Origin of the sequence: Kitasatospora sp. NPDC088783 (assembly GCF_044750705.1) — a bacterium.
GTDB lineage: Bacteria > Actinomycetota > Actinomycetes > Streptomycetales > Streptomycetaceae > Kitasatospora > Kitasatospora fiedleri.
In genome coordinates this window covers 1-96,730 of record NZ_JBIVKJ010000023.1, presented here as the reverse complement: position 1 = coordinate 96,730, position 96,730 = coordinate 1, and the positions used below count along the sequence as shown (strand labels likewise).

General features: G+C 73.6%; 87 protein-coding genes, 5 tRNA genes and 2 pseudogenes. 18 read left to right on the top strand and 76 right to left on the bottom strand.

Features of this window, described 5'->3' with window-relative positions:
- Positions 1–229 precede the first annotated feature (229 nt).
- From ACIP60_RS35445 to ACIP60_RS35430, 4 genes are all read right to left on the bottom strand, one after another.
- Positions 230–1,756, bottom strand: coding sequence for a CoA-acylating methylmalonate-semialdehyde dehydrogenase (locus ACIP60_RS35445; protein WP_100836178.1), 1,527 nt, complete (start codon positions 1,754–1,756; stop codon positions 230–232).
- Between the two features lie 106 nt (positions 1,757–1,862).
- Entirely contained in the window at positions 1,863–2,720 is an 858-nt protein-coding gene (locus ACIP60_RS35440; RefSeq protein ID WP_400692827.1) for a hypothetical protein, read from the bottom strand.
- Between the two features lie 4 nt (positions 2,721–2,724).
- Entirely contained in the window at positions 2,725–3,255 is a 531-nt protein-coding gene (locus ACIP60_RS35435; RefSeq protein WP_400692824.1) for a hypothetical protein, read from the bottom strand.
- Positions 3,256–3,379: 124 nt separating this feature from the next.
- Positions 3,380–4,894, bottom strand: a complete 1,515-nt coding sequence (locus ACIP60_RS35430) for a gamma-aminobutyraldehyde dehydrogenase (RefSeq protein WP_400692822.1) — start codon at positions 4,892–4,894, stop codon at positions 3,380–3,382.
- Positions 4,895–5,096: 202 nt separating this feature from the next.
- Between ACIP60_RS35430 and ACIP60_RS35425 the strand changes: the two genes are divergently transcribed.
- Positions 5,097–6,743 carry a PucR family transcriptional regulator gene (locus ACIP60_RS35425; RefSeq protein ID WP_111556214.1) on the top strand — a complete coding sequence of 549 codons (1,647 nt, stop codon included), beginning with the start codon at positions 5,097–5,099 and terminating at the stop codon, positions 6,741–6,743.
- Between the two features lie 24 nt (positions 6,744–6,767).
- Here the strand turns inward: ACIP60_RS35425 and ACIP60_RS35420 are convergent, their stop codons facing one another.
- The 5 genes from ACIP60_RS35420 to ACIP60_RS35400 all read right to left on the bottom strand — a co-directional run bounded on the left by ACIP60_RS35420 (position 6,768) and on the right by ACIP60_RS35400 (position 11,927).
- The gene (locus ACIP60_RS35420) at positions 6,768–7,466 is read right to left on the bottom strand and encodes a hypothetical protein (RefSeq protein WP_400692819.1); all 699 of its coding nucleotides are present in this window, start codon (positions 7,464–7,466) and stop codon (positions 6,768–6,770) included.
- Positions 7,463–8,482: a WXG100 family type VII secretion target gene (locus tag ACIP60_RS35415; RefSeq protein WP_400692816.1), complete on the bottom strand. Its 1,020-nt coding sequence runs from the start codon at positions 8,480–8,482 to the stop codon at positions 7,463–7,465. The genes ACIP60_RS35420 and ACIP60_RS35415 overlap by 4 nt, the downstream gene beginning before the upstream one ends.
- Positions 8,479–8,793, bottom strand: a complete 315-nt coding sequence (locus tag ACIP60_RS35410; RefSeq protein WP_400692814.1) for a hypothetical protein — start codon at positions 8,791–8,793, stop codon at positions 8,479–8,481. The genes ACIP60_RS35415 and ACIP60_RS35410 overlap by 4 nt, the downstream gene beginning before the upstream one ends.
- Before the next feature lie 115 nt (positions 8,794–8,908).
- Complete coding sequence (locus ACIP60_RS35405; RefSeq protein WP_400692811.1) at positions 8,909–10,267, bottom strand: aspartate aminotransferase family protein; 1,359 nt, start codon at positions 10,265–10,267, stop codon at positions 8,909–8,911.
- A 214-nt stretch (positions 10,268–10,481) separates the two neighbouring features.
- Complete coding sequence (locus ACIP60_RS35400; protein WP_400692809.1) at positions 10,482–11,927, bottom strand: gamma-aminobutyraldehyde dehydrogenase; 1,446 nt, start codon at positions 11,925–11,927, stop codon at positions 10,482–10,484.
- Between the two features lie 266 nt (positions 11,928–12,193).
- Here ACIP60_RS35400 and ACIP60_RS35395 point away from each other — a divergent pair, with 266 nt between their 5' ends.
- The 4 genes from ACIP60_RS35395 to ACIP60_RS35380 all read left to right on the top strand — a co-directional run bounded on the left by ACIP60_RS35395 (position 12,194) and on the right by ACIP60_RS35380 (position 16,201).
- Entirely contained in the window at positions 12,194–12,667 is a 474-nt protein-coding gene (locus ACIP60_RS35395) for an Lrp/AsnC family transcriptional regulator (protein ID WP_030458782.1), read from the top strand.
- The gene (locus ACIP60_RS35390) at positions 12,664–14,058 is read left to right on the top strand and encodes an aspartate aminotransferase family protein (RefSeq protein WP_014138338.1); all 1,395 of its coding nucleotides are present in this window, start codon (positions 12,664–12,666) and stop codon (positions 14,056–14,058) included. The genes ACIP60_RS35395 and ACIP60_RS35390 overlap by 4 nt, the downstream gene beginning before the upstream one ends.
- Positions 14,059–14,334: 276 nt before the next feature.
- Positions 14,335–15,051, top strand: a complete 717-nt coding sequence (locus ACIP60_RS35385) for an ABC transporter ATP-binding protein (protein ID WP_111556221.1) — start codon at positions 14,335–14,337, stop codon at positions 15,049–15,051.
- A 10-nt stretch (positions 15,052–15,061) separates the two neighbouring features.
- Positions 15,062–16,201, top strand: a complete 1,140-nt coding sequence (locus ACIP60_RS35380) for a hypothetical protein (protein WP_400692804.1) — start codon at positions 15,062–15,064, stop codon at positions 16,199–16,201.
- 64 nt (positions 16,202–16,265) lie between these two features.
- Here the strand turns inward: ACIP60_RS35380 and rlmN are convergent, their stop codons facing one another.
- From rlmN to rpsB, 7 genes are all read right to left on the bottom strand, one after another.
- Positions 16,266–17,366, bottom strand: a complete 1,101-nt coding sequence (rlmN, locus tag ACIP60_RS35375) for a 23S rRNA (adenine(2503)-C(2))-methyltransferase RlmN (RefSeq protein WP_100836190.1) — start codon at positions 17,364–17,366, stop codon at positions 16,266–16,268.
- Between the two features lie 72 nt (positions 17,367–17,438).
- The gene (locus ACIP60_RS35370) at positions 17,439–17,627 is read right to left on the bottom strand and encodes a hypothetical protein (protein ID WP_400692800.1); all 189 of its coding nucleotides are present in this window, start codon (positions 17,625–17,627) and stop codon (positions 17,439–17,441) included.
- Between the two features lie 145 nt (positions 17,628–17,772).
- The gene (locus ACIP60_RS35365) at positions 17,773–18,639 is read right to left on the bottom strand and encodes a phosphatidate cytidylyltransferase (protein WP_400692797.1); all 867 of its coding nucleotides are present in this window, start codon (positions 18,637–18,639) and stop codon (positions 17,773–17,775) included.
- Positions 18,640–18,823: 184 nt separating this feature from the next.
- A complete protein-coding gene (gene frr, locus ACIP60_RS35360; RefSeq protein ID WP_033215169.1) occupies positions 18,824–19,381 on the bottom strand; it encodes a ribosome recycling factor in 558 nt (185 codons plus the stop codon).
- An 80-nt stretch (positions 19,382–19,461) separates the two neighbouring features.
- Positions 19,462–20,217 (bottom strand): UMP kinase, encoded by a 756-nt coding sequence (pyrH, locus tag ACIP60_RS35355; RefSeq protein WP_400692793.1) that lies wholly within the window; start codon positions 20,215–20,217, stop codon positions 19,462–19,464.
- Positions 20,218–20,508: 291 nt separating this feature from the next.
- Positions 20,509–21,348 carry a translation elongation factor Ts gene (tsf, locus tag ACIP60_RS35350; RefSeq protein ID WP_100836194.1) on the bottom strand — a complete coding sequence of 280 codons (840 nt, stop codon included), beginning with the start codon at positions 21,346–21,348 and terminating at the stop codon, positions 20,509–20,511.
- Between the two features lie 132 nt (positions 21,349–21,480).
- Complete coding sequence (rpsB, locus tag ACIP60_RS35345) at positions 21,481–22,395, bottom strand: 30S ribosomal protein S2 (protein ID WP_400692789.1); 915 nt, start codon at positions 22,393–22,395, stop codon at positions 21,481–21,483.
- Positions 22,396–23,041: 646 nt separating this feature from the next.
- Between rpsB and ACIP60_RS35340 the strand changes: the two genes are divergently transcribed.
- The gene (locus ACIP60_RS35340) at positions 23,042–23,587 is read left to right on the top strand and encodes a murein hydrolase activator EnvC family protein (RefSeq protein WP_400692838.1); all 546 of its coding nucleotides are present in this window, start codon (positions 23,042–23,044) and stop codon (positions 23,585–23,587) included.
- A 190-nt stretch (positions 23,588–23,777) separates the two neighbouring features.
- Here ACIP60_RS35340 and ACIP60_RS35335 read toward each other — a convergent pair.
- From ACIP60_RS35335 to proS, 18 genes and pseudogenes are all read right to left on the bottom strand, one after another.
- Positions 23,778–24,350, bottom strand: a pseudogene (locus ACIP60_RS35335) (TetR/AcrR family transcriptional regulator); the annotation flags it as partial.
- A 173-nt stretch (positions 24,351–24,523) separates the two neighbouring features.
- Positions 24,524–25,390, bottom strand: a complete 867-nt coding sequence (gene whiG / locus ACIP60_RS35330; RefSeq protein WP_400692786.1) for an RNA polymerase sigma factor WhiG — start codon at positions 25,388–25,390, stop codon at positions 24,524–24,526.
- Between the two features lie 1,374 nt (positions 25,391–26,764).
- Positions 26,765–28,066 (bottom strand): DNA-processing protein DprA, encoded by a 1,302-nt coding sequence (gene dprA, locus ACIP60_RS35325; protein ID WP_400692784.1) that lies wholly within the window; start codon positions 28,064–28,066, stop codon positions 26,765–26,767.
- A gap of 506 nt (positions 28,067–28,572) precedes the next feature.
- Complete coding sequence (locus tag ACIP60_RS35320; RefSeq protein WP_400692782.1) at positions 28,573–30,246, bottom strand: YifB family Mg chelatase-like AAA ATPase; 1,674 nt, start codon at positions 30,244–30,246, stop codon at positions 28,573–28,575.
- Entirely contained in the window at positions 30,247–30,717 is a 471-nt protein-coding gene (locus tag ACIP60_RS35315) for a YraN family protein (RefSeq protein ID WP_400692780.1), read from the bottom strand.
- A gap of 276 nt (positions 30,718–30,993) precedes the next feature.
- Entirely contained in the window at positions 30,994–31,320 is a 327-nt protein-coding gene (locus tag ACIP60_RS35310) for a DUF2469 domain-containing protein (RefSeq protein ID WP_030458804.1), read from the bottom strand.
- A 56-nt stretch (positions 31,321–31,376) separates the two neighbouring features.
- On the bottom strand, positions 31,377–31,850 hold the full coding sequence (locus tag ACIP60_RS35305; protein ID WP_111556233.1) for an NUDIX hydrolase: 474 nt from the start codon (positions 31,848–31,850) through the stop codon (positions 31,377–31,379).
- An 82-nt stretch (positions 31,851–31,932) separates the two neighbouring features.
- The gene (gene lepB, locus ACIP60_RS35300) at positions 31,933–32,679 is read right to left on the bottom strand and encodes a signal peptidase I (RefSeq protein ID WP_400692777.1); all 747 of its coding nucleotides are present in this window, start codon (positions 32,677–32,679) and stop codon (positions 31,933–31,935) included.
- A 182-nt stretch (positions 32,680–32,861) separates the two neighbouring features.
- Positions 32,862–33,779 (bottom strand): signal peptidase I, encoded by a 918-nt coding sequence (gene lepB / locus ACIP60_RS35295; protein WP_400692774.1) that lies wholly within the window; start codon positions 33,777–33,779, stop codon positions 32,862–32,864.
- A gap of 203 nt (positions 33,780–33,982) precedes the next feature.
- Positions 33,983–35,092, bottom strand: a complete 1,110-nt coding sequence (gene lepB / locus ACIP60_RS35290) for a signal peptidase I (protein WP_400692836.1) — start codon at positions 35,090–35,092, stop codon at positions 33,983–33,985.
- Complete coding sequence (gene lepB, locus ACIP60_RS35285) at positions 35,076–35,954, bottom strand: signal peptidase I (RefSeq protein ID WP_400692770.1); 879 nt, start codon at positions 35,952–35,954, stop codon at positions 35,076–35,078. Before lepB (ACIP60_RS35285) ends, lepB (ACIP60_RS35290) begins: the two co-directional genes overlap by 17 nt.
- Before the next feature lie 65 nt (positions 35,955–36,019).
- Positions 36,020–36,370, bottom strand: coding sequence for a 50S ribosomal protein L19 (rplS, locus tag ACIP60_RS35280; RefSeq protein WP_099902885.1), 351 nt, complete (start codon positions 36,368–36,370; stop codon positions 36,020–36,022).
- 156 nt (positions 36,371–36,526) lie between these two features.
- Complete coding sequence (trmD, locus tag ACIP60_RS35275) at positions 36,527–37,345, bottom strand: tRNA (guanosine(37)-N1)-methyltransferase TrmD (protein WP_400692833.1); 819 nt, start codon at positions 37,343–37,345, stop codon at positions 36,527–36,529.
- 5 nt (positions 37,346–37,350) lie between these two features.
- Positions 37,351–37,998 (bottom strand): ribosome maturation factor RimM, encoded by a 648-nt coding sequence (rimM, locus tag ACIP60_RS35270; protein WP_400692767.1) that lies wholly within the window; start codon positions 37,996–37,998, stop codon positions 37,351–37,353.
- A gap of 201 nt (positions 37,999–38,199) precedes the next feature.
- Positions 38,200–38,439 carry an RNA-binding protein gene (locus ACIP60_RS35265; RefSeq protein WP_014138265.1) on the bottom strand — a complete coding sequence of 80 codons (240 nt, stop codon included), beginning with the start codon at positions 38,437–38,439 and terminating at the stop codon, positions 38,200–38,202.
- 2 nt (positions 38,440–38,441) lie between these two features.
- Positions 38,442–38,870, bottom strand: a complete 429-nt coding sequence (gene rpsP / locus ACIP60_RS35260; protein WP_014138264.1) for a 30S ribosomal protein S16 — start codon at positions 38,868–38,870, stop codon at positions 38,442–38,444.
- Positions 38,871–39,193: 323 nt separating this feature from the next.
- A complete protein-coding gene (locus ACIP60_RS35255) occupies positions 39,194–39,772 on the bottom strand; it encodes a hypothetical protein (protein ID WP_030458815.1) in 579 nt (192 codons plus the stop codon).
- Between the two features lie 421 nt (positions 39,773–40,193).
- A complete protein-coding gene (gene proS / locus ACIP60_RS35250) occupies positions 40,194–41,606 on the bottom strand; it encodes a proline--tRNA ligase (RefSeq protein ID WP_400692762.1) in 1,413 nt (470 codons plus the stop codon).
- A gap of 289 nt (positions 41,607–41,895) precedes the next feature.
- On the opposite strand from proS, the gene ACIP60_RS35245 reads away from it, so the two are divergent.
- Positions 41,896–42,711 (top strand): SAM-dependent methyltransferase, encoded by an 816-nt coding sequence (locus ACIP60_RS35245; protein ID WP_400692760.1) that lies wholly within the window; start codon positions 41,896–41,898, stop codon positions 42,709–42,711.
- 27 nt (positions 42,712–42,738) lie between these two features.
- Here the strand turns inward: ACIP60_RS35245 and ftsH are convergent, their stop codons facing one another.
- The 7 genes from ftsH to ACIP60_RS35210 all read right to left on the bottom strand — a co-directional run bounded on the left by ftsH (position 42,739) and on the right by ACIP60_RS35210 (position 52,960).
- Positions 42,739–44,643, bottom strand: a complete 1,905-nt coding sequence (gene ftsH, locus ACIP60_RS35240; RefSeq protein ID WP_400692757.1) for an ATP-dependent zinc metalloprotease FtsH — start codon at positions 44,641–44,643, stop codon at positions 42,739–42,741.
- Between the two features lie 99 nt (positions 44,644–44,742).
- Positions 44,743–45,267, bottom strand: a complete 525-nt coding sequence (locus ACIP60_RS35235) for a GNAT family N-acetyltransferase (RefSeq protein ID WP_400692754.1) — start codon at positions 45,265–45,267, stop codon at positions 44,743–44,745.
- A 99-nt stretch (positions 45,268–45,366) separates the two neighbouring features.
- Positions 45,367–46,926: a signal recognition particle protein gene (gene ffh / locus ACIP60_RS35230; protein WP_400692752.1), complete on the bottom strand. Its 1,560-nt coding sequence runs from the start codon at positions 46,924–46,926 to the stop codon at positions 45,367–45,369.
- 102 nt (positions 46,927–47,028) lie between these two features.
- The gene (locus ACIP60_RS35225) at positions 47,029–49,461 is read right to left on the bottom strand and encodes a [protein-PII] uridylyltransferase (RefSeq protein WP_400692749.1); all 2,433 of its coding nucleotides are present in this window, start codon (positions 49,459–49,461) and stop codon (positions 47,029–47,031) included.
- A 119-nt stretch (positions 49,462–49,580) separates the two neighbouring features.
- Positions 49,581–49,919: a P-II family nitrogen regulator gene (locus ACIP60_RS35220; protein ID WP_100836209.1), complete on the bottom strand. Its 339-nt coding sequence runs from the start codon at positions 49,917–49,919 to the stop codon at positions 49,581–49,583.
- Complete coding sequence (locus tag ACIP60_RS35215; protein ID WP_400692746.1) at positions 49,916–51,241, bottom strand: ammonium transporter; 1,326 nt, start codon at positions 51,239–51,241, stop codon at positions 49,916–49,918. The genes ACIP60_RS35220 and ACIP60_RS35215 overlap by 4 nt, the downstream gene beginning before the upstream one ends.
- A 261-nt stretch (positions 51,242–51,502) precedes the next feature.
- Positions 51,503–52,960 carry a hypothetical protein gene (locus tag ACIP60_RS35210; RefSeq protein WP_100836211.1) on the bottom strand — a complete coding sequence of 486 codons (1,458 nt, stop codon included), beginning with the start codon at positions 52,958–52,960 and terminating at the stop codon, positions 51,503–51,505.
- A gap of 440 nt (positions 52,961–53,400) precedes the next feature.
- Here ACIP60_RS35210 and ACIP60_RS35205 point away from each other — a divergent pair, with 440 nt between their 5' ends.
- Entirely contained in the window at positions 53,401–54,075 is a 675-nt protein-coding gene (locus tag ACIP60_RS35205; RefSeq protein ID WP_400692742.1) for a bifunctional DNA primase/polymerase, read from the top strand.
- 114 nt (positions 54,076–54,189) lie between these two features.
- On the opposite strand, the gene ftsY is transcribed toward ACIP60_RS35205, so the two are convergent.
- The 5 genes from ftsY to ACIP60_RS35180 all read right to left on the bottom strand — a co-directional run bounded on the left by ftsY (position 54,190) and on the right by ACIP60_RS35180 (position 61,949).
- Positions 54,190–55,461 (bottom strand): signal recognition particle-docking protein FtsY, encoded by a 1,272-nt coding sequence (gene ftsY / locus ACIP60_RS35200; RefSeq protein WP_400692739.1) that lies wholly within the window; start codon positions 55,459–55,461, stop codon positions 54,190–54,192.
- 24 nt (positions 55,462–55,485) lie between these two features.
- Positions 55,486–59,229 (bottom strand): chromosome segregation protein SMC, encoded by a 3,744-nt coding sequence (gene smc / locus ACIP60_RS35195; protein ID WP_400692736.1) that lies wholly within the window; start codon positions 59,227–59,229, stop codon positions 55,486–55,488.
- Between the two features lie 246 nt (positions 59,230–59,475).
- Positions 59,476–59,679 (bottom strand): hypothetical protein, encoded by a 204-nt coding sequence (locus tag ACIP60_RS35190; protein ID WP_030458828.1) that lies wholly within the window; start codon positions 59,677–59,679, stop codon positions 59,476–59,478.
- A gap of 381 nt (positions 59,680–60,060) precedes the next feature.
- The gene (locus tag ACIP60_RS35185) at positions 60,061–60,354 is read right to left on the bottom strand and encodes an acylphosphatase (protein WP_282202624.1); all 294 of its coding nucleotides are present in this window, start codon (positions 60,352–60,354) and stop codon (positions 60,061–60,063) included.
- Between the two features lie 200 nt (positions 60,355–60,554).
- Positions 60,555–61,949 carry a hypothetical protein gene (locus ACIP60_RS35180; RefSeq protein WP_400692732.1) on the bottom strand — a complete coding sequence of 465 codons (1,395 nt, stop codon included), beginning with the start codon at positions 61,947–61,949 and terminating at the stop codon, positions 60,555–60,557.
- Positions 61,950–62,155: 206 nt separating this feature from the next.
- On the opposite strand from ACIP60_RS35180, the gene ACIP60_RS35175 reads away from it, so the two are divergent.
- The gene (locus tag ACIP60_RS35175) at positions 62,156–63,073 is read left to right on the top strand and encodes a hypothetical protein (protein ID WP_400692729.1); all 918 of its coding nucleotides are present in this window, start codon (positions 62,156–62,158) and stop codon (positions 63,071–63,073) included.
- A 20-nt stretch (positions 63,074–63,093) separates the two neighbouring features.
- Here the strand turns inward: ACIP60_RS35175 and mutM are convergent, their stop codons facing one another.
- From mutM to ACIP60_RS35125, 10 genes are all read right to left on the bottom strand, one after another.
- Entirely contained in the window at positions 63,094–63,951 is an 858-nt protein-coding gene (gene mutM / locus ACIP60_RS35170) for a bifunctional DNA-formamidopyrimidine glycosylase/DNA-(apurinic or apyrimidinic site) lyase (protein WP_100836217.1), read from the bottom strand.
- A 13-nt stretch (positions 63,952–63,964) separates the two neighbouring features.
- A complete protein-coding gene (gene rnc / locus ACIP60_RS35165) occupies positions 63,965–64,759 on the bottom strand; it encodes a ribonuclease III (protein ID WP_100836218.1) in 795 nt (264 codons plus the stop codon).
- Positions 64,760–64,779: 20 nt separating this feature from the next.
- Positions 64,780–64,953, bottom strand: coding sequence for a 50S ribosomal protein L32 (gene rpmF / locus ACIP60_RS35160; protein ID WP_035866499.1), 174 nt, complete (start codon positions 64,951–64,953; stop codon positions 64,780–64,782).
- A 49-nt stretch (positions 64,954–65,002) separates the two neighbouring features.
- Positions 65,003–65,596 (bottom strand): DUF177 domain-containing protein, encoded by a 594-nt coding sequence (locus tag ACIP60_RS35155; RefSeq protein WP_100590044.1) that lies wholly within the window; start codon positions 65,594–65,596, stop codon positions 65,003–65,005.
- A 157-nt stretch (positions 65,597–65,753) separates the two neighbouring features.
- Positions 65,754–66,929 carry an ATP synthase F0 subunit B gene (locus ACIP60_RS35150; RefSeq protein ID WP_400692723.1) on the bottom strand — a complete coding sequence of 392 codons (1,176 nt, stop codon included), beginning with the start codon at positions 66,927–66,929 and terminating at the stop codon, positions 65,754–65,756.
- Positions 66,930–67,060: 131 nt separating this feature from the next.
- Positions 67,061–67,546 carry a pantetheine-phosphate adenylyltransferase gene (gene coaD / locus ACIP60_RS35145; protein ID WP_100836220.1) on the bottom strand — a complete coding sequence of 162 codons (486 nt, stop codon included), beginning with the start codon at positions 67,544–67,546 and terminating at the stop codon, positions 67,061–67,063.
- A gap of 32 nt (positions 67,547–67,578) precedes the next feature.
- Positions 67,579–68,163 carry a 16S rRNA (guanine(966)-N(2))-methyltransferase RsmD gene (gene rsmD, locus ACIP60_RS35140; RefSeq protein WP_100836221.1) on the bottom strand — a complete coding sequence of 195 codons (585 nt, stop codon included), beginning with the start codon at positions 68,161–68,163 and terminating at the stop codon, positions 67,579–67,581.
- Positions 68,164–68,262: 99 nt separating this feature from the next.
- Positions 68,263–68,772, bottom strand: a complete 510-nt coding sequence (locus tag ACIP60_RS35135) for a hypothetical protein (RefSeq protein WP_400692718.1) — start codon at positions 68,770–68,772, stop codon at positions 68,263–68,265.
- Between the two features lie 128 nt (positions 68,773–68,900).
- Entirely contained in the window at positions 68,901–71,117 is a 2,217-nt protein-coding gene (gene recG, locus ACIP60_RS35130; protein WP_400692715.1) for an ATP-dependent DNA helicase RecG, read from the bottom strand.
- A 37-nt stretch (positions 71,118–71,154) separates the two neighbouring features.
- Positions 71,155–72,783 carry a DAK2 domain-containing protein gene (locus ACIP60_RS35125; RefSeq protein WP_400692712.1) on the bottom strand — a complete coding sequence of 543 codons (1,629 nt, stop codon included), beginning with the start codon at positions 72,781–72,783 and terminating at the stop codon, positions 71,155–71,157.
- A 242-nt stretch (positions 72,784–73,025) separates the two neighbouring features.
- Between ACIP60_RS35125 and rpmB the strand changes: the two genes are divergently transcribed.
- Positions 73,026–73,211, top strand: a complete 186-nt coding sequence (gene rpmB, locus ACIP60_RS35120; protein WP_014138233.1) for a 50S ribosomal protein L28 — start codon at positions 73,026–73,028, stop codon at positions 73,209–73,211.
- A gap of 124 nt (positions 73,212–73,335) precedes the next feature.
- Here rpmB and thiD read toward each other — a convergent pair whose 3' ends face one another.
- The 3 genes from thiD to ACIP60_RS35105 all read right to left on the bottom strand — a co-directional run bounded on the left by thiD (position 73,336) and on the right by ACIP60_RS35105 (position 76,376).
- On the bottom strand, positions 73,336–74,142 hold the full coding sequence (gene thiD, locus ACIP60_RS35115; protein ID WP_400692710.1) for a bifunctional hydroxymethylpyrimidine kinase/phosphomethylpyrimidine kinase: 807 nt from the start codon (positions 74,140–74,142) through the stop codon (positions 73,336–73,338).
- 31 nt (positions 74,143–74,173) lie between these two features.
- Complete coding sequence (locus ACIP60_RS35110) at positions 74,174–75,199, bottom strand: 6-phosphofructokinase (protein WP_400692707.1); 1,026 nt, start codon at positions 75,197–75,199, stop codon at positions 74,174–74,176.
- Between the two features lie 208 nt (positions 75,200–75,407).
- Positions 75,408–76,376, bottom strand: coding sequence for a thiamine-phosphate kinase (locus tag ACIP60_RS35105; RefSeq protein ID WP_100836226.1), 969 nt, complete (start codon positions 76,374–76,376; stop codon positions 75,408–75,410).
- A gap of 222 nt (positions 76,377–76,598) precedes the next feature.
- Between ACIP60_RS35105 and ACIP60_RS35100 the strand changes: the two genes are divergently transcribed.
- Together ACIP60_RS35100 and ACIP60_RS35095 are read left to right on the top strand one after the other, a co-directional pair.
- Positions 76,599–76,832, top strand: coding sequence for an Lrp/AsnC ligand binding domain-containing protein (locus ACIP60_RS35100; protein ID WP_100836227.1), 234 nt, complete (start codon positions 76,599–76,601; stop codon positions 76,830–76,832).
- 19 nt (positions 76,833–76,851) lie between these two features.
- Complete coding sequence (locus ACIP60_RS35095) at positions 76,852–77,391, top strand: DUF3515 domain-containing protein (RefSeq protein ID WP_400692703.1); 540 nt, start codon at positions 76,852–76,854, stop codon at positions 77,389–77,391.
- A gap of 175 nt (positions 77,392–77,566) precedes the next feature.
- Here ACIP60_RS35095 and ACIP60_RS35090 read toward each other — a convergent pair whose 3' ends face one another.
- From ACIP60_RS35090 to ACIP60_RS35080, 3 genes are read right to left on the bottom strand one after another with little or no spacing between them, the layout of a single operon-like run.
- Complete coding sequence (locus tag ACIP60_RS35090; protein ID WP_400692700.1) at positions 77,567–78,709, bottom strand: D-alanine--D-alanine ligase family protein; 1,143 nt, start codon at positions 78,707–78,709, stop codon at positions 77,567–77,569.
- A gap of 30 nt (positions 78,710–78,739) precedes the next feature.
- Positions 78,740–79,723, bottom strand: coding sequence for an NAD(P)H-dependent glycerol-3-phosphate dehydrogenase (locus ACIP60_RS35085; RefSeq protein ID WP_400692831.1), 984 nt, complete (start codon positions 79,721–79,723; stop codon positions 78,740–78,742).
- 14 nt (positions 79,724–79,737) lie between these two features.
- Entirely contained in the window at positions 79,738–80,538 is an 801-nt protein-coding gene (locus ACIP60_RS35080) for a lysophospholipid acyltransferase family protein (protein ID WP_400692697.1), read from the bottom strand.
- Between the two features lie 218 nt (positions 80,539–80,756).
- On the opposite strand from ACIP60_RS35080, the pseudogene cofC reads away from it, so the two are divergent.
- Positions 80,757–81,461, top strand: a pseudogene (gene cofC / locus ACIP60_RS35075) (2-phospho-L-lactate guanylyltransferase); the annotation flags it as partial.
- A 258-nt stretch (positions 81,462–81,719) separates the two neighbouring features.
- On the opposite strand, the gene ACIP60_RS35070 reads toward cofC, so the two are convergent.
- Both ACIP60_RS35070 and ACIP60_RS35065 read right to left on the bottom strand, forming a co-directional pair.
- Positions 81,720–82,112: a hypothetical protein gene (locus tag ACIP60_RS35070; RefSeq protein ID WP_100836233.1), complete on the bottom strand. Its 393-nt coding sequence runs from the start codon at positions 82,110–82,112 to the stop codon at positions 81,720–81,722.
- Complete coding sequence (locus tag ACIP60_RS35065; RefSeq protein ID WP_400692694.1) at positions 82,109–82,366, bottom strand: hypothetical protein; 258 nt, start codon at positions 82,364–82,366, stop codon at positions 82,109–82,111. Before ACIP60_RS35065 ends, ACIP60_RS35070 begins: the two co-directional genes overlap by 4 nt.
- 140 nt (positions 82,367–82,506) lie before the next feature.
- Between ACIP60_RS35065 and ACIP60_RS35060 the strand changes: the two genes are divergently transcribed.
- Positions 82,507–83,247, top strand: coding sequence for a GntR family transcriptional regulator (locus tag ACIP60_RS35060; RefSeq protein ID WP_400692691.1), 741 nt, complete (start codon positions 82,507–82,509; stop codon positions 83,245–83,247).
- Between the two features lie 238 nt (positions 83,248–83,485).
- On the opposite strand, the gene ACIP60_RS35055 is transcribed toward ACIP60_RS35060, so the two are convergent.
- From ACIP60_RS35055 to leuC, 4 genes are all read right to left on the bottom strand, one after another.
- Positions 83,486–84,166: an HU family DNA-binding protein gene (locus tag ACIP60_RS35055; protein ID WP_100836236.1), complete on the bottom strand. Its 681-nt coding sequence runs from the start codon at positions 84,164–84,166 to the stop codon at positions 83,486–83,488.
- Positions 84,167–84,299: 133 nt separating this feature from the next.
- Positions 84,300–84,590 (bottom strand): hypothetical protein, encoded by a 291-nt coding sequence (locus ACIP60_RS35050; RefSeq protein WP_400692688.1) that lies wholly within the window; start codon positions 84,588–84,590, stop codon positions 84,300–84,302.
- 134 nt (positions 84,591–84,724) lie between these two features.
- Positions 84,725–85,321 (bottom strand): 3-isopropylmalate dehydratase small subunit, encoded by a 597-nt coding sequence (leuD, locus tag ACIP60_RS35045; protein ID WP_400692685.1) that lies wholly within the window; start codon positions 85,319–85,321, stop codon positions 84,725–84,727.
- A 3-nt stretch (positions 85,322–85,324) separates the two neighbouring features.
- Entirely contained in the window at positions 85,325–86,746 is a 1,422-nt protein-coding gene (leuC, locus tag ACIP60_RS35040) for a 3-isopropylmalate dehydratase large subunit (RefSeq protein ID WP_400692682.1), read from the bottom strand.
- Positions 86,747–86,979: 233 nt separating this feature from the next.
- On the opposite strand from leuC, the gene ndgR reads away from it, so the two are divergent.
- A complete protein-coding gene (ndgR, locus tag ACIP60_RS35035) occupies positions 86,980–87,693 on the top strand; it encodes an IclR family transcriptional regulator NdgR (protein WP_285739826.1) in 714 nt (237 codons plus the stop codon).
- A gap of 184 nt (positions 87,694–87,877) precedes the next feature.
- Here the strand turns inward: ndgR and ACIP60_RS35030 are convergent.
- From ACIP60_RS35030 to ACIP60_RS34995, 8 genes are all read right to left on the bottom strand, one after another.
- Positions 87,878–87,952, bottom strand: a tRNA-Gln gene (locus tag ACIP60_RS35030).
- A 4-nt stretch (positions 87,953–87,956) separates the two neighbouring features.
- Positions 87,957–88,029 (bottom strand) — tRNA-Glu (locus tag ACIP60_RS35025).
- 13 nt (positions 88,030–88,042) lie between these two features.
- A tRNA-Glu gene (locus ACIP60_RS35020) sits at positions 88,043–88,115 on the bottom strand.
- A 34-nt stretch (positions 88,116–88,149) separates the two neighbouring features.
- A tRNA-Glu gene (locus ACIP60_RS35015) sits at positions 88,150–88,222 on the bottom strand.
- A 20-nt stretch (positions 88,223–88,242) separates the two neighbouring features.
- Positions 88,243–88,314, bottom strand: a tRNA-Gln gene (locus ACIP60_RS35010).
- 222 nt (positions 88,315–88,536) lie between these two features.
- Positions 88,537–90,081: a glutamate--tRNA ligase gene (gltX, locus tag ACIP60_RS35005; protein WP_400692678.1), complete on the bottom strand. Its 1,545-nt coding sequence runs from the start codon at positions 90,079–90,081 to the stop codon at positions 88,537–88,539.
- On the bottom strand, positions 90,078–90,875 hold the full coding sequence (locus tag ACIP60_RS35000) for a fumarylacetoacetate hydrolase family protein (RefSeq protein ID WP_400692676.1): 798 nt from the start codon (positions 90,873–90,875) through the stop codon (positions 90,078–90,080). The genes gltX and ACIP60_RS35000 overlap by 4 nt, the downstream gene beginning before the upstream one ends.
- Positions 90,876–91,013: 138 nt before the next feature.
- Entirely contained in the window at positions 91,014–91,205 is a 192-nt protein-coding gene (locus ACIP60_RS34995) for a hypothetical protein (protein WP_400692673.1), read from the bottom strand.
- Between the two features lie 533 nt (positions 91,206–91,738).
- Here ACIP60_RS34995 and ACIP60_RS34990 point away from each other — a divergent pair.
- From ACIP60_RS34990 to ACIP60_RS34980, 3 genes are all read left to right on the top strand, one after another.
- A complete protein-coding gene (locus ACIP60_RS34990) occupies positions 91,739–95,641 on the top strand; it encodes a nitrate- and nitrite sensing domain-containing protein (RefSeq protein ID WP_400692670.1) in 3,903 nt (1,300 codons plus the stop codon).
- A gap of 10 nt (positions 95,642–95,651) precedes the next feature.
- Positions 95,652–96,065, top strand: coding sequence for a roadblock/LC7 domain-containing protein (locus tag ACIP60_RS34985; RefSeq protein WP_100838482.1), 414 nt, complete (start codon positions 95,652–95,654; stop codon positions 96,063–96,065).
- 171 nt (positions 96,066–96,236) lie between these two features.
- Positions 96,237–96,683 (top strand): DUF742 domain-containing protein, encoded by a 447-nt coding sequence (locus ACIP60_RS34980; protein ID WP_100836244.1) that lies wholly within the window; start codon positions 96,237–96,239, stop codon positions 96,681–96,683.
- The last annotated feature ends 47 nt before the right edge of the window (positions 96,684–96,730 follow it).

Below are 96,730 nucleotides of genomic sequence, written 5' to 3'. Positions count from 1 at the left end.
GACCCGTCACGGATCAGCCGAACCGGTTTCTCAAGGGATTGGCCGCCCCGGGACCGTCCACGCAGACACGTGTCCGGTGCTCCCTGCCGAGCGACCAGTGAACACTACGCCGGATCCGGGCCCGGTGCAAACAACCGCCCGCAGTGAGCGGTGACGGCCAGGAAGACAGCCGGAAGGCCGGCCCCGGGTGGGGGCCGGCCTTCGGTTGTGCCGGGGTGCGGTGGGCTGCTCAGTTGTTGGTGGGGAAGCCCAGGTTGATGCCGCCGTGCGAGGGGTCGAGCCAGCGCTGGGTGACGGCCTTGCCGCGGGTGAAGAACTGGACGCCGTCGGCGCCGTAGGCGTGGGAGTCGCCGAACAGCGAGGCCTTCCAGCCGCCGAAGGAGTAGTAGGCGACGGGGACCGGGATCGGCACGTTGATGCCTACCATGCCGACCTCGACCTCGTTCTGGAAGCGCCGGGCCGCGCCGCCGTCGTTGGTGAAGATGGCGGTGCCGTTGCCGTACGGGTTGGCGTTGATGAGCTCCAGGCCCTCGTCGTAGGAGGGGACCCGGACGACCGACAGGATCGGGCCGAAGATCTCGTCGTTGTAGACGGACATGCCCGGCTTGACGTGGTCGAACAGGGTGGGGCCGAGCCAGAAGCCGTCGGCGGTGGGGGCTCCGGTGGCGTCCTCGGCGGCGATGGCGTGCTTGCGGCCGTCGACGGCCAGCTCGGCGCCGTCGGCGACGCCGGACTCGACGTAGGAGGTGACCTTGTCGCGGTGCTGGCCGGTGACCAGGGGGCCCATCTCGGAGTCGCCGTTGCAGCCGGGGCCGACCTTGAGGGTGGCCATCCGCTCCTTGATCTTGGCGACCAGCTCGTCGCCGATCGGGTCGACGGCGACCAGGACGGAGACGGCCATGCAGCGCTCGCCGGCCGCGCCGAAGCCGGCGTTGATGGCGGCGTCGGCGGCCAGGTCGAGGTCGGCGTCGGGGAGCACCAGCATGTGGTTCTTGGCGCCGCCGAGGGCCTGCACGCGCTTGCCGTAGCGGGTGCCGTTCTCGTACACGTAGCGGGCGATGGGGGTGGAGCCGACGAAGGAGACCGACTTGACGTCGGGGTGCTCCAGCAGGCGGTCGACGGAGACCTTGTCGCCGTGGACGACGTTGAAGACGCCGTCGGGGAGGCCAGCCTCCTTCCACAGTTCGGCGATGAAGTTGGCGGCGGACGGGTCCTTCTCGGACGGCTTGAGGATGACCGTGTTGCCGGCCGCGATCGCGATCGGGAAGAACCACATCGGCACCATGGCCGGGAAGTTGAACGGCGAGATGATGGCGACCGGGCCGAGCGGCTGGCGGATCGAGTAGACGTCGACGCCGGTGGAGGCCTGCTCGGTGAAGCCGCCCTTGATCAGCTGCGGGATGCCGCAGGCGTACTCGACGACCTCCTGGCCGCGGGCCAGCTCGCCGAGGGCGTCGGAGTGCACCTTGCCGTGTTCGGAGACGATGATCGCGGCGAGTTCGTCCTTGCGGGCGTTGAACAGCTCGCGGAAGTTGAACAGCACCTGGGTGCGCTTGGCGATGGAGGCCTGGCGCCAGGTGGTGAACGCCTGGGCGGCAGCGGCGACCGCCTGGTCGACCTCGGCGATCTCGGCGAAGTCCACCTGGCCGGTGACCTGGCCGGTGGCCGGGTCGTGGATGTCGCCGCGGCGGGGCGCGGTTCCGGCGGTGGCGACGTACTGGCCGCCGATCCAGTGGGTGATGTGCTTGCTGCTCAAGGGTCTCTGCCTCCGATGTCCACGGATGTCCCGCGCTCGTCCTCCAGTCTGCGCGGGACGGCGGGCCCGCTCAACGAGCACCCTGACGGGGAAGCGCGATTCACCCTTACAGGTCGTCGGAGTGGTCCGCCGGGTCCGGGGAGTCCAGGCGGTCGAGGTGGTCCAGGTGGTCCAGGTAGGGGTCGTGCAGGCCGTCGGCGAGGGCGGTGGTCTCCAGCAGGTCGAGGCGCAGGTCCTGGGCCCAGGTCTCGGCCCACTGCCGGGTGCCGGTGGCCTCGGGCGGGAGCAGGGCGGCGGCGGTCTCCAGCCGGTCGGCGAGCGCGCGGGCGGTGAAGTCCTCGTCGAACGCGCCTGCCAGGGAGAGGAGTTCGCCCTCCCGCCGGTGGTCGGTGAGGGCGTGCAGGGCCTGGAGGTCGGCGGGCAGGGCGCGTTCGCAGAGGGTGAGGACGGCGAGCGCGGCGGTGTCGTCCAGCGCGGCGACCGGGACGGGGGCGCCGTCGGGGAGGGTCGGCGGGTGGCGCAGCGGTTCGCGGCGCAGTTCGACGCCGAGCGGCGGCAGCTCGGCCCGCGGGGTCTCTCCGGGGACGCCGTTCAGGGGCGGCTCCCCCGTGCTGACGGCGAGTTGGCGGCGGCGGGCGGTGCCGGGCGGCGCCTGGACGCGGTGGCCGGCGGCGCGCAGGGTCTCGGCGAGTCCGGTGGCGAGGTCGGCCAGCGGCGGGCCTTCGGCGGTGACCAGCAGCAGCTCGGTGCCGCGGACGGGGGCGGCCAGGCCGTGCAGGCGCAGCGCGTCCGGTCCGGCCAGCGTGAGGCCGTGCCGCAGGCAGTACGGCTGGACGGCGGCGAGCAGCGCGGCACGGTCGCGGTCGCGGTCCCGATCGCGGTCGCGGTCCCGATCACGCTCGCGGTCGCGGTCGCCGGGCGGCCCGGGTTCGTCGACGAGGTCGGCGGGGCTGGTGTCCTCCATGGGGTCAGTCTGTCCCGTCCGGCCCGATCCAGTGCAGTCCGTCCCGCCCCGTCCGCTCCCGTCCGTCCCGCACCCCACCCGTCCCGTCCCGGTACGGCCCGCGCAGGTGCGCGGCGGCGTCGTGCAGGGCGAGTTCGAGGGCGCGGGGGTCGACGAGCCGGCCGTCGGGGTGCGGGGGGATCAGCCAGTGCGGACCGCGGGTGGGGCGGGTGGGGTGCGGGACGGCGATCCAGGTGCCGTCGCCGGAGGCGCGGATGCCGGTGCCGGTCCAGCGTTCGGCGGTGCCGACGGGGACGAGGAAGCCGACGGTGTCGCCGTCGGGGTCCTCCAGGACGGGGCCGCCGCCGAGCCGGTCGAGCAGCGCGGCGGCGGGGCGGCCGAGCGGGCCGGGGGCGTGCAGGACGTCCCAGCGGCGGCCGGCGGGGAGCAGGGCGAGGCCGAACCGGGTGCGTTCCCAGGTGCGCCGGCAGTGGTCGGGGTCGGGGGCGGCCTCGGCCAGCCAGTGCAGGGCGCTGGGGTGGCGGACGGTGCTCACGTGCGGTTCCTCGTCTCTCCCGGGTGGCGGGCGGCGGGCGGGGTGCCTGCTGCCGTCACCCGGGAGAGCGGGGTACCGGGGATCTCTTACACGGATCGGCGGGCCGCCCGCGGGCGGCCCGCGGTCAGCGGTCGCCGAAGATCGTCCGGTGCCAGTCCTTGCGGGCGACCGCGGTGGTGTCGAACATGACGTGCTTGACCTGGGTGTACTCGTCGAGCGAGTACTGCGACATGTCCTTGCCGTAGCCGGACGCCTTGTACCCGCCGTGCGGCATCTCGCTGATGATCGGGATGTGGTCGTTCACCCAGACGCAGCCGGCCGCGATCTCGCGGGTGGCGCGCAGCGAGCGGTGGACGTCGCGGGTCCAGGCGGAGGCGGCCAGGCCGTAGGGGGTGTCGTTGGCCAGGCGCAGGCCCTCCTCGTCGCTGTCGAAGGGCAGCACGACGAGGACCGGGCCGAAGATCTCGCCCTGGACGACCTCGCTGTCCTGGGCGGCGCCGGTGATCAGGGTGGGGCGGTGGTAGGCGCCGAGCGCGAGGTCGGTGCCGTCGTGGCCCTTGCCGGTGGCGGGGCCGCCGGTGACGACGGTGGCGTAGGAGCGGGCGCGCTCGACGAAGCCGGCGACCCGGTCGCGGTGGGCGTAGGAGACCAGCGGGCCGAGGTCGGTCCGCGGGTCGAGCGGGTCGCCGAGCCGGATGCCGTCGTAGAGCTCGGCGACGCCGGCCACGAAGGCGTCGTAGAGCGGGCGCTGGACGTAGGCGCGGGTGGCGGCGGTGCAGTCCTGGCCGCTGTTGATCAGGGAGGCGGCGACGGCGCCGTGCACGGCGGCGTCGAGGTCGGCGTCGTCGAAGACCACGAAGGGGGCCTTGCCGCCGAGTTCGAGGTGGGTGCGCTTGACGGTGGCGGTGGCGATCTCGGCGACCCGCTTGCCGACGGCGGTGGAGCCGGTGAAGGAGACCATCGCGACGTCGGGGTGGCCGATCAGGTGCTCGCCGGCGGTGCGTCCGGCGCCGGTGACGACGTTGACGACGCCGTCGGGGATGCCGGCGGCGGTGCAGGCGCGGGCGAACATCAGCGAGGTCAGCGGGGTGATCTCGGCGGGCTTGAGGACGATGGTGTTGCCGGCCGCGATGGCCGGGAGGATCTTCCAGGCGGCCATCTGGAGCGGGTAGTTCCAGGGCGCGATGCTGCCGACCACGCCGATCGCCTCGCGGCGTACGTACGAGGTGTGGTCGCCGCTGTACTCGCCGGCGGCCTTGCCCTCCAGGTTGCGGGCGGCGCCGGCGAAGAACGCGGTGTTGTCGATCGTGCCGGGGACGTCGAACTCGGTGGACAGCTTGATCGGCTTGCCGGTCTGCGCGGTCTCGACCCGGGCGAAGTCCTCGGCGTGCTCGGCCAGGATGCCGGCGAGGCGGTTGAGCGCCTCGGAGCGGGTGCCGGGGGTGGCGCCGGACCATTCGGGGAGGGCGGCGCGGGCGGCGGCGACGGCGGTGTCGACGTCGGCGGCGGTGGCGAGCTCGACCTGCTGGACGGTGGCGCCGTTCGCGGGGTTGACCACGGCGAAGGGCTCACCGCCGGAGCCCCGGGCCGGGCGGCCCGCGATGTGCTGCGCGCCCTCGTTGAAGCTGGTCAGGTCCATGAGCTGCCTCCATTGCCTACTCGACCCGGCCGACGATGCCTCGGTTCGGCCCCAGGGGCAAGCGTCACTCAGCAACGGCCCGGTCGAAGGGCCTTACACGCTGCAAGGCCGCGTCCGGGCGACAGGGCGTCGCCGTCGCGGATGATTGTCCTGACACCCTGAGAACCCCCGTCCCCCTGAGAACCCCCCGGAGGTATCCGCGATGCTCCCCACCGTCGCCCGCGTGCTCGACCTCGACGTGATGCGGCGCGGGGTGCCCCAGGTGGTGGCCGGCGCGGCGGCGCTGGAGCGGCCGGTGCGCTGGGTGCACGTGAGCGAGCTGCCGGACGTGGCGGGGGTGCTGCGCGGCGGCGAGCTGGTGCTGTCGACGGGCATCGCGCTGCCGGAGGACCGGGAGGGGCTGGCCCGGTACGTGCGGGAGCTGGCCGAGGTCGGGGTGGCGGGGCTGGTGATCGAGTTCGGCCGGCGGTACTTCGACTCGCTGCCGCGGGCGCTGGTGGCGGCGGCGGAGCGGCACGGCCTGCCGCTGGTGGTGCTGCGCCGGGAGCTGAAGTTCGTCGCGGTGACCGAGGCGGTGCACGCGCTGGTGGTGAACGCGCAGCTGGAGCAGTTGCGGGTGTCCGAGGCGGTGCACCAGGTGTTCAACGAGTTGGCCACCGAGGGCGCGGAGCCCGCCGAGGTGGTGCGGCAGGTGGCCCGGATGGCGGGCGCGCCGGTGGTGCTGGAGAACCTGGCGCACCAGGTGCTGGCGCACGACCCGGCGGGGCGCGGCGAGGAGGAGCTGCTGGAGAACTGGGAGCACCGCTCGCGCGGCGTCCACCCGGCGGGCCGCACCGGCTACGACCCGCGCTCGGGCTGGCTGGTGACCACGGTCGGGGCGCGCGGCCAGGACTGGGGGCGGCTGGTGCTGGTGGACGAGCCGGTGCCGCTGCCGCCGGACGTGCCGCACCCGCACGCGATGCTGCTGGAGCGCGGTGCGGCGACGCTGGCGCTGAACCGGCTGGTGGTGCGCGACCGGGAGTCGCTGGAGCGGCAGACCCACCGCACCCTGCTGTCGGGCATCCTGACCCACGCGCTGACGGTCTCCGAGGTGGCGCTGCGCGCACAGGCGCTGGGCGTGCCGCTGGAGGGCCGCCGGCTGGTGGGCGTGGTGCTGCGGCAGCGGCAGGGTCCGCTGCCGGCGGCGCTGGAGGCGCAGGCCCGGCTGCGGGACTTCACCGAGCTGGCGGCGACCGCGATCCGCACCTCCCGGCTGTCGGCGCTGGTCGGCGCGCTGGACGACGAGGGGGTGGGCCTGCTGGTGGCGCTGGGCTCCCAGCAGGAGGAGCACGCCTCGCTGGAGGCGTTCGCGGCGGCGCTGCGCCGGCTGTCCGCGGAGGCGGGCCGGGACGGGGCGGCGGCCGAGCCGGTGATAGCGGTCGGCTCCTCGGTGGGTTCGGTCCGGGACGCCCGGCGCACCCTGCTGGAGGCCACCCAGGTCGCGGACGCGGCGCTGCACGACGCGCCGGGCGGCCGGGCGGCGTACTACCGGCTGCCGGACGTCCGGCTGCGCGGCCTGCTGCACCTGCTGCGCGACGACGAGCGCCTGCAGACGTACGTGGAGCGGGAGTTGGGCCCGCTGCTGGCGTACGACGCGGAGCACGGCGGCCAGTTGGTGCAGATGCTGCGGATCTACCTGGAGCAGGGCCGCAACAAGTCGGCGGCGGCCGACGCCGCGCACCTGTCCCGGCCGTCGTTCTACGACCGGCTGCACAAGGTGGAGCGGATCCTGGGCGTCGACCTGGACCAGGTGGAGTCCTGCCTGTCGCTGCACGTGGCGCTGCTGGCGCTGGACGCGGTGCGCCGCTGACGGCGGGTCAGCGGCGCGCCGCGGTCAGTCCCGCGGCCCGGGCGGCGGGACCTGGCCGCGGACCAGCAGTTCCAGGGCCTGCGCGTCGTGCCGGTCGCGGGCGTCGAGGGCGACCCGGGAGCCGTCCGCGAAGTACGCCTCGACCCGGTCGGACCAGGAGCCCATCCGCGGTTCGACCCGGGCGAGCTGCTGCCGGGGGATCTCGCCGTACGGGTGGTAGCCGTCGGAGAGGGCGCTGCCGAGCAGGATCCGGCGGTCGGTGAAGACCAGTACGACGCCGCGGTTCTCGTACCTCCGGTCGCCCGGGCCGCCGGTCAGCACCTGGACGGCGAACCGGCCGGCCTGGCTCTCCCAGCCGCCGGACAGGCCGCGGCCGCGGAAGATCCGCCGGAGGTTGCGGAAGAAGCCGCCGATGGCCTCCTCGATCGCGTCGACGACCGCGCCGACCAGGTCGAGCAGGACGCCGAGCGCCTGGAACAGGCCGTCCCGTTCCTTCCGGTGGCGGCGCGGGACGCGGCGGAGCAGGTCGCTGAGCCGGATGTCGAGCACGGCGTGCACCTGCTCGCCGGGCGCCAGGTGCGGCGCCACCAGCGGCAGGTACGAGCCGCCGCCGAGCCGCCGCGGCTCGTACACCGGCGGCGCGGCCGGGTACGGGTGCGGGTGCGGGCCCTGGCCGTACGGGCCGGCGCCGTACGGGCTCGCGCCCGGGGGGCCGCCGGTCATCCGAACGCCTCCGTCACGCGGTTGCCCGGCACCCGGTACGGCTCGCCGTCGGGCGGGCCGTCCAGCGCGCCGGCCACGGTGTCCAGGCCCTGGTCGCTGAGCAGGTTGTCGGTGAGGACGCCGGGGAAGTCGCCGGCGCCGGTGATCGCGCCCAGGCCGCCCTTGACGCCGCCCTTGACCACGCCGAAGCCCTTGCCCAGGGCCTGCGCGGTGGCGAACTCGCCGAGGTTGGCCATCGAGGGGTTGCGGACCAGGTCGAGGCCGGACTTCCAGCGGTTGCCCCGGCCGCCGAGCTTGCGGACGGCCTTGGCGGCCTTGCGGGCCTTGTTGAACTTGCCCAGGGTGCGCGCCGCCTTCATCGCCTTGATGGCTTCGTGCAGTTCCTTGAGCGCCTTCTCCAGCTTGAGCGAGACCTGGCCCACCCGGGCGATGTAGATGGCGATCTCGCCCTCGACGATGAGCGCCTCGGCGGCGGTGGCCAGGCCCAGGGTGAGGATGTCGACCACCACGGAGGCGGCCAGGGTGATGATCAGGGTCTCGATGGCCTCGCGGATGATCTCGATGATCAGGTTCTCGGCGAGCTGGCACTCGGCGGCGGCCTGGCTGATGATCTGGGCGACCTGGGCCATGTCGGCGGCGGTGGCGTCGACCGCCTCGACGACGGTGGCCATGTGGCCGCCGAACGCGGTGGAGGCCGCGCCCTCCCAGCCGCCCTCGACCCGGGTGCCGGCCGCCCGCAGCTCCTCGGCGACCTCCTGCATCGCCTTCGCCTGGGCCTGCCACTCGTGCGAGGCGGCGGTCAGCGCCTGGAGGTCGCCGGTGACCTTCTCCAGCACGTCCATCAGCCCGGTGGCGTCCAGCGCCGCCTTGACGATGGAGTCGAGGCCCGCGTCGAGGCCCTCGCTGACCGGGTTCTCGAAGCTGGGCAGCGGCGGAAGCTGCTCGGTGACCCGGTCGCGGGTCCACCGGTACGCGTCGACCGCGTCGCCGAACGAGCCGGGAGCCAGGGTGCTCACTGGCCGCCCCCGTACACCGCGGCGGTCTCGTGCTCGTTGCTCTCGTAGTTGTCCACCGCGAACCGGACGCCCTCGGCGGTGCCGTCGAGCAGGTCGAGCAGGTCGGCGAAGTTCTCCTGCTCCGCTTCGGCGTGCTCCTGGTAGGAGCCGTGCAGTTCGCCCGAGCCCGGCAGTTTGCCGAAGGCCTCGGACGAGAGCTGGACGCCCGCCAGGGCCGAGCGGATCTGCGCGATCCGTTCGGCCTGGGCGTCCAGTACGGCCGCGTATCCGGTCAGTGCTTCGGGCTCGACCCGAAACCCCGTGTCCCCCATGACAGTTCCTTTGCTCTCAGGTCAGGCGAATCATCGTACTGATCCGATGAGCAAAGACATCCAGGGGCCCCGGGTGGTTTCCCCGGAGCCACTGTGAAGCATTCGTGAAGGATCGTCAGACCGTGTGCGCGTCGGTGAGGGTGAGCACCTCGTCCAGCACGGCGAGACCGGTCTTGGCCTCCTCCTCGCTGACGTTGCACGGCGGCACCACGTGGAAGCGGTTCATGTTGGTGAACGGCCACAGGCCGCGCTGCTTGCAGGCCGCCGCGAGCTGCGCCATCGGCGCGTTGTCGGCGCCGGCCGCGTTGTACGGCACCAGCGGCTCGCGGGTCTCCCGGTTCTTCACCAGGTCCAGCGCCCAGAACACGCCCAGGCCGCGCACCTCGCCGATCGAGGGGTGCCGCTCGGCCAGCTCGCGCAGGCCGGGGCCGAGCACGGTCTCGCCGATGTGCTTGGCGTTCTCCACGATGCCCTCCTCGGCCATCGTGTTGATCGTCGCCACCGCGGAGGCGCAGGCCAGCGGGTGGCCCGAGTAGGTCAGGCCGCCCGGGAACGCCTTCTGCGCGAAGGTCTCCGCGATCGCCCCGGAGATCGCCACGCCGCCCAGCGGCAGGTAGCCGGAGTTGACGCCCTTGGCGAAGGTCAGCAGGTCGGGGGTGATCCCCCAGTGGTCGGCGGCGAACCACGCGCCGGTGCGGCCGAACCCGGCCATCACCTCGTCGAGGATGAACACGATGCCGTAGCGGTCGCAGATCTCCCGGACGCCCGCCAGGTAGCCGGCCGGCGGGACCAGGATGCCCGCGGTGCCGACCACGGTCTCCAGGATGATCGCCGCGACGGTGCCCGGGCCCTCGAACGCGAGGGTCTGCTCCAGGTGCGCCAGCGCGCGCTCGCACTCCTGCGCCTCGTTCTCGGCGTGGAAGTTCGAGCGGTACGGGTACGGGCCCCAGAAGTGCACGATGCCCGAGACGCCGGCCTCGTTCGCCCAGCGGCGCGGGTCGCCGGTCAGGGCGATCGCGTTGGCGGTGGCGCCGTGGTACGAGCGGTAGGTGGAGAGCACCTTGTGCCGGCCGGTGTGCAGCCGGGCCATCCGGATCGCGTTCTCGTTCGCCTCGGCGCCGCCGTTGGTGAAGAAGATCTTGTCCAGGTCGCCGGGGGTCCGCTCGGCGATCAGCCGGGCGGCCTCGCTGCGCGACTCCTCGGCGAAGCCCGGGGCGATGGTGCACAGCTGCGCGGCCTTCGCCTGGATCGCCGCGACCACCTTCGGGTGCTGGTGGCCGATGTTGGTGTTCACCAGCTGCGAGGAGAAGTCCAGGTAGCGGTTGCCGTCGTAGTCCCAGAAGTAGGAGCCCTCGGCACCGGCCACCGCGAGGGGGTCGATCAGCGCCTGGGCGGACCACGAGTGGAAGACGTGCGCGCGGTCGGCGGCCTTGACGGCCTGCCCGGCGACCGAGTCAGCGGTGGGAGTGCTCATGCGACCAGCGTAGGGAGCGCCCCCGGCCCGGGGCAGCTCCATCCTGTCACGCGAGTCGCGCGCCGCCCTGACAGGGTGAAAAGCCGAGGGCGCGGGGAGAAGTCCCCGCGCCCCCGCCGACAGGCCGGTCAGCAGGTCAGACCGCGGTCGTACTGCGCCCGATCGTCCTGACCCGCTAGATCGCGGTCATACTGCGCCCGATCGTCCTGACCCGCTAGATCGCGGTCATGACGTGCTTGATCCGGGTGTAGTCCTCGAACCCGTACGAGGACAGGTCCTTGCCGTAGCCGGACTTCTTGAACCCGCCGTGCGGCATCTCGGCGACCAGCGGGATGTGGGTGTTGATCCACACGCAGCCGAAGTCCAGCCGGCGGGACATCCGCATCGCGCGGGCGTGGTCCTTGGTCCACACCGAGGAGGCGAGCGCGTACTCGACGCCGTTGGCGTACTCGACGGCCTGCTCCTCGTCGGTGAACTTCTGCACGGTGATGACCGGGCCGAAGACCTCGTTCTGGATGATCTCGTCGTCCTGCTTCAGGCCGGAGACCACGGTCGCCGCCCAGAAGTAGCCCTTGTCGCCGACCCGGTGGCCGCCGGCCTCGACCTTGGCGTGCCCGGGCAGCCGCTCGATGAAGCCGGCCACCTGCTTGAGCTGGTTGGCGTTGTTGAGCGGGCCGTACAGCACGTCCTCGTCGTCCACGCCGCCGGTCTTGGTGTCGGCGGCGGCCTTGGCGAGCGCCTCGACGAAGGCGTCGTGGATCGACTCGTGCACCAGCACGCGGGTGGCGGCGGTGCAGTCCTGGCCGGCGTTGAAGTAGCCGGCCACCGAGATGCCCTCGACGGCCTCGGCGATGTCGGCGTCCTCGAAGACCACGACCGGGGCCTTGCCGCCGAGCTCCAGGTGGACCCGCTTGACGTCCTTCGCGGCGGACTCGGCGACCTGCATGCCGGCCCGGACCGAGCCGGTGATGGAGGCCATCGCCGGGGTGCGGTGCTCGACCATCAGGCGGCCGGTCTCCCGGTCGCCGCAGATCACGTTGAAGATGCCGGCCGGCAGCTCCAGGTCCTTCAGCACGCCGCCGATGATCTCGGCCAGCAGCACGGTGGAGGCCGGGGTGGTGTCGGAGGGCTTGAGCACCACGGCGTTGCCCGCGGCGATCGCCGGGGCGAACTTCCACACCGCCATCATCATCGGGTAGTTCCACGGCGCGACCTGCGCGCAGACGCCGACCGGCTCGCGGCGGACGATCGAGGTCAGGCCGTCCATGTACTCGCCCGCGGCCTTGCCCTCCAGCAGACGGGCGGCGCCGGCGAAGAAGCGCAGCTGGTCGACCATCGGGCCGATCTCCTCGGAGAGGGTCAGCCCGCGCGGCTTGCCGGTGTTGCGCACCTCGGCGTCCACGATCTCGTCGGCCCGGGCCTCGACCGCGTCGGCCACCTTGAGCAGCAGCTTCTGCCGGAGGGCCGGGGTGGAGTCCCGCCAGACCGGGAACGCGGCCGCGGCGGCGGCCATCGCGGCGTCCACGTCGGCCGGGCCGGAGAGCGGGGAGGTCGCGTAGACCTCGCCCGTGGTCGGGTCGACGACGTCGAGCGTGCGGCCGTCCGCAGCGTCGACGAACTCGCCGTTGATGTAGTTGCGCAGCGTACGAAGCTCGCTCACGGTCTCTCCTCGGTCTGGGCCTGCGTCGTTGCAGCTCCGGGCGCCAGGTTACCCCTGGGTCCGGGGGGCCACGGCATGTCAGCGACAAGCCACGATCGGCGGTGTGCAGGGTCGCGCGTGTATGTGGCCAGGGTACCCATGCCACTGCCGGTATCGACAGATGCTCTCATCAAGAGCCACGCTTTCCGCGTCCGATCTTCGAAAGGGCGACGAAATCAGCAGCACGGCCGCTTGCGATTCCGCCGCCCGTCAGGCACAGTGGCGGCGTGGCCAACCGTGACCGGAACGCCAGCGTTCCCCTCGACGCCGCCTCCAAGGCGATCATCGAGCAGCTCCAGGAGGACGGGCGCCGTCCGTACGCCGCCATCGGCAAGGCCGTGGGCCTGTCCGAGGCGGCCGTCCGGCAGCGCGTCCAGAAGCTGCTCGACCAGGGCGTGATGCAGATCGTCGCCGTGACCGACCCCCTCACCGTCGGATTCACCCGCCAGGCGATGGTGGGCATCCGGGTGGAGGGCGACATCGAACCGGTCGCCGACGCGCTGGCCGCCTTCGACGAGGTCGACTACGTGGTGTGCACCGCGGGTTCGTTCGACCTCCTCGCCGAGTTGGTGTGCGAGGACGACGAGCACCTTCTCGAACTGATCAACAAGCGCATCCGCGCGCTTCCCGGCGTGCGGAGCACCGAGAGCTTCGTTTACCTGAAACTCCGGAAACAGACCTACACCTGGGGCACCCGATGACAGCCGACCCGGCGCAGAAGGACCTTTCCAAGACCGCCTACGACCACCTGTGGATGCACTTCACCCGCATGTCGTCGTACGAGAACTCCCCCGTGCCGACGATCGTCAAGGGCGAGGGCACCTACGTCTGGGACGACAAGGGCCGCAAGTACCTCGACGGCCTGGCCGGCCTGTTCGTGGTGCAGGCGGGCCACGGCCGCGAGGAGCTCGCCGAGGCCGCCGCCAAGCAGGCCAAGGAGCTGGCCTTCTTCCCGGTGTGGAGCTACGCCCACCCGAAGGCCGTCGAGCTGGCCGAGCGCCTGGCCAACTACGCCCCCGGCGACCTGAACAAGGTGTTCTTCTCCACCGGTGGCGGCGAGGCCGTCGAGACCGCGTGGAAGCTGGCCAAGCAGTACTTCAAGCTGACCGGCAAGCCCACCAAGTACAAGGTCATCTCCCGGGCCGTCGCCTACCACGGCACCCCGCAGGGCGCGCTGTCCATCACCGGCCTGCCGGGCCTGAAGGCCCCGTTCGAGCCGCTGGTGCCGGGCACCCACAAGGCCCCGAACACCAACATCTACCGCGCCCCGGCCTTCCTGGCCGGCCCCGACGGCACGGTCGACCCGGAGGCCTACGGCCGCTGGGCCGCCGACGAGATCGAGCAGGCCATCCTCTTCGAGGGCCCCGAGACCGTCGCCGCCGTCTTCGTCGAGCCGGTGCAGAACGCCGGCGGCTGCTTCCCGCCGCCGCCCGGGTACTTCCAGCGCCTGCGCGAGATCTGCGACCGCCACGACGTGCTGCTGGTCTCGGACGAGGTCATCTGCGCCTTCGGCCGCCTCGGCACCATGTTCGGCGCCGACAAGTTCGGCTACGTGCCGGACATGATCACCTGTGCCAAGGGCATGACCTCGGGCTACTCCCCGATCGGCGCCACGATCATCTCGGACCGCATCGCCGAGCCGTTCTACAAGGGCGACAACACCTTCCTGCACGGCTACACCTTCGGCGGCCACCCGGTCTCCTCCGCGGTGGCGCTGGCCAACCTCGACATCTTCGAGCGCGAGGGCCTGAACCAGCACGTCCTCGACAACGAGTCGAAGTTCCTGGCCACCCTGAACAAGCTGCGCGACCTGCCGATCGTGGGCGACGTCCGCGGCAACGGGTACTTCTACGGCATCGAGCTCGTCAAGGACAAGGTCACCAAGGAGTCCTTCAACGACGACGAGGTCGAGCGCGTCCTGTACGGCTTCCTCTCCAAGGCGCTGTTCGACAACGGCCTGTACTGCCGGGCCGACGACCGCGGCGACCCGGTCGTCCAGCTGGCCCCGCCGCTGATCTCCGACCAGTCGACCTTCGACGAGATCGAGCAGATCCTGCGGACCAGCCTGTCCGACGCGTGGCAGAAGATCTGATCCTCCTCTCCCCACCCTCCACCGAAGGGCGGCCCCGGCTCCTCACCGCCGGGACCGCCCTTCGGTGCGTCCCGGCCCGCCGCGAGCGTCCGGGCATCCGGGTGCCGGGGCCCCCGAACGTCCGGCCACCGGCCGCCGCCGGGGTGAATCTGCCGTCCGACACGCCGTGTTCGGGGTGATTCGTCCCGGATCGACCCCGTGCGGCGTGCCCGCGGCACCGTCCGATCGTTCTAATCTGACGACTGTCATATCCCCGTCGGCACCTGGATGGATCTCATGTCAGCGGCCCCGCCCGACAACGACGTGCTCTGGGCCCGAGGGATCGTCAAGTCCCACCACGGCACCCCCGCCCTGCGCGGCGTCTCGCTGGGCGTCCGCGAGGGCGAGATGCTCGCCGTCACCGGCCCGCGCGGCTCCGGTAAGTCCACCCTGCTCGGCTGCCTGTCCGCGCAGCTCCCGGTCGACGAGGGCGAGGTCTGGTTCCACAGCTCCCCCGTGCACACCCTGGGCCGGGCCGGACGCGAGAAGCTCCGCCGCGAGCGCTTCGGCTACGTCGGCCCCGAGCCGCACCTGGTCCCGGAACTGACGGCCCGGGAGAACGTCGCCCTCCCCCTGCTGCTGGCCGGCACCGGTCACCGCGCCGCCTACCGCGCCGCCGGCGAGTGGCTGGAGCGCCTCGACGTCGCCGACTGCGCCCGCCTGCGCCCGGCCGAGCTCCAGCAGGACCGGCGCCAGCGGATCGCCGTCGCCCGCGCCCTCGCCCCCCAGCCGCCGGTCGTCTTCGCCGACGACCCGACCGCGCCGCTGCACCGCGACGCCCGCGAACAGGTCATGCGGATACTGGCCAGCGCCGCCCGCTCGCACCGGCTGACCCTGGTCCTGGCCACCCACGACCCGGCCCTCGCCCGGTTCGCCGACCGCACCGTCCACCTGGTCGACGGCCGGCTCTCGACCGAACCCGCCGACGCGCCCGCCGTCGCCGCCGGGAACTGAGGGGAGCGCCGTGTACTACCTCAGGCTCGCCCGCGGCTACCGCGCCCTCGACCTCGCCCGCTGGCTGCTCACCGCGACCGCCGCCGCCGTGGTCGCCGCCTTCCTGCTGCGCGCCCTCGGCCGGGCCCTCAACGGGACGGAGGGCAACCTCGAACGGCTGCTCTGGTGCCTGCCGCCGCTCGCCGCCGTCGCCTGGTTCGCGGCCGTCGCCGCCCGGGCCGTCCCCGCCCAGCACCCCGAGCGGATCACCGGCCTCACCGCCGCCGGGGCCGGCCCCACCCGGATCCGGCTGCTGGTCGCCGGGGAGATCGCGCTCGCCTGCGGGCTCGGCTCCGCGGTCACCCTGCTGCTGTTCCTGATCCTGCGCAACGACATCGCCGGGCCCTCGCTCGCCCCCGCCGTCGGCATGGGCGTCCCGCTGCCCGCCGCCGCGCCGGTCGTCCTGCTCGCGGTCCTCCCGCTGGTCGCCGGGGTCTCCGCGGCCGGCGCGATCCGCCTCCCCGACAGCCTCCCGGGCCGGCCGGCCGAACCCGCCCGCACCCGCCACACCCTGCTGCGGGTGCTGCTGCCCGCCCCCGTCCTGCTCGCCGGACTCGGCCTCGAACTGTACGGGCTGCGCCCCGACGCCACCGACGCCGAACGCACCCTCGCTCTCCCCGCCGGACTCCCCGCCACCAGCCCCGCGCTGCTCGCCGGCTGGACGCTCACCGCGTTCGCCCTCGCGCTGTGGACCGGTCCGCTGCTCGCCCTGGCCGGCCGGCTGCTCGCCCTGCGCCGCCCGGCCCCGCTCCGGCTGCTCGCCGGCCGGACCCTCACCGCCCAGGCCCGCCGCCTCGGTACCCCGCTGGCCGTCCTCACCGCGGTCGTCGCGCTGGCGCTGGTCGCCTGGCGCAGCTGGGCCCGGACCGGCACCGCGCTCCCCGGCCTCACCCTGGTCGAGGGCGCCCTCGTGCTCGCCTGCGCGGTCGCCGCCCTGGCCGCCCGCCTCCACGAACTGCGCGCCGACCGCGGCCCCACCCTCGACGCCCTCGACCGCCTCGGCACCCCGCCTGGCCTGCTCACCGGCACCGTCACCCTCCGCGCCCTCGCCGCGGGCACGGTCCTGCTGCTGACGGGCGGACTGACGGTGCTGCTCTGCCCGCTGCCGTGAGACGGACGGAGGGGCCCGCCGTTCCCGGTCGGGCCCCTCGGTCGCGTCGGCGCGCGCGGTCGCGTCAGCCCGCGGCGGCCAGCTGCCCGCAGGCCCCGTCGATCTCCTGGCCGCGGGTGTCGCGGACGGTGGTGGGCACGCCGTGCGCCTGGAGGCGGCGGACGAACTCGCGCTCGTCCTCGGGCCGGGAGGCCGTCCACTTCGAACCCGGGGTCGGGTTGAGCGGGATCAGGTTCACGTGCACCCGGCGGTTCTTGATCAGGCGGCCGAGCAGGTCCGCCCGCCACGCCTGGTCGTTGATGTCCTTGATCAGCGCGTACTCGATGGACACCCGCCGCCCGGACTTCTCCGCGTAGTTCCACGCGGCGTCCAGCACCTCGTCGACCTTCCAGCGGGTGTTGACCGGCACCAGCTCGTCGCGCAGCTCGTCGTCCGGCGCGTGCAGCGACAGCGCGAGGCGGCAGCTCAGGCCCTCGTCGGCGAAGCGGTGCATGGCCGGGACCAGGCCGACGGTGGAGACGGTGATGCCGCGCTGGGAGAGGCCGAAGCCGTCCGGGGACGGGTCGGTGAGGCGGCGGATCGCGGACAGGACGCGGTTGTAGTTGGCCAGCGGCTCGCCCATGCCCATGAACACCACGTTGGACAGCCGGGCCTCGCCGCCGGGGACCGCCCCGGTCCTGAGGTCGCGCATGCCGGCCGCGATCTGCTCGACGATCTCCCCGGTGGACAGGTTGCGGGTCAGCCCGGCCTGGCCGGTCGCGCAGAACGGGCAGTTCATGCCGCAGCCGGCCTGCGAGCTGATGCACATGGTGACGCGGTCGGGGTAGCGCATCAGCACCGACTCGACCAGCGTGCCGTCGAACAGCTTCCACAGCGTCTTGCGGGTCGCGTCGTCGTCGCAGGAGACGTGCCGCACCACGGACATCAGCTCGGGCAGCAGCGCCTCGGTCAGCTTCGTCCGGCTCGCCGCCGGGATGTCCGTCCAGGTCTCCGGGTCGGCGGACATCCGGCCGAAGTAGTGGTTCGACAACTGCTTCGCGCGGAACGGCTGTTCGCCCAGCTCGGCAACGGCCTCCTTGCGCTCGGCGGGGCTGAGGTCGGCGAGGTGTCGCGGGGGCTTGGCGCCGCGCGGCGCGACAAAGGTCAGTTCTCCGGGCTTAGGCATGGTTGTTCCAGTGTCGCAGACGCCGGGAACCGGTCCCGCCCCGCTCCGGGCCGGTGACGGAGGCCGGGGCGGCTACTGGCGCGCGAGGAGGTGGACACCGCCCAGCATCACCGCGGAGCCGAGCAGGACCGCCAGGGCCACGAAGCCGACGACCAGCACGGCGACACCGGCGCTCACCCCGAGGCCGAACCGGGCCACGCGCTCGGCCCGCTCGACGGCGGCTTCGTGGGCCAGGTCGCCGTCCCGGGCCTCCTCGTTCACGGCACCTCCTCGTCGGCGTCCCACCGGCCTCCGGCCGGCCCGCTCCCGGACGGGTCGAGCGCGGCCCGGAACGTGCGGAAGGGCCCGCCTCCGGCGGGGACCGGCCCGGTGGCGGGCCCTCCTCGGGGCCGGGGGAGGCTCGGGCTCAGCTGCCGACGAAGGCGGCGAGCAGCAGCCAGACCACGGGGGCGGTGGGCAGCAGCGAGTCCAGGCGGTCCATGATGCCGCCGTGGCCGGGGAGCAGGGTGCCCATGTCCTTGATGCCGAGGTCGCGCTTGATCATCGACTCGGCGAGGTCGCCGAGGGTGGCGGTGACCGCCGCGCAGCCGCCCAGGATCAGGCCCTGCCACCAGGTGCCGTCGTCGATCAGGTACTGCATCAGCAGCGCGCCGGCGATCATCGACAGGCCGATGCCGCCGGCCAGGCCCTCGCGGGTCTTGCCGGGGCTGATGGCGGGCGCGAGCTTGGTGCGGCCGAACTTGTAGCCGACGGCGTAGGCGCCGGTGTCGGAGCAGATGGTGACGACCAGGAAGAGCAGGATCCGCCAGGCGCCGCCGTCCGCGGCCAGGATCAGCGCGACGAAGGTGGCCAGGAACGGCACGTAGAAGGCGGTGAAGATGCCGGCCGTTATGTCGCGCAGGTAGTTCTCCGGCGGGACGGCCATCCGGGCCACCATCATCGCCAGGCCGGTCACCGCGAGGATCGCGGCGGCCCACTGGCCGCCCGCGAAGTAGCCGGTGACGACCATGCCCGCGCCGCCGACCATCAGCGGGACCTGCGGGACGCGGACGTCCTTGCGCTCGGCGAGCCGGCTGGTGAGCTCCCAGACGCCGACGGCCACGGCGGCCGCGACGACCACCATGAAGACCGCCTTGACCACGAACAGCGAGGCCGCGACGACCGCCCCGAGTCCGATGCCCACGCCTATCGCGGCGGGCAGGTTGCGGCCGCCGCGCGGCTTGCGGGGCTGCTGGTCGGTCTGGGCCACGGAGGTCTCCTGGGCGGGGGGCATGAACTGAGTCTGTGCCGCGCCGCCCCCTCGTCATGCCGGAGGCCGCCGCGCGTGACCCGTTTGGTGTCGGCCGGGTCGGGCCGCCGGGGCCGGCCCGGCCGGAGCGGGGGCGGGCCCGGGTGGAGCCGCGCCCCGGGCCGGGCGGTCGGGCCGCCGGTCCGGGGCGTTGCGGGCGGGGTCTGGGTCAGACCTCCAGCAGCTCGGCTTCCTTGTGCTTGAGCAGCTCGTCGATCTGCGCCACGAACTTGGCGGTCAGGTCGTCGAGCTCCTTCTCGGCGCGACGGCCGTCGTCCTCGCCGATCTCCTTGTCCTTGACCAGCTTGTCGATCGCGTCCTTGGCCTTGCGGCGGATGGAGCGGACCGAGACCTTGGCGTCCTCGCCCTTGCCGCGGGCCTGCTTGATGTACTCGCGGCGGCGCTCCTCGGTGAGCTGCGGGAGCACCACCCGGATGACGGAGCCGTCGTTCGACGGGTTGACGCCCAGGTCCGAGTCGCGGATCGCGGTCTCGATGGCCTTCAGCGCGGTCTTGTCGAACGGGGTGACCATGGCCATCCGCGGCTCCGGGACGGAGAACGAGGCCAGCTGGTTGATCGGCGTCAGCGCACCGTAGTACTCCGCGACGATCTTGGCGAACATGGCCGGGTGCGCGCGCCCGGTGCGGATGGCCGCGAGGTCGTCCTTGGCGACGGCGACGGCCTTCTCCATCTTCTCCTCGGCCTCGAGGAGGGTCTCATCGATCACTGTGTGCTCCCTGTCCGGTTCATCTGCTGTTGTCCCGTACCGGTGCCCCGGACGGCTGTTGCTGCTCGGAACCCCGACGGCTAGGCCCGGGCGGAATCCTCGCTGATGAGTGTGCCGATCTTCTCACCCTTGACCGCGCGGGCGATATTGCCCTCGGCCAGCAGCTCGAAGACCAGGATCGGCAGTCCGTTGTCCTTGCACAGGGTGATCGCGGTCAGGTCGGCGACCTTGAGGTCCCGGGAGATCACCTCGGTGTAGTCCAGCGCGTCGAACCGGACCGCGGCCGGGTTGGTGCGCGGGTCGGAGTCGTAGACGCCGTCGACGCCGTTCTTGCCCATCAGCAGGACGTCGGCCTGGATCTCCAGCGCCCGCTGCACGGCGGTGGTGTCGGTGGAGAAGTACGGCATGCCCATCCCGGCACCGAAGATCACCACGCGGCCCTTCTCCAGGTGCCGGATGGCGCGCAGCGGCAGGTAGGGCTCGGCGACCTGGCCCATCGTGATGGCGGTCTGGACCCGGGTCTCCATGCCCTCCTTGATCAGGAAGTCCTGGAGCGCCAGGCAGTTCATCACGGTGCCGAGCATGCCCATGTAGTCGGAGCGGGCCCGGTCCATGCCGCGCTGCTGGAGCTCGGCGCCGCGGAAGAAGTTGCCGCCGCCGATGACCACGGCGACCTCCGTCCCGGCCCGGACCACCGTGGCGATCTCGCGGGCGATGGCGTGCACCACGTCCGGGTCGACGCCGAGGCCGCCTCCGCCGGCGAACGCCTCGCCGGACAGCTTGAGCAGTACCCGGCGGCGTGCACCGCCCGGAGCGGTCTCCTGCGTCTCCTGCATGGACTTTCTCCTTCTCCGCCTGCTGGTTCAGCAGATCTGCAAAGTGCTGGTCACGGCGCGGGGCGTGCGGTCCCGGCGCCGTGTACACGAGAGGAGGCCACTGCCGCGGGAACCGGTACGGTCTCCTGCACGGCAATGGCCTCCTCGTCGTTCATGGTGCCGACGCCGCTTCCCCGGGGGTGCTGGGGGGCTCGTCGGCTCGCTCCACCGTCCTCGCGGACGGGGGCGGTCCTCCTACCTTATGTCCGGCACGGGGCCTGGAGTGGCGGGACGGACCGCGGGGAACGGGTCTCAGGCGCCGACGCGGAAGCGGACGAAGCGCTTGAGGGTGACGCCGGCCTCGTCGAGGACCTTGGCGACGCTCTTCTTGTTGTCCTTGGCGAACGCCTGCTCCAGCACGGCGTTCTCCTTGACGAAGCCGGTGACCCGACCCTCGACGATCTTCGGCAGGGCGGCCTCGGGCTTGCCCTCCTCGCGAGCGGTGGCCTCGGCGACGCGGCGCTCGTTCTCCAGGTCCTCGGCCGGGATGTCCTCGCGGGAGAGGTACTTCGGCGCGAAGGCGGCGATGTGCTGGGCGACGTCCTTGGCGGTGTCGGCGTTCTCCTGGTCGAGCTCGACCAGGACACCGATGGTCGGCGGCAGGTCCGGGTCCGACTTGTGCAGGTAGAGGCCGACGAAGCCGTCGTTGTCGAACTGCGCGAAGCGGCGGAACACGATCTTCTCGCCGAGGGTCGCGTTGGCCTCGTCCACGAACTGCTGGACGGTCTGGCCCGGGGCGATCTCGGAGGCCAGGGCGGCGTCCAGGTCGGCCGGGGAGGTGGCGGCGACGTGCGCGGCGATCGCGTTGGCGACCTCGACGAACTTGCCGCCCTTGGCGACGAAGTCGGTCTCGCAGTTCAGCTCGACCAGGACGCCGGACTTCTTGTCCTCGGCGATCAGCGCGGCGACGGCGCCGTTGGAGGCGTCGCGGCCCTCGCGCTTGGCAACGCCCTTCTGGCCCTTGATGCGCAGGAGCTCGACGGCCTTCTGGACGTCGCCCTCGGCCTCGTCCAGGGCCTTCTTGCAGTCCATCATGCCGGCGCCGGTGAGCTCACGGAGCTTCTTGACGTCCGCGGCGGTGAAGTTCGCCATGGTTGTGATCTCTTCTCACGTCTCGCGTGTCTGCGTGGGAAAGTGCCGCGGCCCGTGGTGCGGGCCCCCGGCACGGGAGAGAGGGGCACCCACCGGCTCAGCCCGGCCGGTGCCCCTCACCCTGGTGGTACGTCAGGCCTGCTCGGCCTCGGCGGCCGGAGCCTCGGCCTCGGCAGCAGCCTCGGCGGCCGGAGCCTCGACCTCGGCATCGGCAGCAGCCTCGGCGGGGGCCTCGGTGGCAGCGGCCTCGGCGGCGGGGGCCTCGGCGGCCTTCTCGCCCTCGAGGATCTCCTTCTCCCAGGCGGCCAGCGGCTGGTCGGCGCCCGGCTCGGCCTTGGCGTCGCCCTTGGCGACACCGGCGCGGGACTTCAGGCCCTCGGCGACGGCGTCGGCGATCACGCGGGTCAGCAGGGTGACGGAGCGGATCGCGTCGTCGTTGCCCGGGATCTTGTAGTCGACCTCGTCCGGGTCGCAGTTGGTGTCGAGGATGGCGACGACCGGGATGTTGAGCTTCCGGGCCTCGCCGACCGCGATGTGCTCCTTCTTGGTGTCCACGATCCAGACGGCGCTGGGCACGCGCTGCATGTCGCGGATACCGCCGAGGGTCTTCTCCAGCTTGTCGTACTCGCGCTGGAGGACCAGGAGCTCCTTCTTGGTGAGGCCGGAGCCGGCCACATCCGTGAAGTCGATCTCGCCGAGCTCCTTGAGGCGCTGCAGACGCTTGTAGACGGTCGAGAAGTTGGTCAGCATGCCACCCAGCCAGCGCTGGTTGACGTACGGCATGCCCACGCGGGTCGCCTGCTCGGCGATGGCCTCCTGGGCCTGCTTCTTGGTGCCGACGAAGAGGACGCTGCCGCCGTGGGCAACGGTCTCCTTGACGAACTCGAAGGCGCGGTCGATGTAGTTCAGCGACTGCAGGAGGTCGATGATGTAGATGCCGTTGCGCTCCGTGAAGATGAAGCGCTTCATCTTCGGGTTCCAACGGCGGGTCTGGTGACCGAAGTGGACGCCGCTCTCCAGCAGCTCCCGCATCGTGACGACGGCCATGTGCCGTACTCCTCGTGTGTTGCCCGGCGCGCCGTGAGGCAGTTGCGTCCTGTGGGGTGCCGGGGTACTCGGTTTTGTCCGTGCCGGTCGGGCGACCGTCACGCCTGACGCCCCGACGTGCCAAGCCGCTCGGCCTGCGCGAGGCTTGCGGCCTCGGCGGGCTCGGCGGACCGAGCGGCACTCGCACCGTCGCGACCGCTCCCCCGAGGGGGCCGGACCGCCGGTGGCGGGGCGTGCGAAGTCGACCCGGCAGACCGGGTCGCGTGTGAAGTGTACGGGAAGCCCCGAGCGACGGGCGACTCCCGGCGTTCCCACCGCCCTGTTCAGCGCCGTCCGGACCGGCCCGCCGCCCGTCGTTCACCCCTGCGGGGGACGGCAGTTGTCCACAGCCCCCAGTCTGTCCACAGGCCCCGGAACCGACGCGCGCGACGGGCCCCGCCGACCCCACCCTGGTGACCGCCCCCGGTGGAGGGGCCTGGCGGGTGGGTCCGGCGGGTGGGTCCGGCGGGCGGTACGGGAGTCGACGCGGAGGTGCGGGGTGCACGGACGGGGTGGCTGGGGGCGACGGAGGCTGCGGGCGCTGCGGGCGCGGGTGTCGGCGCGGGCTTCTGGGGTGGGGGCGGGGGCGAGGCCGGCGTTGCCGCTGGTGCTGGTGCCGACGCTGGTGCTGCTGTCGGCGTTCGGCGGGTTCGCGCCGAGGGCGGCGGCGGAGGCTTCTGCGGCCGGGCCGCTCCTGGTGGGGCGCACCGCCGCGCTGGGACCCGGGCCGGGGCGGGTGTGGCCGGTGGGCGGACGCTCGGGGCTGCTGCGACGGTTCGAGCCGCCGCCGGCGCGCTGGGCCGCGGGACACCGCGGTGTGGACCTGGCGGCCTCCCCGGGCACGGCGGTGCGGGCGGCGGCGCCCGGGGTGGTGACCTTCGCCGGTCTGGTGGCCGGGCGTCCGGTGGTCGTGGTGACGCACCCCGGCTCGGGCACTCCCCCGCTGCGGACCACCTACCTGCCGGTGGCGGGCTCCGTGCCGGTCGGCACCGGCGTCGCGGCGGGCGACCCGATCGGGGTGCTGACCGCCGATTCCGGCCACTGCCCGGTCGGGTGCCTGCACTGGGGCCTGCTGCGCGGCGAGCGCTACCTCGACCCGCTCGCCCTGCTCGGCTCCGGCCGGGCCCGGCTGCTGCCGCTCACCCCGCCCTGACGCGAAGTCAGCTTCCGCCCCGTCGCGACCGCCCGCACGCCCGGCCAGGGCTGTTCGCTGCGTTCGCGCTGCTCGTGCTGCTCGTGCTGCTCGAATCTTCCGTGCCGTCCGTGCCGTCCGCGCCGCTCGCGCCGCCCTCGGGCGCGCGGCCGGGCCGGTGCTGCGCGTCGGCCCGCTGCCGGTCTCCCGAGCGCAGGCCGTCGAGGGCGAAGCGCACCGCGGTGTCGGCGATCTCCCGGACGGCCTCGGCCGCGGGTGCGCCGTCCTCGCCCCGGACGCGTCCGCACTGGCGGACCGCCGCCTCCACCACGCCCTGGAGCAGCGAGGCCGCGACTCCGGGCCGGCCGTGGCCGAGCTCCTCCAGGGTGCGCACCACCATGGTGGTCAGCCCGGCGTGGGCCGCCCTGATCCTGGCCCGCGCGGCGTCGTCGAGTTCGTACTCGGCGACGGCCACCACGGCCCGGTGCACCGGGTCGGTGGCCAGCGACACCTGGCCGCGGACGTACGCCTCGATCCGCTCGGCCGGACTGTCGCAGGCGGCCATGCCCGCTTCGATCTCGGCGGCCCAGAGCGGGAGGTCGACCGTGCAGAGCGCTTCCACCAGCTCGGACTTGGAACGGAAGTACTCGTACACCGAGGAGCGCGCGAGACCGGCGCGCGCCGCGAGCGCGCCGAAGCTCAGCGCCTCCCGGCCGCCCTCCGCCAGCAGGACGCGTGCGGCGTCCAGCAGCGCTGCCTGCTGCAACTGTCGATGCTCGGCCACCGTGGCCGCCCGGATTTTCGGCACGGACCAACTCTACGGACGCCGACGACCGGCGGACACGACATCGCGTACCCACCGGCCATCACGCGCCGCTCCACGCCCGTCACGTCCCGTCGCGCCCCGGCCCGCACCGCCCGGCCCCGGCGGACCCGACGCCCCGCGCCGGGCTCCGCTCACCGGGCGTCGGACATCTTGGCCCGCAGTTGCAGCACCGACTTGGTGTGGATCTGGCTGACCCTGCTCTCCGTCACCCCGAGCACCTGGCCGATCTCCGCCAGCGTCAGGCCCTCGTAGTAGTAGAGCGTCACGACGGTCTTCTCCCGCTCGGGGAGGGTGTTGACCGCCGAGGCGAGCAGCCGGCGCAGCTCGCGGTCCTCGGCGATCTCGACCGGGTTGTCCGCGCCGCTGTCCGGCAGCGTCTCCATCAGGGTCAGCCGGTCGCCGCCCTCGCCCGCCGAGTGCAGCAGTTCGTCCAGCGCCACCACGTTGGCCAGCGACAACTGGCTGAAAATGGTGTGCAGGTCGTCCAGCGAGATGCCCATCTCCGCCGCGACCTCGGGGTCGTGCGGAGACCGCCGCAGGCGGGCTTCCAGCGTGGCGTAGGCCCGCTCGACGGCCTTGGCCTTCTGCCGGACCGACCTGGGGATCCAGTCCAGCGCCCGCAGCTCGTCGATGATCGCACCGCGGATCCGGCTGATCGCATAGGTCTCGAACTTGATCGCCCGGTCGATGTCGAACTTCTCGATGGCGTCGATCAGCCCGAACACCCCGGAGGAGACGAAGTCCGCCTGCTCCACGTTGGCCGGCAGCCCGACCCCGACCCGGCCCGCCACGTACTTCACCAGCGGCGAGTAGTGCAGGATCAGCTGGTCCCGGAGCCCGTGGTCGCCGGTGTCCTTGTACGAGCGCCACAGCGCCTGCAACGCCGACTGGTCGGCGTCCTTCGGGCGGTCGCCGCCCTTGCCCTCGTCCGCCGTACCGCCGCGCGCGCCGACGGCCGCATCCGGTGCCGAAGCGGGTGCCGCAGCCGGTGCGGGCACTGTCGCACCGACCCGCGGGTCCGTCCCCGCGCCTGCCCCGCCGCCGCCCGGCGCCCCCCGGTGGCCGCCGCTCTTCGCGGACGCCTCCTCGACCGGCCGCACCGCGACCGCGCCGTCGACTCCGTCCGGAGCCGCGGGCCGGGCCGGCGTCGCCGCTGGTCCGGAAGCCGGAGCCGAGCCCGGGGCCGGGCCCGGGGCAAGGGCGGGCAGTGGCACCGACGGTGGCGCGCCCTGCCCGGTGGCCGGGCGCTCACCGAGGTTCCGGTCCGGGGGTTCCGGCGAGCGCGCGGGTGGTGGTCCGCCCGCCTGCCTGCGGACCTGGGGGCTCCGGACGGACGAGTCCTTCGCCTTCGCCCGCGCGCCCCGCTTGGCCTGACCGCGCGCCGACCGCCCGGCTCCGGACGGAAGCTGAGGCGAGACCGGGGGCTCGGCGGTGGCTGGTCCGGAGCGCGACCCGTCGACGCCCCACTCTCCACCGTCCCGCTCTGCCCCACCCTGCCCGCCACCGCCCGGGGCACCGCCGCCCGGGGCGCTGCCGGGCTGCCCGGCACCGCCCTGGCCGCCGACCTTCACGCTCCTGGTCTTGGCACCGGCGGACTGGGCACCCGTGGACTTGGCGCCGCCCGCCATGGTCGGTCCGATCGTTCGGGCACCCGTGCCGGTCACCGCACCGGTGTCCTCGGCCCCGAGCGATCGCGGCTTCGCCGCCACGCCGGGCGGTGCCACCTGTGGGCAGGGCAGCACCTGGCCCGGCCGGTCGGCCGGTGGGCGCACCGGGCCGGGCCGGGCCGCGGGCCCCGACGGGGCCGGTGGGCGCGGGAGGGGCGAGGACGGGACGGGACGGGCCTGGGGCTGTGGGGTCGCGGCCGGGGCGCTGCCCGGCCTCGTCATTCCCACGACTCCCGAGGATCTGGGCCGCAGTTCCGCGGTGCTGTGGGTCTCGGCCCCCGTCCCGTCCGGGGACCGACCGTCACCGGTCACCCTGTGTCCGGGAATGTGAGTGGGCATGCGTTGGTCTGCGCCGTTCTGCCGAGTCATGTGCTGATAGGGACGCCATAAGCGAGCGTAGCGTGACCGAGTCGCTGCACAGTGCTACCGCCACTCGGGCGTCGCCCGATCCGGTGGCAGCAAAGGGCGGCACCGGCGCGTCGCGGGCGAGTCTCCGGCGCGCCCCGGACCCTCTCCGCCCGGCCGACCCGTTGACCGGCACGGACCTGCGCGCCACCTCCGGACGGCCCGGGTCCGGCCCTCGTCGCGGCACTCCGACCGAACCGGCCGGTCCGCCATCGTCCCTCAACTCAGCCTGCATCACCTCCTGTTGACCGATTGACCCGTTCGGAGCCCCGCAGCCTGTCCGGCTCTGCCCGGATGCGGTCACTTCCGACGTACCAGCCTCCAGTGCGCTCCGTGCCGCTCGACGAAGCCGAGCGAGCTCAGTTCGTGGAGGTGCTGGACGGTGGTGGCCTCAGAGAGCGCCGCGTAGTGGGCGAGCCGCTGGACCGGCGCGCCGTCCGCGCTCGCCGGGACGGCTTCCAGGACCCGGGCCACCGGTGGTTCCAGCGCGTCCCGCGGCAGGATCGGGCCGACCCGCTCCGGCGCCAGGTCGGATCCGATCGCGCCGATCAGCTCGCCCACCTCGGCGCCGCTGGTGACCATGGTGGCCGCCCCGCTCCTGATCAACGTGTGGACGCCTGCCGAGAGTTCGGAGGTGATCGGGCCGGGGATGCCCATGGTGTGCCGGTTGAGGTCGCGGGCCCGCCGCGCGGTGCTGAGCGCGCCGCTGCGCGGTGCGGCCTCGACCACCACCGTGCCGCGGGTGAGCGCCGCTATCACCCGGTTCCGCAGCACGAACCTGAACCGGGTGGGGTTCATCCCGAGCGCCAGCTCGCTCACCAGCAGCCCGTCCCGGCCGATCCGTTCGATCAGCGACTCGTTCCCGCGCGGGTAGCAGATGTCGACGCCGCTGGCGAGCACGGCGATCGTCATTCCGTTGACCGCCAGCGCCCCGAGATGCGCGGCGGTGTCCACCCCGTACGCCGCACCGGACACCACCACCCAGCCGCGCTCGGCCAGTTCGGAGCCGAGCTGACCGGCGACGTGGCGCCCGTACGCGGTGCAGGCCCGCGCCCCGACGACGGCGACCGACCGCAGCGCGAGCAGGCGCAGCGACGGCAACCGCTGTGACGGCAGGCCGCGGACCCACAGCCCGATCGGGCGGCTGTCGCCGAGGTCGTCGAGCTGGGAGGGCCACTCGCTGTCGCCCGGAATGATGAACCTCCCACCGAGCTTGGCGATCCGTTCCAGGTCGGTGACCGGGTTGAACTTTCGCAGCCTCTCCTGGTAGGCGGTGATCCGGTCGGCGCCGAGCCCCAGCCGGTTCGCGGGTGCTCCTTCGTAGAACCCCTGGACCAGCCCCACCACGCCGTGCCGTTGGACGGCTCGGCCGATCGCGGCGTCACCCGGTTCGATCAGTCGGGTGAGCGCCGCCCGGGAGATCCGCTCGGGCTCCGGTGGATCGGGCGGGACCGTCGGCGCGGCCCACGCCGTGGGCCGGATGACCCGGTGCTCGACCCGCGCGGTTCCGGCGGGGAAGGCGCGCTCGGTGGCCGCGACCGGCGGTGCGCGGTGTACGGCCTCGGGGCGGTCCGCGGCAGTCGGGGTCGGGGTCGGAGCCATGGTGCCGGGGCCGTCGGCTCCCGGTGCGGTCCGGACCGGTTCCGGCGGTCCGTGACGTGCCCGGTGCACCACCGGTGGATCGCCGCCACGGACCGGCTGCCGGAGTCGTTCGCCACCGTCGCACGCCGTGCGGGTGCCGGCCTGGTCGGCTGGGGTGTCAGGCAGGTTCGGCAGGCCCGAGCGGCCGGGTGTCCCGCCCGACCCGGTGCCGTCCGGGCGCCGCCAGTGGTCGGGGCCTCCGTCGCCGGATCGTGCGGTGCCGAACCGGTGGGCGGCGCCGCACGGTGCGGGCCGGTCGGCCGTCGGCGCTTCCGGTGGGACGGCGGACCGGCCGGTGTGGTCGCGGGGTACGGGGTGTGCGGTCATCGGTGCTCCTTCTGTCTGTGCCGTGCTCTGCCTCTGCCGCGCTTTGCCTCTGCCGTACTGGGTGGCCGAAGGGACGACCCGCCCGTCGGCCGGGTCCGCTCCGCTGCCGGCGCCTTGCCACCCCGGCAGGTGAGGCCGGGTCAGAACACTTCTCCCGGGTCGGTGTCCGCGTCCGCGCCCGCGTCGGTGTACGGGTAGCGCGGGTCGTTCCTGCGGTCGGTCGGGCGGAGGACGCGCTGGACCCCGGTGCGGAGGGTGAGCGCGGTCTGGACGTCGGACCGGTTCGGGCAGTTCCGGCCGGCCAGGTCGGCGACCGTCCAGGCCACCCGGAGGACGCGGTCGAGGCCGCGCGCGGTGAGCAGGCCCCGGTCGAGGTCACGTTCGGCGTCGGCCAGCGATCCGGGTGCGAGTTGCCAGCGCGTGCGCAGTTCGTGCCCGGGCACTTCGGCGTTGGTCCGCCACGGGGTGTCGACGAGGCGAGCGGCGGCCCGCGCCCGGGCCTCCCGCACGCGTGCGGCGACCGTCGCCGTGCTCTCGGCCTTTCCGCCTCGCTGCATCAGCTCGGCCTTGGTGACTCCGGCAACCTGCACCTGGAGGTCCACCCGGTCCAGCAGCGGACCGGACAGCCTGGCCTGGTAGCGGTTGACCATGACGGGGGTGCATTCGCATCCTTCTCCTCTCAGTGAATAGCGGCCGCAGGGGCAGGGGTTGGCGGCCAGGCAGAGCAGGAAGCGGGCGGGCAACCGCATCGAGCCCGCGGCTCTGGCGATCATCACCTCCCCCGACTCCAGGGGTTGGCGCAGCGCGTCGAGGACCCGGACCGGGAATTCGGGCGCCTCGTCGAGGAACAGCACGCCGCGGTGGGCGAGGGAGACGGCCCCGGGCCTGGGCAGTCCCGTTCCGCCGCCGATGATGGCGGGCATGGTCGTCGAGTGGTGCGGGGCGCAGTAGGGCGGGGTGTCGATCAGGGGGCGGTCGGGTGGGAGCAGGCCGGCCACGGAGTGGATCGCGGTCACTTCGAGGGCTTCGGCGGGGGTGAGCGGTGGGAGCAGGGCCGGGAGCCGTTCGGCCAGCATCGTCTTGCCGGCTCCCGGTGGGCCCTTCAGGTAGAGGTGGTGGCCGCCCGCTGCGGCGATCTCCAGGGCTTGACGGGCCTCGTACTGCCCGGCCACGTCGGCGAGGTCGGGGCGGAGGGCCGGTTCGGAGGCGAGGTCGCGGACGCCGAGGCCGGGCAGCAGCAGTCCGGCGAACGAGGAGTCGGGGCGGCCGTTGGGCGGGTCGGGCGGTTCGTCGGGGACGGGGGCGTGGGTGAGGAGCGCGATGAGCTGGCGCAGGCTGCGCACTCCGAGGACGGAGACGCCGGGCACCAGTTTCGCTTCGGCGGCGGTCTGCTCGGCGACCACGATCTGCCGGTAGCCGGCGTCGGCCGCCGCCAGCACCGCGGGCAGGACTCCGCGCACCGGGCGCACCCGGCCGTCCAGTCCGAGCTCTCCGATGATCAGCAGGCCGTCGATCGACGCGGGGTCGAGCCGTTCGGCGGCTGCCAGGACGGCGCAGGCCACCGCCAGGTCGTACCCGCTGCCGCTCTTGGGTACGGAGGCCGGGGTGAGGCCCACGGTGAGTTTCCGCAGCGGCCATTTCTCTCCGCTGTTGGACACGGCGGCGCGGACCCGGTCGCGGGCTTCCAGGAGGGCCTTGTCGGCGAGGCCCACCAGGCTGAAGGCCGCGAGTCCGGGTTCGAGGTCGGCCTGGACCTCGACCACGACGCCGTCCACGCCGACCAGGGCGACCGAGCAGGTGCGGGCAAAGGCCATTCACACCGCCCCGCGCAGGTGCTCGACCGCGGCCGCGCCCCGGCGGGGGTTGACCACGGCGACCAGGTCGATGCGGATGCCGCCGGGCGGCGGCGGGGCCGGCCCGCCGCTCTCCGCGTCGGGCTGCGGGTCGGCGCCCCCGGCCCGTTCGACGGCGAGCACGAGTCGGGAGAAGTGCACCGGCCAGCGTTCGGCGAGCCAGCGCTCGGCGAGGTGGCGCAACCGGTCGGCCTTGGTCTGGTCGATCGCCTCGGCGGGCTGTTGGAAGCCCCGCTCGGAGCGGGTCTTCACCTCGCAGATCGCGAGGGCGTCCCCGTCGAGCGCGACGATGTCGAGCTCGCCGTCGGCGCAGCGCCAGTTGCGTTCCAGGATGTACAGGCCGTCCTCGGCGAGCCGGCGGGCGGCGACCTCCTCGCCGTAGCGTCCGAGGCCGTTGGTGGAAATCTTGTTGGGGTTCTGCACGGCAATCACCTCCGGCCGGAAGGTTGCCGTCAGGCGCCGGGGGCGGGCCAGCGGGATCGCCAGACCTGTGGATAACCCGGGCCTGTGGATAACTCAGGTCACCCGTTCGAGCGACAAATCGAAAAATGCGCTGGACAGTGCCCGATCAGCACGGCCAATCTCGGTGGCCCGGGCACCGCCGCAGCTCACGGAGGTGCGACGGCCCTGGCAGGAGGGCACGGTCGGCCGTGCCGTCCCCGCCGGGCACCGGGCCCGAGGGAGACCGGCCGCCCGGCCGCGGGGTGGTCAGTTCCCGAAGGCGGAGTCGTCCGAGGGCAGCTCAAGATCGCTCTTGGCCAGCTCCTCGATGTTCACGTCCTTGAACGTCAGCACACGGACCTTCCGGACGAACCGGGCCGGTCGGTACATGTCCCAGACCCAGGCATCCGCCATCGACACTTCGAAGAACACCTCGCCCTGCACGGAGTGCACCTGGAGGTCGTAGTCGTTCGTCAGGTAGAAGCGACGCTCGGTCTCGATCACGTACTTGAACAGGCCGACGACATCCCGGTACTCCCGGTAGAGCTTCAGCTCCATCTCGGTCTCGTACTTCTCGAGGTCTTCGGCACTCATTCCAAGCGTCCCCTCACTCGTCACGTCCACCCCATTGTGGACCACCGGACCCGCACTCAGAGCCTTACTGGTGGTTCTGGCGGCCCTTCGGTCAGAACCCGTTCCACCAGTTCGGCCAGTCCGCGCGGGTGGACGGTCTCCCCGGTGGTCCTCAACTCGTCCGGCGTCCACCAGCGGACGGCCAGCAACAGCGCGTGCTCGTCCGCTCCACCCTCCGTCAGTGACACGGCGGTCCGTGTGGTGCGGGCCAGCCGGAACCACTGCTCCTGTCGGTACTCCCTGCCCCGGAAGGAGAACTCCGCCGTGCCGTACCCGACCAGCGGTCCCCAGTCCACGTCCGTCAGCCCGATCTCCTCGGCCAGTTCGCGCCGGGCCGCCGCGGCCGGGCTCTCGCCCGGCTCGATGCCGCCGCCGGGCGTGATCCACCAGGTGGTCCCCGGCGCGGCCGGGTCCGTCCCGCGCAGCAGCAGGACGCGCCCGTCCGGGTCCAGCAGCAGCACCCGAACGGCTCGGCGGTGCTCGACGGCCATCTGGTTCAGCTCCGTCCTGAGGCACTGGGCGCGCCTCCTGGCCGGTGGCGGCGCCCGGGCCGGCGCGCCGCCGGCCCCGGGGTCAGGCCCTCCGCCGTCGGCCCCGCAGCCACCGGGTCAGCGAGACCGCCCAGCCCGCCGCGGAGGCCGCCACGATCAGCACCGCGCCGCCGACCGCCGTCCAGGCGGCGGGCAGCAGCGGACCGGCCCGGTGCGCGCCGGGCGCGCCCAGCGCGTCGAAGGCCGGGACGCGCCGCTCCAGCCCGGCCCGGGACAGCGGCTGGATCACCGCTTCCACCCTCGCCTTCACCTCGGAGGCGGGCACCGAACCGAAGGCCACGTCGAGGTGGCTTCGCGAGTCCAGGGAGTTGCCGCGGAAGTCGCCGAGCAGGAACAGCCGCCCCTCGGGCACCGTGACCGAGAACTCGGTCGTGTTCATCCGGACGGGGGCCAGGTAGGGCTCGGACACCTGGTGCCCGTTGACGGTGATCCGTCCTTCGCGGTCACCGGAGACGGTGTCGCCGCCGACCGCGACCACGCGCTTCACCAGGGTCGCGTCACCCCAGTCCTGGTCCTGGAAGACCACGATGTCGCCGCGGCCGGCGGATCCGCCGGTGCGGGCCAGGACGGTGTCGCCGGACTCCAGGGTCGGGCTCATCGAACCGGTCGGAATCCGGTAGGGCCGGTACTGGACGGCGAGCACCCCGAAGCCGCCGACCAGCATCGCGAAGCCGAGCGCGATCACCACGCCCTGCACGATCGACGCGGTGTTCCGGCGGCGGGCCGGTCCGGCCCCGGTGCGCGGTGTCCGCTCCGCGACGCTGCTCATCGGTTACGCCCTCTCCTGGTGCTCGGGCGCTCCGGCCGAGCGCTCTCGGCCGGTCCGCCCGCCGCCGGTCGACCGCCGGCCGGCCGGGGCCGGACAGCGCTGCGGGCCGTGGCACGTGCGAGCAGATTACTCGCCGGTACCACGGCCCGCGCAAGAGGCGTAGCCGACCGATCGCCCTCCGGTCAGCGGCGGCGCCTGCGCACCCACCACACGGCGGGGGCGGCGAGCGCCGTACCGGCCATCGTCGGAGCGAGCGGTCCGGCGGCGGCCAGACCCTTCTGGTCGAAGGTGTCCGGGACGGGCAGCGTCGCCCAGTCGCCGATCGGCCAGGCCACCACGAACGCGCGGCCGACCACGTTGTCGACCGGGACGGTTCCGCCGCCGGGCTGGTCCATGTGGTACCGCGAGTCCAGGGAGTTGCCTCGGTGGTCACCCATCACCCAGAGCCGTCCCTTGGGCACGTTCACCGGGCCGAAGGGCTTCTCCCCGCACGGGGTGTTGCCGGGGAAGATGTACGGCTCGTCGAGCGCGATGCCGTTCACCTTGACCGGGCCGGAGCCCTGGCACTCCACGGTGTCACCGCCGACCGCAATGACCCGCTTGATCAGGTCCTTCTCGTCGCTGGACGGCATCAGCCCGATGAAGCTGAACACGTCCTGCACGCCGCGCACGAAGGAGTTGTCGCTGCGCTGGGTCGGCTCGTCGTTCAACCAGCCGCCCGGGTCCTTGAAGACCACCACCTCGCCGCGCTCCGGCTCCGAGCCGAACCACGGGGTGAGCTTGTCGACCAGGACGCGGTCACCGACCTGGAGCGTGTTCTCCATCGACCCGGAGGGGATCGAGAACGCCTGGACGAAGAAGGTCTTGATCACCAGGGCCAGGATCAGCGCGATGCCGATCAGGATCGGCAGTTCCTTCCAGAAGGAACGCTGCTTCGGCGCCCGCCTGGACGGTGTCGCCGAATCCCCGGCGGCCTCCGCCCCCGCCTCGGCGTCCCGCTGGTCCTCGCCGCCACCGGCGGGCAGTCCCTCCTGGTTGCCCACGGGTTCCCCGTCGGGCTCCGGAGCACCTGAGCGGGCACCGATCACCAGATCCCCCACGACATCTCCTCCCTGCTGTGCGGACGCCTGTGCGCCCGCGCTCACGAGTGCCGCACAGCGGGCACCACACTCTGCGATCGATCGAAAACCCGCCTCTGGCTTGCCCACTGGGGCAGGCACGACACCAGGCCGGAACCGAGCACTTCACACTTCTCTATCACTACCGGTCGACGCGCCCGTGCTCCCACGCGCCGACCCGGATGTCAGTCGGCCACCGGCCCGCCCCTCCGGCGCGTGCCGCGGTACCGGGTGAGGAACGGAAGCACGCCCAACACACCCATAACGAGCGGGGGTTCCGCAGGAACCGGCCCGATGGCCGCCGATCCGGCCGCCCGCCCCGGCAGGGAGGAGAGTGAATCGGGAACGCCGAGTTGACCGAAGTGGGAGAGCGGCCAGGCCACCACGAAGGCGCGCCCGACCACGTTCCCCACCGGGATCGTCCCGGAGCCAGGATTGCCCATGTGGTAGCGGGAGTCGGCGGACAGGTCGCGGTGGTCGCCCATCACCCAGAGCCGTCCCTGAGGCACCGTCACCTTGAAGGTGATCCGCGAGGGCGAGTTGCCGGCCGCGACGTACGGCTCGTCCAGCGGCGTGCCGTTCACGCTCACCCGGCCGTGCTCGTCGCAGCACTCGACGGTGTCGCCGCCGACACCGATCACCCGCTTGATCAAGTCCCGCTCGTCGTCGGAAGGGAGCAGCCCCACCGCAGAGAACACCGACTTCACGTTCCGCAGCACGGGCCCTTCCGTGGACGGCTTGTGGTCGTTCTCCAGCCAGCCGCCCGGGTCCTTGAAGACCACCACCTCACCGCGCTCCGGCTCCGAGCCGAACCACGGGGTGAGCTTGTCCACGACGACCCGGTCGCCGATCCGCAGGGTCTGTTCCATCGAACCGGAGGGGATCACGAACACCTGGATCAGGAACGTCTTCATCACCAGCGCGATGACCAGGGCCACCAGCACGATCACCGGCAGTTCGCGCAGGAGGGAGCGACGGCTGCGGCGCGCGGCACGCTTGGCGGTGCGGCGGCGCTCGGCGCGGCCCCGGACGGGACGACTCGCCACACCGTCCGTACCGCCCGTGCCGGCGCCGACCGTACCGCTGCCGCCGTGGCCGACTGCGTCCTGCGCGTCGCCTGCGTCGTCTGCGTCGTCCGCGCCTTCCGCTCCCGTCGCGCCCTCCGTCCCGCCCGCGGGCGGCAGGTACACCGACCCGGCCCCGGACGCGGGGTCGTGGTCGGGGTCGACTCCGAGGTCGGAGTCGGACGGCCCGGCGGCAGCGGCGGCGGTCCTGGGTCTACCTCTGCTCCCCATGGCCACCGGTCCCCTCAATCGCGGCGAACGCCGCCGGTCGGTCGAGGGAGGTGGCGCGGCCGAGGGGGAACATCACCCAGTCCGCGCGGCCGATCACCTTGTCCTCGGGCACGGCGCCTCCGCCGGGCTCGCCGAGGTGGTCGCGGGAGTCCCGGGAGGCGCTGCGGTGGTCGCCCATCATCCACAACTTGCCGTCAGGAACCACGATGTCGAACGGTACCGCCGAGGGCGCGTCGCCGGGGAGCAGGTAGGCGCTCTCGTCCAGCGGCACGCCGTTGACGCTGAGCCGGCCGTCGGTGCCGCAGCAGGTGATCCGGTCGCCGCCGACGCCGATCACCCGCTTCACGTAGACCGTGTCACCGGCCGGGGCGAGGCCCGCGCCGGCCAGCAGCCGCTTCAGGCCGGACGGTTCGTCCTGGTACGGCAGGAAGGAGCCGATGCCGTCGAAGACCACCACGTCGCCCCGCTGCGGGTGCTTGCCGAAGGCGTACGCGAGCTGGTTGACCAGCACCCGGTCGCCCGGTCGCAGTGTCCCCTCCATCGAGCCGGACGGCACCGCGAAGGGCCGGACCACGAAGGCGTTCACCAGCAGCAGCACGACCACGCACACCGCCGCGATCCACAGCAGGTCCCGCGACCACCGCCGCCCGCCGCCGTGGCCGTCGTCCCCCGCGTCCTCGGAGCCGTCCTCGCCCGCCGGGCCTTCCGCACCTTCGGAGTCCGTGCCGGAAGCCGGGGCGGTGACGGTGGCAGTGCCGGTCGCCGCTCCGGGGGCGGAAACGGCGGCGGACCGCGGCGGCGAGTCCGCACCCGTGGGTGCGGGACTGCCGTCGCGGTCCGCTGGTGGCTCGTGCGTGCTCATCGGAGGTGAGCTTATCCCCCCGGTCTACACCGGTTGGAGGGCCGACCCCGGGTGAGCCTGCGCGATCACGCGTCGCGCTTCTCCTTGATCTTCGCGGCCTTGCCGCGGAGGTCGCGCAGGTAGTACAGCTTGGCGCGGCGGACCGCACCGCGGGTCACGACCTCGATCTTCTCGACGATCGGGGTGTGCACCGGGAAGGTGCGCTCGACACCGACGTTGAAGCTGACCTTGCGAACGGTGAAGGTCTCACCGATGCCGGCGCCGTGACGGCGGATGACGACGCCCTGGAAGACCTGGACGCGCGAGCGGTTGCCTTCGATGACTCGGACGTGCACCTTGAGGGTGTCGCCGGGGCGGAAGGCGGGGACGTCGGTGCGCAGCGAGGCCGCGTCGACAGCAGCGAGCTTGTTGCTCATCGTTGCTCTCCATCGCAGGCGCCACGGGCCGCCCACGGATATTCGTGTCAACTGGGTGGTGCTGCGGGCCGCTTCGGCTGGCGGTGAGCCCCCCGTGGCGGGGGCACCGGTCCACTGGCTCCCCGCGAGGGGAGCCGGGCGACAGACAGCAGTCGCCTATTGTTCCACAGGGTCGGCCACAGACCGAAATCGGCCGTCTGCCTCGTCCCAGGCCAGGCCGAGCACGCTGAGCGCTTCGCGCTCCTTCTTGGTGAACGCCTCGCGCTGCCACCGGGCCACCAGGTCCGGCCGGTTGGCGAGGGTGCGGGCGAACGCCTGCTCGCGCCGCCACTGGGCGATCTTCCCGTGGTGGCCGCTGAGCAGGACCTCCGGCACCTCCCGGCCGCGCCACTCGGCGGGCTTGGTGTACACCGGGCCCTCCAGCAGGTCGGCCATGGCCCCGGGGGCGAAGGAGTCGTCGCGGTGCGACTCGGCGTTGCCCAGCACGCCGGGCAGCAGCCGGGCGATCGCCTCGACCATCACCAGCACGGCGACCTCGCCGCCCGCCAGCACGTAGTCGCCGATCGAGGTCTCGACCACCGGCATCCGGGTCGCGGCCTCCTCGATGACCCGGCGGTCGATGCCCTCGTAGCGGGCGGGCGCGAAGGCCAGCCAGGGGCGGGCGGCCAGGTCCTGGGCCAGCTCCTGGGTGAAGGGGCGTCCGCTGGGGGTGGGCACCACCAGGGTCGGCACCTCGCCCTCGGGCCCGGCGGCCAGGACGGCGTCCAGGGCGACGCCCCACGGCTCGGGCTTCATCACCATGCCGGGCCCGCCGCCGTAGGGGGTGTCGTCCACGGTGCGGTGGATGTCGGTGGTCCAGGTCCGCAGGTCGTGCAGGTGGACGTCCAGCTGCCCGCGGGCCCGCGCCTTGCCGACCAGGGAGACGTTCAGCGGCTCCAGGTACTCGGGGAAGATCGTGACGACGTCGATCCGCAGGTCGCTCACGCGCCGCCGCCGTTCTCGCCGGAGTCCGAGCCGCCGTTCTCGCCGGCGTCCGGACCGGCGCCCGGGCCCGCGTCCGAGCCGTCGCCCGAGCCCTCCTCCGCATCCGCACCTGCCCCCGCACCCGCACCCGCGTCGGCGGCGTCGATCAGGCCGGGCGGCGGGGTGATGACGACGCGCTGCTCGTCCAGGTCGATGGTGGGGACGATCTGCTCGACGAACGGGATCAGCACCTCGGTGCCGTCGGGGCGCTGGACGGTGAGCAGGTCCTGGTACGGGAGGTGGAGCACCTCGGTGAGCTCGCCGACCGGGGTGCCGTCGGCCAGCACCACGTCCAGGCCGATGAGTTGGTGGTCGTAGTACTCGTCCGGGTCGTCGGGGGTCTCGTCCGGGTCGACCTCGGCGATCAGCATGGTGCCGCGCAGGGCCTCGGCGGCGGTGCGGTCCTTGACGCCGGCGAAGCGCAGCAGCAGGCGTCCGCTGTGCACCCGGCCGGTCTCGACGGTCAACGGTCCGATGGCGGCGGGGTCGGTGAAGAGGACCGCGCCGGGCCCGAGCCGCAGCTCCGGCTCGTCGGTGCGGACTTCGACACTGACGTCCCCCCGGATGCCGTGGGCGCGGCCGATCCTGCCGACGACGAGCTGCACGGTGATCGTTCTCCTGAGAGGTGATGGCACTGGTGGGAAGCGGGGAGCCCCCGGAACGGAGAGCTCCCGGAGCCGGGAAGATCCCGGATAGCGGGAAGGACCCGGAAACGGGAAGGACCGGCCGGGACGGATGCGTCCCGGCCGGTCCTGAAACCCGGTTGGCCGACCTGGCGGTCGGCGCCCTCGGCGGTCGAGCGGAGGTCAGCGGAGGCTGTCCACGTCGACCAGGTCGACCCGGACGTTGCGTCCGCCCAGGGCGCCGACCACGGTGCGCAGCGCGCGAGCCGTGCGGCCGCCCCGGCCGATCACCTTGCCGAGGTCGTCGGGGTGCACGCGCACCTCGATGGTGTGGCCGCGGCGCAGGTTCCGCGAGCGGACCTGCACCTCGTCGGGGTGCTCGACGATGCCCTTCACCAGGTGATCGAGGGCTTCCTCGATCATGCTCAGGCCTCGGTGGAAGCGGCCTCGGCCTCGTCAGCCTTGTCCGACTTCTTGGCCTTCGGGGTGATGGCGACACCGGTGGTGGCGTCCTCGAAGCCGGCGACGGCCTTGGCGAACAGGTGCGAGAAGTCCTCGACCTTGGGCTCGGCCACCTTCAGCGGCTCCGGAGCCGGCAGGCCCTTGAACTTCTGCCAGTCGCCGGTCAGCTTGAGGATGGCGAGGACCGGCTCGGTCGGCTGGGCGCCGACGGACAGCCAGTACTGGGCGCGCTCGCCGTCGACCTCGATCTTCGAGGGGTTGTACGTCGGCTGGTAGATGCCGATCTCCTCGATCGCGCGGCCGTCACGCTTGGTGCGCGAGTCGGCGACGACGATGCGGTAGTGCGGGGAGCGGATCTTGCCCAGACGCTTCAGCTTGATCTTGACAGCCACGGGTGTGGATTCTCCTGGTTTTGACGTGGGTGAGCAGCGCTCCGCCGCGTGGGGCTGCGGCGCGAGGTGCCGTTCAAGGGACACGCCAGCCGTTAGGAGAGAGGGTCCTGTCTAGGCTGCCGAGTACTCAGCCATCCATTGTGCCACACCGCCGAGGGCCCCCCGGACCGCGCCCCCGCACGGTCCGGACGGGACCTCCGGGTGCCGACGGGCCGCGGGCACCCCGCCCGCGGCCCGGTCGAGCAACGTTCCGGCCGAGCACCGTTCCGGTCGAACAGCATCCCGACCGAACACCGTCCCGGCCGGGCGTCGCCCGGAACGGTTCAGGCGATCTTGAAGGGCTGCTGGCAGGCGCCGCAGACGATCGAGGCCTGCGCCAGCACGGACGGGACGACGCGGACGTTGCGACCGCAGCCGCACACCGCCTTGACCCGGACGCCGCCGCCCGAGGAGCCGTGCCGTGCGGCCGGCCCGCGGAAGGCGCGGTGGTTGCCCTCGCCGGCGACGGCGAGCTGGTGCGCCCCGAGCGCGCGGTCGAGACGCTCGATGGTCTCGGCGTAGCGGTCGCGGGTCTCGTGCCCCATCGTCACCTGGGAGAAGCCGCTGCTGGCGTGCGGCTCGACCGGGTGGGCCAGGCCCAGCTCGGAGGCGAGCAGCAGGAAGCGGCGGTTGTGGTAGCGGCCGGCCCGCGAGGTGTCGCGGATCTCCCGGGCGGCGGCCAGGCCGTGGGCGGCCTCGTGCAGCAGTCGCTCGAAGTTGAGCTGGGTGCCGCAGGCGGACGAGGACTCGCCGATCAGCGCCTCGGGCGACGCCAGATCGGGCAGGTCCCGGTGGTGGGCCTGGATGTCACTCCAGGCGGCGGCCAGTTCGGCCGCGAGGACGAGGGGCTGTGTCGTGCTCACGCTGTACCAACGATGGAGAGAGAGGTGGTGTTCCGGCGGGCACCCAGGTCGGGGAATTCCCAGCGGACTCTCAGAAACGCACTTCCGCGCGCGAATTGCGCGGCTCCGGACTGACGCAAGACCAACCCCCTGCACGTATCGAACCGGCGGGTTTCGCCGGGCTCTCGGCATCCGCCGCGGAGCCCAACATCCCCACGACGGACGGCCCGCGTCCTGTCCGAAAATTGACAGGGCCACGGGCCGTACACCGTACCGCTTGTCGACTACCTCGGGGAGTTGACTGGTGAGTAGCTCAACTGCCGTGACGCGGACCGGGTTTCCGGAATTCGCCGGGAGAGCCGCCGATCGCGCAGTTCACGGGTCCGGGGCCGGCCGGGAACCGGTCCGCGGCCGCCCGGGAGGGGCGGCCGCGGCGGGCGGCTCAGTACGCGCGGGCGACCAGGGCGAGGTTGCCGGGCTGGTCGTCGGCGGCCGGCACGGAGCCGTCCTCGGCGATCAGGCAGCGCACCGAAACACCCTGCTCGGCCAACTTGGCCTCGCCCTCGGGGCCGAGGTCGGCCCAGGAGATCCGGCCCCAGCCGGTGGTGGCGGCCTCGGCGGCCTCCTCGATGGTCTTGACGTCCACGGTGCGGGCCTCGCGGCGCTCGCGGGACTCGCGCAGCAGCTGCGCCTGGTCCTCCTCCAGGATGCCGGGGACGATCGCGGCCAGGGAGTCGACCGTGACCGGCTCCTTGCCGCCGGCGATCCGGCGCACCAGCATCGCGGTGCCGGCCTCCAGGTCGCGCGGGCCGACCTCGATCCGCAGCGGGACGCCCTTGAGCTCCCAGTCGACGGCGCGGCGGCCGAACGGGGTGTCGGTGCGGTCGTCGACGACCACCCGCACGCCCGCCGCCTCCAGCGCGGCGCCGATCTCGCGGACCTTCGCCAGCACCGCGTCGTCGCCCTTGATGGCCAGCACCACGGCCTGCACGGCGGCCAGCCGCGGCGGGACCCGCAGGCCGTTGTCGTCGCCGTGGGACATGATCAGGCCGCCGACCATGCGGGTGGAGACGCCCCAGGAGGTCTGCCAGACGTACTCGCGCTCGGCGCCCTGCAGCTGGTAGGTGGTGTTGAACGCCTTGGCGAAGTTCTGGCCCAGCTCGTGGCTGGTGCCCATCTGCAGCGCCTTGCCGTCGCCCATCATCCCCTCGAGGGTGAGGGTGTTGATGGCGCCAGCGAAGCGCTCCTTGGCGGTCTTGCGGCCGAGCACCACGTCGATGCCCAGCACGTTGGTCATGAAGTCGCCGTAGACGTCCGTGTGGATCAGCGAGGCGTACGCGCGGGCGTCCTCGTAGGTGGCGTGGGCGGTGTGGCCCTCCTGCCAGAGGAACTCGGTGGTGCGCAGGAAGACGCGCGGGCGCAGCTCCCAGCGGACGACGTTGGCCCACTGGTTGATCAGCAGGGGCAGGTCGCGGTGGCTCTGCACCCACTTGGAGAAGTACTCGTTGATGATGGTCTCGGAGGTGGGCCGGACGACGACCGGCTCCTCCAGCTCCTTGCCGCCGCCGTGGGTGACCACCGCGAGCTCGGGGGCGAAGCCCTCGACGTGCTCGGCCTCCTTGGTCAGGTAGGACTGCGGGATGAACATCGGGAAGTAGGCGTTCTGCGCGCCCGCCTTCTTGATCCGCGCGTCCATCTCCTGCTGCATCCGCTCCCACAGGCCGTAGCCGTACGGTCGGATGACCATGGTGCCCCGCACCGGACCGTTGTCGGCCAGCTCTGCCTTGTTGATGAGGTCCTGGTACCAGCGGGGGAAGTCGTCCGCCTGGGGAGTGAGAACGGGTGCCTTAGCCATGGGCCGAATGGTACGGAAAACCGGGGCCGGACCGTGAATCCGTTTCGTCCCGGCCCGAAACCCCGCCCCCGCGCCGCACCGACCCCCGCGCCGCGCCGGACCGCGCCGCACCGGACCGCGCCGCACCGAACCGCGCCCGCGCACACCCCGGGGCGCACACCCGCGGCGCACGGATACCTGCTCGCACCCCTCTGGACGGCGGGGGCCGCCCGCTGTTCGCTGGGAGGGGGGCCGGGGGGCCGGGCTGCGGGGGCCGCAGCCGATTCCGAGGACCGAATGGGAGGCCGCGATGGCTTCAGCGCAGGTGACCGGCAGCACCGTGGACCGGGTCCGGACGGACGGCCCGGCGGGGCGCGGCGGTCGGGCGCGGGACTGGGCGGAGATCCAGGAGCGCATGCTCGTCCCCCTCTACCAGGACGTTTACCGGCGGTTGGAGGTCGGCGCGGCCACCAGTCTGCTGGGCGTCGGCTGCCGCTCCGGGCTGGCGCTGCTGCTCGCCGCCGGGCGCGGCGCGCAGGTCGCGGGGGTGGAGGCGGACGGCGGACTGCGGGAGCTGGCGGCGGCCCGCGGGTTGCAGGTGGCGCCCGGCGGGGGCGCGGCGGCCCTCGCCCGTTCGGCGCACCCCGTCCCCCGCCCGGCGCACTCCCTGGTGACGGTTTTCGAGCAGCCGCCGGTGCCCGCGCTGGTCGCCTGGTCGGCCGAGCGCACGCTGCCCGGCGGGCAGCTGGTGGTGGCCGCCTGGGGCCGGCCGGAGCGCTGCGAGAGCGCCGCCGTGCTGGAGGTGGCCCGCCGGCACGCGCCGCTCGACGCGCCGGACCCGTTCGCCGCGTCCGGCCCGGGCGCCCTGGAGTCGCTGCTGGCGGCGGCGGGGACGCGCCCGTCCGGGGGCGGCCGGGCGGCCTGCCCGTTCGCCTACGCGGGCCTGGACTCGGCGGTCCGCGGCCTGCTCTCCACCGGCCTGTTCGACCGGGCCGAGGCGGCCGCGGGGACGGCGCTGGTGGTCAAGGAGCTGGAGGAGGCGCTGCGGCCGTACCTGCGCCCGGACGGTTCGGTGCGGATGGCGAACGAGTTCCGCTGGGCGGTGGGGACGCGGCCGCGCCGCTGAGCGACCGGCCCGGAGTCCGGCGCGGGGTCAGGACCGGCCGAGCCCGGCCGCGGCGTACGCGGCGTCCTCGTCCAGGGTCTCGGCCTCCAGCAGGGCGGCGGCCAGCGCGTCGAGCCGGTCGCGGTGCCGGTGCAGCAGGGCGACGGCCTCCTCCCAGCACTCGGCGACGATCCGGCGGGCCTCCTCGTCGACCGCGTCCAGCGTGGTGGGGGCGGCGGCCAGGCCGTACGGGGACTGGCTGTCGTTGGGGACGGCGGTGACCCGGCCGACCCGCTCGCTCATGCCCCAGCGGCCGGCCATCGAGCGGGCGATGGTGGTGAGTTGTTCGAGGTCGCTCTCGGCGCCGGTGGTGACCACCCCGTAGACCACCTGCTCGGCGGCCATCCCGCCGAGCGCGCCGATGATCCGGCCGCGCAGGTAGGGCTCGGTGTAGGAGTAGCGGTCGGTGTCGGGGGTGGAGAGGGTGACGCCGAGGGCCCGGCCGCGCGGCACGATGGTGATCTTGCGGACCGGGTCGGCACCGGGTTGCAGCATGCCGAGCAGGGCGTGCCCGGACTCGTGGAAGGCGGTGCGCTCGCGCTCCTGCTGGGGCATCACCAGCGGGCGCACCGCGCCGAGCTGGACCTTCTCCAGCGCCTCGGAGAGGTTCGCCTGGTCGACGGCGTCCTGCTGGCGCTTGACGGCGATCAGCGCGGCCTCGTTGACCAGGTTGGCCAGGTCGGCGCCGGTCATGCCGGGCGTGGTGCGGGCGACGGCGTCCAGGTCGGTGCCCTCGGCGAGCGGCACCTGGCGGGTGTGGATCCTCAGGATCTGCTCGCGGCCGGCCCGGTCGGGCGGGCTGACGGTGATCCGGCGGTCGAACCGGCCGGGGCGCAGCAGCGCCGGGTCGAGGACCTCGGCGCGGTTGGTCGCGGCGATCACGATGACGCCCTCGGAGCCGGAGAAGCCGTCCATCTCGGTGAGGATCTGGTTGAGCGTCTGCTCGCGCTCGTCGTGGCCGCCCATGCCGCCACCGCCGCCGCGCTGGCGGCCGATGGTGTCGATCTCGTCGATGAACACGATCGCCGGGGCGACCTTGCGGGCCTCGGCGAACAGTTCGCGGACCCGGCTGGCGCCGACGCCGACGATCATCTCGATGAACTCGGACGCCGAGGCGGAGAAGAACGGCACGTCCGCCTCCCCGGCGACGGCCCGGGCCAGCAGCGTCTTGCCGGTGCCGGGCGGACCGGACAGCAGGACGCCGCGCGGCATCTTCGCGCCGAGCCGGCGGTACGCCTGCGGGTTCTTCAGGAAGTCGACCACCTCGCTGAGCTCGGCCTCGACCTCGTCGATGCCGGCCACGTCCCGGAAGGTGGTGCGCTTGCCCTGGCTGGTGTCCACCGGCTTCGGCGGGGCCTTGCGGCCGAGCGCGCCGCCGCCGATCCCGCCGGACATCCGGCGGGCGATCAGCACCCAGACCCCGATCAGCAGCAGCATCGGCGCCAGCGAGATCAGCAGGTTCGCCAGGAAGCTGCGCTGCTGCACCACCGGACGGGCCGTCACCTCGACGTTCTGCGACTGCAGGGTGCCCCAGAGGTTGTCGGTGGCGAACTCCGGCCGCTGGGTGGTGAACTCCGTGTAGTCCCCCTTCTCGCCGTCCGGCTTGGGCTGCTCGCTCTTGAGCGTGCCCTCGATGGCGTCGCCCTTGGCGTAGACCTTGGTGACGTTCCCGCCGTTCAGCTGCTTGGTGAACTCGGTGTACGAGATCGTGGTGGACCCGCCGTTGCCGAAGAAGCTCAGCAGCAGGTCCGAGAGCAGGAACACCACCAGCGCGGTGAGGATCAGGCCCGTCCAGCCGCCCGGCATCCTCTTCTTCGGCGGCGGAGGGGGCGGCGCCCCCTCGGACCGCCAGGGCTGGTCGGGGGTCTGGCGCGGCGGCACGGGGTTGCTCACCCGTCGGACGATACGGACCCCGGGCCCGCCGGACGGCGCGCAACGCCGCGCCCCGCCCCGGCCGGCCGCCCCGGTCGGCGCACCGGCCGACCGCCCCGGTCAGCGCACCGGCGTCGGCCACTCCTCCGCGGTCAGCGCGAAGCGCTCGTGGTCGCGCCAGGCGTCCTGGAGGAACAGCATCCGCGGCGTGAGCCCCTCGTGCCGGAAACCCAGCCGGCGGGCCAGCGCGATCGACCGCTCGTTGTCCGGCTGGACGTTGATCTCCAGCCGGTGCAGCCCCAGCCCGCCGCGCTCCGGCCGCGTGAAGCAGCGCTCCACCACCAGCCGCATGCCCTCCGACATCCGGCCGGTCCCGACGAACGGCTCGTACGAGTCGTAGCCCAGCACCCCGTTGCAGAACCGCGCCATCACGATGTTGGCCACGTTGCACTTGCCGACCAGGCCGCCGGTCTCGGTGTCGACGATCATGAACGTCCGCAGGCCCGTGCCCTGACGGCTCAGCAGGTCCGGCATGCCGTCCGGCTCCACCGGGTTCCACCGCCCGATGTGCGCGGCGGAGCGCCGCACCGCCTCGGCGTAGGGGACGACGTCATCGGGGCGGGGGGCTCGGATCGTCACGCGCATACGGGACATCATGGCGCACCCGCGCGCGGAAGCGCGGGCACGGGTGGCGGGGGCGGACGCGAACGGGGGCGCGGTTGCCCGCGCCCCCGGCCCCGCCGCCTACAGCAGGTCCTTGAACTCCTTGGGGAGCTGGAAGTCCGCCGGCCCCTGGCCCGGCTGGACGCCGAACGCGCCGCCGGACTGGGCGCCCTGGCCCGGCCCGAGGGCCTTGCGCTCGGCGGCCGCGGCCTCCTCCTGGGCCCGCTTGAGCGGGTTGCCGCTCTTGCGCTTGCCCTTGGCGACCGGGGCCTTCTTGCCGGAGCGCTTGCCGCCGCCGCCCATCCCGGGGATGCCCGGCATGCCGGGGATGCCCTTGCCGGAGGCCATCGCGGACATCATCTTGCGGGCCTCGAAGAACCGCTCGACCAGGCTGGAGACCTCGCCGACCTGGACGCCGGAGCCCTTGGCGATGCGCAGCCGGCGCGAGCCGTTGATCAGCTTCGGGTCGGCCCGCTCGGCCGGGGTCATCGACTTGATGATCGCGCCGACCCGGTTGACGTCCTTGTCGTCCAGGTTGTTGATCTGGTCCCGGATCTGGCCCATGCCCGGGAGCATGCCGAGCAGCTTGGAGATCGAGCCCATCTTCTGGACCTGCTCCAGCTGCGACAGGAAGTCGTCGAGCGTGAAGTCCTTGCCGCCGCCCTGGAGCTTGGCGGCCATCTTCTCGGCCTCGGCCTGGGAGAAGGTCTGCTCGGCCTTCTCGATCAGCGAGAGGACGTCGCCCATGCCGAGGATGCGCGAGGCCATCCGGTCGGGGTGGAAGGCGTCGAAGTCGTCGACCTTCTCGCCGTTGGAGGCGAACATGATCTGACGGCCGGTCACGTGGGCGACCGAGAGGGCGGCGCCGCCGCGGGCGTCGCCGTCGAGCTTGGAGAGCACGACGCCGGTGAAGTCCACGCCCTCCAGGAAGGCCTGGGCGGTGGTGACCGCGTCCTGGCCGACCATGGCGTCCACCACGAACAGGACCTCGTCCGGGTCGATCGCGGCGCGGATGTCGGCGGCCTGCTGCATCAGTTCGGCGTCGATGCCGAGGCGGCCGGCGGTATCGACGATGACGACGTCGTACTGCTTCTGCTTGGCGTACTCGACGGAGTCGCGGGCGACCTGCACCGGGTCGCCGACGCCGTTGCCGGGCTGCGGTCCGTAGAAGGCGACGCCGGCCCGCTCCGCGACGACGCCGAGCTGGGTGACGGCGTTGGGGCGCTGGAGGTCGCAGGCGACCAGCAGCGGGGTGTGCTTCTGGCTCTTGAGCCAGTGGCCGAGCTTTCCGGCCAGCGTGGTCTTGCCGGCGCCCTGGAGGCCGGCCAGCATGATCACGGTCGGGCCGGTCTTGGCGTAGCGCAGGCGGCGGGTCTCGCCGCCGAGGATGCTGACCAGCTCCTCGTTGACGATCTTGATGATCTGCTGGGCGGGGTTCAGCGCGCCGGAGACCTCGGAGCCGAGGGCCCGGTCCTTGACCTGCTTGATGAAGGCGCGGACCACGGGGAGCGCGACGTCCGCCTCCAGCAGGGCGATCCGGATCTCGCGCGCGGTGGCGTCGATGTCCGCCTCGCTGAGACGGCCCTTGCCCCGGAGGTTCTTGAACGTCGCTGCGAGGCGGTCGGAGAGAGTGTCGAACACGTCGGTCGCGGGTCCCTTGCGGCATCGAGTACGGGTACTGTCGTCGCCCCAAGGGTAGCCGTACCCCCGGCGGACGGTCTGCGCCCCTGCGCGAACCGCGGGTCAGGGGGTCTCCAGGGCGGCCCTGACCACCCGCGCGACCTCGTGCGCGCGCTCCCGCTCCAGCGGCCGGCCGTCCGGCGAGGTGAGGTAGAAGGCGTCGACGGCCTCCGCGCCGAGGGTGGAGACGTGCGCGGTGCGCACCCGCACGCCGGCCACGTCCAGCGCCCGGCCGATCCGGTGCAGCAGGCCGGGGGCGTCGTGCGCGCGGACCTCCAGCACGGTGGCGGACCGCGAGGCGGCGTGCGGGGCGACGGTGACCACCGGCGGCGGGGTGCTGATGCCGCGGCGGCGCGGCGCGGCGGCGTCGCGTTCGGCGAGCTTGCGGGCGACGTCGAGCGAGCCGTCCAGGGCGCGGCGCAGGTCGGCCCGGAGCCGGGCGGCCTCGGGCAGGTCGCCGTACTCGGCGGCGACCGTCCAGGAGAGCAGCAGGACGGGTCCGGCGCCGACCGGGTCGAGTTCGCGCAGCCCGGCCTTGCGGACGGCGAGGCGGTGCACGGCGAGCACCCCGGCGACGGTGCCGAGCAGGCCGGGGCGGTCGGGGATGGCCAGGGTGAGTTCGACGCCCATCGGCTCGGTGCCCTGCTCCCCCGCCGGTTCGGGGTGGGCGGCCAGGGTGAGCGCGGGCCCGCCGGTGCGGGCGGCCTCGACGGCCAGGCGCTCCTGGTCGGCGGTGACCTCGGGGTCGGCGGCGGGCGGGCTGGTGTCGCCGGCCAGCCGGGCGGCGGTGCGCTCGACCAGCGTGGCGACCAGCGAGGCGCGCCAGCTCGACCAGGCGGCCGGGCCGGTGGCGGTGGCGTCGGCCTCGGTGAGGGCGTGCAGCAGTTCCAGGTGGGTCTGGGTGCCGACGGTCTTGGCGATCAGGTCGGCGGTGGCGGGGTCGTCGGGGTCGCGGCGGGTGGCGGTGTCGACCAGCGTGAGGTGGTGGCGCACCAGCAGCGCGAGGGTGTCGGTGTCCTGCCGGTCGAAGCCCATCCGGACGGCGACGTCGCGGACGATCACCTCGCCGGCCTCGGAGTGGTCGCCGGGCCAGCCCTTGCCGAGGTCGTGCAGCAGGGCGGCGACCAGCAGCAGGTCGGGGCGGGCGGTGCGGCGGGTCATCGCGGCGGCCCGGACGGCGGTCTCGATCAGGTGCCGGTCGACGGTCCAGCGGTGCACGGCGTTGCGCTGCGGGCGGCAGCGGACCCGCTCCCAGTCCGGCAGCATCCGGCTGATCAGCCCCTCGGCCTCCAGCGCCTCCCAGACCGGCAGGCAGGCCTCGCCCGCGCCGAGCAGGGTGACCAGCTGGGCGCGGGCCTCGTCGGGCCAGGGCACCGGCAGCGGCCCGGTCTCGGCGGCCAGCCGGCGGACGGTGGCGTAGCCGACGGTGAGCCCGGCCTGGGCGGCCGCGGCGGCGGCCCGCAGCGGCAGCACCGGGTCGGCGGCGGGCCGGGCGGCGTGGGCCAGCACCGCCTCGCCGTCCTGTTCGACCACGCCCTCGGCGAGCGGGCGGCGCTCGGGCGCGTCGGGGCCGATCGGGGCCCGCCGGGCGCCGTTGAACGGGAAGCCGAACCGGGCGGCGCGGCGGGCCGGGCGGCGGCGCTCGGCCAGCACCCGGTCGACCGAGCGCCAGGTGACGTCGGAGGCGTACGCGACGGTGCGGGCCGCCTGGTAGACCTGCCGCAGCAGGGTGTCGGCGTCGAGCACGCCGAGCCGTTCGGCGACCTGGTCCTGGTCCTGGAGGGAGAGCCGTTCGGTGGCCCGCCCGGTGGTCAGGTGCAGCGCGTCGCGGACGTCGGCCAGGGTGCGGGCGGCGGCGTCCAGGCCGTCGCGGGGGGCGTCGGCGAGCCAGGTCGCGGCGACCGCGTTCAGCGCGACCAGGTCGCGCAGGCCGCCGCGGGCCTCCTTGAGGTCGGGTTCGAGCAGGAAGGACAGCTCGCCGTGGCGCTCGGCCCGGGCCCGGCCGAGCTCCTGGAGCTCGGGGAGCCGTTCGGGGGCGGCGGCGCGCCAGTCGGCCAGGACGGCGGAGCGCAGGTCGGCGGTGAGCTGCGGGTCGCCGGCCAGGTGGCGGGCGTCGAGCAGGCCGAGCTGGGCCTTGAGGTCCTCGGCGGCGACCTTGCGGGCCTCGCCGGGGGTGCGGACGGCGTGGTCGAGGGCGACGCCGCTGTCCCAGACCGGGTACCAGATCCGTTCGGCCAGGTCGGCGGCGAGCGGGCCCTCGTGCAGCAGCAGCAGGTCCAGGTCGCTGCGCGGGGAGAGTTCGGCCCGGCCGTAGCCGCCGACGGCGACCAGCGCGGTGCGGGCGGGGGCGCCGGCGGCCCGGTAGAGGGCGGCCAGCCAGTCGTCGGTGAGCCGGGCCAGGGCGGCGCGCCGGCGCGGGCCGGTGGTGTCGGGGTCGGCCAGCAGGCGGGCGCGCTCGGCGGGGTAGCCGTACTCGGCGGGGTCGGTGCTGCTCACGTCTGCTCCCGGTGCGTGCGGGTGCCGGATACGCCTTCGGCGGACCTGCCACGGGGGCAGGTCCGCCAGGAGGGTTTCAGCGGTGGATCAGGGTGGATCGGAGGAGGGGCGGGCGGGGGTCAGAGGGCGTCGGGGCCGCGTTCGCCGGTGCGGACCCGGACGGTGGTCTCGACCGGGATCGACCAGACCTTGCCGTCGCCGATCTTCCCGGTGCGGGCGGCCTTGACGACCACGTCGATCAGCTGCTCGGCGTCCTCGTCCTCGACCAGTATCTCGATCCGGACCTTCGGGACCAGGTCGACGGTGTACTCGGCGCCGCGGTAGACCTCGGTGTGGCCGCGCTGCCGGCCGTACCCGCTGGCCTCGGTGACGGTCAGGCCGTGCACCCCGAAGGCCTGCAGGGCGTCCTTGACCTCGTCCAGGCGGTGCGGCTTGATGACGGCGGTGATGAGCTTCATCGGGCGTCGACCTCGGTCTTCTCGGCGGGGGCGGTCGCGGGGGCGGCCGGGGCGGTGCGCACCAGGCTGGCTCCGACGGCGGTGAAGTCGTAGGCGGACTCGGCGTGTTCGGCCTGGTCGATGCCGGAGACCTCGACCTCCTCGGCGACCCGGAAGCCGATGGTCTTCTGGATCAGCATGCCCAGCAGCCAGGAGAGCACGAACGAGTAGACCAGGACGGCGACCACGCCGAGCACCTGCTTGCCGAGCTGGCCCAGGCCGCCGCCGTAGAACAGGCCGGAGGCGGTCTGGCCGACGTGGCCGGTGGCGAAGAGGCCGATCAGCAGCGAGCCGATGATGCCGCCGACCAGGTGGACGCCGACCACGTCGAGCGAGTCGTCGAAGCCGAACTTGTACTTCAGGCTGATCGCCGCGGCGCACAGCACGCCGGCGATCAGGCCGATCGCGATCGCGCCGAGCGGGGAGACCGAGCCGCAGGCCGGGGTGATGGCGACCAGGCCGGCCACCGCGCCGGAGGCGGCGCCGAGGGTGGTGAACGCGCCGTGCTTGACCTTCTCGTAGGCCAGCCAGCCGAGGATCGCGGCGGCGGTGGCGACCTGGGTGTTGACGAAGGCCATGCCCGCCACGCCGTTGGCGGCCAGCGCGGAGCCGGCGTTGAAGCCGAACCAGCCGAACCACAGCAGGCCGGAGCCGAGCATCACCAGCGGCAGGTTGTGCGGGCGCATCGGGTCCTTCTTGAAGCCGATCCGCTTGCCCAGCACCAGGGCCAGGGCCAGGCCGGCCGCACCGGCGTTGATGTGCACCGCGGTGCCGCCGGCGAAGTCGATCACGCCGTTGCGGTCGCCGAGCCAGCCGCCGTTGCCGCCGTCGAAGAAGAACACCCAGTGCGCGACCGGGAAGTACACCACGGTCACCCAGAGCGCCACGAACAGGCTCCAGGCGGTGAACTTCGCCCGGTCCGCGATCGCGCCGCTGATCAGGGCCGGGGTGATGATCGCGAACATCAGCTGGAAGGCCGCGAACCCGGTCACCGGGATCGTCCCGGTCAGGGCGTTCAGGTCGATGCCGCGCATCCCCAGGAAGTCGAGGTTGCCGATCAGACCGGCTCCGGCGTCCGGCGCGAAGGCCAGCGAGTAGCCGTACAGGACCCAGAGCACCGAGACGATCGCCAGTGAGATGAAGCTCATCACCAGCATGTTGAGGGTGCTCTTGACCCTGACCATGCCTCCGTAGAAGAAGGCCAGGCCCGGGGTCATCAACATGACCAGGGCCGCACAGATGAACACAAAGGCGGTATCGCCCGCGCTGAAGCCGTCCGGCATCGGCGTCTCCTCCGAATGAGAGCCGCACCACGACCGGGATTACCTGTCCCGTGCCCATCCCGGCGTGTCGGCGATGAGAGGAGAGTGCCGAAGGCGGGTTTCGGCCGATGCGGCTCGGTGTTTCGCCGCAGTGACGCGGTTGACGCGCCCGTTACGGGGAGGTGAACCACGGCAGGTGACGCGTACTGGACAGCGCGTGCTATACGCCGACGGCCGTCCGGACGGGGGGCGGACGGCCGCGGGCGGCGGGGGCGGAGCGGATCAGACCACCGCGACGAACTCCGGGATGTCGTGCACCACCCGCTCGGCCAGCCGGTCCACCCCGGGGGCGCCGCGGAAGTCCCGGCTGGCCGCCTCGGAGGTCTTGCGGACCCGGGTGTTCAGCCGCTCGGAGCGCACCTTCTTGGCGATGTCGACCGCCTCCTCGCAGTACTTCGCGGCCTCCTCCGGCTCGCTCTGCAGCAGCCGCACCGAGGCCATCCCGACCAGGTTGAACGCGTAGGTGCGGACGTGGTCGCCGTCCTCCCGGAACCGGTCGACCGCCTCGGTGATCAGCGGCTCGGCGGCCTTGGCCATCGCCGGCCCGCGGTCCGAGGTGTACGCCAGGTCCCGGTAGGAGTGGCCGTTCTCCGCGCACAGCTCGGCGTACGAGAAGAACCTGAGCCAGCTCGGCGCCGCCTCGTTGGTCTCCCGGATGTCGCTGAAGGTGTCCTCCGACAGCCGCACCGCCCGGGCGCACCGGTTGACCTCGCCGATGGTGGAGTACGCCCGCGCCTCCATCGCGTACAGCAGCGACTGCTGGCGGGCGGTGGCGGTGTCCCGGCTGCCGTACTGGGCGAGGTGGATCAGCTCCAGCGCGTCCTCGCCGCGGTTCAGGTGGATCATCTGCCGGCTCATGTCGGTCAGCACGTGCGCCCCGAACGGGCGGTCCCCGGCCTCCTTGGCCGCGTGCAGCGCCAGCACGTAGTACTTCTGCGCGCTCGGGTGCATGCCCACGTCGTACGACATGAAGCCCGCCAGGTGGGCCAGCTCGGCGGTGATCCGGAACAGCCGCTTGGTGGTCGCCTCGGGGTAGGTCTCCTGCAACAGGTCGGTGACCTCGTGGAGTTGGCCGACCACCGCCTTGCGGCGCAGGCCGCCGCCGTTCTGCGCGTCCCACTTCCGGAACATCTCGGTGGTCTGCTCCAGCAGCTGCATCTCCGGCTCGGACAGCCGTCCGGAGAAGTGCTCGCCGCCGTTGGCCGCCGCCAGGATCGGGGTGGGGGCGCCGTTCGGACCGGGCGTCAGCCAGCGCTGCATCGGCTCGATCAGCGCCGCGCCGGCCGTCAGCGCCAGCGAAGTGCCGAGGAAGCCGCGCCGGTTGAGCATCAGGTCGCTGCGCGAGTACTCGCTGATCGCCTGCACGGTCTGCTGCGGGCTCCACGGGAGGTCCACCCCGCTGCCGACGGTGGTCACCTGGACCACCGCGCGCAGGCCGAGGTCCTCGACCGAGACCACCGAACCGAAGCGCTCCGAGAACAGCTCGGACATGATCTTCGGGATCGGCTCCCGAGGCTGCTCCCCGTCCAGCCACCGGCGCACCCGCGAGGTGTCGGTGGAGACGTGGTGGGCACCGATCTGCCGCGCCCTGCGGTTCACTTGACGCGCCAGCTCGCCCTTCGACCAGCCGCTGCGCGCGAACCAGGAGCCCAGCTTCTCGTTCGGCTGCTTCTCACCCATGGGAACGTCCCCATCCCGCCCCGAACCCGGGGCCCCGCTTCGCCCTGACTCGTGTTCATCGCCTGCACCGCCGTCCGCGTGACCGGTCGGCTGCGTTCCGTATCCCGAACGTAGCGCCCCTGCGCCATCCGGGGGAGCAACGCCGGAAAAACGCCACCTTTCGCCACCCCCACGAGTGAACTACCGGGCCGGGTACCGCGCTTCACTGGGAATCAGCTCGGCATGACCCCGGCACATGCCCGGACTTGACGGAGGCACGCGTGCGGCAACGACGATCCGGCATCCGCAGCGCTGGTGCAAGGCGCCTGCTCGCCCGCGCCACCCGAATCGGTGTGCGCCGGTCCGCGCACGCCTCCGGTGCACCACGCACCACGCACCCGTCGGACGACGCGCCGTCACCGTCCCGTAACCAGCGGCGACCGGAACCGGTTGGGGGTGGCATGGACAAGCTCTTCGGCACCCTGCGGCTCACCCCCCTCGGCGCCCGCCGCCGCACCCGGCCCGCCGCGCTGCAGGCCGCCGCCGAGTACTCCGGGCGCTGGGGCTGGACGCTGGCGGCCGGCAGCCCGGACCCGCACCCCGCGACCGCCCCGACGGCCTGCGGCTGCGGCGTCCCGCGCTGCGCCGCGCCCCACCTGCACCACCTGGTCGGGCCCGCGATCGCCCCCGGCGCGACGGCCGCCGAGCTGGCCGCCCGATGTCCGGCCGACGCCCCGCTGCTGCTCCCGACCGGCCACCAGTTCGACGTGCTGGACGTCCCGGCCCAGCCCGGCCTGCAGGCCCTGGTCCGGCTCGAACGGATGGGCACCCAGGTCGGCCCGGTGCTGGCCTCCCCGGCCGGCCGGCTGCTGTTCTTCGTCGCCCCCGGCACCGCCGAGCGCCTGCCCGAGCTGCTCTACCGGATGGGCTGGGACGACGCCTCGCTCGACCTCGCCTGCCACGGCCTCGGCTCCTACCTGGCCGCCCCGCCCACCCCGCTCGGCCCGCTCGGCCCGATGCGCTGGCTGCGCCGCCCCGCCACCGACAGCGCCCCGCCCGAGGCCCGCCTGCTGCTCGGCACCCTGGCCTACGCCTGCCACCGCACCCGCGCCCGCACGGCGGAGTTCGCCGGCTGACGGCCGCGAGGGCCACGGGGCCACGGGGCCACGGGAGCGGACGAGCGAAGGGGCGGCTCCGGGAAGGGAGTTCCTTCCCGGAGCCGCCCCTTCGGCAGCCGTCCGGACGCGGCACTAACCGAGCAGCGCGTCCACGAACGCCCCCGGCTCGAACGGCGCGAGGTCGTCCGCGCCCTCGCCGAGGCCGATGAGCTTGACCGGCACGCCCAGCTCCCGCTGGACCGAGATGACGATGCCGCCCTTCGCGGTGCCGTCCAGCTTGGTGAGCACGATGCCGGTGATGTCGACCACCTCCGCGAACACCCGGGCCTGGACCAGGCCGTTCTGCCCGGTGGTGGCGTCCAGCACCAGCAGCACCTCGTCCACCGGGCCGTGCTTCTCGACGACCCGCTTGACCTTGCCGAGCTCGTCCATCAGGCCGGTCTTGGTGTGCAGCCGGCCCGCGGTGTCGATCAGGACGGTGTCGACGCCGTCGGCGATGCCCTGCTTGACCGCGTCGAAGGCGACCGACGCCGGGTCGCCGCCCTCGGGGCCGCGCACGGTGTGCGCGCCGACCCGCTCGCCCCAGGTCTGGAGCTGGTCGGCGGCGGCGGCGCGGAAGGTGTCGGCGGCGCCGAGCACGACCTTGCGGCCGTCGGCGACCAGGACCCGGGCGAGCTTGCCGGTGGTGGTGGTCTTGCCGACGCCGTTGACGCCGACCACCAGGACGACGGCCGGGCCCTCCTCGTGCTTGACCGAGCGGACGGTGCGGTCGGCGTCGGTGCCGATCAGCTTGACGAGCTCCTCGCGGAGCAGGGTGCGCAGTTCGTCGGGGGTGCGGGTGCCGAGCACCTTGACCCGGGTCCGCAGGTTGTCGACCAGTTCCTGGGTGGCGGCGACGCCGACGTCGGCGGTGAGGAGGGTGTCCTCGATCTCCTCCCAGGTGTCCTCGTCCAGGCGGTCCCGGGAGAGCAGGGTGAGCAGGCCCTTGCCGAGGGTGGACTGCGAGCGGGAGAGCCGGGAGCGCAGCCGGACCAGGCGCCCGGCGGTGGGCTCGGGCACCTCGATCGCGGGCGCGGCCTCGGCCTCCTCGGCGGTCGGCTCCCCCGCGGTCGGCGCCTCGACGGCGGGCTCTCCGGCGGCCGGTTCCCCGGCCGGGGCTCCCGGGGCCTCCGGAGCCCGGGTGGCGCCGGAGGGGGTGGGCGGCGCGGTGGGCTCGGCGGCCCCTTCCGCGGGCTTGGCCGGAGCGGTCGCGGTCGTCGCCGGGTCCGTCTTCGCGGGCGCGGTGACGGTCGGCGGCTGGCTCGGCCGGTCCAGTTCTCTGCGTCGTTTGCCGGAGACGACGAGTCCGGTGATCGCGCCGATGGCGACCACCGCAATGACAACGGCAAGGATCACGTATTCCATAACCCGTCCAGTATCACGTAGCGCCTATGCCGGGCCCGGTTCCGCGGGTTCCAGCGCTGTCCTGTGCCCCTGCTCGGCCTGCTGCGACCGCTCCGTCGGCTCCGCCTGCCGCGGCGGCCGTGCCTGCCTCCCCGGTTCGGGTACCCGCAGCCGCTGGCTGATCACCTGGGAGATGCCGTCGCCCTTCATGGTGACGCCGTACAGGGCGTCGGCGGACTCCATGGTGAGCTTCTGGTGGGTGATGACGATCAGCTGGGAGCTCTCCCGCAGCTCCTCCATGATCCCGACCAGCCGCCGCAGGTTGGTCTCGTCGAGCGCGGCCTCGACCTCGTCCATGACGTAGAACGGGCTGGGCCGGGCCTTGAAGATCGACACCAGCAGGGCGACGGCGGTGAGCGAGCGCTCGCCGCCGGAGAGCAGCGAGAGCCGCCTGACCTTCTTGCCGGGCGGGCGGGCCTCGACCTCGACGCCGGTGGTGAGCATGTTCTCCGGGTCGGTGAGCAGCAGCCGGCCCTCGCCGCCGGGGAACAGCCGGGCGAAGACGCCCTCGAACTGGGCGGCGGTGTCGCGGTACGCGGCGGTGAACAGCTGCTCGACCCGGGTGTCGACGTCGCGGACGATGTCCATCAGGTCGCGGCGGCTCCTGCGCAGGTCGTCGAGCTGTTCGCCGAGGAAGCGGTGCCTGGCCTCCAGGGCGGCGAACTCCTCCAGCGCGAGCGGGTTGACCTTGCCGAGCTGCTGGTGGGCGCGTTCGGCGGCCCTGAGCCGCCGCTCGACCTCGGCGCGGACGTAGCGGACGGGCGCTCCGGGCTCGGCCGGCTCGCCGGACGCACCGGACGCACCGGACGCACCGGACGCGCCGGGTTCCCGGCCGTCCTCGGGCGGCGGGGCGGGGACGGGCTGGTCGGGGCCGTAGCCGGCCAGCAGGTCGCCGGCCTCGATGCCGAACTCCTCCAGCGCCCGGGCCTCCAGCTGTTCGATCCGCAGCCGCTTCTCGGCGCGCAGCACCTCGTCGCGGTGGCCGGCGTCGACCAGCCGGTCGCGTTCGGCCTTGAGGACGCGGCCGTGCTCGCGGAACTGCCGCAGTTCGGCCTCGCGGGCGGTGCGGTCGGCCTCGACGGCGGCGCGTCCGGCCTCGGCGGCGGCGAGCGTCTCCTCGATCCGGCCGAGCAGTCGGCGGGCGCCGGTGGCGACGGCGGTGGCGGTGGCGGCTTCCCGGCGGGCGCGTTCGCGGCGTTCGGCGGCGCGGGCGCGGGCCTCGCGTTCGGCGCGGGCGGCCCGGTCGAGCTGGTCGGCGCGTCCGGCGAGGGCGCGGACGCGCTCCTCGTGGGTGCGGACGGCGAGCCGGGACTCCGTCTCGGTCTGCCGGGCGGCGGAGGCGGCGGCGGCGAGCCGGTCGCGTTCGGCGGGGTCGGGTTCGTCCTCGCCGGCGTCGGCGAGTTCCTCGGCGGCGGCGAGGCGTTCGGCGAGTTCCTCGACGGCGGCGCGGGCCTCGGCGAGGCCGCTGTCGGCCTTGGCGGCGGCGGTGGCGGCGCGGTCGGCCTCGTCCGCGGCGGCCCGGGCGGCGCCGCCGGAGCGGCCGAGGGCGCCGGCGCGGTCGGCCCGGCGCCGCTCGTCCTGGCGGCGCAGCGCGGTCGTCCGTTCGACCTCGGCGGCGAGTTCGGCGCGCCGTTCGCGGGCGGCGGCGAGTTCCTCGGCCGCTCCGGCGCAGCGGGTGTCGAGCTCCGCGATGCCGCGGGCGGCCTCGGCGACGGCGGCCCGGGTCTCCAGCGGGCTGGGCGCGCCGGGCGAGCCGCCGTGGGCGAGGGCGGCGGAGAGCAGGTCGCCGTCCCGGGTGACGGCGCTCCAGCCGGGGTGGCGGTCGGTCAGCCGCCGGGCGGCGGCGAGGTCCGCGACCACGGCGGTGCGGGCCAGCACCCGCCGGGCGGCGGCGGCCACCGCGTCCGGTCCGCCGACCAGTTCCCCGGCCCGGCGGGCGCCCGCGGGCAGGCGCTCGGTGTCGGCCCCGACCGCCCCGGTCGCCCCGGCGGCCGCGTCGGCCCCGGCGGCTCCCGCGCCCGCGTCGGCGATCAGCAGCGCGGCCCGGCCGCCGTCCTCGGCGCGCAGCCAGGCCAGCGCCTCGGTGGCGGTCCCGGCGTCGGGGACGGCGACGGCCTCGGCGGCGGGGCCGAGCGCGGCGGCCACCGCGAGTTCGAACCCGGGGGCGACGGTGAGGAGTTCGGCGGCGGGGCCGAGTACGCCGGGGCGTCCGAGCAGGGCGGCGCTGCCGTCCTTGCGGCGCAGGCCGAGGGCGAGCGCGTCGTGCCGGGCGGTGAGCGCGGCGCGTTCCCGCTCGGCGGCGGTGAGCGCCTCGCGGGTGGCCGAGACCGCGTGCTCGGCGTCCCGGAGGGACTCCCGGGCCAGCTGGTGGAGTTCCTCGCCGCGCTCCTCCCCCGCGGTGCTCTCCTCGTCCTGCGCGCGGAGCCGCCGGTGCTCCTCCCGGGCGGCGGCGGCGCGCAGCAGTGCCTCGTCGCGGGCGGTGGCGAGCCGTTCGGCCTCGGCCTCGGCGGCGGTGGCCCGGGAGCGGGCGGCGGCGGCCCGGCCCTGGAGCCGGGCGAGTCCTTCGCGCCGGTCGGCGATCGTCCGGGCGGCCTCCTTGAGCCGCGACTCCTCGTCGGCGAGGGCGCGTTCGAGTCCGGTGCGGTCCTCGACGGCCTCGGCCAGCGCGTCCTGGGCCTGTTCCAGGGCGGCTTCCAGGGCGGCCTCCTCCGCGCGGACCCGGGCGGCCTCGCGCTCCAGGTCCTCCGGGTCGCGGCCGCGGCGCTCCTCCGGCTGTCCGGCGGTGGCGGCGGCGCGGACCCGGGCCTCGGCGAGTCCGATGGTGCCGCGGGTGCGTTCGGCGAGCGAGGAGAGCCGGTACCAGGTCTGCCGGGCGGCCTCCAGCGCGGGCCCGAGCTGTTCGACCTGGGCCTCCAGGACGGCTTCGCGCTGGAGGGCGGCGGCGAGCTGCTGCTCGACGGTGGTGCGGCGCAGGCCCAGCGCGAGTTCGTCGGCGACCTCGGCCTCGACCGCGCGGCGCAGGGTGAGCAGGTCGTCGGCGAGCAGCCGCAGCCGGGCGTCGCGCAGTTCGGCCTGGATGCCGGCGGCGCGCCGGGCGATCTTCGCCTGGCGGCCCAGCGGGCCGAGCTGGCGGCGCAGTTCGGCGACCAGGTCCTGGACCCGGCTGAGGTTGGTCTGCATCGCGTCGAGCTTCCGCAGCGCCTTCTCCTTGCGCTTGCGGTGCTTGAGGACGCCGGCCGCCTCCTCGATGAAGGCGCGCCGCCCCATCGGGTCGGCGTGCAGCACGGAGTCGAGCTGCCCCTGGCCGACGATGACGTGCATCTCGCGGCCGATGCCGGAGTCGGAGAGCAGTTCCTGGATGTCGAGCAGCCGGCAGACGGTGCCGTTGAGCGCGTACTCGCTGCCGCCGTTGCGGAACATCGTCCGGGTGATGGTGACTTCGGTGTAGTCGATCGGCAGGGCGCCGTCGGTGTTGTCGATGGTGAGGCTGACCTCGGCGCGGCCGAGCGGGGGGCGTCCGCTGGTGCCGGCGAAGATGACGTCCTCCATCTTGCCGCCGCGCAGCGACTTGGCGCCCTGTTCGCCCATCACCCAGGAGAGCGCGTCGACGACGTTGGACTTGCCGGAGCCGTTGGGGCCGACCACGCAGGTGATGCCGGGCTCGAAGCGCAGGGTGGTCGCCGAGGCGAAGGACTTGAACCCGCGCAGGGTCAGGCTCTTGAGGTGCACCCGACCGTCCTCCTCGCCGTGCCGCCGACCGCGGCCGCGGCCCACCGCTGGCGACTGTATCCGGCCGGGGTGCCGCCGGGCCCTCAGGCGGTGGTTTGGGCACGTCGCGGGTCGGGCACTCTCCCAGCGGGGGAACCGCCGTGAGCACGACGAAGGGACGTCCGCTCGGACGTCCCTTGTAGGCTGCCGCCCCCTGGCGGGGGAAGCTCAGTGCACGACTGCGTCGATCGCGAGGACCACGAACGATCAGGTCAGGGCCGGCTCGCGCTGGTCCAGGTCGATGCTGCTGAGCAGCGAGTGCTCGTCGGCGACGGCGGACAGCGCGTCGTTCTCGGCCTGGAGCTTGACCAGCTCGTTCTCCAGGTCCTGGACGCGCTGCTGCAGCCGTCGCATCTCGGAGAGCATTCGCGGGTCGGGGCCGCCGACGTACCCGAGAAGCGCCTTTGCCATGATGTGTGGTCCTCCACGCTGAGTGACCGAACCGTGTACGGTAGGTCTTGGGGGAAGGGATACGCACGCGCCTGCGCGCCGGACGTGCTGGCTGGGCACTACGAGGGCATCCGCTGGTGAGTGGCACACTCACAGGCGGGGCCCCGCCGGTTAAACGCAAACCTGTGCGCGGGTTTCCAGCGTCTCATCAAAGACCGTACGGGTCAACACGATCACCGCACGCTACCGCGCCCCTGTCACCTGCATGGCGGGAACCTCACACCATCGGCCGGGCTAGTGGATCACTACGTCTGCGGAGTCAACCACGAGTCCGCCTCGAAGGCAACCCCGTGACACCGGCAGTTGCCGGGGGCTCTCCTCCCGCCGGCAACTGCGGTGTGCTCATCGGATCGCGAAGCCCTGGTACCCGTCGCCCACGGCGGTCCAGATCTCGGTGACCCCACTGACCTGACCAGGCGTTCCGGGCCCGCGCAGCGCGGCGAGCAGCCGCTCGCAGTCGGCGCGCGACCCCTCGGCGACCACCTGGACGCGGCCGTCCCCGAGGTTGCTCGTGTAGCCCGTCAGCCCGATCTCCAGGGCCCTGGCCCTGGTCCACCAGCGGAACCCCACCTGCTGGACGCGCCCGCGCACCCAGATGGTGGCCCGGACGGATCGGCGGCTGTCGTGACCTTGCATGTGTCCGACCATAGTCGGGCACTCCGGGGGCGCTCGGAACGGGCTTCACGCCCCTTCCACCGACCCTCCCCACCCCTGCGGCGGCCCTCGCTCCACCGACACAGCACCGTCGGCCGCCCCCGGAACGCGGACGGCCCCGGTCCCGTCCGAGGACGGGGCCGGGGGCCGGGGGCCGTTCGCAGGGCCGCCGCCGACCGGGGTCAGTCGCCGAAGCTCCCGAAGTCGCCGCCGCCGCCGAAGTCCCCGCCGCCGTCGAAGCCGCCGCCCCCGTCGAAACCGCCGCCGTCGCCGTCGCCGAAGTCGTTGCCGAAGTCGGAGGGGTCGAAGTCGGCGCCCGAGTACTCGCCGGCGTCCGCGCCGCCGTTGTCGTCGTACCCGCCGCCGCCGTCGCCGTGGCCGCCCGCGTAGGCGTAGCCCGGCGTGGAGAGCGCCGAGCCGAGCATGGTGCCGACCAGCAGGCCGGGCAGCATGCCGCCGCCGAAGTAGCCGCCCGCCCACGGGCTGTAGGCGGGGCCGGCGTTCCAGTACGGCTGGTGGCCGTGCTCGGTCTCCACGGTGCGCACCGCCGGGTCCTGGCCGAGCGAGATCCGGGCCGCGTCGTCGGCGCAGGCCGGGACGGAGCGCGGGGCGCCGCCCTCCGGGGCCCAGGTCACGTCGGTGGTGGACGGGCCGTGCCGCGGGTCGAAGAAGCACGGGACGCGGCGCTCGGGCAGCGGGCGGCCCTCGCGGCGGGCGGCCAGGGTGGCCAGCGCGAACCGGCCCTGCTCCAGCGCCTCGGTCACCGGGCGGACGTCCTCGGGCCCCTTCGCCTCGTCCATGGTGCGCTTGGCCAGGTCGTAGGAGTCCAGCGCACTGGTGTAGTCGGCGCGCTGGGCGTCGTCCGCGCCGGGCGCGCCGGGGCTGAAGTCGAGCCGGTCGAGCTCCTCGCCGAACGCGGTGATGTCCTCGTCCACCACGGTGCGCAGCTGGGCGAGTTCGGCCCGGGCCCGCTCCTCCTTGCGCTTCCTGGCGCGGCGGAACAGCAGGAAGACGCCGACGCCGAGCAGCACGATCAGCAGGACCGGGATCAGGACCCAGGCGATCGAGGTGCTGTGCTGCGGGCCCTCGCCCTTGGTCTGCTCGGCCGCCCCGTCGACGAACTCGGTCAGGGTGGCGTCGATGTCCTTGGGGTTCGAGCGGAACGCGGCGCCGGCGATCCGGTCGGTCGCGGCCTTGCTCAGCGCCTTGGCGTCGGAGTTGGCCTGGAACTGGTCGCCGCGCCAGATGCCGTAGACGCCGACGATGCCGACCTTGGTGCGGAGGTCGCCGAACAGGTTCTTCGTCGGGTAGGCGTCGCTGGCCGGCAGCACCGCGATGAAGATCGGCTTGTCGGCGTCCTTCAGCTTCTTCGCCAGCCTGTCCGCCTGGTCCTTGGAGAACCGGCTGCTCATCGACGGGTCGACGTAGACCTGGACCTTCTTCATGGAGTCGGCCGCGTCGTTCAGGCCGGACGCCGAGGCGGGCGCGGACAGTCCGAGCACCATCAGCAGACCGAGCAGCGCCGCCAGGACGGCGGCGGGCCCGGTGGCGCGGGAGCGGCGGAGCACAGTTCTCATACTCCAGACCGTACCGGTCCGGCGGTCCGGACCACGCCCTCCCCCGGTACCGTTCCCACCCCGGGACCGCCCCCTACTCCAGGGCGAGAAGGGCGCTCCGAACCCCCGCCGACCGGCCGGAGTTGGGGCCGCGCGGCCCGCGCGGGGCGTCCGAGCGGGCATAGTGGAGACGATCTTCCCGCACCACCCCCGACAGGAGCCCCCTGGTGATCCTCGGCCTCGTCACCGCCGTCGCGGCGTCCGCCTGCTACGGCACCGGGTCGGTGCTGCAGGCCCTCGGCGCCCGCCGCTCGGCCCGGCAGGAGGCGGCGGCGGCCGGCGCCGTCACCGGACACGGCGGGCCGAGCCTGTCCTCGACCGCGAAGGCCGCCGTCACCTGGGAGTTCATCCTCGGCACGGTGCTGGACTTCGTCGGCTTCGGCCTCGGCGCGCTGGCCGCCCGGCTGCTGCCGCTGTTCCTGTCGCAGACCATCATCAGCGCCAACCTGGTGATCACCGCGGTGCTCTCGGTCCGGCTGCTGGGCCTGCGGCTGCGCCGGGCGGAGTGGCTGTCGATCGGCGTCCTGTGCGGCGCGCTGGTGCTGCTCGCGGTGGCCGCCGGGCCGGAGGGCGGGCACGAGGCGGCCCGGGCCTTCCACTGGGCGCTGCTGATCAGCTCCGCGGTGCTGATCGCGGGCGGCTCGCTGGTCGTGCGCCGGCTCGGGTCCGGCGGGGCGATCGTCGCGGGCCTGCTCTCCGGCCTGGGCTTCGGCGCGCTGGGCATCGGCGTGCGCGTCCTGGACGGCGTGCAGCCCTTCGCGTTCGGCGCGCTGCTCGCCGACCCGGCCCTGTACGCCGTCCTGGTGGGCGGCCTGGGCGGGATGTACCTGCACACCGTCGCCCTGCAGGTCGGGTCGGTGAACGGCGCGACCGCCGCCCTGGTGGTCGGCGAGACGGTCGTCCCCGGCGCGGTGGGCGTCCTCTGGCTCGGCGACTCCTCCCGCGCCGGGCTGGGCTGGCTGGCCGTCCTCGGCTTCCTCCTCGCCGTGGTCAGCGCCGTCGGCGTGGCCTGCTTCGGCGAGGAGGGCGGCGCCCTGCAGGCGGCCGCGGAGGAGGAGAAGGCCCCCGCCGGGAGGGCGGACTGACCCGGGGCCGCGACCTGCGGTCAGCGGCGGGGCGGGCGCTGGCAGGTGGGGCAGGAGTAGCTGGAGCGGTTCATCCAGGCGTCCCGGCGCATCGCCGTGCCGCAGCGGCGGCAGGGCCGGCCCTCGCGGCCGTAGGCGTCGAGGTCGCGGGAGAAGTAGCCGCTCTCGCCATTGACGTTGACGTACATCGAGTCGAAGCTCGTCCCGCCGACGGCCAGCGCGGCCGTCATCACGTCCCGGGCGTGGCCGAGCAGTTCCAGGGCGGCGGGGCGGGTCAGCGTGCCGGTGGGGCGGTCGTAGTGCAGGCGGCTGCGCCACAGCGCCTCGTCGGCGTAGATGTTGCCGACGCCGCTGATCAGGGTCTGGTCGAGCAGGGCGCGCTTGACGGTGGTGCGCTTGGCCCGCAGGGCGGCGGCGAAGGCGGCGTCGTCGAAGCGCGGGTCGAGCGGGTCGCGGGCGATGTGGGCGAGCGAGACGGGGGTGGCCTCGGGGTCGTCGGCCTCGGCCTCCTCGACGGCCAGGCCGCCGAAGGTGCGCTGGTCGACGAAGCGCAGCTCGGTGCCGCCGTCGGCGAACCTGAGCCGGGCCCGCAGGTGCACGGACTCGGCCATCTCCGGTTCCTGGATCAGGAGTTGGCCGCTCATGCCGAGGTGCCCGACCATCGAGAGGCCGTCGCCGAGCGGCACCCACAGGTACTTGCCGCGGCGCTGCGGCTCACCGAGGGTGCGGCCGCGCAGCAGGGCGGTGAACTCGTCGGCGCCACCCGCCTGCCGGCGCACGGCGCGCGGGTGCAGCACCTGGACGTCAGCGACGGTGCGCCCGGCGGCCCAGCGGGCCAGTCCCCGGCGGACCACCTCGACCTCGGGCAGCTCGGGCACGTCGGACCGCCGGTCAGACGGTCGCGGCGGCGGCGCCGTCGGGCCGGTCGGCTTCGCGCTCGGCCTTGATCGCGCGCCAGGCGGACTCGGCGGCCTTCTGCTCGGCTTCCTTCTTCGAGCGACCGCTGCCGGAGCCGTAGTCCTGGCCGGCCACCCGGGCGGCGGCGGTGAAGGTCTTCTCGTGGTCCGGGCCGGATTCGGTGACCACGTACTCGGGGACGCCGATGCCGACGGCGGCGGTGAGCTCCTGGAGGCTGGTCTTCCAGTCGAGCCCGGCGCCGAGCTGCGCGGACTCCGCGATCAGCGGGTCGAACAGGCGGTGGACGAACTCGGTCGCCGCCTCCAGTCCCTGGTCCAGGTAGGTGGCGCCGATCACGGCCTCGACGGTGTCCGCGAGGATCGACGACTTGTCGCGGCCGCCGGTGCCCTCCTCGCCCTTGCCGAGCCGGATGAAGGCCCCGAGGTCCAGGCCGCGGCCGACCTCGGCGAGCGCGCGGGAGTTGACCACCGCGGCGCGGAGTTTGGCGAGCGTCCCCTCGGCGACCTCCGGGTGGAGGCGGTAGAGGGTGTCGGTCACCACCAGGCCCAGCACCGAGTCGCCGAGGAACTCCAGGCGCTCGTTGGTGGGCAGCCCGCCATTCTCGTACGCGTACGAGCGGTGGGTCAGGGCGCGCACCAGAAGGGCGCGCTCGAGCGTGTACCCGAGGCGCCCTTCCAGGACGTCGTATTCGGTCGAGGCCGGCCCACCGCCCTTGCCCCCGTTGGTCCCGGGGTTCGGCTTGCGGGAGGAACTGCCAGTGTCCGACATCGATCCGTGCACCCCGCCGATCAGACCGAGAGGACCTGGCGACGGTTGTACGTGCCGCAGCTCGGGCACGCGATGTGCGCGAGCTTCGGCTCGTGGCAGCGGTCGCACGCGACGAGCGCGGGCACGACGGCCTTCCAGTTGGAACGGCGGTGACGCGTGTTGCTGCGCGACATCTTCCGCTTCGGAACAGCCACGGTAAATCTCCTGGTTCTACGGCGAGGCCCTCACGGGCAGCGCTGTGTCTTATTCCTCGTCACCCTCGTCGCCGGGGGCGGCGGAGAGTCCCTGCAGGGCCGCCCACCTGGGGTCGGCGGCGTCGTGGTGGTGCGACGGGTCGTCGCTCAGGCGGGCCCCGCACTCGGAGCACAGACCCAGGCAGTCGTCCTGGCACACCGGCTGCAGCGGCAGTGCGAGCACCACCGCGTCACGCAGCACCGGCTGGAGGTCGAACAGGTCGCCCTCCAGGCGGTAAGTCTCGTCCTCGGACTCCTCGTCGAAGTCGTCCCCCGCGATCGCGCGGTGACGCTCCTCGGACTCCGGGTAGTAGTACAGCTCCTGGAAGTCGACCTCCAGGTCGTCCTCCAGGGGCTCCAGGCAGCGGGAGCACTCGCCGGTGACGTGGGCCTCGGCGGTGCCGGTGACCAGCACGCCCTCGACCACCGACTCCAGGCGGAGCTCCAGCTTGATCTCGCTCTTCTCGGGAACGCCGATCACGTCCGCGACGCCGAGCTCCGCCGGGGCCTCCAGGGTGCGGGAGACCTTGCGCAGCGATCCCGGGCGACGGCCGAGCTCGTGCGTGTCGAACACGAGGGGGTCGCGGTGGTCGAGGCGGTTCAAGGTTTCCTGACTTCCTGGCGGCGGCACGCATCCCTGCGTGGCGCGGATTTTCGGCTCCTACGGCGCGCGGCCCGGATGCGGGCGCACGGCGAACCCGGCGCGAACAGGCCGGAGTGGTCAGACTACCGGAGAGTCCGCGCCGAACCCAACTCGCCCCTCATCGGCCGCCGAGCTCCCGCAGCCTGGTCATGTCGATCATGCTGGTGTCGAAGAAGCTGGTCTCGTCCAGCCCGCCCTGCTGCTGCGGCGACTGCGCGGGCGGCTGCGGCGGCTGCTGGGGGTGCTGCTGGTAGCCGTACGGGTCGGCGGGCAGCGGGTTGCCCCACTGGTCGAAGCCCTGCGGCTGCTGGTACTGCGGCTGCTGCTGGTAGTACGGGTCCACCGGCTGCTGCTGCCCGTAGGGCTGGCCGTACGGGTCGGTCTGCGGGGCCGCCGCCGGGTCGTAGCCGCCGTAGACCTCGGCGTACTGCGGGGCCTGCGGCTGGGCGAGGGGGCCCCCCCAGCCGGGGGCCGGGGGAGGGTCCTCGCCGGGCTGCTGCCAGCCGGCCGCGGCCGGGGTCTGCTCGGGCCAGGACTGCTGCTGCGGGACGTCCGCGTACCAGCTCTGCTGCTCGCCCTCGTCGGAGAAGCCGGCCGCCACCGCCTCGGCGCGGTCCTTGAGCTGCTGGGCCTCGTCGGCGGCGGCCAGGTAGGCGCCCAGCTCGTCGATCGGGGCCTTGCCGAGCAGCTTGTCGCGGCCCTTGCCGACCGCCTCCAGGGTGGCGGAGAGCACCGCCTCCAGGGTGGCCAGCTTCACGTCGACGTACTCGTCGGCCTCCGGGCTGGGGCTGATCCGCGGCCGGAACTCCTCGCCGTCCTCGGCGCCCTCCGCCTCCGGCTCGTACACGCCGGACTCGCCGCGCAGCTTGTGCCGGCCACGGCCGACCGCGCCGAGCGTCTTGGTGAGCACCACCTCGAAGTTGGCCAGCTTGGAGTCGACGTAGTCGTCGGCCTCGGCGAGCTTGGCCTGCACCTCGGCGCGCGCCTCGGCCAGCACCCGGTCCGCCTCGGCCTGCGCCTGCCGGACCACCTCGGTGTCGGAGATCAGCGAGCCGCGCTCGTCGTGCGCGCCCCGGATGATCTGGTCGGCCTGGGCCCGGGCGTCGGCCACCATCTGCTGGTGGTCCGCCACCACCGACTGCGCCTGGGCGAGTTCCGCGGGCATCGCCCCGCGCAGGTCGCGGAGCAGTCCGGTCAACTCGGCACGGTTGACCACGCAGGACGACGACATCGGCATCGCCTTCGCCTTCTCGACCACGGCGATGATCTCGTCGAGTTTCTGCTGCACGTCCACGGGCGTCTTCAGTCTTTCCGTGTGCCGCCGAAGTGCGGCGGAGGCAGTGCTCCGGAAGCCGCTGGCTGCGGCCCCGGGGCCGGGGGTATCAAGACTGTACGGCCACCGGCCCCGCCGCTCACAACGCCGGTTCAGTCCCGGCGTTCGGCGATCCGCTCGACCAGCCGCCGGTGCACCGTCGCGGGCAGCAGGTGCGAGACGTCGCCGCCCAGCGAGGCGACTTCCTTGACCAGGCTGGAGGAGAGGAAGCTGTACGTCGGCGAGGTCGGCACGAACAGCGTCTCGACGCCGGTCAGCCCGTGGTTCATCTGGGCCATCTGCAGCTCGTAGTCGAAGTCGCCGGCCGCCCGCAGGCCCTTGATGATCGCCGGGATGCCGCGCTCGCGGCAGAAGTCCACCAGCAGGCCGCTGTGCGACTCCACCTCGATGTTGCCCAGGTGGGCGGTGGTCTCCGCGATCAGGGCGATCCGCTCGTCGATGGTGAACATGCCCTGCTTGTTGCGGTTGATCAGCACCGCCACGTGCACCACGTCGTACAGCTTCGAGGCCCGCTCGATGATGTCGAGGTGTCCGTTGGTGATGGGGTCGAAGGACCCCGGACAGACGGCGCGGCGCATGCGTGTGCTCCCTTGTGGGGCGTGGTGTTCTGCTACGAGTCTCGATCAGCCCCGGCAGCGGCGCGACCGTACCAGAGCGTGCCCTCGCCGTACTTGCGCGAGCGCAGCCCCTCGAAGCCGTCCGGCCAGCCGAACTCGCCGCCCCGGGTGCTGCGTTCCACGGTGACGAGAACGTGCTCGGACAGCCAGCCCCCCGAGCGGAGTGTGACCAGCGTCTCCCGCAGGACGGCGTCCTCCACCGCGTACGGCGGGTCCAGGAACACCAGGTCGTAGGGCTCGGCCGGCGGCGGCCCGGCGACCACCTTCTCGGCCTTCTCCGCCCGCACCTCGGCGCCGGGCAGCCCCAGCGTCCGGACGTTCTCCCGCACCGTCCGCACGGCGCTCGCGTCCGCCTCCACCAGCAGCGCGTGCGCCGCGCCGCGCGAGAGCGCCTCCAGCCCGACCGCGCCGCTGCCCGCGAACAGGTCCAGCATCCGGGCGCCGGCGATCGGCCCGAACAGCGCCTCGACGGTGGAGAACATCGCCTCCCGCGCCTTGTCGGACGTCGGGCGGGTGTTCCGGCCGGGCGGCACGGCGAGACGGCGGCCTCCGGCACGGCCGGCGATCACGCGAGGCATGGCGTTGGGTCCTTTGCGGGTGGGAGGGGCTGCGCGCCCGACCCTAGCCGACGGATCGGCCCCGGGCCGGGCGCGCGCCCGCTCGCTCCCCCGCTCCGGTCACTCGTCGGCGGCGGCGCCCAGCAGCGTCGGCGACGCGTAGCGCGACCAGGACAGGCAGCCGTCGGGCGGGCAGTACTCGGGGCGGCGCGGGTCGTGCCCGAGCTCGCGCAGCTTGGTGCGGACGGAGTCGGGCGTGCGGCCGTAGCGGGCGGCGATCCGGGCGATGGTCTCGCCCTCGTGGAACCGGCGGACCAGCTCCTCCTCGTGCTGCGGCACCCAGGGGGCGCCGTGGCCGGGGTAGAGCTCGCGCAGCACGTCCCGGTCGGGGATGGGCTCGGAGACGTCGGCGACGATGGCCAGCGCGCGCAGGGCGCGGTTGAGCGCGATGCGCAGGGAGGCGACGTCCTCCACCGGGAGGCGGAGCTTGCCGCTGGCGACCGGGTGGGCGGAGTCGCCCTCGCGCCAGCCGGTCAGGGTGAGGGTGACTTCGCGGTCGTCCTCGCTGGCGACCTCGATCCGGAAGACCTTGTCGCCGAGCGGGAGCTCGTTGAGGTGACGGAATGCCATGCAATGACCCCCAATTCTCGCGCCGGGGAAGCGACTTGGAGTGCGCCCCGAACAACTCCATTCTCTCCCGGGGCACTGACATCCGAGGGGTGCGAACAAGCCGTCCGCGAGGGGGCGGGCGGGCCGGTTCAGCCCTTCTCCAGGTACTCCGCGCGGTCCTCGTCGAGCAGGCTCTCCAGCGCGGTGCGCAGCTCGGGGTGGGCGGCGAGCGCGGGGTCGGCGGCGACCAGCCGGGTGGCCTCGGCCCGGGCGGTGGCGATGACGTCCTCGTCCTCCAGCACCGAGAGCACCTTGAGCGAGGACTTCACGCCGGACTGGGCCTGGCCGAGCACGTCGCCCTCGCGGCGCTGTTCGAGGTCGATCCGGGAGAGCGCGAAGCCGTCCAGGGTGCCGGCCACCGCGTCGAGGCGGGCCCGGGCGGCGCTGGCCGCGGGCATGTCGCTGACCAGCAGGCAGAGCCCGGCGGCGGCGCCGCGGCCGACCCGGCCGCGGAGCTGGTGCAGCTGGGAGACGCCGAACCGGTCGGCGTCCATGATCACCATGACGGTGGAGTTCGGCACGTTGACGCCGACCTCGATGACGGTGGTGGCGACCAGCACGTCCACCTCGCCGGCCGCGAAGCGGCGCATCACGTCGTCCTTGGCGTCGGGGGCGAGCCGGCCGTGCAGCACCTCGATCCGCAGCCCGGCCAGCGGGCCCTTCGCCAGCTTCTCGGCGGTCTCCACCACCGCCAGCGGGGGCCGCCGCTCCTCGGCGTCCGCGCCCCCGGCCGGGTCGTCGACCTCCTCGGGCTCGGCCGCCCCGCGCTTCTTCCTCCCCTTCTCCGGCTCCTCCTCGTCGCCGATCCGCGGGCAGACCACGTACGCCTGGTGGCCCTTGCCGACCTCCTCGCGGACCCGCTCCCAGGCCCGGGCGAGGAAGTTGGGCTTCTCCAGCGCGGGCACCACGTGGGTGGAGATCGGCGAGCGGCCGGAGGGCAGCTGGTCCAGGACGGAGGTCTCCAGGTCTCCGAAGACCGTCATCGCGACGGTGCGCGGGATCGGCGTGGCGGTCATCACCAGCAGGTGCGGGGGCTGCTCGCCCTTGGCCCGCAGCGCGTCGCGCTGCTCGACGCCGAAGCGGTGCTGCTCGTCGACCACCACCAGGCCGAGGTCGGCGAACTGCACCCGGTCCTCGATCAGGGCGTGCGTGCCGATCGCGATGCCGGCCTTGCCGGAGGCCATGTCGAGCAGCGCGCCGCGGCGGGCGGCGGCGCCCATCGAGCCGGTCAGCAGGGCGACCCGGGTGCCGATCTCGGAGCCGCCGATCATCCCGGCCTCGGCGAGGTCGCCCATCATCTCGACGATCGAGCGGTGGTGCTGCTGGGCGAGCACCTCGGTCGGGGCGAGCAGCACGGCCTGGCCGCCCGCGTCCACCACGGCGAGCATGGCGCGCAGCGCGACCAGGGTCTTGCCGGAGCCGACCTCGCCCTGGAGCAGCCGGTGCATGGGGTGGTCGGTGGCCAGGTCGGCGAAGATCTCGGCGCAGACCTTGCGCTGGCCGTCGGTGAGGGTGAACGGGAGCCGCCGGTCGAAGGCGTCCAGCACCCGGTCGGGGACGGGGCGGCGCGGGACGGCGGGCAGCGCGGAGTCGGCGGCCCGGCGCTGGGCGAGGGCGACCTGGAGGACGAACGCCTCGTCCCAGCGCAGCCGGTTCTGGGCGCGTTCCTTGTCGGCCTGGCCGTGCGGGCGGTGGATCAGCTCCAGCGCTTCGGGCAGCGGGATCAGGCCGTGCTCGGCGCGCAGCTCGGCGGGCAGCGGTTCGCCGACGTCGGCCAGGTGCTTGGTGAGGGCCAGCTCGACGCAGAGGGCGAGCTTCCAGCTGGGCAGCTGGGCGCTGGCCGGGTAGACCGGGATGAGCCGCCCGGCGAACTGCCGGGCCGCCGAGGAGCCCTCCTCCTCGTCGATCAACTGGTAGTCGGGCGAGGCGAGTTGGCGGCTGCGGTTGAACAGGCCGACCTTGCCCGCGAACAGGCCCTGCCGGCCGGGGCGGAGGTCCTTCTGCCGCCAGCCCTGGTTGAAGAACACCAGCGAGAGCTTCGAGCGGCCGTCGGTGACCACCACCTCCAGCCGGTCGCCCTTGCGGCCGCGGAACGGGATCAGGGTGACCTTCTCGATCCGGGCCAGCACCGTGACGTGCTCGTCCACCTCCAGCTCGTCCAGGCTGGTGAGCTGGCCGCGCTCGACGTACCGGCGCGGGTAGTGGTGCAGCAGGTCGCCGACCGTGCGCAGCTTGAGACTGTCGGCCAGCACCTTCGCGGTGCGGTCGCCGACCAGTTCCTTCAGTGGTTCATCGAGAGCGCCCATCGCCCCCATTTCACACCACGGGACCGACGCTCCGGGCTCACTCCACCCCGATGAGCAGCGGGGCGGCCTCCTGACCGCCCCGGTAGGCGACGGTGTCGACCTCGGGGCGGGTGCGCCGGGCGTGCGCGATCAGCCGGTCGGCGAGGTCGGCGGGGGCCTCCTCGCCGAGCACCAGGGTGACCAGTTCGCCGCCGGGCGCGATCATCCGGTCGAGCACGGCCAGCGCGGTCTCGGTGAGGTCGGTGCCGATCACCACGACGTCGCCGTCGATCAGGCCGAGCACGTCCCCGGCCTGGCAGACGCCCGCCATGGTCCACGACTCGCCCTCGGCGACGGCCAGTTCGGCGTACCGGGTGGCGCCGGCCGCGGAGGTCATCGCCACCACGTCCTCGTCGAACCGCCGCCCGGCGTCGTGCACGGCCAGCGCCGCCAGGCCCTGCACCGGGGAGCGGGTGGGCAGCACGGCGATCCGCACGCCCTCCTCGCGCAGCTGGTCGGCGGCGGCGCCGGCGGCGGCCCGCAGCTCCGGGTCGTTGAGCAGCAGCACCACCTCGCGGGCCGCGCAGCGGTGCACGGCGGTGACCAGTTCGGCGCTGGCGGGCGGGCGGTCCGGGTCGGCCGGCAGCACCACCGAGCCGGCCTGCTCGCACAGCTGCGCCAGCCCGCTGCCGGTCACCACGCTCAGCACCGCCCGCCCGTGCGAGACGGTCTCCTCCCGCTCCCCCGAGCGGGCCGCGGCCTCGGCGAAGTGCGTGATCCTGATCCGGTGGGGCCGCCCGGCCTCGACGCCCGCCTCGACGGCCGCGCCCGCGTCGTCCACGTGGACGTGCACGTTCCACAGGCCGTCCCCGCCGCCGATCACCAGCGAGTCGCCGAGCCGCCCCAGGCGTTCGCGCAGCAGCGGCAGCCGCCCGTCCTCGGCCTCCAGCAGGTAGATCACCTCGAACGCCGGGTGGCCCGGGCCGGGTGCCCGCTCGTGCCGCTCGCAGCCCGCCGCCACCGGCGAGGACCCCGGCGCGGCGCCCGGCTCGGTGTCCCGGCGCATCGCGACCGGCCCCATCGGCTGCTGCCCGGAGACGGCGTCCACCAGCGCGCCGAGCACCGCGACCAGGCCCCGGCCGCCCGCGTCCACCACGCCCGCCTCGGCCAGCGCGGACAGCTGGTCGGGGGTGAGCAGCAGCGCCTGTCGGGCCGCCCGGTACGCCTCCCGGGCCTGCCCGGTCAGCCCGTCCGCGGTGCCCGCGGCCCGCGCGGCGGCGGCGGCGACCGTCAGCAGGGTGCCCTCCACCGGTTCGGCGACCGCCTGGTACGCCGAGCGGGCCCCGTGGTCGAGCGCGGCGGCCAGCGGGCCGCCGGCCGAGAGCACCTCGGCCAGGCCGCGCAGCCACTGCGCCAGGATCACGCCCGAGTTGCCGCGCGCCCCGATCAGCGCGCCCCGCGCGGCGGCGGCGGCCGCGGCGGACAGCTCCGGCTCCTCGGCGGCGGCGAACACCTCGTCCAGCGCCTCGGCGGCGGACTCCACCGTCAGGTAGAGGTTCGTCCCGGTGTCCCCGTCCGGAACCGGGTACACGTTCAGCGCGTCGATCTCCTCGCGGGCCTGCCCGAGGGCGGCCAGCGCGAGTCGGCACCAGGTGCGGACGGCCGGGGCGTCGAGGGTGTCCAGCACCAGGTCTCCTCCGGATGAACGCCACGGGAACACGACAGGACGCGGTGGCGAGGGACGATGCTGGCAGGTTATCGGCCCCCGCGGCACCGCCCCCAGCAGGCTCGTGCCCAGCTCGGGGGAACGATCACCTCCGCGATCGTGGTAGTTTCGTTGAGCGGGAGTCACCGTTGTATGCTCTCCCGGTTGCCTGGAGCATCCCGGGCTAGTTCAAGTACCTGATCTGAAGTCTTGGAGTGACTCCTGTGGCTGCCAACTGTGACGTCTGCGGCAAGGGCCCGGGCTTCGGCAACAGCATCTCCCACTCGCACCGCCGCACCCCCCGTCGTTGGAACCCCAACATCCAGACGGTGCGCGCTGTGATCGGGCGGACGCCGAAGCGGCTCAACGTCTGCACCTCGTGCATCAAGGCCGGTAAGGTCTCGCGCTGACGCGCAGACCGGTACGCCGGTCACCTTTTCCCGAAGCCGACCACACCCCTCCGGGGGCCGTGGTCGGCTTCTGGTTTCCCCGGCCCCTCCGGCCGGGACGGGCGCCCGCCCCGGCCGCCGCCGCTCACCCCCGCTGCTGCCAGAAGTGGTCCACCGGCCCGATGCCGGCGCCCAGGGCGAAGCCGTGCGCGATGGCGCCGGTGACGTAGGTCTTGGCGCGGGCGACGGCGAGCGGGACGGGGTCGCCCTTGGCGAGCTGGGCGGCGACGGCGCTGGCGAGGGTGCAGCCGGTGCCGTGGGTGTGGCGGTTGTCGTGGCGGGGGGCGCGGTACCAGTGGGTCTCGCCGCCGGGGCCGAGCAGCAGGTCCGCGGCCTCGCCGGCCAGGTGGCCGCCCTTGACCAGCGCCCAGTCGGGGCCGAGGTCGCGCAGCGCCTTCGCGGCGTCCAGCATGTCCGCCTCGCCGGTGACGGTGCGCCCGGTGAGCTGGGTCACCTCGTGCAGGTTGGGGGTGGCGAGGGTGGCGACCGGCAGCAGCCGCTCGCGGAGGGTGGCGACGGCCTCGGCGGCGAGCAGCGCGTCGCCGTGCTTGGAGACGCCGACCGGGTCGACCACGACGGGGGCGGGGGCGTCGGCGAGCAGGTCGGCGACGGTCTCGACCAGTTCGACCGAGGCGAGCATGCCGGTCTTGACGGCCTGGACGCCGATGTCGTCGACGACGCTGCGGTACTGGGCCCGGACGGCTTCGGCGGGCAGTTCCCAGTAGCCCTGGACGCCGAGCGAGTTCTGCGCGGTGACGGCGGTGATGACGCTCATGCCGTGCACGCCGAGGGCGAGCATGGCCTTGAGGTCGGCCTGGATGCCCGCACCGCCGCCGCTGTCGGAGCCGGCGACGGTGAGGACTCGGGGCGGGGCGGCGGCGAAGGTGCTCATGCGCCCCAACCTACCGACCCGCCGGGGGCGGTCAGAGCACGGCCTCGGACTCGGTCCAGCGGTCCTCGGGGACGGTCTTGAGCTGGACGACCGCGTCGGCGATCGGGGTGAGGTGGATCTCGGTGCCGCGCAGCGCGGTGAAGTGCCCGAAGGCGCCCTTGTGGACGGCTTCGACGGCGTGCCAGCCGAAGCGGGTGGCGAGCACCCGGTCCAGCGCGGTGGGGGTGCCGCCGCGCTGGGTGTGTCCGAGGATGACCGGGCGGGCCTCCTTGCCGAGCAGGTTCTCCAGCTCGACGGCGAGCCTGGTGCCGATGCCGCCGAAGGTCTGGTGGCCGAACTGGTCGACCTGCCCGTGCTCGAAGCGCAGCGTGCCGGGCAGCGGCTGGGCGCCCTCGGCGACGGCGATGATGGCGAACTTCTTGCCGCGCCGGAAGCGCTCCTCGATCATCCGGGCGACGGCCTCGATGTCGAAGGGCTTCTCGGGGATGAGGATGCCGTGGGCGCCGCCGGCCATGCCCGCGGTGAGGGTGATCCAGCCGGTGTGGCGGCCCATGAGTTCGACGACCATGACCCGCTGGTGCGACTCGGCGGTGGTCTTGAGCCGGTCGATGGCCTCGGTGGCGACGTGCACGGCGGTGTCGAAGCCGAAGGTGACGTCGGTGGCGTCGATGTCGTTGTCGATGGTCTTGGGGACGGCGACCACCGGCAGCCCGGCGTCGCTGAACAGCTTGGCGGCGGTCAGGGTGCCCTCGCCGCCGATCGCGATCAGCGCGTCGATGCCGAGGTCGGCGGCGAGCGCGCGGGAGTTCTCGACGGCCCAGCGGATCTTCTCGCGCTGCACCCGGGCGGACCCGAGGATGGTGCCGCCCAGGGTGAGCAGGCCGGTGACGTCCTCGTGCGAGATCGGCCGGGCCCGGCCCTCGATCAGGCCGAGGAAGCCGTCCTCGATGCCGAGGATCTCGTCGCCGTGCACGTCGGTGCCGCGGTGCACGATCGAGCGGATGACCGCGTTCAGGCCGGGGCAGTCGCCGCCGCTGGTGAGAACGCCGATTCGCATGGTGGCTGTGCTCCTGCTCCGGGGGGCGCGCCCCCGCGTCCGTAGGTGGACCGGACCGTCGACGCTGCCGGTCCGCCCGACAGGCGCAACACTACGCGCTCGGGGCCGTACCACCGGGTAGCCACCAGGGGCGGGCCGCCGGCCGGCCGCGGCCCGCCCGCCGCCCGCTCGGTCCGCCCGCCGCCCGCCCGCTGCTACGGCTCGGCTGCTACTGCTCGGCGAAGTGGTCCCAGCCCGCGGTGCGGTCCCAGGGCGCGCCGTCGACGGTGACGGTGCCGCCGCGGCCGGGCCGGGCGGTCCGGACGACCTCCCCGATGACCCGCCAACGGGCGGGCAGCGGCGTGGACTTGGGGAAGGTGGCGACGATCGCGTGGTCCTCGCCGCCGGACAGCACCCACACCAGCGGGTCGACGCCGACGGCCTGCCCGATGTCGGCCATCTGCGCGGGGACGTCGAAGTCGGCGGCGCGCAGGTCGATGTCGACCTCGCTGGCCCGGGCGACGTGGCCGAGGTCGGCGACCAGGCCGTCGGAGACGTCGACCATCGCGGTGGCGCCGAGGTCGCTGGCGGCGGGGCCCGCGTGGTACGGCGGTTCGGGGCGGCGGTGCGCCTCGACGAAGGCGCGCGGGGAGCGGAAGCCGCGCTGCAGCACGGTCAGCCCGGCGGCGGACCAGCCGAGCCAGCCGGTGACCGCGACCACGTCGCCGACCTGGGCGCCGGAGCGCACCACCGGGCGCCGGCCCTGGAGGTCGCCGAGCGCCGTGATGGCCAGGGTGATGGTGTCGCCGCGCACCACGTCGCCGCCGACCACGGTGGCGCCGGCCACCTGGCACTCGTCGCGCAGGCCGTCCATCAGTTCGGTGGCCCAGGTGGTGGGCAGGTCGGCGGGGGCGACCAGGCCGAGCAGCAGCGCGGTCGGGACGGCGCCCATCGCGGCGATGTCGGCGAGGTTCTGCGCGGCGCACTTGCGGCCGACGTCGTACGCGGTGGACCAGTCGCGGCGGAAGTGGCGGCCCTCGATCAGCACGTCGGTGGTGGCCACCACCCGCCCGTCGGGCGCCTTGACCACGGCCGCGTCGTCGCCGGGCCCGAGCTCCACCGCCGGGGTCATCGGCAGCCGCGCGATCAGCTCCCGGATGAGCCCGAACTCGCCGAGTTCGCCCACGGTCCCCTGCATCAGCCCGTCCTCCCGCGTTCCCCGTTGTCCGATTGTCTGCGAACCCCCGTGTGCCGGGCGGTCCCGCCACCGCACGGAGCCGTGCCCGGCGGTCGCCCCGCGCCCGCAGCGTACGCCTTCCGGGCCCTCCGGGGTCTCCCCCGTCCGCGCCGTCGCGCGGTAGCGTGGTGATGATCGGACTGCCGGTCAGCAGGTACCCACCCAGCCGCCTGGAGGTCCCCCGTGGTGCAGGCGTACATCCTGATCCAGACCGAGGTGGGCAAGGCCACCTCGGTGGCCGAGTCGATCGCCGGGATCGGCGGAGTGATCACCGCCGAGGACGTGACCGGCCCGTACGACGTGATCGTCCGGGCCGAGGCGGAGTCGATCGACGAGCTGGGCCGCCTGGTGGTGGCCAACGTGCAGCGGGTGGAGGGCATCACCCGGACGTTGACCTGTCCGGTGGTGCGGCTGTAAGCCCGCTTACCATCGTGCGGTGGCCTCCCGTGATCTGCTGAACCGCCTGCCCGCCCCGGTGCGCTGGCTGGCGCCGCCCGCCGCGCTGCTCGGCTGCACGGCCTGGCTGGCGGTGTCGTGGAGCGGCGACCCGGACGTCGCGCCGCCCGGGCAGGACGCCGGGACCGCCCGGTACTGCGCGGCGCTGGACGCGGCGCTGCCCGCCGAGGTGCTCGGCCACCGGCGCGAGGACCCGTCCCCGGCCTCGCCGTACACCGCGGCCTGGGCCTCGTCCCCGCGCACCGTGCTGACCTGCGGCGCCGACCGGCCGGACCTGCTGAACGACACCGAGCGCAAGGGCCCGTGCGTCGACGAGGTCGGCTGGGGGCTGACCGAGGACGGCGCGGGCGGCTACCGCTTCGCCACCGGGCTGCGCGAGGCGTACGTGGTGGTAGAGGTCCCGGCGGGCGCGTACGGCAACTACGCGGACCCGCTGGGCTCGTTCTCCTCCGCCATCCGGGCGACCGTCCCGCGCATCGACGGGAAGGCCGACTCGGACTGCCTGGACGACGCCTCCTGAGCCGTCCCGGCCCGAGGGCCTGTCTTCAAACCCCCGCCTGCCCCGCAACGCCTGGCACCCACTCCCGCCGCACCGGGCAAAGAGCCGAGTACATCCAGTACGAGGCCCTTCGCCCGGCACGCCGAGAGCACGCACCAGACGCCGCAGGGCTACGACGGGGGTTTGAAGACAGGCCCTAGCGCAGGCCGGTGGAGCGGCGCAGCGCGGCGGACAGCAGGCGGTCGATCAGCTCGGCGTAGGGCACCCCGGTGGCCTCCCACATCTTGGGGTAGGCCGAGATGGGGGTGAAGCCGGGCATCGTGTTGACCTCGTTGACCATCCAGCGGCCGTCGGCCAGCAGGAAGAAGTCGACCCGGGCCAGGCCCTCGCAGCCCAGGCCCTCGAACACCTCGACGGCCTGCCGGCGGATCTCGGCCCGCTCGGCGTCGGTGAGGTCCGCCGGGATGCGCACCTCGGAGGAGTCGATGTACTTGGCCTCGAAGTCGTAGAACTCGAAGTCGCCGTCGACCAGCACCTCGGCGGGCACCGAGGCGCGCGGGCCGTCCTCGAACTCCAGCACGCCGCACTCGATCTCGCGGCCCTCGACGCCCTTCTCCACGATCACCTTCGGGTCGTGGCGGCGGGCCTCCTCGATCGCGGCGTCCAGGCCGGCCAGGTCCTTGACCTTGGTGATGCCGATCGAGGACCCGGCCCGGCAGGGCTTGACGAACAGCGGCAGGCCGAGCCCGGCGATCCGCTCGCGGGCCGCGGCCCGGCCGGCCTCGGACTCCCACTCGCGCGGCTTGACCACGGTGTACTCGCCCGCGTACAGGCCGAGCGACTCGATGATCCGCTTGGTGAACTCCTTGTCCATGCCGACCGCGGAGGCCAGCACGCCGGATCCCACGTACGGGACGCCGGAGAGCTCCAGCAGGCCCTGCAGGGTGCCGTCCTCGCCCCACGGGCCGTGCAGCAGCGGGAGCACCACGTCGACCTCGCCGAGGACCTTCGGCGCGGTGCCGGGCTCGCTCCACACCACCTCCCGGCTGCCGGGGGCGGTGGGCAGCGCCACCTGGCCCTCGGTGGACTCGGCGACCTGGTCGACGTCCGGCATCCGGCCGTCGGTGATGGCCATCCGGGCCGGTTCGTCGCCGACCAGGGCCCAGCGGCCCTCGTGGGTGATGCCGATCGGCAGCACCTCGTACTTGCCGCGGTCGATCGAGCGCAGCACGCTGGCGGCGGTGACCACGGACACGCCGTGTTCGGAGCTGCGGCCGCCGAAGACGATCGCGACACGCGGCTTGGCCGCCTGGTTCGGGGTGGTCTGTTCGATGCTCATATCGGCGTTGAGACTACCGTCCGATTCCGGTCACCGGCGCTCAGGCTTGGCCGAACGGGCCATCAGTCCCTCCAGCACCTCCTGGGTCGGCCGGCCCTTGTGGACCACGTCCACCACGGCCTCGACGATCGGCATGTCGACCCCGTTGCGCCGGGCCAGGTCGAGCACCGACTCGCAGGACTTCACGCCCTCGGCGGTCTGGCTGGTGGCCGCGACGGTCTCGGCCAGCGTCATGCCGCGGCCCAGGTTGGTGCCGAAGGTGTTGTTCCGGGACAGCGGCGAGGAGCAGGTCGCCACCAGGTCGCCCATCCCGGCCAGGCCCGCGAAGGTGTGCGGATCGGCACCGAGCACCAGGCCCAACCGGGTGGTCTCGGCCAGGCCGCGGGTGATCAGGGTGGCCTTGGTGTTGTCGCCCAGGCCCATGCCGTTGGCCATGCCGACCGCCAGGCCGATCACGTTCTTCACCGCGCCGCCCAGCTCGCAGCCCACCACGTCGGTGTTGGTGTACGGGCGGAAGTACGGGGTGTGGCAGGCCTTCTGGAAGCGCTTGGCGACCTCCTCGTCGGCGCAGGCCACCACCGTCGCGGCGGGCTGCCGGTTGGCGATCTCGCCGGCCAGGTTCGGGCCGGAGACCACCACGACCCGCTCCGGGCCGACCCCGGCGACCTCGGCGATCACCTCGCTCATCCGCTTCACGGTGCCCAGCTCGACGCCCTTCATCAGGCTGACCAGCGCGGTCTGCGGCTCGATCAGCGGCGCCCAGAGCGCGAGGTTGTCGCGCAGCGTCTGGGACGGCACCGAGAGCACCGCGAAGTCCGCGCCGGCCAGCGCCGCGGCGGCGTCCGTGGTGGCCCGGACGCCCGCGGGCAGGGTCAGCTCCGGCAGGTAGTCCCGGTTGACGTGGTCCCGGTCGATCGCGTCGACCAGCTCCTGGCGGCGGCCCCACAGGGTCACCTCGCAGCCGGCGTCGGCCAGGATCATCGCGAAGACGGTGCCCCAGGAGCCCGTCCCCATCACCGCGCAGCGGGTCACCGGCCGCCCTCCTCGGCGGCGCGCTCGCGCTTGGCCTGGGCGGCCGCGGCCCGGTCCTTGGCGGCCCGGCGCATGTCGTAGCGCTCCTTCGGGGCCTGCTCGCCGCGGACGTCCTCCAGCACGGCGGTGATCGCGGCCATGATGTCGTCGGTGGCCTCCCGGAGCACCTGGGCGGTCAGCTCCTGCCCCTGGTACCTGCTCAGGTCGACCGCCGGGCCCGCCGCGACCACCACCCGGTGCCGCGGGAACAGCCGGTACTTGCCCCTGCCCTTGCCGTACGGCGGGATGATCTCGTGCGCGCCCCAGTGCGCCACCGGGATCACCGGCGCGCCCGTCATCAGCGCGACCCGGGCCGCGCCGCTCTTGCCGGTCATCGGCCACAGCTCCGGGTCCCGGGTGAGGGTGCCCTCCGGGTAGAACTGGACGCACTGGCCGGCGTTGACCGCGTCGATCGCGGCCCGGAACGCCTCGGCGGCGTCGGTGGACTCCCGGAACACCGGGATCTGGCCGGTCTTGCGCAGCATGAAGCCGATGAACGGCACCGAGAACAGCGAGGACTTGGCGAGGATCCGCGGCGGCCGGCCCGAGTTGTACTGCCAGTGCGCGTAGAACACCGGGTCGATCACCGAATTGTGGTTCACCGCGGCGATGAACCCGGACTCCCGGGGCAGGTGCTCCCAGCCCCGCCAGTCCGCCTTCGCCAGGGCGTTGGTCACCGGCTTCACGAGCACCGCCGCGAAGCGGTACCAGATCCCGTAGTCCGCGTTCCCGAACCTGGCGTTAGAGCGGCGGGCCACCCCAGCTCCTCCTCGTTCGTGCGGCGCCCCGTACTTGCGCCGCGCTCTCTCCTCGCCGGGGCCGGCCAGCGGCTCCGAGGCGCCGACCAGTCTCACCCGCGGGTCGAGTCCGTGTCGAGCAGCCACCGCCGCCACCAGCCGACCGGGCCCCGCCCGCCGCCCCGGGACCGCCCGGAACCGCTGGCCAGGGCTCCCCGGCCGACGCCACAATGGCGCCGATGACAGAGGACACCGTACGCCCCGCCGCCGGACCGGCCGCCCCGGGGCAGCCGCACGCCGACCGGGCCGCGCTGCGGCTCGGCTGGTCCGTGGTCGTCCCGGTCAAGGCGCTCGCCGGGGCGAAGAGCCGGCTGGCCGCGCTCGGCCCGCTGCGGCCCCGGCTCGCCCTCGCCTTCGCCCGCGACACCGTCGCCGCCGCGCTCGCCTGCCCCGCGGTCGGCCGCGTCCTGGTGGTCACCCGGGACCCGCGCGCCGCCGGGGCGCTGCGCGCGCTGGGGGCGGACGTGCTGGACGACGAACCGGAGCCGGGCGGCCTCAACCCCGCGCTCGCGCACGGCACCGCGACCGCCCGGCGGCGCTTCCCGCGCTCCCCCGTCGCCACCCTCTCCGCGGACCTGCCGGCGCTGCGGCCCGCCGAACTCGCCCGGGTCCTCGCCGCGGTGCCCGGCCACGGCCGGGCCTTTCTCGCCGACACCCCCGGCACCGGCACCGTCCTGCTCGCCGGGGCCGACGGCGCACCGCTGCGCCCGGCGTTCGGGCCCGGCTCCCGGGACGCCCACCTGGCCGGCGGCGCCACCGAGCTCCTGCTCCCCGACGCCCCCTCCGTCCGCCGCGACGTCGACACCCCCGCGGACCTGGCCGACGCCCGCCGGCTCGGCCTCGGCCCGGCCACCGCGGCCCTGCTGCGAAGCCCTATGCTGGCTCCCATGCAGGCCACCGCGTTCACCTTCGACCCCGCGACCCGCGCCGGGTCGGTCCTGCTCGACGACGGCACGCCCGTCCCCTTCGACGCCCCCGCCTTCGACGCCGGCGGCCTCCGGCTGCTGCGCCCCGGCCAGCGCGTCCGCATCCGCACCACCGGCGAGGGCACCGGACGGCGCGTGGTCTTCCTCACCCTCCAGACCTTCCCGGACCCCGAGGACGGCTGACCGGCCGTCACCCGCCCGCCGCGGGCCGGGCGGTCAGGCGCTGCGCCGGCGCGGCGCGCCCGGGGCGGGCCGGACGGCCGGGCCGTCCAGCCGCAGCGCGGCGACCTCCGGCGAGTCGAGCAACTTGAGCGGGGCGGGCGCCAGTTGGAGCGGCCCGCGGGCCGCCGGGACGACGCTGATCAGCCTGGTCCGGCCGAGGAGCGCGAAGCTGAGCTGCAACCGGCCGTCCCGCCGCAGGAACGCCTCGGTGCGCTCGACCGCGCCCGGACCGAAGAAGTAGCGGTACGCCTCGAACTGCGTCCAGCCGAGCGGGAGGGCGTGCAGGGTCTGCCAGAGCGAGGAGAGCGCGGGCGCCAGCGAGAAGAAGGAGGTCGGTTCGGTGATCTCCTCGATGCCGACGGTGTAGCCGGGCGGCGCGTTCTTCACGGCGGCTCCTGGGGCGGGTCGAATGGCGGGTCGAGTTCGGCCCAGACGGTGTGGACGCCGGCCCGGTAGCGGTGCCCGTAGCGGTCCGCACCGGCGAGGACGTCGAGGACCGTGAGGTGGTCCCGCGGGTCCGGGTCGCCCTGGAGCTCGGCTTCCACCCGGTAACCGCCGTTGGGCAGCTGGATGATCCTGGCTTCGGCCCCGGTGGCCGCGGCGAGCCCGGATGCAAGGTCGAACACCCTCGTGCTTCGCACGCCACGCCTCTCCCCGAGGTCAGCTGATCACTCATAGTGAATCTAAGGCATTAGATTCCACCTGATGCATTAGGTTGTCAAGCTGAATCACCCGTCCTGCCGCACGTCGGCGGGAATCGCCCTCCGCCGGGAGACGCCAGATGCCCTCACAGGACCCGCCGTACCTCCGCATCGCGGACCACCTGCGCCGCCGGGTGACGGCCGGGGAGTGGGCGGTCGGCGAGCGGCTGCCGTCCCGGGCCCGGCTGGCCGAGAGCTATGGCGTCGGGCCGAACGTGCTCCAGCGGGCCCAGGAGGTGCTCATCGGGGAGGGGCTGCTGGAGGGCCGGACCGGGTCCGGCACCTACGTCCGGGAGCCGGTGGAGCGGCTGGCGATGATGCGGTCGCGGACGGCGGGGGCGTTCCCGGCCTCGCTGGTGCCGGACGGCGGCTGGGAGTCCGAGTCGGCGGCCCGCACGCCCGCCCCGGACGGGGTGGCGCGGCGGCTGCGGATCGAGCCGGGCACGCTGACGGTGCACACCAGGTACGAGTTCCTGCTGGACGGCCGGACCGCCCAACTGGCCGACTCCTGGGAGCCGATGGACCTCACCGGGGACACCCCGGTGCTGCTGCCCGAGTACGGTCCGCTGCACGGCCGCGGCGTGGTGGCCCGGATGGCGTCGCTCGGGGTGCGGGTGGCGCGCACGGTGGAGCGGCTGCGCCCGGCCCGGGCGACCGCGGAGCAGGCGGGCCTGCTGGGGATCACCGCCGGCGACCTGGTGACGCTGGTCGAGCGGACGTACCTGGACGACTCCGGGCGGCCGGTGGAGACCGCGGATCTGGTCATTCCGGATTCCCGCTGGGCGATCTGCTACGAGTTGCCGGTGGAAGTGCCGGAGTAATTCCCGGCCGCGCGCTTTTCCCCGTTCGGCGGGGCGGCCTGACACCGCGTCGCGCCGACGGCCGCTCGGCCCGGCCCGCCCGGCGGGCGCATGCGGAGAGCGACGCATGCGGCGGACGCGATGCGGCGCGGCGGACGCGGAAAAGGCCGCGCCGGTCCGGGCCCGGGGAGGGAACCGGGCCGGGGCCGTCGCGGCCGGTGCCCCGGCGCCGAACGGGCCGGTGCCGGGTGCGGGGCGACTACTTGGCGGTGGACTTGCGCGCGGTGGTCTTCCGCGTGGTGGTCTTCTTCGCCGGAGCGGTCTTCTTGGCGGTGGCGGTGGCCTTCTTGGCCGCCGCCGCGGTGGTGGTCTTCTTGGCGGCGGTGGTGGCCTTCTTGGTCGCCGCGGCGCTGGTCTTCTTGGCCACGGCGGTCTTGGCGGTGGTGGCCTTCTTGACCGCGGTCTTCGCCGGGGCCGCCTTCTTGGCCGTCGCCGTGGTGGCCGTCTTCTTGGCGGCGGTCTTCTTGGTCGCGGCGGTGCCGGCCGCGGCGGCGCGCTTGGTGGCGGCGCGCTTGGCGGCCGGGCTGGCGGCCACGCCGGACTTGCCCGGGGTGAGCGAGCCCTTGGGGGCCTTCTTGACCGACGGGCCGTCCTTCGGCAGCTTCTTGCTGCCGGAGACGAGGTCCTTGAAGCCCTGGCCGGGGCGGAACCGCGGCACCGCGGTCTTCTTGACCTTGACCCGCTCGCCGGTCTGCGGGTTGCGGGCGAAGCGCGCCGAGCGCTCCACCTTCTCGAAGGTGCCGAAACCGGTGACCGAGACGCGGTCACCCGCCACGACGGCACGCACCATGGTGTCGAGCACTGCGTCGACGGCCTCTGCGGCAGCCTTGCGACCGCCCAGCTGCTCGGCCACCGCTTCGACAAGCTGAGCCTTGTTCACGTCTTCCCCTTCGGAAACGGGCGCCGGATGATTCCATCCGTTCTTTTCGCACGTTAGGTATGTATCTGCTGACTTTCAATTACCAAACGCGTGAATCACCCTAGTGTCGCAATGGATTTGCGCATGGAGGTGCTCACCGGGGAGGCATCCGCCCCTCGTCGAGGTCCTGCACAAAGCGACTCAACCGCCGTGCCGCCCCCGGGAGATCGCGCTTCGCGGTCTCGGTGACGATCAGCAGTTGTCGGGTGAGAGCGGTCTTTGCGTCCGTCGACACGTTCAGCGCGTGAACGCGGGCGTGGGCTTGCTTCAACCGCTCGGCCACCAGTGCGTAGAGCAGGGTGACTTCCGAGTCGGCAGCACCGTCCTGACCGTCCCCGGACGCCGGTTCGCCGTCCTGGTACGGGGGTTCGGGACTGTGGTGCATGCAACGATTGTGCCATCTGTGCGGAGTTGCGCTACACCAGGGTCTATTCCCGGCTGACGAACTCCCCTGCGAACAACGAAGACCCGCCCCGGAGGGGGGCGGGTCTTGTTGTCGGAGCGTCAGAAAGCGGTGACTCAGGCGACCGGCTGGGTGCGCGGCTTGAAGGAGGGCCGCTCGGCCTCGAACGCGGCGATGTCGGGCTCGTTCTGCAGGGTGATGCTGATGTCGTCCAGGCCGTTCAGCAGCCGCCAGCGCACGTTGTCGTCCAGCTCGAACGGGGCGGTGACGCCCTCGGCCCGGACCTCGCGGGCCTCCAGGTCGACGGTGATCTCGGCGGTCGGGTCGGCCTCGGTCAGCGCCCAGAGCCGCTCCACCGTCTCCTGCGGCAGGACCACCGTGAGCAGGCCGTTCTTCAGCGAGTTGCCGCGGAAGATGTCGGCGAAGCGGGAGGAGATGACGGCCTGGAAGCCGTAGTTCTGCAGCGCCCAGACGGCGTGCTCGCGGGACGAGCCGGTGCCGAACTCGGGGCCGGTGACCAGGACGGTGGCGCCCTGGCGCTCGGGCAGGTTCAGGACGAAGGACTCGTCCTTGCGCCAGGCCTCGAACAGGCCGTCCTCGAAGCCCGAGCGGGTGACCTTCTTCAGCCAGTGCGCCGGGATGATCTGGTCGGTGTCCACGTTGGAGCGGCGCAGCGGGACGGCCCGGCCGGTGTGGGTGGTGAACTTCTCCATGGCTCAGACCTCCACGGCCACGTTGTCGGACAGGTCCGCGGGTGCGGCCAGACGGCCCACCAGCGCGGTGGCCGCGGCCACCTGGGGGGAGACCAGGTGGGTGCGCCCGCCCTTGCCCTGGCGGCCCTCGAAGTTGCGGTTCGAGGTGGAGGCGCAGCGCTCGCCCGGGGCCAGCTGGTCCGGGTTCATGCCCAGGCACATCGAGCAGCCGGCGTGCCGCCACTCGGCGCCCGCGGCGGTGAAGACCTTGTCCAGGCCCTCCTCGACGGCCTGCAGGGCGACCCGGACGGAGCCCGGGACGACCAGCATCCGGACGCCCTCGGCGATCCGGCGGCCCTCCACGATGGCGGCGGCGGCCCGCAGGTCCTCGATCCGGCCGTTGGTGCAGGAGCCGACGAAGACCGCGTCGACCTTGACCTCGCGCAGCGGGGTGCCGGCCTCCAGGCCCATGTACTTCAGGGCGTTCTCGGCGGCGATCCGCTCCTGCGGGTCCGCGAAGTCGGCCGGGTTCGGCACGTCGGCGCCCAGCGGCGCGCCCTGGCCCGGGTTGGTGCCCCAGGTGACGAACGGGGTCAGCTCGGTGGCGTCGATGAACACCTCGGCGTCGAAGACCGCGTCCTCGTCGGTGGCCAGGGTCTCCCAGTAGGCGACCGCGGCGTCCCAGTCCTCGCCCTGCGGGGCGTGCGGGCGGCCCTGCAGGTAGTCGAAGGTGGTGCGGTCCGGGGCGATCATGCCGGCCCGGGCGCCCGCCTCGATGGACATGTTGCAGACCGTCATCCGGGCCTCCATGGAGAGGCTGCGGATCGCCGAGCCGCGGTACTCCAGGACGTAGCCCTGGCCGCCGCCGGTGCCGATCTTGGTGATCACGGCCAGGATCAGGTCCTTGGCGGTGACGCCCTCGGGCAGCTCGCCCTCGACGGTGATCGCCATGGTCTTGAACGGGGCCAGCGGCAGGGTCTGGGTCGCCAGCACGTGCTCGACCTGGCTGGTGCCGATGCCGAAGGCCAGCGCGCCGAAGGCGCCGTGGGTGGAGGTGTGCGAGTCGCCGCAGACCACGGTCATGCCGGGCTGGGTCAGGCCCAGCTGCGGGCCGACCACGTGCACCACGCCCTGCTCGACGTCGCCCAGCGAGTGGATGCGCACGCCGAACTCCGCGGCGTTCCGGCGCAGCGTCTCCAGCTGGACCCGGGAGACCGGGTCGGCGATCGGCTTGTCGATGTCGAGGGTCGGGGTGTTGTGGTCCTCGGTGGCGATCGTCAGATCGGTCCGGCGCACCGGGCGGCCGGCCAGCCGGAGGCCGTCGAACGCCTGCGGGCTGGTCACCTCGTGCAGCAGGTGCAGGTCGATGTAGAGCAGGTCGGGCTCGCCCTCGGCGCGCCGGACGACGTGGTCGTCCCAGACCTTCTCTGCGAGTGTCCGTCCCATCGGATTCCCTCCAGCCGGCCGCTCTGCCGGCCTTCTCGTGATCGTCGAGGTCTTGTCCCGTGCCGCCCTGTGAGGCTCGCTTGGAGTCGCGACCTGCACGCCGGACCGTCCAGAATGCGGACACCGTGGTGGGGTGCCGCCCTGGGTGTCTCCCGGGCTGCTGACTCCAAGAGTGGCGCTTTTCCCGGAAGATTGAACTTGCGTCTCGCTGATTGAGACTGCAGTATCGAGACATGGACAACACTAGCGGCGTCGGCGTTCTCGACAAGGCCGCTCTGGTGCTCAGCGCACTGGAGTCGGGCCCCGCCACGTTGGCGGGGCTGGTCGCCGCCACCGGTCTGGCACGGCCCACGGCCCACCGGCTCGCCGTCGCACTCGAACACCACCGCCTGGTCACCCGTGACATGCAGGGCCGCTTCATCCTCGGCCCCCGGCTCGCCGAGCTGTCCGCCGCCGCCGGCGAGGACCGGCTGCTGGCCGCCGCCGGCCCGGTGCTGACGCACCTGCGGGACGTGACCGGCGAGAGCGCCCAGCTCTACCGCCGCCAGGGCGAGATGCGGATCTGCGTGGCCGCCGCCGAGCGGCTGTCCGGTCTGCGCGACACCGTGCCGGTGGGCTCGACGCTGCCGATGAAGGCCGGGTCCGCCGCGCAGGTCCTGCTCGCCTGGGAGGAGCCGGAGCGCCTGCACCGCGGCCTCCAGGGCGCCCGCTTCACCGCCACCGCGCTCAGCGGCGTGCGCCGCCGCGGCTGGGCCCAGTCCATCGGCGAGCGCGAGCCCGGCGTCGCCTCGGTCTCCGCCCCCGTCCGCGGCCCGTCCAACCGGGTGGTCGCGGCGGTCTCCGTCTCCGGCCCGATCGAGCGGCTCACCCGCCACCCCGGCCGGATGCACGCCCAGGCCATCATCGAGGCCGCGAACCGCCTCACCGAGGCGCTCCGCCGCACCTGATCCGACTCGGCCCCGCCCCGCCCTCCCGTCCCCCGGCCGGGAGGGCGGTCGCGCGTCCGGGCCGGGCGGGTGCAGGGACGGGGACGCCTGCGGAGACGGCGGGGCGGACGGGGACGGAACCGCGGAGGGGGCGGAAACGCAGAAAAGCCCCGGTTTCCCGGAGCTTGCGCTGTGGAGCTTTTCTTGGCTGGGGTACCAGGACTCGAACCTAGACTAAATGAACCAGAATCACTCGTGCTGCCAATTACACCATACCCCATAAGTACCCCCGACCGGATTCGAACCGGCGCTACCGCCTTGAGAGGGCGGCGTGCTAGGCCACTACACAACGGGGGCCCGAATGAGCGAGTACCCCCGACCGGATTCGAACCGGCGCTACCGCCTTGAGAGGGCGGCGTGCTAGGCCACTACACAACGGGGGCGGGACTCATTCGTTCTGCAATTGTCAAAATTGCGTACCCCCGACCGGATTCGAACCGGCGCTACCGCCTTGAGAGGGCGGCGTGCTAGGCCACTACACAACGGGGGCTTACCTGCAGTGATACTGCGCTGGGGTACCAGGACTCGAACCTAGACTAACTGAACCAGAATCAGTCGTGCTGCCAATTACACCATACCCCACCAGAGTTCAACCCCTCTGCGGGGTCTTCCTCGGTGTCTTGCGCCTCCCTGCCCGGGCGGCGCAGAAAGAACATTACCCGACGCCCCGCCCCGCTCCAAAATCGATAACCGCAGGCAGCGCGCCGGACACCTGCGGGCCAGGTCAGCGACATGGCCCGCAGGTGCCCCGCGGGTGTCCGGCGGGCGGCCCGGGAAGGGCCGGGTGCGGCCCGGGAGGCAGGCTCAGGAGGCCGGCAGGAGCTCCAGGGCGGTGAGCAGTCGGCGCAGCGTCTCCTCGCGGCCGAGCAGTTCCATCGACTCGAACAGCGGCGGGGAGACCCGGCGCCCGGTCACCGCCACCCGCAGCGGGGTGAAGGCGAACTTCGGCTTGATGCCGAGGCCGTCGACCAGGGCGGCGCGCAGCGCGGCCTGGATCGGCTCGGGGGTGAAGTCGGGCAGCGCGGTGAGCGCCTCGACCGCGGCCGCCAGCACCGGGCGGGCGTCGGCGGTGAGGACCTTGGCGGCGTCCTCGGGGTCGACGGCGAAGTCCGCGGGGGCGACGAACAGGAAGCCGGCCATGGTGACGATCTCGGAGAGGACCACCATCCGCTCCTGGGTGAGCGGGGCGACCTTCGCCAGCAGGTCGAGCTGCTCGGCGGTGGGCTCGGCCGGGAGCAGGCCGGGGGCCTGGAGGTAGGGCACCAGGCGCTTGACGAACTCCTCGGGGGCGAGGCGGCGGACGTGCTCGGCGTTGATGTGCTCGGCCTTCTTGAGGTCGAAGCGGGCCGGGTTGCCGTTGACGTCGGCGAGGTCGAAGGCGGCGACCATCTCGTCGATGTCGAAGATGTCGCGGTCCTCGGCGAGCGACCAGCCCAGCAGGGCCAGGTAGTTGAGCAGGCCCTCGGGGAGGAAGCCGCGCTCGCGGTAGAGGTTGAGCGAGGCCTGCGGGTCGCGCTTGGAGAGCTTCTTGTTGCCCTCGCCCATCACGTACGGCAGGTGGCCGAAGCGCGGGGTGGTGCCGTTGCCGACGCCGATGTCGGCCAGGGCGGCGTACAGGGCGATCTGACGGGGCGTCGAGGAGAGCAGGTCCTCGCCGCGCAGGACGTGGGTGATCTCCATCAGGGCGTCGTCGACCGGGTTGACCAGGGTGTACAGCGGGGCGCCGTTGGCCCGGACGATGCCGTAGTCGGGGACGTCCTTCGGGTCGAAGGAGATCGGGCCGCGGACCAGGTCGTCGAAGGCGAGGGTGGTGTCGGGCATCCGGAAGCGCAGGATCGGCTGCCGGCCCTCCTGCTCGTAGACGGCGACCTCGTCGGCGGTCAGGTCGCGGCAGTGGCCGTCGTAGCCGGAGGGCTTGCCGGCGGCGCGGGCGGCCTCGCGGCGGGCGTCGAGCTCCTCGGTGGTGCAGTAGCAGGGGTAGGCGTGGCCGGCCGCGCGCAGGCGCTCGGCGACGTCGGCGTAGACGTCCATCCGCTGCGACTGGCGGTAGGGGGCGTGCGGGCCGCCGACCTCGGGGCCCTCGTTCCAGTCGAAGCCGAGCCAGCGCATCGCGTCGAGCAGCTGCCGGTACGACTCCTCGGAGTCGCGGGCCGCGTCGGTGTCCTCGATCCGGAACACCAGGGTGCCGCCGTTGTGCCGGGCGTAGGCCCAGTTGAACAGGGCGGTGCGGACCAGGCCGACGTGCGGGTTGCCGGTCGGGGAGGGGCAGAAGCGGACCCGGACGCCGGGGTTCTTCCCCGGCGCGGAGCCGCTGATGTCTGCACTAGTCACGCTCGCTGCTTCCTTCATCGCTTGACGACCTTGTTGGAGAGGGTGCCGATGCCTTCGACGGAGACGGCGACCTCGTCGCCGATGTTCAGGGGGCCGACGCCGGCGGGGGTGCCGGTGAGGATGACGTCGCCCGGGAGCAGGGTCATCGCCTCGGAGACGTGCACGATCAGCTCGGCGACCGAGCGGACCATCTGGGAGGTCCGGCCGGCCTGGCGGAGCTCGCCGTTGACGGTGCAGGTGACGGCCAGGTCGGCGGGGTCGAGGTCGGTCTCGATCCACGGGCCGAGCGGGCAGGAGGTGTCGAAGCCCTTGGCGCGGGCCCACTGGCCCTCGCGCTGCTGCACGTCGCGGGCGGTGACGTCGTTGGCGCAGGTGTAGCCGAAGACCACCTCGGGGACGCGCTCGATCGGCACCTCGCGGCACATCCGGCCGATCACCACGGCGAGTTCGGCCTCGTACTGCACGTCCGAGGAGAACGGCGGGTAGGCGACGGACTCGGTGGGGCCGATGACGGCGGTGGAGGGCTTGAAGAAGGTCAGCGGGACGGCCGGGACCTCGTTGCCCAGCTCGGCGGCGTGCGCGGCGTAGTTGCGGCCGACCGCGACGACCTTGCTGGGGAGCATCGGGGCGAGCAGCCGGACGTCCCGCAGGCGGTGGGTCTCACCGGTCGGCTGCGGGGTGCCGAAGGGGTGGCCGGCCAGGGTGTGCACCACCAGCGAGTCGGGTTGTGCGGCGTCCCCCTCGATGATGCCGAAGGAGACCGAGCCCGCCGCGGGGCTCCCTTCACGGACGGAGAACCTGGCGATACGCACAGCCCTGCAACCTCTCGGTTCGTCGGCCGCCCGGACGCTCCCGGACGGTGGCCGGGCCCGCAGTACCGGGCCCGGCTCGTGCCACCAGGTTATCGGCGCGGCGACCGCGCCCGCCGCAGGCGGGGGCCGGGGCGGCGGTCAGCGGACGGTGCGGCGCGGGTTGGCCGTGCTGGCCGGGAGGGTGGCGGCGTAGGCGCGCGGGGTGCGGGGGGCCGCGAAGCCGGGCAGCTCGGAGAAGTCCGCGACGGAGGCCAGGGTGGTGCGGCGCGGGTTGGCCGTGGAGCCGGTGCTCGGGGTGGTGCCGGTGGCCTGCTCGGTCGTGTCGGACATGTGCGTCAGCACCCTTGTTTCGCTCGAACGGACTTTTGCGCTTTTGCGCGGGCCCGCCGCTGGGCAGGCTCAGATCAACCCTGCCAGGTTAGGGAGCCCATTCCACAGCGGCCGTGACCAAAGCTACACATTCGACTGTGATTTTGCTCACAATTGTCGGACCAAAGGGGGCGGAGGTGACGATTCCGGACCAATGCCGGAATGCACCATTAGGGATATCCCGGACATTCCACGCACAAATCGATCTTGACGTTCATTGACCCGCTCGCGTCAAGTGTCCGAAAAGGACCGTATTCCCCGGCCGATGCACCACGGAACGTGAGACGCCGCGCGCGGAGGGTGGCCCAGGACACCGTGTCGTAACGGCCCTTGTTGGACTTCCCCCGCTGTGCTGGAATGCCACGGAAAAACTCGACACCGCCCTATCTCCGCACCGGCGGGGAAGGGCGCCCGGTCCAGAGGTTGCGACGCCAGTGCAGGGACGTTTCAAGAGGGGCAGCGGCGCCGCGGGTGACCCGGAGTCGCGGGAGCCCATGGCCGGCCCCCACCAGGCCGCACCGGCGACGACGGGGCAGGGCGAGCGGCCCTTCGGCGCCCCCGCCGAACCCGCCGCCGACACCGGTGCGCCGGGCGCGAACAGCGCGCCGCACGACCAGGGCGGCGACACGCCTGCCGACAGCAAGAGCCGCCGCGCCAGACTCCGCGGCACGCTGAACCGCCGCCGGGCCACCGGCCTGAGCCGCTTCGCCATGCGCAACTGGCGGATCCGCACCCGCCTGATCGCGCTGCTCTTCCTGCCCGTGATCGTGGCGCTGGTCTTCGGCGGCCTGCGCGTGCAGAGCTCGATGGAGAACTCCCGCGAGCTCTCCCAGATGAGCGACCTGGCCGAGCTGGCCCGGACCGCGACCGACCTCGCCGACGCCCTGCAGACCGAGCGCGACATCGCGGCCGGCCCGGTGGCGCACGGCGGCGACGCGGACACCGACAAGGACATCCAGCAGGCGTACGCCGACAGCACCGCGCTCTCGAAGAAGTTCAACGCGGCCGCCGACAAGTTCGACAACCTCGACCTGGCCGGCTCCAAGACCCTGCTGCTGCAGGTCCGCAAGGACCTCAACTCGCTCCCCCGGGCCCGCAAGGGCGCGTTCAAGGACGCCAACAACATCCAGGCCACGATCACCAACTACAACGTGATCATCAACGACCTGATCGGCGCCGCCCAGGACATCGCGATCACCTCGAACTCCGCCGAGCTGGTCAAGTCCACCCGCACCCTGTACCAGTTCTCGCTGGCCAAGGAGGCCAGCTCGATGCAGCGCGCGCTGATCTCCGCCGCGCTGGCCCAGGACCCGCCGAACTTCTCCGCCTCCGACGAGACCTTCGGCGTCCGCCTGCGGGCCGCCGAGGACAACGCGATGGAGAACTTCACCGCGCTGTACGGCGAGGGCCCGGCCCGCTCGCTGCGCTCCTCGATGAGCTACAACAAGGTGGTCGCCGAGGCCGACCGGTTCGCCCAGGCCGTCCTCAACCCCAACGGCATCAAGCAGACCGACGGCGTCAGCTACCAGCAGTGGTACGAGGAGTCCACGGCCAAGATCAACGCCGAGCGGACCATCGAGAAGAAGCTGCTGGAGGACCTGAACGGCAAGGCCCAGCAGCTCCAGTCCGACGCCGACACCCAGTCGGTCATCAACGCCTCGCTGGTCGGCCTGGTGCTCATCGTCGCCATCGCCGGCGCCGCCCTGGTGGCCCGCTCGATGGTGCGCTCGCTGACCCGTCTGCAGACCTCCGCCGAGGACGTCGCCGAGCGCCGCCTGCCGGAGCTGGTCAAGACCCTCTCCGAGAGCGACCCGCACGACGTCGACGTCACCGTCGAGCCGGTCGGCGTCGACTCCGCCGACGAGATCGGCCACGTGGCGCACGCCTTCGACATGGTGCACCGCGAGGCGGTCCGACTGGCCGCCGAGCAGGCGCTGCTGCGCGGCAACATCAACGCGATGTTCACCAACCTCTCGCGCCGCAGCCAGGGCCTGATCCAGCGCCAGCTGTCGCTGATCTCCGAGCTGGAGAGCCGCGAGGCCGACCCGGACCAGCTGGCCTCGCTGTTCAAGCTCGACCACCTCGCGACCCGCATGCGCCGCAACGGCGAGAACCTCCTCGTCCTCGCGGGCGAGGACCCGGGCCGCCGCTGGACCCGCCCCGTCCCGCTGGTCGACGTGCTGCGCGCCGCGGCCTCCGAGGTGGAGCAGTACGAGCGCGTCGAGCTGGCCTCGGTGCCCACCGCCGAGGTGGCCGGCCGGGTCGTCAACGACCTCGTCCACCTGCTCGCCGAGCTGCTGGAGAACGCCACCTCGTTCTCCTCCCCGCAGACCCGGGTCCGGGTCACCGGCCACGCGCTGCCGGACGGCCGGGTGCTGATCGAGATCCACGACACCGGCATCGGCCTGTCCCCCGACGACCTCGCCGACATCAACGAGCGCCTCGCCAACCCGCCGGTCGTGGACGTCTCCGTCTCCCGCCGGATGGGCCTGTTCGTGGTCGGCCGGCTGTCGCTGCGGCACGGCATCCGGATCCAGCTCCGCCCGTCCGACTCCGGCGGCACCACCGCGCTGGTCATGCTCCCGGTCGACGTCACCAACTCCGCCGAACGGCGCGGCAACCGGCCCGGTGCGGGCGCCGGGGCCGGGCAGGCCGGCGGCAAGCAGCAGCGCGGCCTGGCGCCGACGCCGCGCCAGCAGGGCCGCCCGGCGGGCGACCTGCCCGGCGGGCGCACCCCGCTCGGCCAGTCCGGTCCGCAGGACCCCGCGGGCCGTCCCCAGCTGGGCCAGGGCCCGGCCGGCGGCAGCCCCGACCTGTTCTCCCCCGCCGGTGCGCCCGGCGGCCCGGGTGCGCCGCGGCGCGCGCCGGGCGGGCCCGGCGCGTCCGGCGGCCAGCCGGGCGACGGCGGGTTCGGCCCGGGCGGCGCGTTCGGCACCGGTACGGCCCAGGGCGGCCGCACCGGCGGACTGCCGACCCGTTCGGTCGGCCAGTCGCTGCGCGAGAACCCGGGACCGGGCGGGCCCGGCCCGTCGGCCCCGGCCGGTCCGGGCGCGGGTGCGCCCGCCGGTGGCGGCCTGCCGCCGCGCCGGGTGCCGGGCGCCTCGGGTGCCCCGGGCGTCCAGGGCGGTCCGGGCTTCCCGGGCGGCCCCGGCGGCGGTCTGCCGCCGCGGCGTCCGCAGCCGGGCCGACCGGGTCAGCCGGGCCAGCCCGGTCAGCCGCCGGTGGGCGGTCCGCAGGGCCAGCGCCGTCCGCAGGGCCCGCAGGGCGGCCCGCAGCAGGGCCAGCAGCGTCCGGGCGGCGAGCCGGCCCAGCACCACGGGCGGGCCGAGCAGCCGCAGCGCCGTCCGCTGCCGCCGCAGCAGCCGGCCGCGCCGCTGGAGGCCGCTCCGACCGAGCAGTCCGGCGGGTTCGCCCGGCCGCGGTTCGAGGCGTCCGACATCGACCCGCGCGATCCGCTGGGCCTCGGCCTGGTGGAGCCGGTGCTGCCGGACCCGGTGGGCCAGGGCGTCCCGCCGCGGCCGCCGCAGTCCCAGCAGCAGCCGCAGCAGCCGCAGTTCGCGGAGCGTCCGCAGCCGATGGCGCTGCCGACCGCCGGCGACCGGCCGTCCGGGCCGGGGGCGCAGGCCGCTCCGGCACCGGGCCGCGAGCAGCTCCGACCGCGTCCGTCGTACCAGCCGCAGCGCCCCGGCACCTCCGCGCCGGGCTTCGTCGAGCAGGGGCCGCAGGCCGAGCGGCAGCGTCCGCAGGGCGAGCCGGTCGAGCGGCAGCGTCCGCAGGCGCCGGGCCCGCAGTCCCAGGGCCTGCCGCAGCGTCCGGCCGCGCCGCAGCGCCCGACCGGTCCGCAGGGCCAGCCGGGCCAGCCGTTCCAGGGCGGCCAGCCGTTCCAGGGTGGTCAGCCGGGGCAGGGCCGACCGCAGCAGCCGCAACCGCAGCAGCAGCGCCCGGCGGCGCCGTTCGGCGCTGCTCCGGCGGGCGGCCCCGCGCTGGAGCCGCAGGGCGACCCGGACGCGCCGTGGCGCTCGTCGGCGAACGACGAGCGCTGGCGCCGGGCCGAGCAGATGCGCGAGCCGCAGACCGACGGCCTGACCACCTCGGGGCTGCCGCGCCGCACCCCGCAGGCCAACCTGGTCTCCGGCAGCGCCGAGGCCAGCCCGCTGACCGGTCCCCAGGTCTCGCGCAGCCCCGAGGAGGTGCGCGGCCGGCTGACCAACCTGCGCCGCGGCATCCAGCAGGGCCGCCAGGCCGGGACGCAGCAGCCGGGCTTCGGCGGTCCCGCGTCGCAGCAGCGGCCGGGCTTCGACTTCGGCGGGACGTCCGAGGGCTACCGGGGAGCCCGTGGCGGGCGGTCCGACGTCGATGGCAACAACGGCTTCGGCCCCGAGCACCAGGAGCGTTGAGTTGATCCAGATGAGCCAGGCCGCACAGAACCTGAACTGGCTGATCACCAATTTCGTGGACAACACCCCCGGGGTGTCCCACACCGTGGTGGTCTCCGCCGACGGTCTGCTGCTGTGCATGTCCGAGGGCTTCCCCCGGGACCGCGCCGACCAGCTGGCCGCCGTCGCCTCCGGACTGACCTCGCTGACCTCCGGCGCCAGCCGCATCTTCGAGGGCGGCGAGGTCAACCAGACCGTCGTGGAGATGGAGCGCGGGTTCCTGTTCCTGATGGCGATCAGCGACGGTTCCTCGCTCGCGGTGCTCGCCTCGCCGGACTCCGACATCGGTCTCGTCGGCTACGAGATGGCCCTGCTGGTCGACCGGGCCGGCGCGGTGCTCACGCCGGCCCTGCGGGCGGAGCTCCAGGGCAGCCTGCTGCACTGACCGGTCCCACCCGATCCACGACTCCTTCGCACCACCCTCACCGCGCCGGACCCGACCCGACCCCGGGTCCGGCGCTCCCACCCCAGGTCCTCGCCGCACGGTGGCTGACAGCCCGTCAGTCAACGGCCCCCGCGGGCTCCGGCCGCGACGACTGCAGCACAAGGAGGACGCATGACCCCGCCCCCGACACCCGCCGGCGCGTACGGCAACGGGTACGGAAACGGCTACGGCGGCCAGCAGGCCGGCGGGTACGGCGGCCAGCAGTCGGACGGCTACGAGCAGCAGCCGCTGGTCCGCCCGTACGCCATGACCGGTGGACGCACCCGCCCCCGCTACCAGCTGGCCATCGAGGCGCTGATCTCGACCACCGCCACCACCGCTCCGGGCGGGCTGCTCCCCGAGCACGCCCGCATCGTGTCGCTGTGCCGCGAGGTCAAGTCGGTCGCCGAGATCTCCGCGCTGGCAGGTGTCCCGCTCGGGGTCGCCCGCATCCTCGTCGCAGACCTGGCGGAAGCCGGTCTGGTCGCCATCCACCAGCCCGCCGCCGCGGGCGAGTCGGGCGGTACGCCTGACGTCACGCTGCTCGAAAGGGTCCTCAGTGGACTTCGCAAGCTCTAACGCGGCCGCCGCCCCCAGCCGCGCCACCACCTCCGCCAAGATCGTCG

What these genes read in the sequence shown, in the direction of transcription:
- ACIP60_RS35440 (WP_400692827.1), bottom strand. Translation starts at nt 2,720, where the DNA reads ATGGAGGACACCAGCCCCGCCGACCTCGTCGACGAACCCGGGCCGCCC.
- rlmN (WP_100836190.1), bottom strand. Translation starts at nt 17,366, where the DNA reads ATGCCTAAGCCCGGAGAACTGACCTTTGTCGCGCCGCGCGGCGCCAAG.
- lepB (WP_400692770.1), bottom strand. Translation starts at nt 35,954, where the DNA reads ATGAGCACGCACGAGCCACCAGCGGACCGCGACGGCAGTCCCGCACCC.
- ACIP60_RS35185 (WP_282202624.1), bottom strand. Translation starts at nt 60,354, where the DNA reads ATGCAAGGTCACGACAGCCGCCGATCCGTCCGGGCCACCATCTGGGTG.
- rplS (WP_099902885.1), bottom strand. Translation starts at nt 36,370, where the DNA reads ATGAGCAACAAGCTCGCTGCTGTCGACGCGGCCTCGCTGCGCACCGAC.
- rsmD (WP_100836221.1), bottom strand. Translation starts at nt 68,163, where the DNA reads ATGCCTCGCGTGATCGCCGGCCGTGCCGGAGGCCGCCGTCTCGCCGTG.
- leuD (WP_400692685.1), bottom strand. Translation starts at nt 85,321, where the DNA reads ATGGAGAAGTTCACCACCCACACCGGCCGGGCCGTCCCGCTGCGCCGC.
- ftsY (WP_400692739.1), bottom strand. Translation starts at nt 55,461, where the DNA reads ATGGAATACGTGATCCTTGCCGTTGTCATTGCGGTGGTCGCCATCGGC.
- ACIP60_RS35215 (WP_400692746.1), bottom strand. Translation starts at nt 51,241, where the DNA reads ATGCCGGACGGCTTCAGCGCGGGCGATACCGCCTTTGTGTTCATCTGT.
- ACIP60_RS34995 (WP_400692673.1), bottom strand. Translation starts at nt 91,205, where the DNA reads ATGTCCGACACGACCGAGCAGGCCACCGGCACCACCCCGAGCACCGGC.
- thiD (WP_400692710.1), bottom strand. Translation starts at nt 74,142, where the DNA reads ATGAGCACCTTCGCCGCCGCCCCGCCCCGAGTCCTCACCGTCGCCGGC.
- ACIP60_RS35235 (WP_400692754.1), bottom strand. Translation starts at nt 45,267, where the DNA reads ATGCGCGTGACGATCCGAGCCCCCCGCCCCGATGACGTCGTCCCCTAC.
- ACIP60_RS34985 (WP_100838482.1), top strand. Translation starts at nt 95,652, where the DNA reads ATGAGCCAGGCCGCACAGAACCTGAACTGGCTGATCACCAATTTCGTG.
- coaD (WP_100836220.1), bottom strand. Translation starts at nt 67,546, where the DNA reads ATGCGCCGCGCCGTCTGTCCGGGGTCCTTCGACCCCATCACCAACGGA.
- ACIP60_RS34980 (WP_100836244.1), top strand. Translation starts at nt 96,237, where the DNA reads ATGACCCCGCCCCCGACACCCGCCGGCGCGTACGGCAACGGGTACGGA.
- lepB (WP_400692836.1), bottom strand. Translation starts at nt 35,092, where the DNA reads ATGGGGAGCAGAGGTAGACCCAGGACCGCCGCCGCTGCCGCCGGGCCG.
- ACIP60_RS35210 (WP_100836211.1), bottom strand. Translation starts at nt 52,960, where the DNA reads ATGGGTGAGAAGCAGCCGAACGAGAAGCTGGGCTCCTGGTTCGCGCGC.
- ACIP60_RS35105 (WP_100836226.1), bottom strand. Translation starts at nt 76,376, where the DNA reads ATGCAGGGGACCGTGGGCGAACTCGGCGAGTTCGGGCTCATCCGGGAG.
- ACIP60_RS35420 (WP_400692819.1), bottom strand. Translation starts at nt 7,466, where the DNA reads ATGACCGGCGGCCCCCCGGGCGCGAGCCCGTACGGCGCCGGCCCGTAC.
- ACIP60_RS35410 (WP_400692814.1), bottom strand. Translation starts at nt 8,793, where the DNA reads ATGGGGGACACGGGGTTTCGGGTCGAGCCCGAAGCACTGACCGGATAC.
- rpsB (WP_400692789.1), bottom strand. Translation starts at nt 22,395, where the DNA reads ATGGCCGTCGTCACGATGCGGGAGCTGCTGGAGAGCGGCGTCCACTTC.
- ndgR (WP_285739826.1), top strand. Translation starts at nt 86,980, where the DNA reads ATGGACAACACTAGCGGCGTCGGCGTTCTCGACAAGGCCGCTCTGGTG.
- ACIP60_RS35405 (WP_400692811.1), bottom strand. Translation starts at nt 10,267, where the DNA reads ATGAGCACTCCCACCGCTGACTCGGTCGCCGGGCAGGCCGTCAAGGCC.
- ACIP60_RS35265 (WP_014138265.1), bottom strand. Translation starts at nt 38,439, where the DNA reads ATGATCGAGGAAGCCCTCGATCACCTGGTGAAGGGCATCGTCGAGCAC.
- ACIP60_RS35430 (WP_400692822.1), bottom strand. Translation starts at nt 4,894, where the DNA reads ATGGACCTGACCAGCTTCAACGAGGGCGCGCAGCACATCGCGGGCCGC.
- proS (WP_400692762.1), bottom strand. Translation starts at nt 41,606, where the DNA reads ATGGCTAAGGCACCCGTTCTCACTCCCCAGGCGGACGACTTCCCCCGC.
- ACIP60_RS35385 (WP_111556221.1), top strand. Translation starts at nt 14,335, where the DNA reads ATGTCAGCGGCCCCGCCCGACAACGACGTGCTCTGGGCCCGAGGGATC.
- gltX (WP_400692678.1), bottom strand. Translation starts at nt 90,081, where the DNA reads ATGAAGGAAGCAGCGAGCGTGACTAGTGCAGACATCAGCGGCTCCGCG.
- ACIP60_RS35320 (WP_400692782.1), bottom strand. Translation starts at nt 30,246, where the DNA reads ATGGCCTTTGCCCGCACCTGCTCGGTCGCCCTGGTCGGCGTGGACGGC.
- ACIP60_RS35365 (WP_400692797.1), bottom strand. Translation starts at nt 18,639, where the DNA reads ATGCCCCCCGCCCAGGAGACCTCCGTGGCCCAGACCGACCAGCAGCCC.
- ACIP60_RS35090 (WP_400692700.1), bottom strand. Translation starts at nt 78,709, where the DNA reads ATGAGCATCGAACAGACCACCCCGAACCAGGCGGCCAAGCCGCGTGTC.
- ACIP60_RS35310 (WP_030458804.1), bottom strand. Translation starts at nt 31,320, where the DNA reads ATGAGTGCCGAAGACCTCGAGAAGTACGAGACCGAGATGGAGCTGAAG.
- ACIP60_RS35135 (WP_400692718.1), bottom strand. Translation starts at nt 68,772, where the DNA reads ATGGCATTCCGTCACCTCAACGAGCTCCCGCTCGGCGACAAGGTCTTC.
- ACIP60_RS35390 (WP_014138338.1), top strand. Translation starts at nt 12,664, where the DNA reads ATGACAGCCGACCCGGCGCAGAAGGACCTTTCCAAGACCGCCTACGAC.
- leuC (WP_400692682.1), bottom strand. Translation starts at nt 86,746, where the DNA reads ATGGGACGGACACTCGCAGAGAAGGTCTGGGACGACCACGTCGTCCGG.
- pyrH (WP_400692793.1), bottom strand. Translation starts at nt 20,217, where the DNA reads ATGCAGGAGACGCAGGAGACCGCTCCGGGCGGTGCACGCCGCCGGGTA.
- ACIP60_RS35205 (WP_400692742.1), top strand. Translation starts at nt 53,401, where the DNA reads ATGGACAAGCTCTTCGGCACCCTGCGGCTCACCCCCCTCGGCGCCCGC.
- recG (WP_400692715.1), bottom strand. Translation starts at nt 71,117, where the DNA reads ATGGGCGCTCTCGATGAACCACTGAAGGAACTGGTCGGCGACCGCACC.
- ACIP60_RS35050 (WP_400692688.1), bottom strand. Translation starts at nt 84,590, where the DNA reads ATGCACCACAGTCCCGAACCCCCGTACCAGGACGGCGAACCGGCGTCC.
- ACIP60_RS35085 (WP_400692831.1), bottom strand. Translation starts at nt 79,723, where the DNA reads ATGGGGACGGGCTCCTGGGGCACCGTCTTCGCGATGATCCTGGCCGAC.
- ACIP60_RS35180 (WP_400692732.1), bottom strand. Translation starts at nt 61,949, where the DNA reads ATGAGAACTGTGCTCCGCCGCTCCCGCGCCACCGGGCCCGCCGCCGTC.
- ACIP60_RS35190 (WP_030458828.1), bottom strand. Translation starts at nt 59,679, where the DNA reads ATGGCAAAGGCGCTTCTCGGGTACGTCGGCGGCCCCGACCCGCGAATG.
- ACIP60_RS35220 (WP_100836209.1), bottom strand. Translation starts at nt 49,919, where the DNA reads ATGAAGCTCATCACCGCCGTCATCAAGCCGCACCGCCTGGACGAGGTC.
- tsf (WP_100836194.1), bottom strand. Translation starts at nt 21,348, where the DNA reads ATGGCGAACTTCACCGCCGCGGACGTCAAGAAGCTCCGTGAGCTCACC.
- ACIP60_RS34990 (WP_400692670.1), top strand. Translation starts at nt 91,739, where the DNA reads ATGGCCGGCCCCCACCAGGCCGCACCGGCGACGACGGGGCAGGGCGAG.
- lepB (WP_400692777.1), bottom strand. Translation starts at nt 32,679, where the DNA reads ATGAGCAGCGTCGCGGAGCGGACACCGCGCACCGGGGCCGGACCGGCC.
- dprA (WP_400692784.1), bottom strand. Translation starts at nt 28,066, where the DNA reads ATGGCTCCGACCCCGACCCCGACTGCCGCGGACCGCCCCGAGGCCGTA.
- ACIP60_RS35305 (WP_111556233.1), bottom strand. Translation starts at nt 31,850, where the DNA reads ATGGCCGTCGAGCACCGCCGAGCCGTTCGGGTGCTGCTGCTGGACCCG.
- ACIP60_RS35425 (WP_111556214.1), top strand. Translation starts at nt 5,097, where the DNA reads ATGCTCCCCACCGTCGCCCGCGTGCTCGACCTCGACGTGATGCGGCGC.
- ACIP60_RS35060 (WP_400692691.1), top strand. Translation starts at nt 82,507, where the DNA reads ATGCCCTCACAGGACCCGCCGTACCTCCGCATCGCGGACCACCTGCGC.
- ACIP60_RS35110 (WP_400692707.1), bottom strand. Translation starts at nt 75,199, where the DNA reads ATGCGAATCGGCGTTCTCACCAGCGGCGGCGACTGCCCCGGCCTGAAC.
- rnc (WP_100836218.1), bottom strand. Translation starts at nt 64,759, where the DNA reads ATGTCGGACACTGGCAGTTCCTCCCGCAAGCCGAACCCCGGGACCAAC.
- ACIP60_RS35245 (WP_400692760.1), top strand. Translation starts at nt 41,896, where the DNA reads ATGGCTTCAGCGCAGGTGACCGGCAGCACCGTGGACCGGGTCCGGACG.